Source organism: Peribacillus sp. YIM B13472 (assembly GCF_042788005.1).
GTDB classification, from domain to species: domain Bacteria; phylum Bacillota; class Bacilli; order Bacillales; family DSM-1321; genus Peribacillus; species Peribacillus simplex_E.
Window position 1 is genome coordinate 1 of sequence record NZ_JBHZPG010000016.1, and the last position, 107454, is coordinate 107454.

The following is a 107454-nucleotide window of genomic DNA, read 5'->3' on the forward strand; positions in this document are numbered from 1 at the left end:
TGAACACTCTGTACATTCTAAATACTAATAAATTAATTCAAACAAAGACATTGACTAATCGTAAGAAAGGCATGAGCACGGTAGATTACCGGGTTCATGCCCTTAAGGCTGCATAATTAAATAAAGTGCCTAACTTTTCGGGTTCACTTCAATGAAAGACCCTTTTTATTCACAAATTTAGTTTACTTATTTTTCTCCTAAAATAGCGAGTGGACTAAATACTTCATAATGAATATGGTCTTTCGATACACTCCATTTATTCAGGGCCTCATTGATTGCTTCCATAAAAGGAATAGGTCCGCAGAAATAAAAATTAGCTTCTTTTGATGGAACGATAGATTGCAGGAAGTCTAAACCTACGTATCCTTCTTTATCAAAATGTCCAGAGGTTCGATCGGCTTCTGTTGGTGTACCATAGACTACAAATGATTTTATATTTTGATGTTCATTCACTATTTGTTGCAGATGGTCTTTAAAAGCATGTGTTTGACTATTGCTTGTTGCATGGATAAACGTAACCTGACGTTGTGGTTGCTTTTCTATAATGGTGTTTAACATGCAAAGCAAAGGTGTAATTCCAATACCGCCACTAATTAGAACAACGGGTAAATCGGTGTTATCCAGTTCGAAGTCACCTGCAGGAGCAGAAAATTGCAGCGTATCTCCAACTTGCAGCTGTCTATGTAAATAGTTAGATACAATTCCAGATGGAGCATCTCCATGGACATCTTCACGTTTAACACTAATTCGGTAGTAATCCTTGCCAGGTGAATCCGAAAGACTGTAATGGCGTATGTGCGTATATTTCTCGCCAGGAATTTCAGCCTTAAGTGTTAGGTATTGCCCAGCATGATAGGAGGCAAAGGGTTTTCCGTCTGTAGGCTTTAGATAAAAGGAGGTTACCACATCACTTTCTTTTATCTTTTTATCGATATTGAAGCTTCGATATCCTTCCCATCCACCAGGCTGATGTTCTGTTTCCTCATAAAGGTTTTTTTCAATCTCAATAAAGGCATCTGCAATATAGCCATAGGCCTTTCCCCATGCCTCTATGATTTCATCTGTGGCTGCGTCACCCAACACATCTTTAACTGCTTGAAGCAACGTTTCACCTACAACCGGATACTGTTCAGGCTTGACCCCTATGGCACGATGTTTCTCAGTAACTCTTTTAATTACAGGTTTTATCGCTTCAAGGTTCGTAATATGTTTACCTGCAGCATAGACAGCATACCCCAAAGCCTCCTGTTGAATTCCTCTTTTTTGGTTCGTTTGGTTAAAAAGGTTATACAAATCAGGAGCTTTTGAAAATAGTAATTCATAGAATTTCTTTCCTATTGGTTTACTATGTTCCTTGAGAACAGGTGCTGTTGACTGAACGATTTCTATGGTCTTAGCATCAAGCATGTTAAAATTTCCTCCTCAAATTTCAGGGATATTTACTGTAAATAGCATTCCCGCTACATATAGGAGTAAACATGATATTTTGGCCCTGTTCACTGTTCACCTTATGACTAACCAACCCACACTTTTTACTAAAGGCGGGCTTCCGCCCATTTGGAGATTTTGAAATCCCTTAAGATAATTCAAAGACACCATACCTATTAGTACGGTGTCTTTTGTTATTTTGGTATCCTGTTAACTTAAACTGGCCCTTTAGATCAATAAGAACAAAGCTGCTGATCAATAGCAGAAAAAAGCGTTATAGGGTCCAATTGATAAGCAATCCTGCTTGTGCTAAACCACCACCGAAACCATATAATAAAATCTTCTCACCATTATTGAGCTTTCCTTCACTTACTCCTTGATCTAAAGATAATGGTATGGTTGCTGAAGAAGTATTTCCATACTCCACTAAGCTATATAAAGTACGCTCAATTGGAAAACCACTTCTATCACATATTGACTCAATCATTCTTAAATTTGCACTATGCGGAACAAACCAATTAACATCATTCAAATGAAAATCAGTATTTTTCATCACAGTTTGCATTCCTTTTGGAACAGTAGTAACAGCCCATTTATAAACCTCACGTCCATTTTGAACAAGGTTACCACTATTATTCAAGTCTTCACCATTTATACGTGTCGATAGGTTTGTACTATATAAATTTTTCCCGCCTTCTCCTTCCGAATATAAATGTGAAGAAATAAAACTTGGCTGTTTTTCATCATATTCTACAAGAACTGCTCCTCCACCATCTCCAAATAAAATACAAGTGGCTCGATCTTCATAGTCCATAATTTTAGATAAAGTATCAGCTCCAATAACAAGAACTTTCTTGTTTAAACCAGATGTTACTAATCCATTAGCTACATGCAACCCATAAGTAAATCCTGCACAAGCAGCGTTTAAATCAATAGCTCCAGTATTCTTAATACCTAGCTTTGCTTGGACTAAAGAAGCTACACTCGGAGTGTTGAAATCAGGTGTAAAGGTACAGACAATAATCATATCAACATCTTCGACAGATTTATCATACCGTTCCATTAAATCCTTTACAGCTTTATAACTTATATCACTAGTAAACTCTTCTTCATGTGAAATTCTTCGCTCTTTAATACCAGTACGTTTAACAATCCATTCATCATTGGTTTCAACCATTTTCTCTAAGTCCTTATTTGTTAACCTTTTTTCTGGAACATAAGAACCTATCGCAGTAATACGTGCTTTGGATTTGAACATAAAATAACCACCTCGTGTTATGAATCGCATCAATTTTATAACTGATATTAATACCTGGTACTAATTATAAAGAAAAAAAAATCTTATGCAACTACAGGTCACTTTAAACCCAAGGAAAAGCCATACTCCCAGTTGAAGTAAGGCAACACACACCATGCATCTATTACTTATTTATGATGACAGCAGATTTGTTCTTGTCTTTCGAGGTTTTGTTCGACTGCATATGTATTGCCCCATTCACACATTGTATTTAATACAGGTACAAAGGATTGACCTAACTCAGTTAAACTGTATTCTACTTTTGGCGGCACTTCTTTATATACTTCTCTTCGGACAAGCCCATCTCTTTCCAACTGCTTTAATTGGTCAGTTAAGACCTTCTGGGTAATGGCCGGTATTAGAATATAAAACTCTTTCGTTCTCATTGGTTTTTGACTCAGAAAAAAGAGGATTAAACATTTCCACTTTCCTCCTACAGTATTCATGAAAATATTTATTCCAGTATTCAGACTCTTCATTATTCATTCCTCCTGAATAGGCACATAAAGGTGGCTATGCCACTTTATTGTGCGTTATTTTCTACTACGTCATGGTCCATTATAATCGAATTATGAAGCAAATAGAACATTTTGGGAGTGAACACGATGAGTGTAAGAGAGATAATAGAAAAAAGACGTTCCGTAAGGCATTATGATCCCCATTATAAAATTAGTCCAGAAACTTTGGCGACATTTATTGAAGGAGCCAGTAAATCGCCTAACGGAAACAATATTCAAGCAACACGATATCTGGTTATAGATGAACCATATTTAAAAAATTTATTACTCCCCATCGCTTTTAATCAGCAACAGGTAATTGAAGCATCAGTACTAATTGTTGTACTAGGTGATTATCAAGCATTTGAGAAAGAAAATATCATAATGATACATGAGGATGGATTTCAAAAAGGTTATTTTGACGCATCATTAAGAGACCATCTAACAAACGCGGCAATCAATTATTATCTAAATAAATCTAAAGAAGATTTAAAGGTCGAATTAACAAGAGACGCAAGCCTGGCATCAATGTCGTTGCTTTTATTGGCGAACGAAGCAGGTCTTGAAACGATTACAATGTCCGGGTATGATTCTAAACAGTTAAAATCAGCCTTAAAAATTTCTGATAGGTATTTAGATGTCATGCTTATTGCCATGGGAAAAGGAATTAAGGAAGGTCACAAAACAGTAAGACACGATGTCAACAAAGTCATTTATAAAAACACAATATAGAGAGTGTATTTACTTTTTTAAACATTTGGATATTGAAATAAGTGTGGAAAGAGGGGTAAAAAGAACCCTCTTTTCTTTCTGCTTAATCTTTCGTAAAAATCACCGCGAGTTACCAGTCTCTTAAATCATCCACATACAGATTTATCACTTAGTCATATTAACGGGACGAATCCATTTTAGTGTTTTTGTTTGTAATAGGTTACCGCGAGTGCAAGGACAAGAACTGTTCCTTTGATGATATCCATCGCATCCATGATCATTCATTTTGAAGGAATCTGATCAGGACTGCACCGCTGAAGGTTCCAAAGGCATTAGGTTTTCCCGCTCCTAAGACGGAGGAACCAATGAAGGCTGCTGCGACGGCATCCATTAAATAGGGGGACCCTGAATTGATTTCCGATGTCATGACCCTTGAAGCTAGGACAATCCCCCCGATTGCAGCTAATAGAGCTGAAAGCAGATACGTATTAACTGATATTCCGGAAAGTCTGGCCCCCAATCTAAAAAGGAATCAATCACATCTCTTACAAATTCCCATTCCAGGCGCTTTTGTTTAAAGCCTTCTTCACCCACTGATGTAAGTCTGTAATATTTTCTTACACGAACAATTTGGGCTAATTCAAAGCCGTACATATCCCTCCTATGTATAAGTGACAGGATGAGCGTGTCTATCTGACCTTTTAAGATTCCCTTATTAATATCTTTCTTATATTGGAATTTGCAGATCGTTTTTTTAGTTAAACCTGATTTAACACTCTCCTTTAGGTAAGTACCTATACTAAAAGTGCATACTTACGCACTTGCAGAGTGCACTTTATACTTAATAAATAATAATTAAGGAGGAGAAATCTTTGAAAACTCTCGTTATCGTAGCACACCCCAGTCTAGAAACATCCGTCATAAATAAGCGATGGGTAGAAGCGCTAAGGAAATATCCGGAAAAGTATACAGTACACGAATTGTATAAGGTTTACCCTGACGGAAACATTAATGCGGAAAAAGAACAGCAATTAATCGAATCGCATAGTAATCTTGTTTTACAGTTCCCTTTTTATTGGTTTAATTGTCCGCCTCTCCTAAAAAGATGGCTTGACGATGTTTTTACTTATGGTTGGGCTTATGGTTCAAATGGAGGCGATAAATTAAAGAATCGCAAAGCTGCTTTAGCTGTATCTGCCGGAATTAACGAAGAGGATTATAGTGAAGAAGGAAGATATCGCTATACACTTGAACATTTATTATCTCCCTTTGAAACTACCTTCCTATACTGCAATGCAGATTATCGTTCATTCTTTGCGTTTTATGGTGCTGAAAATGAGCCATCCGTGAGCGAATTGGAAAAAAGCGCACAAGATTATTTGAATTTTGTCGATAACCTATAATAGGCAGTTCATAAAGAAGTATTTTCTTGTCAGGGAAATACTTCTTTTGATTTAATCAAAATAGCTACACCTACTGCTGTTTAGTCTCCTGAACTGGCAAACTGTTTTTCTCTCCCCACTCGCACATCATATTTAACAATGGGATGAGAGATAGACCACGTTCAGATAATGAATATTCTACTTTTGGAGGTATTTGGGGAAATTCCTTGCGTATGATAAGGCCGTCTGCCTCCAACTCTTTTAACATGATGCTTAGCGTTTTAAAGGAAATGGTACCGATACTTCGCTTCAGCTGATTATGACGCATGACCTTATTTTCAGACAGCCAATACATTATGATCATTTTATATTTGCCGCCTATCAAGGACAGCGTATATCCAAAGCCAGTTTCATTTGGTTTCACACCAGCCGGAACACAGGTTTCGCGCATAAGTTTACACTCTCCTTTAGATAAGTATATGATATGAATGTTCATACTTTACAATAGATCATTATCAATCTTATTAAAAGGTAAATAAGGTCCCTATAAAAATTACAATTGCGGTCAATCTTTATACTCCAACAATGAGGGTTCAAAAAGTGCTCCTGCCACCATTTTAGCGTAAGTAAAAGGATGACGATCTCCTTAACCCATCCCTTTTTAAAAAGGAAAAATCCTGTTGCATTACAACAGGATTTTTTCATATTTTTGGATATCTGTAGAGTAACGTAACGAATTCATTTTAATGTTTTTGCTTGTAATAGGTTACCGCGAGTGCAAGGGCCAGCACTGTTCCTTTGACGATATCCATCGCATAATACGGAACGGACATCATGATCAACCCATTTTGAAGGATTCCGATCAGGACTGCACCGACAAAGGTTCCAAAGGCATTCGGTTTTCCCGCTCCTAAAACGGAGGAACCAATGAAGGCTGCTGCGACGGCATCCATTAAATAGGGGGACCCTGAATTGATTTCCGATGTCATGACCCTTGAAGCTAGGACAATCCCCCCGATTGCAGCTAATAGAGCTGAAAGCAGATAGGCAAGGATTTTGTATTTATTGACCGATATCCCGGAAAGTCTAGCCGCTTCCTTATTTCCCCCAATAATGTACATATAACGACCGTGCTTCGTATAAGTCAAAAAGATATGGGTCGCAATCACAATGACTGCCATGATCAGGATTATCCATGGTACCTGACCAATTTTGGCGAAAAACGGGCTGATCAGTCCTGTTGCGAATGTTCCGTCGGGCATGACCATATTTTGCGAAACCGTGGCCCCTTTTGTATAGGTAAGGGCAATTCCCTGGATAATGAACATGGTAGCCAATGTCATCAGCATGTCGGGAATTCTCAATTTAACGATCATGAATGAATTCAAAGCCCCTACGACAAGCGAGGCGCCGATCGCAGCTAATATGGCGATTAATGTATCCTGCGAAAACCAGACAAACATTGATATGACGATGGCATTGGCCAATGATGCGACGGAGCCGACGGAAAGGTCGAAGCCATCCACGGTCAGGGATATAGTAATGCCGATCGCAATGATGGTCACGATTGAAATGGAACGCAGGATGTTGATCAGGTTATTCGTTTGAATGAAAGATGGATTGGACACGGCAAAAATCCCAATCAGAATGATAATCGTCAATATTGTACCGTATTTATAGAAAAAGTCGAATAGTTCCAGCTTTTTCTTCGCTTTCGCTGTCTGTGTAACAGGAATGGGTATGCTCATCCTATTTTCCTCCTGTTGAATAGAATAGTAGTTCTTCTTCATTCGTTTTGCTCGTTTCTAATTCGATGACAGTGCTCCCGTCATATAACACATATGTCCGGTTGGTGATGCCAATGATTTCGGAAAGCTCGGATGAGGCATAAATGATCGCTTTCCCATTCCTTGCAAGCTTTGCAATCAATTCGAATATATCCTTCTTGGCTCCAACATCGACCCCTTTCGTTGGTTCATCGAATATGTATACATCCGCATCGGCCATAAGCCATTTTCCGATGGCAACTTTTTGCTGGTTACCACCTGAAAGGTTTTCGACATTCACTTCCCCTGAAGGAGTTTTAATGCCGAGACTTGCGATCATTTCCTTCGCCTTTTCTTTTTCCGCCTTACGATCCACGAAACTGAACGTCTTGCAGAATTTGCCGAGACTGGCTGCAGTCAAGTTCGCCGAGACTGATTCCTGAACAAGGACCCCTTCTTTCCTGCGTTCCTCAGGTACAAGTGCCAGACCGCTTTTTACTGCTTCGTGCGGTGATTTCAAAGAAAGCTTTCGACCATTCAGGATGACTTCACCCGCTGTGATCGAAGTATGACCGAATAGGGTTTTACACAGCTCCGTTTTTCCCGCCCCGACTAAACCTGCCAAGCCGATTATCTCGCCTGCTTTAATATTCAGACTGACATTCTTGACTTTCTCGGCATCTGACAATCCGTTCACTTCCAGAATTACGTCCCCGATCGAAGCATTCACTTCTGGAAACTGGTCTTCCATGGTTTTACCGAGCATATTCTCTACCACTTCGTTACGGGTTATGTCCTCCTTCTTTCGACAAGTGACACGCTCCCCATTTCTCATGATCGTAATTTCTTCACAGATTTCAAAAATCTCAGGCAGACGATGTGAAATGAAAATGATTCCCACGCCTTTTTGCTTTAATTCATTTACAATTCGAAAAAGTTCTGTCGTCTCCGTATGGCTTAACGGAGCAGTTGGCTCATCGAGAATCAGGAATTTGCATTCTGTCGAAACGGCTCTTGCTATCAGGACCATCTGTTTTTCAGCCAAGGTAAGGTCTCTTACCAGCTTTTTCGAAGGGACACGAATTTTCATATCTTCAAGAATATGAGAGGCTTGTTTGTGCAGCTCTTTCCATTGGACCCTCTGTTTTTTTCCCATGTTTTGGACCATATCATTCAACATTACATTTTCCCCAACCGTTAAGTAAGGGATGAGGGCTGTATCCACTTCCTGATAAACAATTTGAATGCCTTGTTCCTGTGCCGCTTTTGGCGAGCGGATATCCCGCCTCACCCCATCAATAAAAATGTCACCTGAATAATGAACATGGGCTCCCGATAAAACTTTCATTAACGTCGATTTCCCTGCTCCGTTTGCACCGACCAATGCGTGGGCTGTCCCTGATTGTACGGAAAAATCAACTTCACTCAGCGCCTTCACCCCCGGAAATTCAATCGAAATCTTCTTCATTTCTAGTTGCGTGCCCATGTCCATTCCCCCTTATTGAACAGACACTCCCTTCTACTTGAAAGAGAGTGTCTCTTTTTACTTTTTATAATGATCTTTCAAAACTTTCATCCAATCTTCTTCAAATTCCGTCGATACACCCCAGCCATCGACAATACCAGACAGATTTGCCATGTTTACCGCTTCCTTTGAAGCTTGGACTTGCTTTTGTGAAATGAGTGAAGCCTCTAAGTCATAGGTTTGCGGCGTTTCTTCGCCCGCTAATTTTTTAGCCAATATCCTCATATTCACTGCACCGATCAACTTGGGATCGACTGCTGCGGTGTAGGACCATGAGCTATCAGCCGATTGGATTTCCTGGAGATCTGCGTTAGATACATCAATACCATATATCTTCACTTCATCGCGGCCCGCTTCTTTAATCGCCCGGGCTGCACCGATGGCAAAGGCATCCCATGTTGCGAAAATCGCATCCAATTTACCTTTAGGGTATTTATTCAGCATTGCGGCTACAGCATTTTGTGTCTGAACCGAAGTATCAGCTGATGCCACTCCGAATCTTTCGACTTCTTTAATTCCAGGATTTTCTTTTAATTTTTCCTGATAGACTGCATTTCTTCTTACCATTGGAGGAAAACCATCCACCCAAAGATATGCAATTGCCGCTTCACCATTCTGCTCTTTTATCAATTTATCAAAAGCCAGTGTTGCCAACGCTTCATCATCCTGTGAAGTTAATGTCACGCCCTCTATTTTAGATAAATCGCTTATTGAATCGAATGTGACAACGCTTTTACCTGCATCAACCAACTTCTGAACGTCATTTACAGTTGCAACATCATCACCATGTGAAATGATATAGCCGTCGTAATCTTCCTCCAAAGCCTGTGCTATCGCATCATGGAATTTAGCCGTATCACCATTGGCTGTGTACGTATCGACTTGAAACCCCAGTGCTTCTCCTTCTTCTTTCGCCCCCGCCAGGTATTGGGCAGTATGATCATCACCGCCAATTTTACGGATCACCTTGATTTTGGCTCCATCGCCATCAGCAAATCTCTCCGGGACATTTTCAAATGATACTTTTTCTTCTTTCTTCGATTCTGTGGAACTCTGCCCCGCAGAGCAACCCGTTAAAAGCAAAGCCGAAGCGATGGCAGAAATGAATATCCCTTTAATAGACCTTCTCATCTTGTTTCCCTCCATGTTTTCTCATTAGTCTTATCAGTTAAGTCGGTGTAAATCCCAAAATAAAAACCTCTCTAATATAGAGAGGTTTAATCGGCTGTTTTGCAGACTTGTCCCTCTCTTATCTGTCAAAACATTTCTGTTTTGCAGGATTTAGCACCAATTCCTAATGGAACGGTTGCTGGGCATCTTAGGGCCAGTCCCTCCGCCACTCTTGATAAGAGATATATTGTGTTACGTTTTCGTAATTATCACTTTATAGGGATATAGTCGTAAAGTCAATAGATTTTTGAATATTTGAAATGTTTCCCGTTATTTTTATTTTCTTTGAAGCTGGGCTAAACGCTTTTTCTCGATTTTTTCAAGCCTCTCCAACTGCCTTAATTTCACTTCGAACAACGTGATCGGATCACGGTAAACTTCCGGATTTTCTTTCATATGCTCCAATGCAGCCTGGTAGTCTTTTATTTCAGTCTGCGTCTGCTCTATCGTTTTTTGAAGTAAGGCAAATGAACTGCGATAGAAAAGTGAGATGTCCCGATCCAATGATTTTTCAAACAATCCAAATTGGGTTAGGAAACGTTCCGTGATCATTTCGGCAACATCCAGGTAATCTTCACTTTCCAGGTATTTCTTGTAACGATTGTACATATTGGCCTTATTTTGCGGTATCGCCCCAAATAGCTTCCCTGCTCCTTTAAGCAGCAATTGTGATGGAGTCCTGCGCAAAAGGATATTAACGTTTTCGATGCGGATACTGCTTGTCATCCGGTCGGCATCACGGCGCCAGTCATCCAATACCCTGAAGTCACCTGCCAGCGTAATCCGTTCTTCTTTGTATAATTCATTGAATCCGGCACTCATCTCATCCATGAACTGCTGGCTTTGTGAGAACTCCATTTGGGAACTGGCAATCCAGTCTTGAAGAGAACGGTAATATTGAGGCATGATCTTGTCAGAAATGAAGTTTTGAATCCGCTCATTCATTTCCTGGTTTAACTGTACATGGACCTGACTGAAATCACTGCTTTCCGTTAACGATTTAGAGCAATCCCTCAGTAATTCAGGAATTTTTGAATAAAGCTGACTTTTCACTTCGTCCTTAAGCGAACGATACGACCTTATGATATTTTCACTTTTTTCTTTTTCCAGATCAGCCAGTTGATTGACCGCTCCATTCAGTTTGACTTCCATCTGCTCATTCCAAGAGATGGAATGCTCGCATTTCCGCTCATTGGCTGTCCGTTTTTCTAATAGATAAGATAAGGTTTTACGAATGAATGCCAGGATTTTTTCAGATCTTCTTTCCTTCCAATTATCATCTTGATAATTCGATTGAAGGAAGGCTGAAAGGTCCTTCAATTGCTGCCTGCTGTCATAATGTTTGGAGAAAGCGAACACTTTCGCATTCGGGAAATATGCATTCACTTTATCCCATGTTTCGTCTTCCATCCGGACTGCAACCTGATCACTGTATATCGTATCCATTTTATTTAATAGGAAATGGATCGGCAGTTTCGGTGCCATCATTTGAATTTCCAATAACAGATCCCTTTCGCTGCCGGTGAAAGGAGCCCGGGCGTCAAGAACGAACATCAGGCCATCACTGCCATGTAAATAGCCTTGGAAATCGGATTCCACGCTTTGTTCCCCATTGAACCCCGGTGTATCCAATAATCGCAAATGATTATTTCTTAGGTAGTCACTGATGATTGTCACATCGACAATAGTCCCGCGCTGACGGCGTGTTTCATCCAAATCAGTTAGCTCCTCGACAACTTTGCTATCTGTATCGGTAATTTCAAGGATTTCCAAATCATCCCCGTCTTTGACACTGACTAGGGAAGAATGGTCCTCAGCGGCAATGCTCTCTCCAACGATTGACTGAATGAAGGATGTCTTGCCATTTCCTGTACTTCCTGCAAGAAGGAGATTGAAATTGCTGGTATCTTTAAGCCCCTCCACCATCCATTTAAGCTTATTTCCAACCCTTAAATCATTATCTTCAGCCCACTGGATAATGGAATTGAACAGTTTCTCCCCCGCTTCCAGTCCGCCTCCCAATTTAGGCGATTTCGAAAGCAGGCTCTCTGCATCCTGAATGACCAGCGCATTGATCGTATCCGGGAAGATTTCATTCCAGGACAACGTGGATGCCGCCGCAAACAGCGAAAGCTCCCCGTCTGCGATTTTGAGCCAGTTTTCCAGCAACCTTGGCACGACAGGACTTAATTCTTTGATTAGGTGCGTTCCTTCTAACAAACCTGCATATGCATCCCTGTAATAGACGGAAAGCTCATCCCATACATCCGCATGGTTCAATTCGATGGTATCTATCAAATTATTAATCACTCTTAACCATTCGAAATAAGCATCCGTATATTTATAATTTTTCCAAAGGGCAACCGTCATTTTCTCGAAACGTTCCTGGTCGAGTGTGTATAGCGAACCAAGGACAGTTGAGAAATAATCCGGCTCCATCGATTGGGCAACACCCTGCTGGATATACGTTTTCAGCACATCGAACCAGCCCATTGACTCTGTACGGATACTTTCATTCGCCGCTAATACCACCGCACTGTTCCAATCCTTTTGTTCTTCAAAAAAGGCGCGTGCGATTTCAGTGACATTCGGGTAGTCTGGTTGAAACTCGACTGCTTCTTTCACGACTTTGGAAGCCAAATCATTTCTCGATTCCACTATGTACAGGGAAAACAGCTGCAAAAGAACTTCTGTTTTCAAGACCGCTTCATTCGTATCGACGGATTTATAGATATCCTCTGCGGTTGAATACATTTCCAATTCAAAATAAGCATCAGCAATATTTTTCTTCGCCCATGAGCCAAGTTCCCCTTCTATGTTCTCCCATTTAAAAATGGCTGCTTCATAGTCATGGTGCTGAAAATATACCTCTCCTTGAGCAAATCTAATTGCGGTTAAATCAGATCTTTCCTTTTTTTGTTCCACGAGGAACATTTCACCCAAAGCTTGGATGGGGTGCTTCCTTGTATCCTCAAGCATCGTTTCATAATATTTTTTTCCGATCAGACGTTCGTCCATCTTTATTCCCCCGATATATTTCATATTTTCAATTAAAGGATAATCACTGATTCTATAAGCCTTATAGCAGACCTAATATTCAATTTATAGGTTCCTTTAGTTAAAAAATCATTTACAAAACCTTAAAATGTTATTTTAGCAAAACAATATGGTAACAACATGTCACCACTCTTACAATTTTAAAACAGAAACAACTGGAACTGTAATGTTTTTAATAAACCGATACAGAGATGTCATTTCCATTTTCGAGAAAATATGTTTTTCTAGTTTTACCACATATCAGCTAGAAGTGAGCGAACCATTCGCCATCCCTCTAAATGACCAGAAGCCCAGTCCTTCAACTTACCTATAAACGGGAAAAAAAATCACTCTGGCTCGTCCATTACTTAATCCCCATTTTTGCATTCATATAAAAAAGCAGTACCCTCATTCATAAAAGGTAACTGCTCACTGATAAGCTCCGAACAGTACTTGTCCTTTGACGAATTAGGATTATACCCCTGTACGCTTACGTTGGTTATTCGGCTTTTTGGTCAACTGGCTTTTAAGCTGTTTCGTTTTCTTCACAACGCCTGTTTCCAGTTTATCTTTACTTGATCCTGCTTGCTTTTGAGCCAGTTTTTGTTTGACTGCATCCGCCAGGCTTAATTTTTTATTTTCAGACATGCTGTTGTCTCCTTTAGTGTTCTGCCTTCTATTATAATATAGTTGCGATTAGAAAGATAATAGGGAGTAATATCCTATTCTTCTTCAAAAAACACTCTTGATAAAGGAGGTTTCGCCAAATGGGGACTAATTTCCTGCTCCTTTGAAAGGATTAATGATAAATTATGTTGACTTCATAATCAGAATTTGCTAAATTATCTTTATATTATAAAATCTATGAAGAGAAAGAGTAAGATGAGAACCCTGTTCCACAGAGAGTCGACATGTGGTGGAAGTCGACGTCCAAGGCCTATCCGAAAATCATCTCTGAGATGCAAAGCTGAAAATGCAGTAGGCTTTGACGGGTTTCCGCCGTTACAATGGATCACGTATGAATTCGTACGTTGACTGAGTGCCGCAGCTTCTTTGAAGTGCGGAATATGGGTGGTAACGCGAGCACAAACTCGTCCCTGATTTTTCAGGGGCGAGTTTTTTATTTGCACAAAACACTTTAATTAGCCTTTTTCAGGCCAGTCGGCGGGAGTTATCATTTTAAAAAAAGGAGAAATCACCATGAAAAAAACAGACACATTATTTATCGGCCTTATGCTTTTCTCAATGTTTTTCGGAGCCGGGAATCTTATATTCCCTCCATTTTTAGGAGCATCTTCGGGAACTTCCTTTTGGCCAGCCATTGCCGGTTTTGTTGTAACCGGAGTCGGCCTGCCAATTTTGGTGCTTCTTGCAGTCTCACTTGTTAAAGGCGGCGCACAAACTATCGGGGCCCGTGTACATCCTCTATTCAGCACGTTGTTCATGGTGGTCATCTATTTAAGCATCGGGCCTTTTCTGGCCATTCCAAGAAATGCGAATGTTGCCTATGAAATGGGCTTCAAGCCGTATTTTGGCGACTCAATGAATCAATCACTATTCCTATTCATTTTCACAACCATATTTTTCATCACAGCTTATGCCATTTCATTGAATCCAGAAAAAATGGAAACCTTCATGGGACGCTGGATTACACCCGTTCTACTTCTGTCCATGGTCATTCTCTGTGTCGTTGGGTTCGTAAAGCTTGATGCTCCATTCCAAGCTCCAACCGAAGCATATGCTGCAGGCGCATTTTCAAAAGGGTTCATTGAAGGTTACAACACGATGGATGCACTAGCTGCCTTGGCATTCGGAATCGTCATCCTGACTTCAATCCAGCAAAGGGGGATTTCCGAACGAAAACAATTGACGAGATATACAGTAAAAGCTGGTCTCATCGCTGGTGTTTTGCTTTCTTTAGTTTATATCTCCTTAGGTGTAATGGGAGCACGCATGGCAGCCGATGGGTCATTTGAAAACGGAACGGACATCCTCACTGTCGCATCCACCCTTTTACTTGGTACTGGCGGGAAGGTCCTTCTCGGCATCATTTTCACTTTAGCATGCTTCACCACCGTCGTCGGGTTGACGACTGCTTGCGGACAGTATTTCTCGAAACTTTTCCCCAAGCTGAACTATAAAACCGTCATTCTGATTGTTACAATCGTCGGTTTCACTCTTTCAAATATGGGTCTGAATCAAATTTTGAAAGTATCGGTACCATTTCTTGTGATGGCATATCCGTTAACGATCGTCCTGATTGTCCTGACATTCTTCAGCCGTCATTTCAAAAACCCGAAGAAGGTTTATCGCAGTGCAATGACTTTCACAGGAGTTTTCGCCTTGATAGATGGACTGAATGCTTTCGGCTTACAATTAGGACCCGTGCAAACGTTGAGTGATGTCCTTCCCCTTTCTGCCTACGGCATGGAGTGGATCATCCCTGCTCTTGTCGGTATAGCCTTTGGCCTTCTGCTCAGTCAAATCGGACAAACAGCTCCGGTTGAGGAGTTGGAAATCGAAACACTATAATAATGAAGTAAGCAGGTGATTTTACGGATCACCTGCTTATTTTGTACACGCATGCACTGCTTTATTTTGGAAATCGACATCCACTTTTTGTTATGATGGGGTCAAAGGAGATGATAAGTAATATGTCTAAGCAAACCCGTATTGGTAAAACAGATCTGTATGTAAATCCGATTGGCCTTGGCACGAATGCAATTGGCGGACATAACCTTTTCCCTAATCTAAGTGAGGATACAGGAAGGGATGTTTTGAGAACGGCATTGGAAGAGGGAATCAACTTTTGGGATACAGCTTACATTTACGGTCCTGAGCGTTCTGAAGAACTTATCGGTGAAATCCTTAAAGAGAGTCGCAAACGCGAGGATATAGTCCTTGCCACTAAAGGGGCACATAAATTTGCCGATGGCAACATTGTCTTTGATAACTCTCCGGCTTTTCTGAAAAATGCTGTGGAATCGAGTCTAAAAAGGCTCCAAACGGACTACATCGACTTATTCTATATCCATTTCCCTGATGAGGATACCCCTAAAGATGAAGCAGTAGGTGCCTTAAAGGAATTGAAGGATGCAGGCAAAATCAAGTCAATCGGCGTCTCGAACTTTTCGTTCGAACAATTGAAGGAAGCGAATAAAGACGGCTATGTCGATGTGTTGCAATCCGAGTACAATCTATTCAAACGGGAGGCAGAACAAGACCTACTGCCATATACAGCCGAAAATAATATTTCCTTCATTCCTTATTTCCCCCTTGCTTCCGGTCTGCTTGGCGGCAAATATAATCAGGAATCAACATTCGAGGACGGCAGGGCAAAAAGTCCGCTTTTCCAAGGACAAGCCTTTGTAAGCAACCTGCAAAAAGTGGAAGAAGTCCGGGCGATTGCCAACAGGAAGCATACCGATGTCGCCGATGTCGTACTAGCTTGGTATTTAACTCGGCACTCGATAGATGTACTGATTCCTGGAGCGAAAAAGCCTGAACAGGTCACACGCAACTTACAAGCATTGGATGTCGATTTAACCATGGATGAAATCGCCGAAATCAGTGCCATTTTCGCTTAACATAGATGTGAGAAAAGGCTGTTCAGCTCATGAACGGCCTTTTTCTATTTATCCTGCTCTTTTGGTTTCATCCTTGTACAAAAATTGACTACTAGGCTCGCTATATTGCTTAGGTACTCCTGTTTTGATATATTTAGTGAATATTCCACCAATTAAGGAAGAGGCAGTCTGATGAAAAAATCTATTGTTATTTTATTTCTTATCTTGGCAAATTTGTTTTGGGCCGGTAATTACATTTTCGGAAAATACGTTGTGACCGAACTTTCACCAATCCAACTAACATTTACGCGATGGCTAATGGCCATTTTCTTATTGTTTCCTTTATCCCAATGGATTGAAAAGCCAAATTGGAAGAGTGTATGGAAAGAATGGAGATTGCTGTTAGTCATGGGTGTGCTCGGAATCATCAGTTATAATTTTTTCCTTTATTGGGCTCTGACCTATACAACTTCCATGAATGCCGCTCTTGTCAATTCCATGAACCCTGCCTTAATTGTGCTTTTTTCCGCTTTGATGTTAAAGGAGAAAATTTCATCCCTCCATGCACTCGGACTTATCATATCTTTATTCGGCGTTTTATTGGTCTTGACAAAAGGACACCTTCTGGATATCTTCCAGCTCACTTACAATAAAGGCGACTTATTGATGATTCTGGCGATTCTCGTTTGGACCTTCTATTCAATGATCGGTAAAAAACTGAAAGACATTCCGATCATCTCAGCCACTGCCGTTTCCGTATTTCTCGGATTGATTCTCGTCGCTCCATTCGCCATTGGCTCGGGAATGAACCTTGATTTAAGCAGTGAAGCCATCAAGGGTCTATTATATATTGGAATCTTCCCGTCTGTCGGTTCCTTTATTTTCTGGAATATTTCCCTTCGTCATATCAATGCTAGCCAGGCTGGAATTTATCTAAATTTGATTGCCGTATTTACCGCCATTCTTAGCCTGATCTTAGGTCATACCATTACCATGGTCCAAATCCTGGGAGGTCTTTTTGTCTTCATTGGCGTCTACCTGACAAGCAAAAAGAAAAAGGAATATCAGGCAGCTGTCACGAAGAACATGTAAAGAACATCCAGTAATTCTCACCAACTATGCTTTCTTGTCTTTTCCCCTTGTCTATGCACCATGATTTACGTTATCCTTTAAAGAAGAAAATCTGAATGTAAAGGTGTGCTTTAGTTGAGGATCAATAAATATATCAGTGAATCCGGAGTTACCTCGCGACGAGGCGCAGACAAATGGATAGCCGAGGGCCGTGTGACGATTAATGGCACTGTAGCTGAGCTAGGCAGTCAAGCTGAACCCGGTGATGATGTTCGTGTAGATGGCAAGCCGATAAAAGTGGAACAGCAAAATGTCTATATTGCACTGAATAAGCCGATAGGGATTACAAGTACGACGGAAAAACACATAAAAGGGAATATCGTTGATTTTGTAAATCATCCGCTTCGCATTTTTCATATCGGACGCCTGGACAAAGACTCAAGCGGTCTGATCCTTCTTACAAATGATGGAGACATCGTAAATGAAATCCTTCGTGCAGAAAACAAACATGAAAAGGAATACATCGTAACCGTGGATAAACCACTTACCGCTTCCTTCATTAAAGATATGTCATCCGGAGTGGAGATTTTGGACACGAAAACACTTCCATGTAAGGTTGAACAGTTGACCAAATATACATTTAACATCACTTTGATGCAAGGACTGAACAGACAAATCCGCCGTATGTGCTCCGCACTAGGGTACGAAGTCCGTGAATTACATCGAATCCGGATCATGAACATCCATCTGGACGGACTGGCGAACGGACAATGGCGCGACCTGACCGAGGATGAATTGACGGAACTATTTAAGGAATTGGATTACACCCCAAGGCAAAGATGATAATGAAGATGCCCCCAGAATTCCGGGGGCATCGCTTTTTTAATTTCAGAAGAATTTTCGGAAAAATTTTCTATTTTATTCTTATTTGGGTACTTTTATTCGTGAGTTTAACGGATTTACTCGTGAGTTTTGCACTTTTACTCGTGAATTTTACGCTTTTACTCGTGAGTTTCGCATTTTTACTCGTGAATTTTGCACTTTTACTCGTGAATTTTACGCTTTTACTCGTGAGTTTCGCATTTTTACTCGTGAGTTTTGCACTTTTACTCGTGAGTTTCACGCTTTCACTCGTGAGTTTTGCGGTTTTACTCGGAGCATGCATGGCAAATCTCGCATTGGGATAAGTGATCGAGCCGCCACCAATCACAACAATTTTGAGGGTTTCCATGATTTCATCGATGGTTGCCCCGGCATTTAAGCAGCCTTCCATGTGATAGCAAATGCATTCATCGTATCGGCTGACTATTGATATGGACAATCCCGTAATGGTGAACTTATCCTAACTGGCGTTTAAATGCTTTACTGGCGAAGAAGTAAGCGATGACCATGATGCCGACGCACCAGGCAAGTGCGATCCAAATATCGCTGCCAACAGACCCTTCATACAAGAGGGCACGAATCGCATTCACGATTGAAGTCACGGGCTGGTTCTCAGCGAACGCACGGACAATTTTAGGCATGGTTTCGGTGGGGACAAAGGCCGAACTGATAAACGGCAGGAAAATCAGTGGGTACGAGTAGGCTGTCGCCCCTTCCATAGACCCCGCTGTCAATCCGGGAATGACCGCCAGCCATGTCAGCGCTAGCGTAAACAGCCCGAGTATCCCAGCTACCGCGAGCCAATCCAGGATATCAGCGTTGGAACGGAAGCCCATCAAGAGCGCGACAAGGATAACCACCGCGACAGTAAGCGCATTGGAAACAAGGGAGGTCAACACGTGAGCCCACAATACCGACGAGCGCTTGATGGGCATGGTAATAAAACGCGCCATCAGACCGCTCTTTACATCCGTAAACAGCCGCACGGAAGTGTAAGCGACGCCGGAAGCGATAGCCATCAGTAAAATTCCCGGCAATAAATAGTTTACGTAATTGTCCGTGCCTGTCTCTATGGCGCCGCCAAATACGTAGACAAACAGCAGCAGCATCATAATCGGCGTAATCGCCACCGTGATAATTGTATCCGGGCTGCGCATGATGTTGCGCATTAAACGCCCTAGTAATACCCCTGTTTTGCTATTCATTTACATCTCCTCCTTTTTGCCGATGATCGCGAGGAAAATTTCCTCCAATGTCGGCTGCTTCTCGATGTACTCCACTTTCGCTGGCGGGAACATCTCCTTGAGTTCGGTAAGGGTCCCGGTCGAGATGATCTTTCCGCCATGCAGGATGGCGATACGGTCCGCCAGTTGTTCGGCTTCCTCCAAGTACTGGGTCGTCAGCAAGATTGTCGTGCCGCCGCCAGCAAGCTCCTTGACGGTATCCCAGACTTCAATCCGCGCTTCGGGGTCAAGCCCTGTCGTCGGTTCGTCGAGAAAAATGACTGCTGGCGTCCCGATCAGGCTCATGGCGATGTCAAGCCGGCGCTTCATCCCGCCAGAATATTTATCCGCCCGGCGGTTGGCCGCATCGGTCAGGCTGAATCTCGCAAGCAGATTGTCGGCGACTTGAGCGGGATTGGAAACTCCCCGCAACTTAGCGATCATCATCAGGTTTTCCCGCCCGGTGAGCATGCCGTCTAAAGCTGCAAACTGCCCTGTCAGGCTGATGCTCTGGCGAACATGATCCGGTTGACGCTGGACATCAAAGCCGCAAATACCTACTTCGCCGCCATCGGCCTTCATCAGAGTCGAGAGGATATTGACCGTCGTTGTCTTGCCCGCTCCATTTGAGCCCAGCAGTGCGAAAATTTCGCCACGCCGTACCTCAAAATCCACCCCCTTTAAGACTTCATTGTTTTTAAAGGATTTTTTTAACCCTTTTACAGAAATCGCTGCATTGCTCATACTTTTTTCCTCCTTTTAATAGCGCGGCAAGGCCGTTTGTAAGATCCGTAATTATCCGGTCGAGCTCCTAGCGGAACTAGATTGCCTATTCTCCTCTATTTAGTATGACTGATAATCTGTATTACTTATTACCGAGTAAAAATATAACTGAATAGCGAAGGTGGCAATTCACATTTGTAACCAGCTATTCAGTCGGAATTATCTATTGAATTTATTTTTTCTCAATCGCTTCATGATACTTTCATTCAAATCTTCACGATACTTGGCGAAATAGGTTTTAGCATTTGCCACTAGTTCGTCGGCAAAGGACGCCACGTCGTCCCCAGTGATTTCCAGCACTTGTCTGCCTTCCGCCGCACCGGCTTCGAACAAATCGATTAATTCATACTGCATGTGCAGCATATCCATCCCGTTTCCCGCTGAGAAATTCCACATGTAGTTTTGAATTTTCTTAAATACAAACTGGTAGTCCTCTGGCAGGGCTTCGACCCGTGCCATCATCATTTTATACTCTTTTTTATCACCAATCATTTTTTTGAACAATTCCATCATGTTATTTTTCCTCCTTTTTTATAAAGCTGAACAAGACACTCCAAAAATATCGTACGGAATATCTTATGAAGCTAGATTGACTTTAAGACGTTGATTTTTGATGATACAAAATCCCATTTTTTCCAAAACAATTCAAGTTCCTGGCGGCCAGCCTCATTAAGTGAGTAAAACTTGCGGGGCGGCCCCATATCTGACGGTTTCTTCTCTATATTCACCAGTTTTTTCTTTTCTAATCGCACGAGGATGGTGTAGACCGTCCCTTCGACGACTTCAGTAAACCCAAGCTCGTTCAGGCGGCGGGTAATCTCGTAGCCATAGGTTTCATGGCGGCTGATGATTTCCAGCACGCAGCCTTCCAGCGAACCTTTCAGCATTTCAGTTAAATTTTCCATGTTCAGAGCCTCCTCTATTTTGTGACTTATAACTTAGTTCTGAGGGGAATTTTTACTGAATAGCTTTTGGGTAATGTAATCACGCTATTTAGTATTACTTATTACAACTAAACTGTAACACCGAGTAGCAGAAGTGTCAACTTTTTTTCTTAATAATATTTTTGCAACTTCACTATTCAGTGCTGTTGGTATCCAGTGTTACTTACTATAAGGTATGCTGTAACACGTAGTAGGTGACTATCAACTTGAAATTTTTTTAAAATCAGCTATCTCCATTGGATACAGCTGATTTCTTTTATGGAGCTTTTACTTTCTCCTATACTTCTTTCACAATGACTACACGTATGTTAAGAAAGGCGAAAGATTTCGGTATATTGACAGTGAAGAACAGTTTAAAACGTAAGGGGGAAAGGGTCATAATATGTTTGTCTTCAACACAATTAATGTAAAAAAAAGAATTTTGATTTATTATTAATTCCACTTTACTCGTGAATTATGCTGTTTTACTGGTGAATTCTGCCGATTTACTCGTGAATTCCACTTTTTCACGAGTAAGGAACAAAATAAAAAGCAACCTGCATTAGGCTGCTCGTTATGGGCTACAAATTATACCCACCATAAATCAGTTGGGCTTTCGTTGATGAGTACAGTTTTCAGATTCGTAACAGCCCGTTGGAATCCTTCTTCGACTGACATCAGCGGATCTTCATGTTCGATGCTGACGACGTAATCGTAACCGTATGTGCGAAGGGCGCTCATGATGTCGGACCACTCTTGCAGGCTGTGGCCGCATCCAACAGAGCGGAAGTTCCAGGCACGGCTCTGGATATTTCCATATGGCTGCATGTCGGTTAATCCATACATATTGATGTTATCCTGATCCAAGTATGTGTCTTTTGCGTGGAAGTGGTAGATTGCTCCCGCTTTCCCTAGAATTTTGATGGCCCCGACTGGTTCGATGCCCTGCCACCAAAGATGGCTTGGATCAAGGTTGGCGCCAATTGCATCAGATGTAGCTTCCCGCAGTTTTAACAAGGTGTAGGGTGTGTGGACGAGAAAGCCCCCATGCAGTTCAAGTCCGATTTTTATATTGTGCTCATCGGCAATGGCGGCTGCTTTTTTCCAATAGGGTATCAATTTTTCTTCCCATTGCCATTTCAGCACATCTGTATACTCATTCGGCCATGGGGCGACAGGCCAGTTTGGGTATTTAGCTCCTTCGTGATCACCGGCTGTACCAGAAAAGGTATTGACGACAGGGACGTTCAGTAAGGATGCAAGCTTGATTGTTTTAATCAGTGTTTCATCACTTTCTTTAGCGAATGCTTCATCTGGAGAGATTGGATTGCCGTGGCAGCTGAATGCACTGATCGTTAATCCTCTTGTATGAACGGCTTCGAGGTATTTTTGGCGTTTTTCTTCACTTTCCAGCAGTTCATCGAGCGGACAGTGGATATTGCCTGGATACCCGCCTGTACCGATTTCAACTGTTTTTAATCCGGAATCCGCGACATAATCAAGCATATCCTCAAATGGTTTTTGAGCAAATAGCACTGTAAAAATCCCTAATTTCACAAGCCCCACCTCACCTTTTCATTAATTTATGCTCATGACCTTCCCACTTGCCGAGCTTTGATAAATGGCTTCGATTATTTTCGAAACTTTCATGGCTTCCGATGGTTTTACCAATGGTTCTGCCAACCCCAGGCAGCTATTAATAAAGTTCTCTGCCTGCTGCAGGTCTGGTGTATCCTCCCCTGGCATCCATACTGCCTCACTATTTAAAAGCATGCCGTGCTTAGCCTGATTCAAGACCAGCGGGAACACATCAAGTCCGCCCTGCGTTCCGGATAAACTTAAAACAGTTGCTTCTTCACGTATATTCGCGGCCCAAGATGTTTCGAATAATAGAGATGCTCCGTTGGCAAATTTGATATATGCCGTGGCATGGTCATCCACTTCAAATACAGAGGCATCGAAATTCCCCCACAAATTGACTTGATCGACACCCTTACTGACATAATTATATGTCGAACCTACGATTTCAATCGGTTCTGGGTCATCCATCAGCCATAAAGCCAAATCAAGCAAATGACAGCCGTAATCGATAACGCTTCCCCCGCCTTGCAATTCCTTGCTTGTAAACACTCCCCAGCCAGGGACCTTTCGACGTCTGATTGCCTGTACACGCGCTACATATGGTTCACCGATTTCACCGGCCTGAATCATTTTCTTTGCAGCCTGGGCTTCCTTCATGAAGCGATAATGATAAGCGGTCGATAAAACTTTACCCGATATGTTTGCAGCCTCGGTTATTGCTAAACATTCCTCAGTTGTAATGGCCATTGGCTTTTCGCATAACACATGTACACCCGCTTGCAGAGCAGCAATGGAAATCTCCGCATGGAACTTGTTTGGCGTTGCAATCGTAACAGCATCCACTTCGGCAAACATTTCTTCATAATTGGTGAAAACCTTCTCGATATGAAATTCACGCGCCACTTCTCGTGCCTTCATTTCATCTATATCCTGAATGGCGTATAAAACCACTTTATCTTGAAATTTTTGAAAAGCTGGGATATGCCTTTTTTGGGCAATTCCGCCAGCACCGATAATACCCATTTTTAATTTGTACATAATGACTTTTAACCCCTTTATAAGCGGATGATTTTTCGGGATGCATTTGATTCCATCGCGCCAAGAATGACTTTTAATGATTTTAATCCTTCAACTCCTGAGACAAGTGGCTCCTCATTGTCCATCACACATTTTACAAAGTGGCTGATCACTTCGGAATCATGCTGTCCTTCTGAGTCATTAGTCTGGATGCTTCCTAATTGGACGGTTTCTGTCTTTCCATTATCATGATGGATGATCAGTGAGTATTTCGGATCGTCTTCAAGGCGCACTACCGCTTTTTCCGCATAAATGACCGTAGCATTGTCTTCTTTTGTATAAGACCAGCTGGCGGTAAGTGTTCCGATGATACCGCTCTCCGTCCGGAGGATACAGGCCGCACTGTCATCAACGTCTGTATTTTTCTTGGAAGTCGTTTCCACAAAAGCTCCCACTTCAACAAATTCTTCTCCAAGGATATACCGTAATAAATCAGCTTTATGAACGCCTAAATCGCCCATTGCACCAATGACTGCCTGATCCTTTTTAAAAAACCAGCTTTCCAGTCCGTCCACGCTCCAAGTTTCCGGCCCGGAATGTCCAAAAGCCGTCCGGAAGCTATAGACCTTCCCTACCTCCCCGCTCTCAATAAGCTGCTTCGCTTTTTGATGAGAGGGAACAAAACGCTGATTATGACCAATCATTAGTATTTTGCCGCTTTTCGCTGCTGCTGCATTCATTTTTTCAGCGTCTACTAAAGAAGTAGCCATTGGTTTCTCACAAAGGACATGCTTACCAGCTTCCAAGGCCGCAACTGTGATGCGTGCATGCAGGTAATTCGGGGTACATACACTGATCGCTTCAATCTCCTCATTCTTCAAAAGTTCTATATAATCAGTATATGCTTGTGCGCCATACCTTTGTGCTGCTGCATTCGCCCGGTCCGGTACAATATCACAAACGGCAATGATCTCCGTTTCCTGATGTGCATCATACTCCGGAAAATGCCTGTTTTTTGCAATACTCCCGCATCCAATGACTCCTACCTTCACTTTGCCCATTTTGTTCTCTCCTTCACTTCAGCTCTTTGCCTGAGATGGATTCCAACGGTTCGGCTTTCCCGTAGTTCGTTACGATTCCAAATTCCGGCTTGACCCAATTAACGGCATTCTTAATCACTCGTTGAATCTCGGGATTATGGTAGGTAGGATATGTTTCATGACCTGGACGGAAATAGAAAATCCTCCCTTTTCCCCGCTGATACGTGCAACCGCTTCTGAATATCTCCCCGCCTTCAAACCAACTGACGAATATCAATTGATCTGGTGCAGGAATATCAAAATGTTCCCCGTACATCTCTTCCTTCTCAAGCTCTATATATTCTCCGATTCCATCAACGATAGGATGACTGGGATCGACAACCCAGAGCCTTTCCCTTTCATCCGCCACCCGCCATTTCAAATCGCAAGTCGTGCCCATTAATCGTTTGAAGATCTTTGAAAAATGACCGGAATGGAGGATTATGAGACCCATTCCTTCGAGTACTCGCTTGTGAACCCTTGCAATGATTTCATCCTGAACTTCATCATGTGCAACATGCCCCCACCAAAGAAGTACATCGGTTTGTTTCAGTGCTTCTTCGGTTAATCCATGCTCTTCTTCATCGAGAGTGGCGGTTCCCACCTCGACCTGCCCACTTTGTAAAAAGCCGGCAATTGCACCATGGATACCATCCGGATATACTTTTGCTACTTCAGGCTTTGTTTTCTCGTGGCGAAACTCATTCCATACCAGGACTCTCATGAACAACCTCCTCCATTCAAGATTCATTTCACGGTAACTTGCTTGCATGTTTAACTATTACCTCTTTATTCATAACGCAAACGTTTGCGTTAGAGAAGATCAAATTATAAGAACATACTTTATCCCTTCAAAGTATGAATTTTCAAAAATAATAGTGATAATCTATATTGTAAATTTATGTTAGCAAAAATCAAGCTTTAATTGATAAAACATTTCTACATTTTTCTTTTAATTTCCTTTTTGGCAACAAAATGCGACTCCCGCTTTATGATTTTGGTAGGAATGCTGATACTCTTTTCCATCATTTCCGGATTTGCAATTAGATCGAATACGCATTTTGCCGCCTCATACCCTAACTGATACGTATGGATATCAACCGTTGTCAGCGGCGTACTTAAAAATTCTATGAATTCTGAGTGGTTAAAACAGACGACGCTTATTTGCTGTGGCACTTTCAAGTTCTTTTCAGCCAACACTCCAAGCAAGAGAACACCCAATAAAAGATCCATAACCAAAAAAGCGGTTGGTGCCTCTTTCAATTCCAGCAATTCGTCAATCGCCTTTATTCCATCCGTTCTATTTAAAGGAATCAATTTGATATATTCCTGTCGCACCTCCAACCCAGCCTGTTCCATCGCTTGTTGAAAGCCTGTCAAGCGGTCCTGGATCACCTCAAACTCGGGACTGCCCCCTAAAAAGGCAATTCGCTCATGTCCAAGACTGATTACAAACTCGGATACTTCCCTGGCCGCTTGAACATTATCGTTATCAATGAATGTGATACCGCTCATGTTCGTGCTTGGCTTCCCGATCAAAACGAACGGGAAGCCCTGCTTTAATAAATACGGCACCACTTTATCGTCCTTTTTAGAGTACAAAACAATCATGCCATCCACTCTTCTGCCCTGAACCATCTTCACGACATCCTCAAAGATGGTATCTTCCGTCTCGCCGGTTGTCAGAGAAAGACTGTACCCTTCTTTATTACAGAAATCCCCGATGCCCCTAATCACTTCTGGAAAAAAGGGATTATAAAGTGATTCCCTTGCTGAACTTTTCATGACGATCCCAATGGCCTTAGTTGACTTCGTGACTAAGTTCCGGGCATTTTCATTCATATGATAGCCCATTTCCTTTAATACCTTGCGTACTTTACGCTTTGTCTTTTCACTGATTGTCGGGCTGTTATGGATTACACGCGATACCGTTGATGGAGCGACATTCGCTTTTTTGGCAACGTCTTTTATAGTAACAGACAAATTCATCAACACTCCCCGTTCACCGCACATGGTTTAATATTCCCTATATTTAAATAGTTATTTAACGGCTCCATCTGCAATTCCTTTGATAATTTGCCTCTGAGCAAAAAAGTACGCAATGATGACTGGAATGATGGATAAAGTAAGTCCAGCCAAGGCAAGATGCCATTGCTTCGTATATTGACCGAAAAAGAAGAATAATTTAAGCGGAATGGTCTCCGATCCCGCTCCGCCAATAACAAGGGATGGCAGCAAATAGTCATTCCATATCCAAATGACATTTAAGATACCAACTGTAATCGACATCGGTTTTAATAATGGAAATATGATATACCAAAATACCTGAAACCGGTTAGCACCATCAATCTTTGCTGCCTCATCAAGTGAGATGGGAATCCCTTTTAGGGTACCATGATATAAGAATATGGAAAGACTGCAGCCAAAACCTAAATACATGAAAATCAGTCCGGCCTTGTTCAACATCCCAAGCTGCCCGAATTGGGCAACGAGCGGTATCATCACAGATTGAAACGGAATTAGCATGGCTGCTACAAACACGAAGAAAAGCAGGGAACTTATTTTACTTTTGTTTCGGGAAAGAGCGTATGCTGCCATCGCAGAAAAAATGATGATGATGACTACACTGACGCCAGATATCAATAAAGAATTGAATAAAGTCCGGAGGAAATCCAATTGTTCGAAAGCTTGAGTGAAGTTTTCGAATGTCCAGGTTTCAGGCAGTCCCAGTGTATCTGCAAATATATCCCGTTTCATTTTAAAGGCATTTACAAGCATTAAATAAAACGGAGTGAGCCATAATATGGCCAAAATGAATCCGATGAATCCAATTAGCCACAATTTCCATTTTCCCCTCATTACAGCTCAACCTCCCGTTTTTTATTGAAATAGACTTGTGTCAGCGAAACGACCGCCACGATCACGAAAAAGATAACGGCTTTTGCCTGTGCATATGCCATATCGTTTTCGGTGAAGGCCGATTTTACAATGTTCATCGCAACCATTTCAGTTGAATTATAGGGAGCTCCATTCGTCAAAGAAAGATTTTGATCATAGATCTTGAACGAGTGGGAAAGCGTCAAAAACAAACTGACGGTAAAAGCAGGTGCCACTAGTGGAAAAGTTATATGGCGAAAACGTTGGAAGCTGTTAGCTCCATCAATTTTTGCCGCTTCGATCAAGTCTTCAGGAACAGCCTGCAGATAGGCAATATAGATGATCATGATATATCCGGCCATTTGCCATGATGTTAAAATGATCAATCCCCAAAAACCTGTGTCAGTCGTTGATAACCATCCATTAAATGCTTCGATCCCAGTCAAATCACCAATCGCACCGAAGACCTTAATAAAAATGAACTGCCAAATAAAGCCGAGAATCAAGCCGCCAATTAAATTGGGCATAAAGAAAACTGTCCGCAGTATGTTGCTTGATTTAATTTTCGAAGTCACGATGAGTGCCAAACTTAATCCGATGATATTGATTACCACAATTGCCGCTACGGAAAATTTAATGGTGAACCAAAATGTATCAAGGAACCCTTTATCCGTAAACAAGTCCATATAATTCTTAAGACCGATGAAATCCGGCGTCCCTAAACCGTTCCAATTCGTAAAGGAATAATAAAAACCGTAGATGAGTGGCACGATCACAACCAAAATGAGTGCAGCAAGAACAGGTGTCAAAAACAGCCAATATGCGGCATCCCGATTTCTCAACGAAACCGACCTCCTTGAAATGATTTAATAGTTAATGGTTTTAGATCATGACTGGGTTATTTGTGAATCCCTTGTCGAGGCAATTTTCCTAAGCGAATTTTCTATAACAAGGAACAACCAATCGGCTCACTTTTCATGCCGATCGGTCACTTGCATTTCCCAATACTTATTTGCTATGAATCTTCTCCCAATTTTCAATGTTCTGTTGGACAAGTTCCTCCCAAGTCAATTTACCGGTTACGTATTTTTGGACACTTGCCCCAAGATCATCATTCCAACCAACCGGATATCCATTAAACACCCAGCCAATCGTGTTTCCTTCTTGGGAGTATTTATAAATTTCTTTTGAAATTGGATCGGCAATTTTTTCTACATCATATCCTTCATATGCAGGAATGAATTTAAAGTCTTCCAAAACGGCTTTTTTCCCTTCCTCGGATGTATACAACCAGTCGAGGAACTTCTTCGCTGCTTCTTGTACCTTTTCATCCGATTTCTTGTTCACTGCCCAATAGTTCGGTACGCCGACCGGCATGCCTGCAGAGTCTCCATTTGGAATCGGGATGATGCCAATTCCCTTTTCAGCTAACTCAGGGTCCATATCATACACTGTGTTATACACCCAGTTGCCTTGCTGAATGATCGCAACCTTTTCAAGTGAGAACAGCTCTTCCACTTGTTGAGAGTAATCGAGGCTTGCTGTCGGCTGGACGGAATATTCGTTTTGGATATCGACCAATTGTTTAAACTTGTCACCATCCGTAAATTTAACCGTTGGAGCCTTGCTTGCCTCTAAAACATTCCCATCAAACTCCGGTGCTAAGAAAACATTGGATAAATGGTTTCCTGTCACCCACTTCTCTTTGACCGGATAAGCGAAAACTGCATCGATTTTCAATTTGTCCTTTTGTGAATCCATTTTCTTAACTGCCGCCTCTAAGGCTTCATAACTTGTAATTTCATCAGGATTAATTCCGGCTTCTTTAAATATCCGTTTGTTATAAATCAGGCCGTATCCTTCCTGGTTAAATGGAAGTCCAAGGACTTGCCCGTCCTCTTCCACGCCATCCAAAGTGCCATCAAGTGCTGCAGCAGCAGCCTTCGTATCCTTTAAATCTGTTAATCTATCTTTATATTGTTCGACATCTACCGGCCCGCCAATGTTAAAGACCGCCGGCTCCTCACCTGAAGCGAACTTTGCCGTAATGGCTGATTTATAATCATTTCCGCCGCCAACTGTCGATACCTTGATCTTTACATCTGGATTCTCTTTTTCATATTGTTTTGCCAATGCCTCGAATTGCGACTTGAATTCTACCTTGAATTGAAATATATCCAGCGTCACGACATCCTTTGAGTCGCTGTTTCCACCAGTTGAAGAAGAGCATCCAGCCAAAATTACACTAAAAATTAATAAAACAGTAAGAATTCCCCCGTACCATTTTTTACGCTTCATGCTACCGACTCTCCCTTTTTCATAAGATTCATGCAATTTTAAGAAAACGTTTGCATAAAATAGTAAAATAAAAGCCTTTCATTCTATAAAAATCATAATCTATCGTACTTCTTTTACATCACCTCCTCACAAACCTCTTTGCAAACGTTTACATTTATGGGCTTTATATTACCACCAAATCCCATACTTTACAATAAAATTGTAGTATATTGTAAAAAAAGGATGTTAAGAACTCTCTTAACCTAATTATATGATTCAGAAACCTTTGATTATTCCTTTATCCAATTATTTATTGTACGGGCCATTTTCATTCGTGGCATTACCTACGAAAAAAGGGAAACCCGTCGGTCCCCCTCTTTTCACTTCAATATCATCTTTACATTGGATGAACCGTATTCATCCTTCAATTCATAATATTTATCGCTTGCTTGTCCAAATTCTTTAAACACACCGCTAATGATCAATTCATTCGTTTCCTTATCAACGACACTGTACTTGATATTGCTTTTCCCGAACTTTCTGTCATCCACTTTTAAAAGGATCATCTTGGACACCTCCACATTTAATGGCTGCACTCCTCAGGGTGTGTGGTTTCTTACTTACATAATATAACAAAATATTATGAATTTACAGATTTTTCTCAACGCAAAATAAAAAAGCCTACTAGGCCTTTTCATTCGCATATACCCTATCCGCCTCCACAAATCGCATCAGGACTTCGAGATATCCAGGAATCCTTCACCAAATACGTCCCTAACATCATGTATGGCTATAAAAGCATTGCTATCCGTCGACTGCACTATTCTCTTTAACTTTAGTACCTCTTGCTTACTTATAACGATATATAAAATATCCTTGGATGCTTTTGTATAGTATCCATGACCGCTAAAAACAGTGACCCCCCGGTCCATCAATTCGGTTACTTGTTTTGCAATCTGGTCCGCTTCATTTGAAATGATGGTAATCGCTTTTTTCGGGTTCAATCCCTCAATGATGAATTCCATCGTTTTTGTTCCAATATAAAGCATAAGGATAGTGAGCATCAGGCCTTCTGCACCAATGATGAAATAAGATGAGAACGCAACGATTAAATCGAAAAACAGAAGTCCATAGCTTAAGCTCCATCCCAAATACTTATTCGTAATTCGGGCCAGGATCGTCGTACCGGCAGTAGTGCCTCCAACACGAATGATCATGCCAATTCCTGCACCGGCAAAAACCCCGCCAAATATCGCATTGATGACCAATTCATCTGAAGATATCGTCCAACTTTCGGTTAAATGCAGGAAAAGTGAATTAAATGCAACGGCTATGATTGTATATACCGTTGTCATTTTCGACAAATATTTATAACCGACGATGAGCAGGAAAGCGTTAATGATCAAACTTAACAGCCCTGGTGACCATTCAAAAAGATAAAATAAAATGATGGTTATCCCCGTGACGCCTCCCTCACCAAGTTCATTGGGAATGACGAAAAGATTTATTGCCAAGGCAAAAATAAAAGCTCCTATTAATATAAAGAAAACATCTAAAGAAATCTTTTTCATATTTATTACCCTTCCTTTATGTAATGGTTAATGTGAATTCGATAATTTCACTGCTCTATAGTAACATGGAATTCCATTTAATCCTTCAAAGATTTGAAGGTTTAACAAAAAGACTATCTTGGAAGTTAGATTATCTTCAATGAACGGGCTTAATACATACAAAGGCACTAATTTTCACTAAGCTCTTTTATACATTAGCTTAACAAAGCCGCTGCCCAATCAAACATCATTAGCCTCCTTCTCCTTAAACTTATTTTAATGTTAGTTTCATGTTCCTCGACATGGTTCAAATAACCAATCAGCACGCTTTTGATAAGTGTCTTTTTTCGACCTTTGATTTCTCCCAGATTAATGGATTATAAATTTATTATCAGTCCCTTTTCAAAGCTTGACAGTTTCATTGAGTCATGATTAGAATACTTTATATGTTAACCTATATTTATTTTAGTTAACATATAAAAAGGAGAATGGGCATGCACAGTGAAAAACAATTACCTTGTTGGGAAGAAAAAATAAAGAAAGAACTGGCTTATTTAGAAGAGATATCGCAAAAACGCGAACTCGTATCGACGGCATTCGCCGACCAGACATGGCTTATGATCAATGGGTGCAGGATGCTAAATCTAGCTTCTAATAACTATTTAGGATATGCAGGGGATGAGCGGCTGAAAAAGGCTATGGTGGATGCAGTACATACATATGGTGCAGGAGCAACGGCTTCACGTTTAATTATTGGCAATCATCCCCTTTACGATCAAGCGGAACAAGCTCTTGTCGATTGGAAGAAAGCCGAAGCAGGACTCATTATCAACAGTGGATATAACGCGAACCTTGGAATAATATCCACCCTGCTGTCCCGAAACGATATTATTTATAGCGATAAATTGAATCATGCAAGCATTGTCGATGGAGCTCTTTTAAGCCGTGCAAAGCATATACGCTATCGTCATAATGATTTAGATCATTTAGAGGCATTTTTGAAAAAAGCACCAATTGAAGCACGTAAATTAATCGTGACGGATACAGTCTTCAGCATGGACGGTGACTTTGCTTATCTCGAAGACCTCGTTCGGTTAAAGGAACGTTATAACGCAATGTTAATGACAGATGAAGCACACGGAAGCGGCATCTACGGTAAAAACGGTGAAGGTTATGCCGGTCATCTCCAACTTCAAAATAAAATAGATATCCAAATGGGGACATTCAGTAAAGCGCTCGGTTCCTTCGGTGCCTATGTCGTCGGGAAAAAATGGCTAATCGACTATTTAAAAAATCGCATGCGCGGATTCATTTATTCAACTGCACTTCCCCCGGCCATTCTCGGTGCCATAAAAACAGCGATTGAACTTGTACAGCAAGAACCAGAACGCCGCTCATTGCTCCAAACACATTCAGAACACTTTAGAGAAGAACTCACATATTACGGGTTTAATATTTGCGGTAGTCGATCACAAATTGTTCCTATCGTCATCGGGGAAAACGAAAAAGCGATGGAATTTTCCGCACGTTTGCAGAAAGAAGGAATTGCAGCTATTGCTGTCAGGCCGCCGACCGTTCCTGAAAACGAGGCGAGAATCCGGTTTACTGTAACAGCTCTCCACGATAAAAAAGATATTGATTGGGCAGTTAAAAAGATTTCAATCATTGGAAAAGAAATGGGTGTTATTGAATGAAACAGCCGAATTTAATCATGCTTCCTGGATGGGGAATGGAAAAAGGTGCGTTTGAACCGTTAATCAAACCGCTGTCAGATGTATTTCACCTCTCATTTATAGAATGGAAAGATATGAAAACACTAAATGACTTTGAAGAACGAGTCATAGAAACAATCGCTTCCATCGATGGTCCTGTTTATTTACTGAGCTGGTCATTGGGATCACTAGTATCACTTAAACTTTCAAGTTCGTATCGAAAAAAAATAAAAGGTTTTATCCTGTTTGGCGCAACAAGTCGTTTTACCACAGGAGAAGATTATTCATTTGGCTGGGATCCGCGAATGGTCCAGCGCATGAAGAAACAACTGCAGCACAATAAAGAGAAGACTTTGATTTCTTTCTATGAAGCAATGTTTTCCGAAGCTGAAAAAGAAGAAGGTTTTTATCATCAATTCATCACGACAATTCAACGAGAGTTTCATGGTGATGATGCGTTTTCGCTTGTTATTGGTTTGGATTATCTAATTCAGAAAGATGCTAGAGCAGGGCTCGACCGGATTGAAGCCCCCTTTATATTGATTCATGGGAGGGAAGACAAAATTTGTCCACTCGAAGCATCATCTTTCATTAAAGAAAACCTGGGTGGGAAAGCCGAGCTTCATATTATCGAAGGCGCTGGCCATATTCCATTTTTCACAAAACCAGAGGAATGTATTGGGCATATAAAAACATTTATTCAAAAGGAGTACATTCATGATAGATAAACGATTGTTAAGTAGGCGGTTCAGTGAACACGCGAAAACATATGATGCGTATGCCAATGTTCAAAAAAACATGGCAAAACAATTAGTGGATTTGCTTCCTGAAAAAAGCATCAATCATAGAATCAATATTCTTGAAATTGGCTGCGGCACGGGTTACTTAACGAGGTTACTCCTCAAAACATTCCCTAATGCGGCTATTACGGCTGTTGATTTGGCACCTGGAATGGTCGAAGTGGCGAAAGGAATGACAGATGAAGAACGTGTTACATTTTTATGTACGGATATCGAAGAAATGGAGCTTAATGAAAATTACGACTTGATTATTTCCAATGCAACGTTTCAATGGCTGAATGATCTTCCTGCAACACTTGAAAAACTGTTTACACGATTAACGGCTGAAGGGAGCCTCATATTTTCAACGTTCGGAATCGATACCTTTCAAGAGCTTCATATGTCATATGAACAGGCGAAGGACAAGCTTCAGCTTGTCATTGATAGTTCACCAGGTCAAATGTTTTATTCTCTAGAAGAATTATCCCAAGTTTGTGAAGAAACAATCCCTTTTTCATCAGCAGTTCCAATCGAGATAACAAAAATGGAAAAGTTTGAACTGGAGTACTTTCAGACAGTACGTGAATTCTTCACTTCAATTAAAAAGATTGGTGCGGCTAACAGCAACAAAGAAAACTACTGCCAGCGCCCTTCCTTTTTTCGAGAGTTAATCAACATATACGACAAAGAATATCGAAATGAATCAGGTGTGAAAGCAACCTATCACTGTTTGTTCTTTAAGATAAAAAAATATGATCAATCCGAAGATAACTCTGGGATACAAGCAAAATATTATACATAATTGCAGGCCCGATTGACCAGGCTCCAATTCTAGCAATTTCTGCCGCCTCTCCTAATTCCTTTGGAAAGGCGGCGACCATTTAATGATCAACTCATGATAGTGTGTTTTATAACTTCATCCAAAAACCTTGCCATCCGTAATATTGACCACTCGATCACATAAATCTAACATTCTTTCATCGTGCGTTACCATGATGGCCGCTTTATTTCTTGATTTCACTTCATGTGCAAGCATTTCAACAACATCCCTGCCTCTTTTGGAATCAAGACTTGCGGTTGGTTCATCCGCTAAAATGATTTCTGGATCATTCATCAGCGAACGGGCGATGGCTACACGCTGTCGCTCTCCGCCCGACAGTGCTTCTGGCAGGTGATCTGCCCGATGTCCAAGTCCAAGTTGGCTAAGCAATTCGTCCGCTTTTTTCACAGTTTTTTTATCTCGCTTGCCAATCAGTTCAGAAAGTAGCAGAAGCTGATCTCGTACGGTGAGATATGGCACAAGATTCGACGATTGGAATACAAATCCGATCTTTTCAAGGCGAACCCTAGTCAATTCCTTTGGTGATAGTGTTGTTATATCTTCATCATTCAGCAGCAAGCGACCTTCGCTCGGAGATAGTAACGCTCCCGCTATTGAAAGAAAAGTACTTTTTCCTGAGCCTGAAGGACCCACGATGGCGACGAATTCCCCTGCTCTTACATTCAGGGTAATATTATCAAGGGCTATCACCATATTATCGCCTTCCCCATAAATCTTACTGACGTTTTCAAATAATAGTTTATCCCTCATCATGATACCCTCCCTATTGCTTCGATCGCATCTATCTTCGCTACTCGGTATAGTGATAGCAGCGAACCCAATACGGATACAACCAAAAGTAACACGGAATATTTAATGACCAAATCGGTACTCAATACGAATGGCATTCCCTCTGGCATGATTAAAGTGACGACATATGTCAGTGCAACACTGATGGCTATGCATGTCACGGCAAGCAGCATTACTTGACCAACAATACTTTTTGCCAGGTAACCCGTATTGGCCCCGAGTGCTTTAAGGACTCCAAATTGATTCGTCTTCTGCAAGGTAATAACATAAAAGAATACAGCCAAAACGAATGCTGCAATGACAAACAAAAAGGCAATCATCATCGTCAATGTACCCTGTTCCTCTTTGAACCCTGGTATACTCTGAAGTGATTCTTCTTTCGAAATAAGTGTTACGCCTTCAGGCAATGATTCACGTACATTCTCTTCTAACTTCGAATCCATTTGCACGGCTATTGCGCTGATTGAGTCCTTTCCTTTATTTTTCAATCCAGGATTAATCTCCTGCCACCCCTTAACATTCATGAAAACTACCGGTGAGTGGCTATAAGACTGCTTTTCAGTAAATCCAACAATGGTGAAAACCTTACCTGATAGGTCATCTTTAAGTGAATCACCCAATTTATAACCCACTTCTTTTAAAGAACGATCTGCAACGACTTCACCTTGTTTCTTATTGTCATAGCTCGTTCCTTCAATGACCTTCGGTGCTAGTATCCCACTGGCATCGGTCGCAAAAATGGTGACATCCGTTTTCTCCGATGACCCGGTTTTATTCAATGTTATCATCATTTGCCCCAGACCTTCGGCTGCTTTCACATCCGATGAAGCCCGGATTTCATCTAGCTTTTCCATGGATATGATGGATCGATTCAATTTATTTTTAGAGTCATGCTCCATAACGAAATAGTCGGCTTTCATGTTTTGTATGGATGAAGCATTATCTGAAGAAAGTCCATTAGCTAATCCTGAAATGATAAAAACAAGCAAAGCGACCAATATCATGATCAGTCCAATCATCAGATAACGTAACTTTGAATGCTTAAGTTCACGTATTGCCAAAAACATCATTTCATCTCCCTTTTCTTTTGTTTACCAATCGAGTCCTGCTTCAATCGGTATGACTCGATTGTAAACAATCAATATGAATGGAAGATGAACAACTGATTACATAAGGGGCAGCCGTATATAAAAAGTGGTCCCTTTACCGAGTTCGCTTTGAACTTTGATGGTTCCCCCATGAAGTTCAACCGTCTTCTTCGTAATCGAAAGTCCTAATCCGCTGCCTGTTTCACTCCTGTTCCTCACTTTGTCGACTTTATAAAACCGATCAAAGATATAAGCGAGGTCTTCTTTTGGAATTCCCATGCCCGTATCCGCGATCATCACTTCAACAGCACTGCCTATTTTTTTAATCCGAATATTGATCGAACTGCCGCTTTCTGAGTATTTAATGCTATTGGCTATCAAATTCGTCCATACTTGATTCAAAAGTTTCTCATCAGCAGAAATGACGGTTGATGGCAAATCCATTTCGATCACCATATCTTTTTCCCGCCAATTCCATTCCAGCATGAACAACACTTGCCGTATTTGCTGCGCTAAATCAAAATTTGACCGTTGCAGCGGATCTTCTTCTTTATCCAACGAAGCAATCATGAGCAGCTGTTTGCTTAACGACGACATGCGCCTGCTTTCTTTTTCAATGATGGACAAGTACTGATTTCTTTGTTCTTTTGTTAATTCCTCCGATTGGAGGGTTTGAGAAAAACCTTGGATGGATGCAAGCGGAGATTGAATTTCATGGGATACATTTGATACGAACTCCTGCCTCATATCATCTAACTTCTGTATGCTTTGAGTCATTTTCGAGAAATGCTGGGCCAAGTCCCCTATTTCATCGCTTCGGGTGACATTCAATTCACTACTATAATCCCCATCGGCGATTCTTTTTGTAGCTTCCGTTAATTTCGTAATCGGCTTCACGATGAAACGCGTGTTAATGATCACAAATAAAAAACTGAGAAGGAGCGTCAGTACGAGCAAAACCGCAAGGAAAAAGCGAAATTCACCAAACTGCAGCTCTATATTGGGCCTTACAAACAATGCATATTTTTCACCATTCACCTTTAACGGGACCCCAATGCTATTAATTAATACATCTTCAAAAAAACCGGTAATAAATAACCCATTATTATAATTGGCGATCCCTTGATAGGTATTCCCATTCAAAACTCCGGAAATCGTGTCGCGGTCCAAACTCGTATCCCGAAACGGCTCGCCATATAAAGTTCCTTCACCCTGTTCATTAAATAGATACATTTGATAGTGCAATCCTGCAATATGATTTAAATACGCATCAATATCCTGATCAGGATTCTCCTCATATAAGGAGACGATCTCACTTGCGACTTTGCTTATCTTCTCACCATTGTTGGGTTTTTGAACCTGATGATAATAAACATTGGAAATTAAAAAAGCGATGACACTGGCAAGCACCATGATCAAAATGGTTTGAATAACTATCCTGAAATAAAGTGTTTTCACTTCTTGTTGACCTCCAGTTTATAACCTAAGCCACGGACAGTCGTTATGACAAAATCATCGGTCCGCCCGGCAAAACGTTCCCTCAACCGTTTAATATGGACATCAACCGTCCGATCATCCCCTGCAAAATCAGCACCCCATACCAATTCTATAAGCTGCTCACGTGTAAAGACCCGATCAGGAAAGCTCCCCAGCTGAGCCAGCAGCTCGAACTCCTTAAGCGGCAGGAGCAGCGTATTCCCCATTATTCGAACCTCATAACTTTTACGGTCAATGACCGTTTGATTCAATGAGATGGATTCTGAATTCACCATACGGTACCTTCGCAATAGTGCTTTTATCCGGAATAGAAGTTCCCGTGGCTCAAATGGCTTCACGAGGTAATCATCCGTACCCGCAAAATACCCCTTTTCCTTATCTATAAGTTGATCTTTAGCTGTCAATAAAATGACCGGCAGATCGTATTGATCCCGGATTTCCTTACAAAGATCCAGTCCGTTTTTAAACGGCATCATAATATCGACAACCGCCAGATGGATTCGTTCCTTCGCCAGTATCAAGGAAGCTTCATTCCCGTCCTTCGCTTCCGATACCATGTACCCTTCCTTTTCCAAGTGAAATTTAAGCAACTCCCGAATATGCCGATCATCATCCGCAATTAATATATGTATCAAAGAAACCACATCTCCACTTCTTTTATAGCCCTGGCTAAACATACAATAGCAATAATTAAACCTGTAAAACAACAAATACTAATTCAATTTCCGGTTCCTTATAAACTAGTTTGCCACTAATATACAGAGCACCCTCTTATTTTTTATTAAAAGATAAAGTAAAAAAGCGAACAGAATCTCTAAAAACCCCCCTGTCCGCTTTTTTCCTATAGTACATCGTCATACTCACACTAGTTCAGCCGGATTGAAATTTTTATTGCTTAAAAGGGTTTTAAATATTCTGAATATAAATTATAATTGTTTTATTTTAAAACATCTAGGAGGTCACTATGGGAGTAGTAGAGAAAATCAGCGGATTTGCTGGTAAAACGTTTACCTTATGGGTCATTTTATTTGCAGTTATTGCGTATATCTTACCTAATCATTTTATATGGATTGGAGCCTATATTGTTCCATTATTAGGAATTGTCATGTTTGGCATGGGACTTACATTATCAGCAGCGGATTTTAAAGAAGTATTCCGACGGCCGAAAGAAGTGGCACTAGGAGTAGCAGGACATTTTATCATAATGCCCTTATTGGCATTTGTATTAGCAATAGGGTTCGATTTGCCCAAAGAAGTCGCTGTTGGTGTTATTTTGGTAGGATGTTGCCCTAGTGGAACGGCTTCAAATGTCATGGTGTTTCTTGCGAGAGGAAATGTTGCGCTTGCAGTTGCCATTGCTTCTGTTTCCACTATTCTAGCGCCTATCGTAACGCCCCTGCTTATTCTGCTCTTGGCAAGTAAATGGGTCAACATCAGTATTGGGTCATTATTCATTTCGATCATTCAAGTGGTGATTATCCCACTGATACTAGGATTTCTTGTTAAAAAGTTTTTCGGCAAACAGGCAGAGGCCGGTGCAAAGGCTTTACCTCTAGTATCTGTCATTTCCATCGTTCTGATCGTATCTGCCGTAGTAGCTGGCAGCCAAGCTCAGCTGGCTAAAACAGGTTTGCTGATTTTTGCAGTAGTCGTTCTTCATAATGTTCTTGGCTTTTTGCTCGGCTTTTTCTTTGCTCGTTTATGCGGAATGGATTTAGCTAAACAGAAAGCAGTTGCAATGGAGGTTGGTATGCAGAACTCTGGTTTAGGTGTAGCCATAGCAACAGCCCACTTCTCGCCTTTGGCCGCTGTTCCTAGTGCCATCTTCAGCGTTTGGCATAATATATCAGGCTCCGTTCTGGCCTTTATTTTCAGTCGCATGAAAGATAAAAAAAATATAGGCACCGATAAAAATAATTCGATAAAAACAGACGCATCATAATAAGTTGGAGATGAACCAATAAAAAAAAGCCGATTGAATAGATCGGTTTTTTTTTGTGAATTAACCATCAGAATATTGAACATTCAAGGGAAAATGACAATATCCAAAGCCCAAAAATAATGAACTTACTGCCTTGTTGTGGTTATTTTTTTGTACTACCTGCTATACTACTAGATGAAAGTAAGTTATAAAATTTGCTAATGATTCGGGTTATAGTAATTGACTATCATTTTAAGGATGAGGGAATATAATGTCACCAAAAATAAAATCTTCAAGAAAAATAGCTAGATATTCACTAATTATCATGGGGGCGGGTTATATTGCAACCACTCCATTTCAAGGTTCATTGCCGCTAGATTTATTACATGGAGGGTTTGAGGCTGGTTTAGTCGGCGGATTGGCAGATTGGTTTGCAGTCACTGCATTATTCCGCCATCCGCTTGGAATACCAATCCCCCATACAGCCCTTTTGCCCAACAATCGTAAAAGAATGACAAATGCACTTGTTTCGATGCTAAAAAACGACTGGCTTTCTAAGGAAAGCATTCAGGACAAAGTAAAACATATTCCTTTTACTGAAAAATTGATCCCTATTTTAGGAAAAGAGATTCAAAGTGATACTTTTAGAAAAGTCCTGATTAAACTTATCAAGCAAATGATTGGTTATATAGATATAGAAAAGATTACACCTTTCGTTGCAAAAAAAATTAAAACATCACTTTCTAACATAGACATGAGCAAGATTCTACATTTAGTAAGTTCACAGTTACTTAACGAAGAGTTTGATAAGAAGGCTTTGGATCATGTTTTGAAAAAAGCTGAAGATTGGTTAGGAAAAAAAGAAACCAGTCACCGACTTGGCACTGTTTCCATGGATGTACTCAGTAAGATTGAACTGGAAGGTATGCTTCAGTTTGCCGTTAAATCGATTCAAAGTCTACTTAACGAAGAGAAACTTGGGAATATCATACAAAATCTTTTATTAAGTGTCGTAAATAATTTACAAAACGAGAAAGAACCGAATAGAGAGGCTTTAATCTTATATATCAGGAAAGAGATACAAGGCATTAACCATAACCGGGAACTGTTAGAAGGAGTTGAAAAATGGAAAAAACAACTTCTGACAAAATGGGAGCCTGAGGCGACAATAAAGGGAAGTCTACAACAAATTCAACAAGAAGCATTGGATTTCGTCGAAGATGAACATTTCAGGGATACTTATCTGACTCCAATGATTCATCACGTACTGGACAACATAAAAGAAAATAGCACGCACATCGATAATTGGATACAGAAACAAATTACTGTTCTCATTGAAAATAATCATACGCAGATCGGCAATCTTGTACAAGAAAATTTAGATAAGCTAGACAACGAAACGCTGATTGATATGATGGAAAATGGTGTAGGAAAAGATTTACAATGGATTCGTGTGAACGGAGCGGTTTGTGGTTTTATAATCGGGCTTATCCTAACAGGTGCACAGGCTCTGCTTAGGCTATTATAATTCAGGCACCTTCGGGCGATTTGGTAACGGCAGTATACTGTCGTTACCAAATCAACTAGGGCTGATTCGTTGCCTTTAGATTGACACCCCTCATAAAAAAGGCCCTTAACCTTAAGGGCTTTTTAACGAGGAAATTAATCTAATGTATAGGGTTTCCTCTCCTCGATTATCTCCACTTCATCCCATTCCACTGATTTTGAGTACATATATTTATCTGTTCGTTCAAACCCCATCTTTTTAGCAAGTTCAGTGTTTGTTGTATCCAACAATACTTTTCCAGTCCTTCTTTCTTCAGATGCTGGAAACACCTCTCCCTTATATACTGCCTTTGAATTTATCTTAAATAAATCTACCTCTTCTACAGAAACATTTTTTATATAGATATTTTCATCTAAATGTTTGAAACCTTGAGATAGATCAGCATGTTTATTACTTATTAACCTTATAGACTTATCTTCCAGACTAAAACTATACTCGCTACCATTATGTATTGCATACTTTCCTTTTCTTATCATAGGTTCCTCCATTTTCAAACTTTATCAAGTATTCAATAATTTTTCTTCATGTAATTTTTCAGCTTTATGTAATTCTTCTAATAATGGATTTTGATAGTCACTATAACTATCCATATATGCCCTTATGCCACCAATTATATTTAATTCTCTTATATCTTTATTATTCTCCAATGCTTTCAATGCATTCTTATATCTTATATATATAAGTTGTAAAACGCCGCTAGTAATTTCTTTATAATAATCATTTTCAAGATTATTTATTACAACTTTTATTTGATCGATTAACTGCTTTTTCTTACAATCCATTTTAACCTCCAATATAGTGCAATAAAATAAATCGCATTTCAAACGAGAAAATTTAATCTATTGAATAGGGCTTCCTCTTCTCGATTATCTCCACTTCATCCCATTCCACAGATTTGGAGTACATATATTTATCTGTACGTTCAAAACCCATCTGTTTAGCAAGTTCAGTGTTTGTTGTAACCAACAATACTTTACCAGTTGTTCTTTCTTCTGATGCTGGAAACAGTTCTCCCTTATATACAGCATAGGGATTAATAGAATATAATTCTTTAACTTCATTTACGCGTACTATTTTCGTGTAAATATTATTTTTATAATAAGTAAAGCCATTGCCCATATCTTTTTTATCATTGGTTATTAATTCAATAGCTCCCACTGTATCCGATTCTATGAATCTATACTCTTTCCCATTATAGATCGTATACTCACCTTTTCTAATCATTTTTCCACTCACTCCATTATTTAATTCTCCATCACCTAAATTCAAACTGCTTCGCTTCCCGTTTAACATAGCATAAACTGGACTCTGGACATAAAAAACCCCTATAAAGGACTTTTATAGGGGTTTTTTTATGTTCATATGAGGGATTTACATCAATCCCCATACTCTTCTTTAATTGCTTTATCTGCACAAAAACTATGGAATTGCTTGATTAATTCATCGATATCTTCTTTTCTTGTGATTTTCTCAAGCCATTCTTTAGGAATGTCGTCCATTTTATAGTACATACCTGCCATTGTTCCTGTAATGGCACCTACTGTATCCGTATCATCCCCTAGATTCACTGCTTTTAAAACGGCTTCGCTAAATGAATCTGAATTTCCTAAGCACCAAATGGCTGCTTCTAACGTATGAACCACATAACCATCTGACTGAATTTCTTCTTGTGGTAATGAAAAGAAATCTTCCTCAAAAATTCTTGAATAGGATTGCAGCTCTTTTTGGTATATATGATCTATATCAAAATTCTCATCAAAAAGTTCTTTTATTTCCCTTTTTGAAACTTCAGGAGAATTATTATAATAAAGTCTAAGTAAAAACTCGACATAAATAATGGAACCTACCACAGAACGCGGATGTGCATGGGTAACTTCCGTATATTTTTTAATGGTTTGGGTTTTTTCAATGAAATTAAAGCTATTAAAAAGGATAAATGCCACTGGAGCGACCCTCATCAACGCCCCATTCCCATTATCAAACATTGCATCTCCGCCACATTCTTTTGCTGGCGTTCCACTTTTAAACTTGGTTATGGCTTCACTGGTCGTTCTGCCAATATCGAACATTTCATGATGCGGGGTCCAATAACCAGATTCCATATACTGAACGAATTTTTGCATTAGCTCCGATGAATCGCCTTTTTCAATTAAGTTTTCAATTAAACATAAAGTTAGTGAAGTATCATCCGACCAAGTGCCTGGCGGCTGATTATAGGTTCCATATCCCGTTATATCATTAATAGTGAAAGTCCCTCTTTTTTTAAATTCAACCGGGACACCAAGCATGTCTCCAATAATACCGCCATACAGACTTGGTAACATTCTTTGTTTTAGATTAAATCTCAAAAAATTTTCACTATCGTCTTCCCATCTGTCTACCATTCTTCTGCCTGTCATTCTTTACACCTACTTTTTATTTAAGTACTATTTCGTCAGCCTTCAGTAATCCTTGCTCATTGATTAAAGTATCACTTTTGTTTTTATTAAAACTAACACCTATACTACAAAATTACTTTAAGTTTTTTTATAAAAAAACCTCGAGTGGCTTTAGCCACTCAAGGTTTCATTTTATTATAGCTAGATTTGGTTTTCTGTGTCATTTTTTATAACTGATCCAGATCTCTACTTGTCCACTTTTCTTATCTTCAAATGAAGTGACTTCTCCCCAAGTTCTATTATAAATTAATGAGTCTCCTTTTTTAATATCTGGTTTTCCTAATATCTCTTCTACCCATTTATCATGTATCTCTTTCTTTTTTTTAGCTTTATAATTAGACCAATTATTGTAAGTATTTTTCAAATTTTCATCAGCATTGTCGAGTTCAATACGAGAAACTTTACCATTCTGAAAGTTAACTACAATCCAAAAATAAATTCCATCTAACATAATTGCGTCCTTAAAAACAAACATATTATTCGATATATCGCTTGATAGTAGTTCATTTTGAAATTTTATACAAAAATCCTGTTTATTTGTATTGCCATTAAGTATGTTTCCTTTCACTAAAATATCACCTGTTAATCCATTCAAATTAAAAACCTCATTTTCATTTAAAAGAATTCATTATTTTACTATATTCTTCAAAGGAGATTTCAGAATTTTATGGTTTTCTATCATTGCACACAATACTCCATGATGGTTCAACCACCATGAGCTTTTTACTTTTATATAACCAGCTAATGTAATCTGTACATGTTTTGCTACAAGTTCGGTCATTCCTGTATGCAAATATAAATTGAATAATAAGTGGTGTTTTTACACTTTCCCATTTAATGCAAATTTTAATTATTAATTCTGTTATGTCTACTTAATATTAACTCATAAAGAAAATCAAATGCTTCATTTTCACTAGCAATTTCTTTAATTATATAGTGACCTCCTCTCTCTCTTGTTTTATAAACTTTCCACACTCCTTGATCATGTGCACATCCTATTACTAGCGACTCATCCGTTATAGTATCTAGTACCATAATATATTCACCAATATTTAGTTTTTCAGCTTCATATCTATTTAAGAACTCTTGTTTTGTCACGTCTAGCCCTCCTAGTATTTAGGTATAATTCCTATAATCTCTAGCATCTCACCATTTAATGGCGTTACAATTTGTTCTGCTCCACCATTCATTAACTTCTCACCTGTAGAGCTACTAGTCCAGGAAGCAGCAGTACCTTTCACTCCGTAAGTAGTATCTGTATTTCCAATAAATATTTGTACTCTATCTTGGAAATCGTCATAATAAGCCTTAAAATCAGCAAATTCTGAATCAGAAATTGCTGTTCTTCCATTGGCCACTACAATTCGATTTAACTCTTCAAGATTTCCACTTTTGACTGCATCAATAGATTCAAAATAAGATTCATTATTAAAATGCCCAACGTGCCTTGCAGCAGGGTTTTCTATATACGGTATTGCCCGTTGATCATATGTGTATGGAATACCATTATGAGGTAAAGTGGTGAAATTCTCTCCACCTTTTCCACCTACTCTATCCCATCTTTCTGGTAACGGACTATTTCTATCAATTGGCTGGATTGATTCTTCTACAAACCCCATTTTATCTGGCCAATCCACAATCATTCTACCATTTCGACCAAACCCTTCTGGACGAAGGAATTTTGTGCCTTTTACAACAGTAACATCACCTTTTACTTCTAATGCGGCATATGCTTCGTGAATCTTTACAAGCTTCTGTTAAATCATCTCGTTTTCCAATATTATTGATACTATTAAAATACTCCCAACATTCTTAAACTTAAGATTATCCGTACCCTTAAAAATACTCTCCCCTGAAACACCCTCTACTTTGCTATCCTTCACCGTAAATTTCTGATAGGCTTCCTTAATTGTCTGCTTTTCCATCACAACTTGGCGAAGGGTTGGTCCTCCTGCGAGGGATATTTGTTCCATACTTATCCGTTTAGGGATTTCCATTTCGTATTCCCAAACTACCTGCTTACTATCATAGTTTTCATACAAAAATTATACTGTCAATTTCATCAAAAAACCTCGAATGGCTTTAGCCAATCAAGGTTTCATTTTAATCTAGTGAAATACGGATTTCTTTTTCGATAATCTTAACTATATTACCAAGGCATGCAATGGTTTTGGTGCTTTTGGATGAGTAGTCTGGTATTCAAATAAATATGATTACCACCTATAATTCTACTTTCCTATTTCCCCATCGTTATCATATATAAAAATTTGAAAATTCGATCCTCATTACCCTTTTCTATAATTGAAAAATCTTGTCTTTCATCCACATCATACAATATCCAATTTCCATCTTCAAAGTAACAACCTGTTGATAACGATACATTAGTTTTTCTTCCAATAACGATATTACGTTCTTGTAAATCTATTCCTAACTCTTTTATCTTATTTTCATATTCACTTCGTGTCATTTTACCTTTGGAAATATAGTATGCTGATTCCTGCATCACTGGACCGTGGATCATACCATTGGGTTATCTTACCCCATTCAAATACATTTTCAGACAATATTCCCTCAGGATAACCAATTTGCTCTGTAAGCCATTCTCCATGCTGAGATAATTTTTCTTCATAGTCCCATTGGTTAATGGATGAATCACTAACCTTTAAACGTATTCCCTTTATTATATTATTCTCAAAAGAAATTCTAACAGAAAATCTTTTACTTCCCAACTGTATGGGCCTTAAGGAACCAACTGTTGCTTTATCAGGCTGCCTCTTCCTAACCTCAAAATTAGGATTTGTTGCTAATGACTTCTCAAAAAAATCTAATTTTGTATCTTGGTTAACTTCAATTCCTTCTATTGTCAATGTTCCATTATTCAAATTATTCATTAACGAATCCCCATTTCAAATAAATCAGCATTTTCTATCGCTTCATTAATTTCATCCATTTCAGCTTTAGTTAATTTAAAGTTTTTCAATTTGATAACATTTGGATCCTCTGCTATCTCTACAAAAGTCTTACTGATAGTTTCGTATATGTACTTACCACTTTCATCTTTTTGTTGTAACAATGTTGGATTAAATTCTATTCCACTTCCTCTTAATTTTTGTTTAGTTACATCGTCCAGTACAGGATTTACTTTTCCTTCCCTAAGTAAATCTTCAAAATCCGGTGTGAATATTTGCTCTAAACCGCCTGATCCTAATTGAGGATTCGCATCTGTCATACCTCTAGCTGATGGTAAATCATCCATTAATTCGAATTTAATGACCTGAAATTTATAATCTCCCGTTCCATCATCAAATTCTCTAGGATTAACTTGAACACCTTGAAATAATTTTTTTGAATCTCCGTCTACACTGTCTAAAACCTCTTTTGTAAAACAATAACCAGTTGGTCTTGGATATCCAGCGAATAAGATTGTGCCTTTTTTCAAAATAATATCCTCATATGTATCTATACCAAAGTAAGGATGAGAACCTTGCCATAACCTTGCTCTCTGTGAAGGTTGAAGAATGGTCTTATTTTTAAAAGTAGCTTCCTCTATTACACTCCATTTTAAATTTTCCAGTTCTCTTATCGTGATATTCGGCTTAACTTCCTTTAAAACTTTTTCAACAACTTCTCCATCGAGCATTACCTTAGTTCCTATAGAATTTTGTTTCTTAATTACATACTTTAATACGTCTTCAACAGGTTTAGGATTTGGATGTTTCGCTATTTCCTTAGCATATTTTCTTACTACTTTATTTTCCTTTAATAAGTCAGTAGTTTGATAGAGTGCATTCTTAACCTGTAAATGATCCACATACTTCGCCGCACCTGCCACACCGCCGATTCCGAGTGCCATCAACAGGCCGTTCTGGCGCTGTTCCTCGGTTAGCTGGTTGCCGAACATGTCTTTGCCTGCGGCTGCTTCGCCGAGGCCGTTGGCTGCGAGGAGCCCGTATATCCCGTATTCGGTTTTCTGGAGGAGGCTAAAGCCTTTTGTCGTTTTATAGGCATCGAGCGCATGATTCGCTGCGTTGAGCCCTTTGGCCGTTTTGTATAGGGCGCTGCCGCCTTTGATGGCCCGTCCGGCCCATCCGACGACGGGGATGAATCCAGCGGCGGCCATGGCGCCGGCGGCGATTCGTTCGGCATCGGACAGCTTGCGGCCCGTTACTGGATCGACTCCGGTCGAGGCCCTGATAGAATCATAATATCCCGTGAATTCCCCTGTAAAGGTTTTTGTCGTATCCCAGGCCTTTTCGTACCATGGGCGGTTTTCGAGTTCTTCCATTTCCTGTTCGATTTTCCGGGCTTCTGCTTGTTCCTTTTTGAAGGTTTGATAGTCTTTCATCTGACCGGCGACTTCATCCTTCACTTGATAGACGTCACTGCTCTTGAATGCCGATTGGTTGAATGTCATCGGCGAAATGTTGCCGTCCTGTTTGGTGGCATCAAGCAAGGCACGGAAGAGGCCAACGGCCACGTTTTCCTGCCCGATGGACACATCATATTCCTCGACCAATTGCCGGTCGACATTCTCGACCTTTGTCACGGTGTCATCCAGCCTGTGCCCGGCCAGCGTGATTTTTTCATTAAAGTCCTTTTGGTCGAACATATCAAGAGGCAGGATATCGTCAATGCTGTTCAGGATCCTTTGAAGATCGTTCGCTTGCTCATCGACAAGCGACTTTGATTGGTTGATGCCGTTTGAGACTTCGCCATCTAAAAAGGGGACCTCGACCACCGTATTTCCGGAGAGATCCGCCTCTTCCAGACTGGCCGGTATGCCTTCCAAAAAACTGATCTGGGTCGTGAATAGTTCCATCCAGGCGTCCACCACCTCGATTTGCGCTTCATAGAAGCTTTTGATGGCTGTAGCACCGGCTCCCTGGAACTCGTTATCCAGGCCGACGATGCCCTGAAATTCCTTTTTCAGGGCTGTGACTTCCTTCTTTAGTTCTTCATATTGCTTGGCGCGCGACTTGGTTGCGGCCGTCAATGTCTCGGCTTCATATATCTTCATCGCTGATACCCATGTGAAGACGTATGGGCGATGGCTTCATCCTGTTCTTTTAATAAGTCGATGTTGGCACGGGTATCTTCCACATTTTTCTGGACGATTTTGATATATTGCTCAAAGACCTTCTCCAGGTTCGTTTCGCGATCGATCCATTTCGATGTGAATTCCAATTTATTGTTGCCAAGCTCGCCTGCCGGCAAATTTCCAAGCGTGACTGTACCAAGTGCCGTCTTCACTTGATCGACTTGCTTCGTTACGGCAGGATGATTCAGTTTGATTGTCGTCATTAAAACAACCACCCTTTTAAATATGATATTTTGCTTTCCAATTGATCTATGACGGCTTCTCCTTTGCCTAAAAGAACATCCGCTTCATGTGCTATCGTACCTGCTGCACTCAGAGCCTTTTTCTCTATATTAAGCATCATGATTTTACCGTCGATTTTCTCTTGATAGTCATCATAATCATCATGAATGATCGTTGACATTGCCTTGTATGCATCACTGCGGGCATCTTGAAAGTCTTCTGCACGGTTTCCCGTCCAGCTTTTTGCCAAGTCCGGATTTTTAATTTTAGCTATTTCCCCAAGACAAGCATTCTGTTCTTCTTTGATTTGTCTTTTTGCCTGCTCCAAACGATTGATTTTTTCATTGACATCAGAAGTTTTACTAGAGAGGGCAGAGTGAATTTCACTCAATGAATTTGCATACACCTAAAAAATCACCTCAAACATACTATTCTCATTATGTAGACTGTCATATTTTTCATAATTTTTATTATAAGGATTATAGTCTTAGAGTTAAATAGGGATAAATAAGCTATTTATGCTACAGAATTAGGAAATTCAGCCCGCACGCTCCAATTCCCGATTAGACTTTTTACCCCTGTATTTCCATTTTTAAACATAAAGAAAGGGTGCAGGCTGCACCCTCTGAATATTTACTGCATTATTTGAATTCCTTTTCGCCAAATAAATGAGGAACTTTCACCTTTTTCCCTTTTTTATGATTGAAATCAGGTTTTTTAGCTTCGATTTTTGCTTGGTCATAGACAGCTGTGCCGACAATTTCAGCAACATCTTGAAGCTTTTCTTTTGAGATTTTATCAATGGTATCATCAGGAGTATGATACCAAGGTTCTGATGGACTGTGGATGAATAAAGCAGCGGGTATCCCAGCCTCAGCAAAGGATACATGGTCACTTCTCCCGCCTTGTCCATATGGAGTCGGCTCACCATTCAGTCTTGTACTTGATGCCTGGGCCAGCTCGGTTACAAGGTTCGTTTCTCCATCATTAGTCAAAATGACCAAATCTCCGGCATCCCTGCTTCCCACCATGTCGAGATTGAAGTTTGCAATGGTCCGCTTGATATCATCATCAGGGAGATTGCTCACATAATGCTGCGAACCCAACAATCCATTTTCCTCTGCCCCAAAGGTGACGAAGCGAATTTCCGTATCTGTAGGAAGATTCTTCAGAACACGGGCAAGTTCAAGGGTGACGGATGTTCCAGATGCATCATCATTCGCTCCGGGTGCCCCTGCGACGGAATCATGATGTCCAGTAATATAAATGATATCGCTCTTTTTTGCTTTATTGTTCTTTGTTGCTTTTTTCGTTGCCACTACATTATAAGAGGTTTTTTCTCCTGAATGGGCTCCTTCAATTTTTAATGATGCTGTCAATTTGACTCCATCATTCAATTTTTCCAAAAGGGCTTCTCCATCCTTTTTGGTGATCGTGACGGATGGAATAAACCTGTCATTATCCTCTCCGAGTGTCCCGTTTATTTCCCCATCTGCATTATTGAATAGGATGACTCCCGTTGCCCCTTTTTCCGCTGCATTCAATACTTTCTCTGCAAAAGTGAGGTTCCCTCTTTGTATAAGGGCAATCTTCCCTGCAACATCGGTTTCCTCAAGCTCTTCTTTCGTTCCTAAACCGGCATATACAACGTCACCGGATAGGTCCCCATTAACTGAATAGGTTAAATGGTTCGCTTGGATTTCCCCATCGAATCCAGCAACGGACAGCTCGACCAGATTTGGGTCTGTATAAGATAAAAAATTGAACTCTTCGATATCGGCTTTATAGCCATAAGATTGGAATTGCCTTTTGATGAATTGGACGGCTTTATACTCAGAATCCGTACCGGCCACCCGAGGTGTTTGTGAGAGGTATTCAATATTCTTGTAGATTTTATCGGCATCGATTCTTTTAATGACTTGCTTGTCCGTGGATGGCTCAGATAGCACCGGCGATGAATGCGGCGCTGCTAAAGGGGTGGTTGTCCCGGCTGTCCCGAGTGTCAATGCTGTGATTAATGTTAACGACAGAAATTGTTTTTTCATAGATTGCCTCCCAGTTTAATAGTTTCTACCATTATTTTACAATATATAGAAATTACTAACTAGGTAGGTTTATCCCTATTCATGTATGTCTAAAGTACCGAATTTACAAATACAAGAAATCATCAGGTGATTTGACCTGTATCAAAAGTCCTTCTCCATTCGGTATTTTGTCATATTATATAAAAATACCTGTAATCCAAACAGGATTTTCGCACTTTTTCGGGAAAATAATACAGAAGATATTGAATTTTTACAGGGAGAAGGCGCAAAGATGTCGATAACTAAATTTGTGATGCCGGAAGTGATTTTCGGTAAAGGTTCGATTGAACAAGCTGGCGAGGCCTGCTTGCGGCTGGGTGCCAAAAAGGCGCTTATCGTAAGCGACTCCGGGGTGGCCAATGCTGGCTGGTTGGATAAAGTCATTGAATGCTGCCAAGATGCAGGCCTTGCTTTTGCTACCTTCATTGAAATGACGACCAATCCGAAGGACAGGGAGATCGAAGCCGGCTGTTTGACATTTAAAGAACAAGAATGTGATGCCATCATCGGTTTGGGCGGAGGCAGTGCTTTGGATGTTGCCAAAGGGGTAGCCCTTTTAGTAACGAATGGCGGCATCATCAGTGATTATGAAGGTGTTGATAAAGTCCACTCTCCCCTCCCTCCCATGGTGATGATCATGACCACTGCAGGATCGGGTTCGGAAGTATCCCAGTTTTCGGTGATCGTCGATTCATTCCGCGAGAAAAAAATGACGATCATTTCAAAATCACTCGTCCCCGATATTGCAATAGTCGATCCTGCCACCTTAACCACCTTGGGACCGGATTTGACCGCAGCTACCGGAATGGATGTGTTAACCCACGCCATTGAATCCTATGTTTCAATCGCTGCGACACCTTTGACCGATGTACAAGCTAAAAACGCGCTTTCCATCGTTTCCCGCCACTTACGCCCCTCTGTTGCATCCAGGCATAATGAGGAAGCAAAAAAGGCGATGGCGATGGCGAGCCTGCAGGCTGGACTGGCTTTTTCCAATGCCATTTTGGGAGCTGCCCATGCCATTTCACATGCCATAGGCGGCAAGTACCTCCTTCCGCATGGTGAAATCAATGCGATACTCCTTCCCCATGTCATGGATTTCAATCGAATTGCCTCACCAAGACGATTCAGCGAGATTGCAGACATCATGGGCATCGATACACGGGCATTGACGGAGCAGCAAGCAGGAATGGCTGCCATTCACTTCGTAAGGGAATTATCCCGGGATATAGGGGCTCCCAAGAGTTTAAGTGATGTCGGCATTACGAAAGAAATGATAGATCCCATAGGGATGACCGCTCTTGAGGATGCCTGCATGATCACAAACCCCCGTGATATGTCATTAGAACAGATTAATCAGCTGCTTCTTACAGCCCTATAAGAGGTGAAAAGCATGAACAAACATGAATTGATAGATTTAATGACAGGCGTTAAATCTTCAAAAAAAACGTATTACACGGAACTTAAGAAAACCGTGGATCAGCTGAAGAAGAAGAATATGCAGCTTGAAATCATGAATGACATCACAAAAAATATGAATATGGACATCGACATCCAAGAGATTCTCCGAAATGTTATTGAAAAACTTAAGCAGCTCATTACCTTCGATGACAGTCATTTTGTCATATTGTATGAGGAAGAACCTGCCTTGCTTCACATCTGCCCTAATGGTCACTGCGATCTTGAAATGGATCCCAAAAACCTGTTACACCCTTTTCAGGAATTCTCATCGGCCTTGAAAGAAAAGCAGCCGATTCAGGTGGAAGTTAAACGGTTACCGGACTTCCGGGAAAAGGAACGTCTATTATCCCTTGAGATCGAATCACTTCTATTATTCAGAGATGCTTCCTTCACCGAGTTCTTCCCTTTCGATATACCCGATGATTTCCCCCTGATCTTGCACTGCCAATATATCAAAATTCTTTTTTTCCAATGCTTTCTGAATATCCACCGCCAGATCGTTTTTATGGCAAAACTCAAGCTCCTGGGCAATGCTCTTAACCGTTATATTCTCTTCATAAAGAGTTTTAAGACTAAGATAGCTGTTATTGCTTTTTCTTTTGCTTTCATTTAACATCTTTCAACCTCCGCTCAGGAACACTTTCTGCCCGATTTTCCGCTTAAATCATAGAAAATGTATGCGGCCGCCACTAAAATAAAGTCCACCATAGCGGACTCAATTCCATTCATGTGAATTTTTGAAACCATCAAAGGCCATCAACTGCATTGCCTACCGCCGTTTCCTCATTCCCCTTCTCTTCCCAACCTTTGCAAACATCCACCCAATTCTTCGCGCCTGAATATTCAAACAACTCAGCGAGTTTAAGTTCTATTGCAGAGTTCGCACTGCCGCATGCCGGGAACAATGACTCAAAGCGTTTCATCGATACATCAAGAAAAACAGCTAGAGCATTTGCCAGACCAAACGGGCAAACTCCTCCGATGGCATGGCCAGTCTGTGCAAGCACTTCTTCAGGTGAAAGCATTCGTGCCTTGAAACCGAACGTCTGACGAAATTTCTTATTATCCACTTTCGCGTCCCCTGCAGCAACAACCAAAATGGCTTTTTCACCTTCCCCCTTAAAGGAAAGAGTCTTAGCAATCCGCGCTGGGATAACACCGATGGTTTCCGCTGCTTCAATCACCGTAGCACTCGATGTTTCGAACTCCATTACATCGCCTTCCCGATCCCATTGTTTAAAATGGCTTTTGACACTCTCGATCGACATACTATATTCACTCCTTTGAAGTATATATTGAAATAATATCATCCTTCATTGCAATAAATCAAAATCCAATTGAGCTACTTCCCCTGCTTGAAAACTCATAAATTAAAACCATTCTTTACAAATTGACGAAACAAGCTTACATGGGATACTATTAAACATCGGGCAAACGCCTAAACGTGGTTCGTAACCATCCCACGATAAAAAACTAGGGAGAGAGTAAAATGAATGTTCGTACACTCGTGATAAGCGGGTTATTGGCTGCCTTGTATGTGGCGGTCTCATTGGTGTTCCAACCAATATCATTTCAGATGTTCCAATTTCGTGTACCGGAAATATTGAATCATCTGATTGTATTCAATAAAAAGTATATCTACGGTATCGTCGGCGGAGTCTTCATATCGAATCTGCTCTTTTCGCCGATGGTGCCATATGACTTGATTTTCGGGGTGGGGCAATCTCTGCTCGCCTTATTGCTTGTCATTTTTGTTTCTCGGTTCATAAAAGGCATTAAAGGACGGATGATCGCAACGATTATCTTTTTCACGTTCACAATGTTTTTAATTGCAATCGAACTGAACCTTGCCCTGGGCTTCCCATTCTGGTTAAGCTGGATGACCACTGCTGTCGGTGAATTCGTTGTCCTCTTGATTGGAGCGCCAATCATTTATGGAATGAACAAAAGAATTCAGTTTGAAAAGTGGCTTTAATGGAAACTTCGCGTCGCGAACCCACTATAATGGAAAAGAGCTGTCTGCATGATGCGGCAGCTCTTTTTTTTCACCAATGAACTCGAAAATGATAAACTACTAGTAAGAATGGTGGTGGCCCTTTGAAAAAAGTCCTGACCATAATCGGTCTATTGGTAATTGCAATATTTATTTTTTCTAATGCAGAGTTATTCACTTTGGTTTGGAAAAGTGATTTGGATTCTGTTATTGGCATCTTGAAGGAAAACCTTTTGCTTACATTTATTGTGACATTCGTTTTGATGTTTGTACAAAACTCTTTTACAATCATTCCCTTAATTTTGCTCCTGACTATCAATGTCACGATATTCGGATTCATATATGGATATCTATGGAGTTGGTTTACAAGTGTTGTTGCCTCAGGTTTCATTTTTTATGCAGCAAGAAACTGGTTTCAGGAGCTTCTCTTAAAGAGGATTGGCGAAAAGTGGCAAGAATCTGTTGTGGAGCATGGCTTCATGTACGTTTTTACAGGCAGGATTTTCCCTCTGATCCCAACAAGCTTAATTAACTTGGTAGCTGGAGTCAGCACCGTCACTTTCAAGGATTTTTTATTAGCGACGGCACTTGGCAACCTTATATACTTTTTCTTCCTTTCGCTCATTCCATATGGACTGCTATCTGTTGAAATGAACCAATATACGCTAGCAGCACTCGCACTCCTCTTCTTACTATTTTTCATTATCTATAAGCGTGCAAAAAAGAAAAAGAAACTAACCTTCGTCAGAAAAAACAGGTGAACACATTGGCCCCTGTTTTTTTATTTAGAATTCTGCATATATTTTTTTCCGATAGTTTGTTAAAATGTGTATGTAATTTTACCTTAGAAATGTCTTAAAATCAGGGAGAATCTCCATGTCCAAACGCTCCATCTTAGCAATATATATCCTATCCGGGATTCTTACACTAGTCGTGTTCGACTATTTTTTAACTACAAATATCCAAAACAAAGAGGTCTTCATTCAACTTCAAAGAGCGGAAGGATTTGTTTTCCTTTTATCAATAGGTTTGGTTTTATATCTTTATTTAGCTAAAAGGGAAGAATTCAAGCAATTAAAAGAAGCGGAACAACGTCGGCGTACACTCATCAATTCAATGGTGGATTTCGTTAACTTCAAAGATGGTGATGGCCGATGGCTTGAATCCAATACCTTCGGCCTGCAATTATTTCAATTGGAGCATGTAGACTATAAGGGAAAAAGAGACAGCGAACTCGCAGAATACTCCGAATTTTATAAAGAGTCGTTGATCTACTGTGAAGTTTCCGATGAAGAAACGTGGGTAAAAGGGGAAATCACAAGGTGTGAGGAAATCGTCCCTCTTCCCGATGGCAATCACAAGACCTTTGATACCATCAAAGTTCCCCTGTTCAATGAGGATGGTTCTCGAAAAGGCTTAGTCGTCATCGGCAGGGATATTTCTGAAAGAGTAGTCGCGGAGAATCAATTATTCGATAGTGAACAACGCTATAAATCATTGTTTGAACACAACCCTTATCCGATGCTGATGCTTGATTTAAACGGAATGATCACGACCGTAAATCCAAGGTTTGAAACGGTAACAGGCTTTCAACAGGAAGAAATACATGGAGCCTCATTCATAAATTTGAACTTCTCAGCAGAAGACGCGGAATTGATCCGTACATCTTGCCAATATGTCATGGAAAACCAAAAGGGGATAAAAAAAGGGAAAGATATAGAATTCCTGACGAAGTACGGAAAGTCCATCTTACTTTCTTGTTCGTTTGTCCCGATGATGGTTGGAGAGGATTTAGTCGGAATCATTACTTATGCTAAAGAAGTCACTCAAATTCGGGAAACCGAAGCACGCTTAAGAAGAACTGAAAAATTATCGATAGTCGGCGAACTTGCCGCTAGTGTGGCCCATGAGGTACGAAACCCTCTGACTTCTTTAAAAGGTTTCGTCCAGCTTCTTAAAAAGAGCGACCATCCCTATGAACATTACTACACGATCATGTTAAGTGAATTGGACCGGATCAATCTTATTGTAAGCGAGTTACTCGTCCTGGCAAAACCACAGGAACTTCCATTCAGCAAACATCAAATCATCGACCTGATGAATGATGTCAAAACCTTGTTGAAACCAGAGGCGGACTCGTACCCCACCCAAATATCAATATCTGTTAAAAACGAAATACCGCTTCTATTATGTGAGGGAAACCAATTAAAACAAGTATTCATAAACATGCTCAAGAATTCAATGGAGGCAGCCGCCGATCACATTTGGATTGATTTCGAACGCATCGACAATAACCTTTCCATTACCATCAAAGATAATGGAAGCGGAATTGAAAAAAAACGGATAAAGCATCTTGGTGAGCCTTTCTATTCTTCTAAAGAAAAAGGAACTGGATTAGGACTGACAGTCAGTTGCCGAATCATTGAGGCGCATCGGGGAAAGGTCCGCTTTAACAGCGAACTAAACCATGGAACCGAGGTCCAAATCATTTTGCCCATAAAAATATAAATCCGGGGACAAGCCTAAACCTTGTCCTTTTTTTGCAGGATTTCTTCACCTCCCTATTTAATCAGGGAGGTGAAGAAATCCTTTATATTCCCAAAGAATGACACAGTCTCAACAGGTTGTTTGCGATTAACCTGGCCTCCATTATTATTGGATGCATCGCTCTCCGAATTGCCGGCTGTACTCATATGCGCTGCCTCAACTCCTACCTCTTTTGCTTTGACACCATCCACGGTTTCTTCCTCATCCATTTCCACATCCATATCCTTTTCGAAAACTAGGACGTAAGTACGGCGCTCCCCATCCTTTGAAACGGTAACGGAAATGGCCGTTTTCGCTTTATCCTTGATCTTCACTTTTTTACTGCTCTCACCGTCATATTCAATCGTTGCTCCGCTGGCATTTGTCGTTGCATTCATTTCGACTGAAGAAATATCATTATCGACCTCGATATGATAGGTATGCTCATTAGATTCAAAAGATTTGTTCCATTCTCCTGATGATACAGTCAGAATGTTCAATACTGGTGCAGTGCAGTTTTCGATTCTTCTTTTTCCTTGACTGCTGCCCGTGTAATCGTAAGCGTATAGGTTTTTTTATCTCCATTTTCTGCTGTAACGATAATCTTCACCGTTGTCTTACCGATTGGAAGGGTAACCTTTACACCTGCACTGGTTGCATCCTTTCCATTCACCTTTACAATTGCGGTACTGTCACTCAATGTCGGAGTTACCGTAATGGACTGGACTTCATTTTCAACAGAAGCATTATAAGCTGTCACTTTAGAATCGAATGTTAATGAGCCTTTTGATAATCCAATCGATGTTAAAAGATTATCATCACTTTCAAGTTTTTCAACTTTGAGAGAATAGGTAACCGTTTCATTTTGCCCATCGCTGACGGTGATTTCAAATGTATTCATGCCAGTTTGAAGCGGTAAGTCCTTCACCTTCCCCTCTGTCATTTTGACACCATTCACGTATATGGCTGCATTCTCGTTAGGACTTGCTGCAAGTAAGTTGATCTTTTCCACATCATTCCCCACTGCCGAACTATAGTCGTGTAAATCTTCTGAAAATTCCCGATCCAGTGCAATACCCTCTATTTCCAGACTTGAAAGATTATTTACCGTTTGTTCCTCTTCCTGAATGACGGAAGTACCTTCCGCAGCCCCTGCCGCTGGCATATAAGTGGATGTTCCCATCCCCCAAAGGGAACCAACCAAGATCACCTTCACACTTTTTTCTTTAAATCCCTTCTTTAGCAAAGCCTATCCCTCCTATAATTCCTGCAAACATGATAGGTTCAGGTTATCAAAGGAACCTTAATTATTTCTTATTGGAGTTTATAACAACAGGATGCCTATTAATGTTTTGCAAAGCGGAATTCCTAACCAATATTTATGGCTATAATGGAGGTAGGAAGGCAAATCTAAACTTATTGTTATCACTTTTCTAGCGAACCTTTCAAACTGCCTTTAGATAACTAATTTATTTTCACTGTTTTTTCACATTTTCCTTTTATAATGAGCTTACATGATCTGATGAAAGGATGATGGCACACCAAGATGAAAAAATATTTATGGCTGGTAGTCAGCCTATTCAGTTTGCTTTTATACCCGGCAATGGCTTTTGGTCATGCTACGGTAATAAGCTCTAATCCTAGCCCGAATGAAGCGATGGATACCCTTCCTGAAAAGATCAGCATTCAATTCAGCGAGAATATTCAACCATCCTTCCATTCGCTTGAGGTATTCAGCCAAGGCGGAGACAAAATTCAAATTCAAGACAGTACAATCTCGGAACAAAGTGAAAAAATACTGGAAGCTAAGTGGAAGGGCACTATCGACGAAGGGATTTATTACATTAAATGGAGAGTGGTTTCAAGTGATGGGCATCCCATTGAAGGAACAATTCCCTTTCAATTCGGAGATTCAGCGGGCCTTTCAGACCACGAAAAACCCGAAGTGAATGCAAGTTTTCCGAATTCCATCAATGTGATCCTTCAAAGTCTTCAATACATATGCTTCGCTGCACTTACTGGAATCCTTTTTTTCAGATTATCGTTAATGAAGGATTCTGGACTTTTTGAAGCAAGCAGAAGAACACGTCTATACCTTTGGCTTTCATATGCAGGTTTAGCATTTTCCATCTTCTTCAATCTGCCTTTAAAAGTTACGATTGACGCTGGCGTAGGTTGGACAGATGCATTTAAATTGAGTTATATAAAAGAAGTATTGAATGCTACAAACTTTGGAACGGTCTGGATCATTGAAGTTCTAATATTGCTGCTTCTATTTTTAGTGATTTATTTCATGCTTGAGAACTCCCTGAATAAATCGTTGCCTTTCCTTTCTTTCATCATAATAGCAAGCTTGATGATTTGTAAGGCTTTAACTGGACATACAGCAGCTGTTCCTAATCAGGGTCTTGCCGTTTTGATGGATTTCCTTCATTTGTTGTCCATGGCTTTATGGCTCGGCGGCCTTATGGCCTTATTGGTGATTTTACCTGGGCTTGCTGATCGGCAGGCAGTCCAAGAAGATAAGAAAACATTTTACTGGTCGATCATTCAAAGGTTTTCCAGATGGGCATTTCTGTTTGTAATCATACTGATTGTTAGCGGGATATACAGCAGTTTACAGCATGTTCCGACTGTCCATTCATTGTTCAACACAACATATGGACAATTGTTACTGGCGAAAATCGGTCTCATGTTAGTCATGATCGTTTTAGGAGGCTTTCATTTTCTCAGAGGGAAAAAGCAAACGAAAAAACTTGGTTATAGTGTGGGAATGGAGTTTGGTTTAGGAATCGTCATACTTCTCATTGCAGCTCTATTGACAAATGTCCAAACTGCCATGTCTTCTCCCGGGCCCATTGAAAAGACGTTACGGACTGAAGAAAATAATGAGGTTACATTAATGGTGACTCCCAATGAAGTCGGGGATAACGTGATTCAAGTAAATCTCTCCAATGAAGGCAAACCCCTTGCTGATATAGAGCAGCTTACAATCACTATGCAGCCATTAGATACGCCACGCGGTGAAATAAAACTGCAAATGAAGGAGAAAAACACAGGTACATTTACATCAAAGTCTTTATTAACCATGCCAGGAAAGTGGAATATCCATGTTCACGGATTAACTGAAAGCCTGGATTCAATTAATGCTGATTTTTTAATTTTCATAGGGAATTCATAACAGGAGGGATTTATACTAATGAAAAATATTTCAAAGCTACTTATTTTCACATTTGCCGCATTATTCATTTTTTCCGGTTCAGCATATGCTCACGTTACAGTCAAGCCTAGTTCATCTGCACCTGAAGCGTGGGAAACTTATACACTCAAAGTACCAGTAGAAAAAGAAACTGCCACTACAAAGGTGACTTTAAAAGTACCTGAAGGGGTTACTTTTGAAAGCTATCAGCCTGTACCGGGGTGGAAAGTAACAACAGAAGGTGACAAAGGTGGGCATGTAAAAACGGTAACTTGGGCAGCAACTGATGAAGGAATAGCTGCTGGACAGTTCCAGCAATTCTCTTTCGTAGCACAAAATCCTAAAGAAGAAACGAAAGTTGCCTGGGATGCATTTCAATATTACGAAGATGGTGAAATTGTTGAATGGAGCGGTGATGAAGGCTCAGACCTACCGCATTCTGTAACGGAGATTACGGTTGCGCCCAAGGCTGATGCAGAACCTGCTGACCATGGTCACAAAGATGAGGCTGATACTAATGATTCCACGGCAACTGACAATTCAAAGGAGTCAGCAGCAACAGACGGTGACGGCAATCAAGCGCTGATCATCACTCTGGCGGTCATTTCACTAATTCTGTCCATTGTAGCGCTTTTTGCAGCTCTAAGGAAAACTAAAAAATAATCATTATGGAAGGTGCCCCAAAAATTCTTGAGGCACCTTTTTTCTCTTCTAATATTCCATGACCACCGATTTACTCGGTAACTTAAGGTTTTCTGATTCTATAGTAATCTTAATCGATTTTTCAGCTCTTTGGTCCGCTATCGTTAAGTTAAGCAATCCATTTCCCTGTGCTTTTTTGCTTATTCCCAGATCTTCCGTACTTTTCACCAGCTGTGCATATAATTCCGCTTCAGTTAAATTGCGGTCAAATTCCTTTTCAGCACTCACTTTCAAGAGGGCTGCTGCACCGCTTACATGAGGCGTAGCCATGGACGTTCCGCTCAACCTGGCATATTTATTTCCTGGATACGTAGAAAGAATATCGACACCTGGCGCCACCAAGTCAATTTCATCATTTGTATTCGAAAAATCCGCTAAATTTCTGCTTAAATCCACAGCTCCGACTTCCACTACCTCGGGATATGCTCCTGGATAATCCAATTCATCCGTTTCATGACGCCCATCACCGCTATTTCCAGCTGCGCAAACAACAAGGATATCGTTCTGAAGGGCTTTTTGAATGAGTTTGTGTTCAGCCTCATCCGGAGGACCGCCAAGTGAAAGTGAAATAACCGAAACCTTTTCTTCATTAGGTCCCCGCCAATTGATTGCATACTCTAGAGCTCCATTAATCCAATCTATATCACCTTGCCCTTGACCATTTAGCGCCTTTAACGCTAATATGCTCGCTTTCGGAGCCACTCCCACTACACCAGCATTATTGACCGCAGCCACAATCGTACCGCTAACATGTGTCCCATGTCCATTATCATCTTGATAATCGCCGGTATTGGTAAAATCCTTCCCACCAATGATTCTTTCTTTGAGGTCTGGATGTCCCTTGTCAATGCCTGTATCGATGACGGCAATTACCACTCCCTCACCATAATTGCTTTTCTCCCAAATTGCCGGGGCTTTCACAAGCTCGACACCCTCAGGAATCTTCTCTTTCACCGTTTCCATTACTTCAAGAACTTTGTAAGGTATTAATCTTTTTTCTCTTGTCATTTGATTACCCCTTCCTTCGTTCAATAAGTTAAACTGCCATCAGTGTGGGGATATTCATCCCGTCTGGTTGCGGTCTACCGTTGAAAGAGATGAGATCAAAAAACTCTTCTCTCTTATATATACCAGATTTATGAAAATAAAAAAGAAGTTTTCGGAAAATTCCGTCTAAATGACTACTTTTTATTTCTTTTTATGTTATTATCTGGTACTCTTATTATAGAACAAATGTTCGAAAAATACCATACTTTTTTATTCATTACTCAATTTTTCCCCAAATAAAAAAGAAGCGACCCAGAATCGAGTCAGCTTCCATGAGATGTTAAGCTGCGCCGCAGCATTTTTTGTATTTTTTCCCGCTTCCGCATGGGCATGGTTCGTTTCTGCCAATGACCGGTTCTGTATGAACATGCGGCATTTTAGCTGCCTTTGCACTTTCCATGATGATTTGCGTGCCTTTTTCCTTCATTTGCTGATACCGCTGTTTAAATAACTCCATTACATCTTTACTGTATTTTAACGTATCTTCCGCAATATCCATCGCCTTTTGCTTGGAAATATTATAATCCTCCAGGACAAATTGATTATCCCCGAAAGAAACCCTCACTCCAAAATGCTGTCCTGCCTGTTTATTGCCTTTAAGCTCCTCAACGAATTCAAGGTATACTTCCTGGCAATCACAAGTCTGGTGCATGCAATAATAATCATATATCCAATACGTTTTATCTTCATACTTACTCTTTAAAGCAATTCCATCCTCCACGCCAAAAACATCCAAATATTTTATCGCTTTTCCATCAAGTATCTCAAATGGATCAATCGTTCTCATCTATAGACACATCCTAATTCATCAAAATTTATTCTTCCTATGTATTGTACAACCTAATTCATCAATCGTCACTTGAAACGAAGCCTGACGAATCCAAATCCCTTTCATTAAAATCAGATTTTAGGAAGCCTTATTGAAGGCAAAAAAAAAAGCTGCATCAGTGTGTATACACCGATGCAGCTGCCCCTCAACCCTTCATCCGATCCATGTGGTCAATTCATCAATCGGTGTTTTCTTAGCAGGTTTCGGCTCCATATCAGGATAACCCAAGTATATGAAAGCCAATACTTCTCCTTTTGAAGATAAATTGAAAAATTCACGGACCTTTTCATGATAAGTTATTTTTCCCGTTCTCCATACTGCTCCCAGGCCTAGGGAATGTGCTGCAAGAAGCATATTTTGAATGGCACTGTTCACTGCCGCATATTCTTCTGCCACGAGGACATTATTCTTATCACTAGGCTCTATGCCAACTGCGATGATGACTGGAGCCCTTAATGGATTCTTTTTTTGCCTTTCAAGCTTGCTGATTAAACTTTCAGGGGTATCATCAGCATTTTCAATTTTTGTGATTTCTTCGAATACCTCTCCAAGTTTATTTCTTCCTTCTCCTGTCAATACAAAAAAGCGCCAAGGCTCCGTTCGATGGTGATTAGGTGCATAAGTTCCAGCTTCAATGATTTGCTCGATCATTTCCTTAGGTACCGGATCTTGCTTGACGATTCCAATGCTTCTTCTCGTTTTTATAGCCTCGATAGTTTCCATGTTATCTCCCCTTATCCCTTTATCTCTAATAGTTTCTGTTTCAGTTCATTTTCCATTGAAGCCAATTCCTGTTCGGCTTGTCGGCGTTTATGCCTTCCTTCTTCTTGAATCCGCATGGTTTCCTCAAGCGTGGAAATCAAGTTAGCTTGAGTATTCTTTAATGTTTCGATATCGACAAGTCCGCGCTCATTTTCTTTTGCCGTTTCAATGGTATTCGTTTTCAGCATCTCAGAGTTCTTCAGTAACAAGTCATTTGTAGTCTTGGAAACTTGCTTTTGTGCTTCTACAGCATGCCTTTGCCTGATTAAGGTCAATGCAATCGCAACCTGATTTTTCCAAAGGGGAATGGCTGTCATGATCGAAGATTGTATTTTCTCGACTAGTGCCTGATTCGTGTTTTGGATCAGCCTGATTTGCGGTGCGCTTTGAATCGTGATTTCGCGACTCAATTTCAAATCATGAAGCCTTTTATCCAACCGTTCAGCAAATTGCAGCATATCATTGACTTCCTGAAACTTCATTTGATCATTGCTTGATTCAGCGGACTTCCTTAGCTCCGGAATCGTTTTTCCATGGATTTCTTCGAGTTTAATTTCCCCTGCTGCAATATAGACATTCAATGCCTGGAAGTAATCCTTATTCGTTTCATATAGCTTTTCAAGGATTACGATATCCGATAGCAGGATATTCTTACTCCGATCGAGTTTCACACTGATTCGATCAATTTGGGCACCAGTTTTTTGATATTTGGATAGCACTTCCTGTACAGATCCCGAGAGCTTCCCGAACATACGCGCAAAGAAAGAGGGCTTATCCGGTTTTAGCTCATCCGGGCTCAGCTCGTTTAACTTTTTCATTAAATCACTGATAATGTTGCCCACTTCACCCACATCTTTTTTCTGGACATGCTCAAGCATGGAATTAGAAAAGGTCAGGAGCTTTGTTTGGGCGGGTGTACCATAGGATATCATCGCCTGATGATTCGTTGGGTCGATTTGTTCGGCAAGCTGATATGCCTTTGCCCTGTTCTCTTCAGGAATGACATCAATCAGTTTAACCGGTTTCGCTTCCTTTGAAGATACTTTCTCCAGCTCCTGCACCCCATCAAATGGATTGGCTAAAAGATCATCGATCAAACTGGCATTATTCGTTTTATTCAACAGGTTTGGATCATTGTTATTCATTTTAACCTCCTGCTTTCATCAATTACTTGTGACTCTTTTCTAGTTTTAATGGATTGCTTAGCAACATCCAATTCGAAGTTAAGGTTATCGATATCATCAGCAATCACTTTATATAAATCCTTTTCTATCGTATTAGTGAGTTCCTTTAAAGTTTTGCGAGTCTCTGTTAAGGAGAGTTCGAGTTCCCTATTCTTTTTTGGCTGCTGTGCTAAAAAAACATATTTCTCGGCAAGCTCCATGGCGGAATCCAGATGCGAGTAATAAAATTGTTCCGCCTGGTAAAACCGCTTAGGTTCTTTTTTTGTCAGACTATATATTTTCCTGATCATTTTAATCATATCTTTCCTCTGTTTAAAAGAAGAGATATGCCTGACCGAGATTAGTGCTTTTTGAACCCGCCATATCTTCGATTTTGCTTCAATTAAATTTTTCTTTATATATTGATATTCTTTTCTCGTCAATTCATGTTTTTTGAGGTATCTTGATGAAAAATATACGGAACTTAAACAGTATGCAAGCACCCCTCCTGCTAAAGATATGACAACGGATAGGGCAAACGGTTGATTCAAGGCAAAATAGCTAATCATCCAAACCGGCAAAACCATTGGAAATGCAATCAATATCGGAACAAAATCAGCAAGAAATCGATTCATAATCATTACACTCCTGACTTACACTCTTTTCTATATATACGGATTATCCCACGGATTGGTTTCAAGATGGATTAAAAGAATTTCTCCTATCCTAAACGATATAGGAACCGGATGGTTTCTGCAAATTTATTGAAATTTTTTCCGTAAATTAACTCTTCTCCCCACTCGCATGGGCTAACGCCTAGTCACTTCACCGGAACTTACATAAGTTATAACGTATCCATCCTGATTAAAAAAAGGAGAGTTGACCATGAATTCATACGGATTTTACCCTTTTCCACAACAAAATGGAAATCACCAGTACTTTCAGTCTAATTATAACCCATATTTCCAACAGCCTGAACGATTTGATTACATGCCGCAGCAAGATTGGAACCTTCAGCAGGTACAAGAAAATCCATATGGCCAGGTGCCCGACCAATTCGATGTTGAAAGGCAGCCTCAACAACTTGAAAGAAGAGTCCGGGAACTTGAGCGTCAAAACGAGCGTCAATCGAGGGAACTCACTCGGCTGAACCAAGAAATTACAAGGATAAATCGAGAAGTGAACCGTGTAAACCAGGAAATAACCAGACTGAGTCAAAATGATCAACGTCATACGAATAGGCTGAATCGACTAAATCAAAGACTTCGTGCCGTTGAACGAAACCTTAACATCCCCTTCACCGCAACAGATGATGGTTTTTAAAGAAAAAGCAGGAGCTCCATATGGGCTCCTGCTTTTTAATTTCCCCATGCTTTTTATTGAAGACTAATCAAACGATTGATTAAATCTTTAAAGCTCCACTAAACCCTTGTCCGCGTTACTTAAAATGATTAATCAATTAAGTAGTTACAATTACTGATGCGCTGAATAAAAAGAAAATAGGAGTCAGTCACATTCCCGCGGAATCCCAAAAATATTTCACAGAAGATTCCATAATGAAAAAAAACAAAAAAGACCGGGAGTCATACTTGCACTCCCGTTTTATCATTTACAACATTATTCGTTTCAACTTTCCGTTCCTAGATTCCTGTTCCTCCTGGGTAGACAAGTCATACTTCTTCAATAGATGAAAAAGTTCATTCAATGTTTCCTGCGAATTCCCTTTTTCAAGATATCGATCTAATGTTTGACTCAATTCGGTTGGTAAAAATCCCTTTTGACTCTCAAATTTCAGCCTGACATCTTGTTGCGAATGATTAAGATTGCATGCACCCATTTAAAATTCACCTCTTATTTGATTCTACCATTGTATTATAGACATTACCTTGTCAATTCTTCATCCTGCTTATAGTAGTCCTCTACCTTGATGAACTCCGGCGAGGTATGTGTGGCCATGATGCCATGATAACTGATATCCAACCCAAGTTCTTCTTCTTCTTCAGTGGACCTTATAGGCAGCCAAACATTTATAACTTTAAAAACGAGCCATGTCACTGAAAAGCCCCAGATGCATAACACCAATAATCCTAACGTCTGAACTCCGAGCAAATGCCATCCCCCACCTGCAAACAATCCGTTTTCAGTTGAAAAAAGCCCTACCGCTATCGTACCCCACATTCCTGATGCTGCATGAACAGGAAAGGCACCAACCGGATCATCGATTTTTCGGGCTTCCAACCAATTTGTCGCAGCTAACATCAACATTCCAGAAACTCCGCCAATCAGTAACGCTGCCAGATCACTAACGAATGCACATCCAGCTGTAATCCCGACAAGTCCTGCAAGTGAGCCATTGATGACGGAAGGTGCATCCGAGCGTCCATATCTAAATAGTGTATAAAGCAAGGTCACCGCTCCCCCTGATGCAGCTGAGAGCATCGTGACAATGGCAATATGGCCAATGCGTACATCTGTAGCCTGCAAGGTACTTCCTGCATTAAACCCAAACCAGCCAAACCATAAAAGGAATGCCCCGACAGATGCCAGTGGGAGATTACTCGGCAGCGAAATGGAGCTAGTCCCCCGTGAAGTGAATTTACCTGCTCTCGGACCGATTACAATGGCAGCCGCAAGTGCAGAAAAACCGCCTAGTGCATGAATGACCGCAGACCCTGCGAAGTCCTGCATGCCCAACCCGCTTAACCAGCCACCACCCCATACCCAGTGACCGGCAATCGGATAGATGAATGCCGTCATCATTACGACAAAAATAAGATACGCCCGAAAATTAATCCTTTCTGCAACCGCTCCAGAAACTATCGAAATAACGGCGATGACGAATGCGCCTTGAAATAACCAAAATGCATCCATGGAAATCGTAAGGTCGATGTGCGACAAATCGCCTTTCAGCAGAAAACCACTTGCCCCAATTGTTCCAAATGCATCCGTTCCATACATTAAGCCAAAACCAACTACGAAATAGCAAAGCGTTCCGATCGTAATATCAGCAAAAACCTTCATGATGATATTCACATTATTCTTCGTACGGACGAACCCTGCCTCCAATAAAGCAAACCCGCCCTCCATTAATAGAATCATGGCTGCTGTCAGAACCACCCAAACCGTATCCAATCCAGCGTTTAACGTTTCTAGAGTCATCTTGGTGTTCCCTCCGCTTTCTGCCAGTCCATTATTTCTTTAATGATGTCTGATGGTAAATTCATTTCCCGTTTTTCCGTTTCAGATTCGAGTAAACCGATCACCTGATTTAAAAAAGCAACCTTCTGTTTTATCATCTCAATTTTTTTATATCTATCTTTAACATTCACCAAATGCTCAACGGCCTGGTGATGACTTGGGACACGCCCTGTAAAAAAACGTTTAAATGGTGATAGGGATTGATACCAAGCTTCCTCAGCTCTTCGTTTTTGCTCATATTTATGTATTTTACCTTTGATCGATTCAATTTCCGACTCCTGCTTGCTTTTATAAAATAGCAGGCCTTTTAACACCTCTTCAGATGAAATTTCAAAAACAACTCTACCATACAAATCGTCTCGAATATAAATGTCATATCACCTCACGTAATCACGTTATGTTTTCTGTAATTATATTAAGAATTCTGAATTCAGTCAATAATTAAACAGTAAAAACAATTTACGTAACAAATAGGCGGAGAATGATATTAACTACACTTCCGCCTGTTCCTTTCCATTAATCAAACGTTTGATTAATTCAATTCCTAGATAAATTTGGAAGGTATAGATAATCATTTTTTTCTTACTCTAATAAGGCAGTTACAAACTAGGGAGGTTCATACATGACAGTAATAAACGATGTTAAAACAACTATAGCAGGGCTAAAAAGCGCTCAAGCGAGCTTCGAAACTTTCGCCCTTTCCACAGATAATGAGCAAGCCAAACAACTATACCAACAAGCTGCCCAACAAACACAAACGATTGTGGACAGCATCACGCCTCGGATTGAAGAGATTCAAAACGAGGAACCTCAATATAAACAATAATCATTCATATAAAAAAGGTTGGTTAAAGCAACCAGCCTTTTTTATATCTTTATTCCATAAGGAGAATGAAACTTTCATTCTTTTTTCTATAAGACAGATTTTTTAATAAAAGGACGGGGCTTGAATATATACCATAGGGTTACATACAAGCAATTTAATAACTGCAGGAAAATCAAGCCCAAAGCTAATGAAACAGGACGAAGTCGCTGAAGCTATTAATTCATACGCTTAAAAATTTTCGTAAACCGGTCGTTTAGAATTTGATTGGCATGAATAAAAGGATTTTAAAAGGAATTGGCTGAAGGATCTATGTTATTCCAAGGTTTTATCTTAACACTGACAATACTCTACAATGAGGTGGTTTATAATGCTTACGGGGCATCGCACATGGGTGTTTGATCAAAAGCCTGTCATCGTCTCCACAGGAACCGTTGGCGGTCCATTTGAAGCAGAAGGCTTGCTTGCGGATGATTTCGATCTTCTCCATTCCGATTTATGGATAAATCAAGATACCTATGAAAAGGCACATAAAGTCTTATTGGAAGAAGCGAGTACAAAAGCAATCGAAAAGGCGGGTCTTCAAAAGGAACAGATTCAATTTTTCCTTGGAGGCGACCTTATCAATCAAATAACCCCTACGAGTTTTGCCTGTCGTACACTGGGAACACCTTATCTCGGCTTATTTGGTGCTTGCTCCACCTCCATGGAGGGACTGGCTCTCGGTGCATACCTTGTCAATACCAAAGGGGCAGAGTACTTATTGACAGGAGCATCAAGTCATAACGCCGCAGTAGAAAAGCAATTTCGCTACCCAACTGAATACGGAGGGCAAAAACCCCCAACAGCCCAATGGACCGTTACGGGGGCAGGAGTGGCTTTATTAAGCAGTGCCGGGGAAGGCCCAAGGGTCACTTCAGCTACGATAGGCCGGGTCATCGACATGGGATTGACTGATCCTTTCAATATGGGCGGTGCCATGGCCCCAGCTGCTGTAGATACGATTGAAGCCCATTTAAGAGAACGGAACCTCGACCCATCCTATTATGATTTAATAGTGACCGGGGATTTAGGAAAGATTGGACATGAAATTTCTCTGGCATTATTTGAAAAACATGGTACGCCGATTAAAGAAGAGCAATATAAAGATTGCGGTTTAATGATATACAGGGATGGTCAACCAGTCTTGTCCGGGGCAAGCGGCCCAGGATGTTCCGCAACCGTTGTTTATGGTCATTTATTAAATCGCATGAAAAAGGGAGAAATAAAACGATTGCTCGTCGTGGCTACCGGTGCCTTATTATCTCCCCTATCCTTTCAACAAAGTGAGACGATCCCATGCATTGCCCATGCCGTTTCGATTGAATATGAATGAATGACAACCATGATTCACTTGTGTAATCGGTGCATATAAGGGTTGAAGTGCCTGCTCATTCGGATGAACATTCGCATGCTGCGGACATTGTTTTCGGGAGCGTTAGCGGATGCGAAAAAGCATGGATCGATCGGTTGTTGTCACTGGCACGATTGAAGTAACCAGTGCCGGGAAAAACAGCTTCGGAGTGTTACAAGCCATTATATTTAGATCCAAAGGATAAGGAGGATGCTGTATGACGATAGCTTCTAATGTAAAACAATGTGTCTCTAGCCTCAAAGGAGTTGAAGCAGGTTTATCCAGCTTAGCACTCCGGACTCAAGATGATGAATCTAAACGCATCTTGCATGAAACGATGCTGGTGGTGAATGAAGTTATGAAGGATGTACAGAAGCGCGTGGGAGAGTTAGAACGGGAAGAACCACAATATAAAGGTTTTTAATTACACTGATCAAGCAGGAGGTGTTTGGCATGACGGGTTCGATAGAAATTATTTTGCGTTCATTTTTCTTTTTAATTGTTCTTTTTTTGATCACAAAAGTGTTAGGAAAAAAACAATTATCCCAGCTCTCCTTTTTTGAATATGTAACGGGCATAACCATCGGTAATGTTGGGGCAGAATTAGCTACGAAAGTGGAGGGCAGTATAATACATGGTGTACTGTCCATTCTTGTTTTTGCCATAGCACCCTTCATTGCAGGATTAATATCCCTAAAAAGTAAAACTTTCCGTGATCTTGTGGAAGGAAAAGCATCGGTTTTCATCAAAGATGGGAAAGTCATGGAAGATAATTTAAAAAAAGAGAAATATACCATCGATGAATTGTTAGGATTGCTCCGAAAAAAGGATGTCTTCGATATTTCTGAAGTTGAGTTTGCCTTATTGGAAGCCGACGGGGATTTTTCCGTAATGTTAAAGAAGCAAAATCAACCTATAACACCTAAGGACCTTAATCTTGCAGTGGCTGCAGTAAAGGAGCCACAAACTATCATTATGGACGGCAGCATACTTGATGAACCGCTTTCCACGATTGGACTGAACCGAAATTGGCTTCTTACTGAACTGGATAAGTTGGGTGTAATCCTTGATAATGTGTTTCTTGCTCAAGCTAATTCCAACGGGGAATTAACTGTGGACCTTTTTGATGATAAACTTAAAGTTCCTTCTCCTCAAGAAAAACCTCTTATGCTCGCGACCTTGAAAAAATGCCAAGCGGACTTAGAGTTGTTTGCACTAGGAACTGAATCAAAGGAAGCTAAAGAGATGTTTAGCAAAAATAGCGAAAAGCTGCAAAGGGCAATAGATGAAGTGGCCCATATCTTAAGGAACTGATTAGATATTCAATTCCTCACTTTCATAAGCGAAGTGATCAGTCCAATGATGATGATCGTCACACATGAAAAAAGAAAAATTTCGATACCTAAGGTGAATGCTGCAGCTGAAATGATCAGTGTATCTATGACGATAATCGCCAATGCAATATCCATGGAAGTAGACTTCGAGATAATTTTGGCTAACATATCCGTCCCCCCGCTGCTTGTCTCATATCGAAGCATGAGACCTATGCCCATCCCTATGATGGCACCGCCAATCAAAGAGCTTGTTAGTATCGACAAGGAAAAGACCTTTTTCAATGGATTAAGCCAATCCATAAAAAGGGATGTCAGAAGCAATCCGTGAACACTGCTATAGAAAAAAGGCCGTTCATAGTACCAGGCATATAAAAATATAGGAATACTGAGGATCAACATGGATAGCCCTGTTTGAAAACCAAAGAAATAATGAAGGATGAGTGCAATCCCAATAACGCCGCCATCTATTAAATGGTGCGGAACTAAAAAGCCATTGATTCCAATACCCACCAAAAAGCTACCAACAATTACAGCAACCGCTTTTTGAAAATTAATAAAATCACCTGCCTCACATTTCATATATTCCTTACTATATGTCCAAGTCAGAGCGTCAAGAATATCCATTCAAAAAAAAATCCCCATCCTTTCACTTCAATTTAATCACGTGAAAAAGGTCCCGGTCATTGACCGGGACCCACAGTTTGTAGGGGGTTCGGAACACATATCTTTCATCACATGATGTTCCCGGACCACCTGACCAACTCCTCAGGTACGATTTCTATCTCTAAACGTTATAACAAAGTTGATCGGAGTGGGTGTGCGAAACTCCTGCTTAGAAAAGCGCGTCTGGGGGAGCCCCCTCGGAAAGCGAGTGCCTGGAGCGGAAATCAACGTCCGAATTGTACAAGCCATAAAAAACTGTAGGGCCCGGTCATTTAGACCGGGCCCCATTCCATCATTGCAACTCTAATAACACTACATTTTCAACATGTGTCGTCATTGGGAACATATCGACAGGCTGGATATCAACTGCTTTATATCCGCCTTCTTCCAAGATATGAAGATCACGCGCCAAAGTGCCTGGGTTGCATGATACGTATACGACTTTGTTTGGCTTCATCTCGATGATCGTATTCAGAAGGGACTCTTCACAACCTTTGCGAGGAGGATCCACAACGATGACATCCGCAGTGTTGCCCTTTTGATACCATTCAGCAATAACGTTACCTGCATCGCCAACCATGAATTCTGCATTTGAGATATCATTCAATTCAGCGTTGCGGCGTGCGTCTTCTATCGCTTCTTCGACCACTTCGACACCGATTACTTTTTTCGCTTTTTTAGCTAAAAATAAAGAGATGGTTCCAATGCCGCAATAGGCATCAATCACCGTTTCTTCACCAGTCAGCCCTGCATAGTCAAGAGCTTTATCATAAAGGACTTTCGTTTGGTCCGGATTGATTTGGTAGAAGGACTTTGCTGAAATCGCAAATTTCACATCACCGATCATATCATGGATCACTTCGTCGCCCCATAGTACAGTCATTTTATCGCCTAAGATAACATTCGTTTTCTTGGAATTAACGTTTTGAACGATGGATTTCACTTGCGGAAGACGTTCAACGATTTCCTTCACGATTGTTTCGATGAAAGGGATACTTTTCGTTCTTGTAACGAGAACAATCATTAATTCGCCTGTTTGCTTGCCATAACGGGCCATGATGTGCCGCAATACACCTTTATGTGCCTCTTCATTGTAAGCAGGGATACCAAGTTTACTGAAAATCTCTTTAACAACTTGAACGGCTTCATTGATCACTTCATTTTGGATAATGCTTTCTTTCGTTTCAACAATTTCATGTGTCCGCGGTTTGAAGAACCCTGCTATTAGCTTGCCAGCCTTTTCACCAACAGGCACTTGCGCTTTATTACGATAATGGGTCGGATTCTCCATCCCGATGATCGGGTGAACCTTCACATCCTCAAGTTTCCCAATGCGTGTCATCACTTCACGCACTTGCCTTTCCTTGAATTTCAACTGTCCTTCATAGCTCATATGCTGCAGCTGACAACCACCGTATTTATGGTAATCTTCAGTCGTGACCTCAACCCGGTATGGACTGTTTTCGATAATCTCCATCAAGCGTCCGAAGCCATAACCTTTATTAGCCTTCATCACTTTAATTTTTGCTTTTTCACCTGGAAGGGCGCTCTGAACAAAGATCGGGTAGCCATCGACTTTAGCGACGCCAGCTCCTTCATGTGTTAAATCTTCAAATAAAACCTCTATAATATCATTTTTAGCAACTGGTGCTGTTTTTTTCATATCATCTTCTCTTTTCTTTTTTATGCTAGCCTGTATTTTACCACAATAGAGGCTTCGCCACAAAACCACTCACCAAATTACCCGGGTTTTCATAAAAATATAGTGGAAGGAATTTACGGATTTTTCAAGTTCCATGAATAAAAGTTCAATAAAAAATGAAAAATAAGGAAAAACAGATGAGGTGAGGAAATGGGTTTATTTAACTCTATATCGGCCTGGAATACTACAAGGTTAGAAAAACACCGAGCAAGTATGGAAGAAAAAGGCCTCTGTCCGGATTGTTACGGACGTGGATACAGCTCCTTCGTACCTACGGAATATCATTTTTCCGATATACACGACTGTCCCGGCTGTAATGGCACCGGAGCTTACTCTGATTGGGCAGACATGAACGGGCAGCAAATGTAATCGCATACAATGCCAAATTTCAAGTGACTAAAAAGGACCCCCTGTTAAACAGGAGGTTCTTCTATTTCCTTCACCATATAGCGAAATTCATGGCCACTAATCGAAATGGTTTTCATTTCCATATATCCTAATCTGCTATAGAGACGATTCGCAGCTTCATTTTCATTTTCAACGACTAAAGAAATTCTTGGATATCCTTTATGTTTAGCGTATCCCTCTACATATTGAATCAGTGCACTACCAATTCCTTTTCCTTGAAAATTCGGGTCAACGGACACAGTATCCAAATAAAAGTCTCTCATTTCCGCTTCCTTATCGAGCGTAACGCTTGGGTCTTTCATTTTCATCCTTAATTGTTTCACTATCGGTTCATCCAAGCTTTCGGCATCCTTGCCATGGTAAGCAATGATCAATCCAGATACTTGTCCATCATGTTCACTGACAAGCGTATTTTCATAGCTGATCCGATTCCCACTTTTCCTGAACAAATCAGCAAGAACGGAAAGTATTCTTTCTTCTTCCGTTTCACCTGTCAAAACCTCTGCAATTTCCTTAATCGCTAACCGGGTCAATACGGCTGCCTTGTCCGCATCTTCCGGTGTCGCTTTCCTGATATACATGTTTGCAATTCTCCTTGCTTCATTAAACTGAAAAGGCCACCAGATTCAGTGGCCTTTTCACCCTATTTATTTGCCGGATCGTCCGGCAGTATTCCTTGCGGGATGAATACATCAAAATGGCGGTACTGATTTACGAATTCAGCTGGGGCCATCCCGCCAAATTCCCCATCCAAATTAAGCATCATGTCCTTTTTGGCATGTACTTTAATTCGATTGGCCTTTTCATAAATGACATTTTTATCATGGATATGCTCACCGCGCATTGCCAATGTCGCGACACGGACAATATCAGCGAGGTTTGCCTTTTTCAAAATAAGCAACGTGAACATACCATCATTCAAAGAGGCGTCAGGAGCCAGTTTCTCGAAGCCGCCGACTGAATTCGTGTTAGCCACCAAGAAAAGCATGATCTCTCCTTCAAAAAGCTTTCCATCATATTCAATAGATACTTCCGTCGGCTTAATTGAAGGAAGCATTTCAATTCCTTTAATATAGTACGCTAGCTGACCAAGCATGGTTTTCAGCTTGATCGGCACGTCGTAGGTCAATTCGGTCAATCTGCCTCCGCCAGCAATATTGATGAAATACTTATCATTCATTTTCCCAATATCGACTGGCATCGTATGCCCACCGGCAATAATTTCGGCTGCCCCTTCGATCGTCTTCGGTAAATGCAGCGCCCGCGCGAAATCATTAGTCGTTCCCGTCGGAATGATTCCTAGTTTCGGACGTTTCTCTGCAGTGGCCAGTCCATTAACAACCTCATAAATCGTACCGTCGCCCCCTGCTGCAATTACTATATCATAGCCGCGTTCAATCGCTATCTTAGCCGCTTTCGTCGCATCCCCAGCACCGGTCGTTGCATGTGCAGAAGCTTCATAACCAGCTTCTTCAAGTTTTGCTAGCACACCTGGCAGGCTCTTCTTAATGGCTTCCCGGCCCGAAGTCGGGTTGTAAATCAACCTTGCTCTTTTCATTTCCCATCATCCTTATACATATTGATTCCATAATTTACATCTTAATCCTTCGTTACATGAAAAGCAATATTCGAAAAAAAGAGGACCTTATTTCGGCCCATATCTTTTGCATTTTACTAGAAATCGTATCAGGGAAATTATAATGCTTTTTACAATTTTATTCTAGTAAATGATTTCAATCATGGATATTGAACATTCACGTTAAATGTATCAGTAACCGTTAAAGTATGTTTCCCTTTACCAATATTGAATATCCCATTCCTTTTTACAATGCCTTCTTCACTTGTTTCTTCATTCACTTCAGTCATCTTCCAACTATTCTGAGGTCCTTCAAGTTCCTCGACCCCTCTAGCATCTATCTTGATATCACTATTATCCTGAAGGAATACACTTAGATTACCGCTATCCTTCACACTCCAGTCATTCAACAGTTTTCTAGGCTTCAAGACAAGATCGGTACTTTGTCCGTCTATCTCCACTGCCAACTCAGCAGGGATTATAAGAGTTGCCTTAAGATTCTTTGTACCACTGTCCAAAAGTCCATTTTGAATCGGCAAATCCTTGAAGCTAATATAAAGCGTATCACCATTTCTCTCAACGAGTAAATAATCTTCCGCCTTCTTCAACAACGAATCTTCATCTTTCATTACCCGCACACCATATGTTCCAAAAACGGAAACATCTCCGTCATGACCACTTTCAATAGTCAATGGGTATGTACCAGAGTCCAGGACAACTCTCTGTATGCCTTTCCCTGCCTTTTGATTGAAACCAGGTAAATTCACCGTTTTCTCTTCACTATTCACGGCAGCCCTCACTTGATCCATCAATCCGCTTGATGTTAGCAGAATTAAAACTATTCCCGTCGTTCCAAGCAATCCCACGAAAAGAATGCTAAGAATATCATACTTTACAAAAGAACTTTCTTTTCTGGAAAAATAAGTATATAAGAGAATCTCTGCACCCAAGATAATGAACAGTAACGGCCACCATGATAGCAGAATCGTCGTCAAATTCATATCCGCAATTTGAGAAACCAGTAAAACCAAACCCAAACCAACCAGGGAGATCCCCATTGAAATCGTTCCGACTCTCCATGTTCTCATTTTGTCTCCTCCTTGGCTCTCCCTTTTTTACTTTCCGACAGCAATTTGATTCCCCCGCCTATAAGAAGGATGCATACAAGACCTTTTTGAAAGTAATCTCTAAACCAGTATTCCAAGTTGCTTCCAATCCATTCATCTAAATGAGGAGCAATGGCCGGGACGATTATATTACTAGCCAAGAAATAGATTCCAAGTCCCACCAATCCCAATCCTACCCATTTTTGATGATTGACCATTCCCGAAATGATGGGCGTATCTTCTACTGGACCCTCTTCCATTTTCGAGGCTTTTTGCAATCCATCAAAAAAACTATAAAACCAGATAATCGGAATAAGGAAAAAGAAGAAACCTAACCGGAGTAAATCAAGTATATAAATGGCGAATAAAAAGCCGGCCATCAATTGTATCCCACGTTTTTGCAGCCCCAAATATAAGTGACCTGCACCAGGGAAAATAGCGAGTAAAGTCGCGACCGATTTACTCTTCTTCCCAGATTCCCGTCTCTCCTCGAAATCTTCCAAAACGGTCCGATCGATAAGCTCCTCACCTCTTTGCTTTTTATTTAGCTGTTGAACAGAATCAAAAAAGCTGTAAATCCAGATAACAGGCAATAGTGCCATGAATATTAACAGACCTTCCATTTGTGTCATCACACTGATGAATATCACCATGATGCCAAGGCCTAAAAAGCCGATGAGAAAAATAAGCCCACGGTTCATGAGGCCCAGCTGAAAATGCCCTAATCCAGGAACGAATGAAAGGATGATTACATAAAATCTTTCCGCTTCCGGCTGATCTGCCATTCCCCCTACATCCTCTTCACTTTTAGGATTCCTCAGTGAGGTGACCACCAAATCAAATATACTGATGAAATAAAACACCATTCCAATAATGGAAAAAGCCAGAAACGCATCCGATTGACTGATCAACGAAAGAAAAAGACCACCAAGTCCCAATCCAGCCGTGGCAAGAAAATAAAATAACCCTTTATATTTCCTTCCTAGGTAAAAATGTCCGAAACCTGGCAAAAAAGATAATAAAAAAGCTAATACCGGACTTTTATTCATTTCTAAACCCCTCCTTATTTTTCTTTTCGATAGTTTCCATCCAATTAAATGTTTTATCAATAAGTCCATCGGTTAAGGACTGCATTTCCCTTTCACTGCTTGATTCCACAGAATCCACGTATTCTGTCAATGATTGAAATACTCCGCCTGCCATTAATAAGATCGTAAACCCGGCCGCAATCAGGTAATGTCTTGTTATCGTCCGAAGTGATTTCTCTTTTCGGTGTTGCTTTTCCTCTTCAACAGAGCCGCCTTTCATTCGGCTAATCGAGTCCATGACAGGACCTGCAATATCAAATCCTTCGATGTCCTGACTGATTTCTTCTTTTTCCATCGCTTCCATATAGGCGGACAAACACTTGTCACAGGAGTATAGATGATTTTCATATTCAATTTTTAGAGCCTCTGGTATTTTATCTGCCAAATATGCAACCCATTCTGCTTCAGGAACATGATTCATGAAAAATCCTCCTCTTTCCAGTGTTTTCTCATCCAATTTCTTGCCCGATATAGCTTTACCTCCACAGATTTCACTTGAATCTGCTGTTCCTCTGCAATTTGCTTGAATGTCTTTTCCTTTATGTAATAGCCATATACAACATCCCGATACCCCTCTGGAAGGTCATTCAGCTTCCGTAATACTTGCTTTCGCCTTTCATTCCGAAAAAATACTGCCTCGACATCATCAGTTAAGCCCAAATTAGCTTCCGATGAATGTTCGTCCTGCAATTCTTCCTTTTGGCGTTCCCTCTTTCTCTTTAAATCGATTGCATGATTGACCGCAATTCGGGTAATCCAAGTTTTGAAACCTTGGTTTTTATATTGAGGAAGAGAAGTGTAGATTTTGATAAAGACTTCCTGGGTAACATCTTCTGCATCCTTTTGATTCCGCAAGACGGAAAAGACGGTTCTATAAACCGTCTGTTTATAAGTTTCAATCAACATTCGGAATGCATGATCATTCCCAGCCCTAACCTTCTCAACTAACTCATCCGTCACTTCTCTTCCTCCTTTCCTGTTAAAACATTCATGTAATAGACGACACAAAAAGGAGTTACCCCTACAGATAACCCCCAAAAAATCAAAAATTATTTTCAAACTTTTCACAGTAAATCCTTTTCTTAATCAAGAGAAAACCGTACCACTTTAAAAGTGATACGGTCAAACTTAACGTTTATTCATTTCTTCCACCAAAATTTTATTAACAAGCTGTGGATTGGCTTGTCCTTTTGTCGCTTTCATGATCTGCCCGACAAGGAAGCCGATTGCTTTTTGTTTACCGGCCTTAAAATCTTCAATTGATTGCGGGTTATTATTCAATGCTTCTTCAACGGCTGTACGCAATGCGCCTTCATCGGAAATTTGGACTAGTCCCTTCTCCTTGACGATCGTTTCAGCATCTCCGCCGTTTTCAATCAATTCTTTGAAAACCTTTTTAGCGATTTTAGAAGAAATCGTGCCATCTTCAATCAGCTTGATCATTCCAGCCAACGATTCAGCAGTCAATTTGACATCATGCAGCTCTTTACCTTCTGCATTCAAGAAAGCGGAAACCTCACCCATGATCCAGTTAGATGCTAGTTTCGCATCCGCGCCTGAAGCGACTGTCGCTTCAAAGAAATCAGCACTTTCTTTCGTTACCGTTAAAACGGCTGCATCATATCCAGGTAAGCCGAATTCTTCGACATAACGTTTTTTCCGGGCATCCGGAAGTTCCGGAATCTCGGCAGCGATACGCGCTTTCCACTCTTCATCGATATGGATTGTCAATAAGTCCGGTTCCGGGAAGTAACGGTAATCATCGGAGCCTTCCTTAATTCGCATTAGTACCGTTCTGCCTGTAGCTTCGTCGAACCGGCGAGTTTCCTGTTCGATTATGCCGCCTTCATTCAAGATTTCCGCTTGCCGGATTTCTTCATGCTCCAATCCTTTGCGAACGAAGTTGAATGAGTTCAAGTTTTTCAATTCGGTTTTCGTACCGAATTCCTTTTGCCCGACAGGTTTCAAGGAAATGTTAGCATCACAGCGAAGTGAGCCTTCTTCCATTTTACAATCCGAAACGCCTGTGTATTGAATGATTGATTTCAACTTTTCCAGATAAGCATAAGCTTCTTCCGGGGAAGTGATATCCGGTTCAGATACGATTTCAACAAGTGGCGTACCTTGGCGGTTATAATCACAAAGTGAATAGTTCCCTTTGTGTGTCAGCTTTCCAGCATCCTCTTCCATATGAATGCGGGTAATGCCAATTTTCTTTTTCTTGCCGCCCACTTCGATCTCAATCCAACCATGCTCACCGATCGGCTGATCGAACTGTGAAATTTGGTATGCTTTAGGATTGTCCGGGTAAAAATAGTTTTTCCGGTCGAATTTCGTAATTTCCGCCACTTCGCAATTCAGGGCAATTGCAGCCTTCATTGCAAAATCAACAGCCTTTTTATTGACGACAGGCAATACTCCTGGGTAGCCTAGGTCGATTACAGTCGTGTTACTATTTGGAGCGGCACCAAAATGGTTTGGGCTCGCCGAGAAAATTTTAGAATCCGTTTTTAATTCTACGTGTACTTCTAGACCAATCACCGTTTCAAAGTCCATTTTTTTCACCCCTTACAGCTTAGGAAATTGTTTATGAAAATCTGTTGCTTGCTCAAATGCGTGAGCCGCGCGGTAAATCGTGCTTTCATCAAAATGCTTTCCAATCATTTGCAGTCCAAGCGGAAGCCCATTCGCTGCGAATCCACATGGCACGGATATACCCGGTACACCAGCAAGATTGACCGGAATCGTCAAGATATCATTTGCATACATCGTTAATGGATCGTCGACTTTCTCACCAATTTTAAATGCAGGCGTAGGTGTAGTCGGCCCAACGATGACATCGTATTTTTCAAAGACATCTTCAAAGTCTTTTTTGATTAACGTACGTACTTTTTGAGCCTTTTTATAATAAGCATCATAATAACCGGAACTTAAGGAGAACGTTCCAAGCATGATGCGGCGCTTCACTTCGTCACCGAATCCTTCTGCACGGGTTTGCTTATACATTTCTATAAGAGTTTCTGCATTATCTGTACGATGCCCGTAACGCACTCCGTCAAAACGTGAAAGGTTAGCCGAAGCTTCAGATGAAGAAAGCAGATAATAGGCAGCTAAGGCATATTTGGAATGCGGCAAGGATACCTCTTCCCACTCAGCTCCAAGCCCCTCAAGTACTTTTAACGCTTCCAGTACGGAATTACGTGCTTCTTCGCCAACGCCTTCACCAAGATATTCTTTAGGCACGGCTATTTTCAATCCTCTAACATCGCCTGTTAATGAATTCACAAAACTCGGCACGTCAACATTAGCAGAGGTCGAATCCATTGGATCTACACCTGAAATCGCTTCAAGCAAATAAGCGTTATCTTCAACCGTTCTTGTGACTGGCCCAATTTGGTCCAATGAAGACGCAAAAGCTACAAGTCCGAACCGGGAAACCCGTCCATATGTAGGTTTTAAGCCGACAACTCCACAATATGCCGCTGGTTGGCGGATCGAACCACCCGTATCGGAACCTAAAGAGAATAGGACTTCACCGGAAGCGACAGATGCAGCTGAACCACCCGAGGAACCGCCTGGCACATATTCCGTGTTCCATGGGTTGCGTGTTGCTTGAAATGCGGAGTTCTCATTAGAGGAACCCATCGCAAACTCATCCATATTCAATTTTCCGATCGTAACCGTTTCTGCTTTTTGTAGTTTTTGAACAACGGTTGCATCATAGATTGGATCAAAGTTCTCCAAAATTTTGCTCGCACAAGTCGTACGCAAATTTTTAGTGACAATATTATCCTTCACTCCGATTGGCATACCAAATAAAGCGCCTTCGTTCTCGCCTTTTACCAATTGATCATCCAATCGTTTTGCTTGACTGCGGGCGTTTTCTTCATCAAGTGTCAAAAATGCCTTCACCTTGTCCTCTACCTGTCCGATTCGCTTATACGATTCGTTAACAAGATCAGTGACACTTATCTCTTTCTTATGTAAGCGTTCATGAAGCTCAGAAACCTTTTGTTCGAACAACGACATCATTGTCCCTCCTTATTCAATTATAGATGGTACACGGATATATCCTTCTTTGCTATCCGGTGCATTTTTAACTACCTCTTCTACTGGCAATCCCGGTTTTGCGACATCTTCGCGCATAACATTCTTCATATCCAAAACGTGAGAAGTCGGGTTTACTTGATCCGTATCAAGCTCATTCAACTGCTCCGCGAATGAAATCATTTGGTCAAGCTGATGCTGAAACTGTTGTGCTTCTTCTTCCGTAATGGCCAAACGAGCCAAATGAGCAACGTGTTTAACTTGTTCCATAGAAATACGTGACATTCTCTTCACCTCCGAAAAAATATCCAAATCGACTGAATTTCGTCGCTTTTCTCCATATAATCATCGTTTAAATCATATCAAACTATTGCACAGTAAAGCAACAAGAGATACAATGTCGAAAATCAATTATTTCATAAAGAAAAAGAGATATTTTCCGGGAAATATGGGAAAGTTGCCGGAATTTCCGGGGAAATGACAATTAGGCCTGTAAAATTCGACAAATGTTCCCTCTATAATGCATTTGCTCCCTAAGATGGAAGGGTTTACTTCCTATTATATATTTTTGTTCCAGGTTAAAGGTTATTTTGAAAATTCACAAAAATAGATCCGGATTTTAAATTGGGTCGCAAAAAAAGATGAAGCCGTTAAGCTTCATCTTTTTATCATTCGTATATATGCACGGTTGGTTCGTCTTGATTTGCTTCTCGGACTATGAGCGCTTCAGGTCCATTTACAGAGGTAATGGATACCTGTACGGCAATGTAGTTAGGGAAACGTTCCATTACAAGCCCGGCAACATATTGGGTAAAGCCGATCGCTTCCGAGTTCCCATAAAATTGAATCGGGATATCGATGTTCAGACTTTGCAATTGATCATCCATATAAAACGCCCTGCCGATGACTCCGTTAAAGTTAGGGAAGTATTCTTCGACATCTTCTTTAAAGTTCGTGAAAGTATTGACGTCATCACGGTATTTTTTTTCAGCACCAGCAGAAGGAAATAGGAAATACTCTTCATTCAAGTTCGTCCATTTTCCAATATTGTCAGAGTTTTTATCGATATTTGTATAGGAAATGAAATTCCCAGGGACTACTGAGGATTTTTCATTTTGCTCGAATAAGGCAATCGTAATCGGAACATTTTTCAGCTTGTCCATTTTTCGCAGCCTCTTTAAGACTTCTGCAGCAATTTTCTCCCCTTCTTGCTTTAGCTTTTTACTATCGATTTTATTTTCATAGGTGGCACCGAATGCCTCTTTTTGATAGTAATGCACTGAATTCAAAGCAAGACCTATAACAACCCCGCCAAGGCTCACCGAATTATCCTTTGTTTTGACCAAGTAATTATGTTCTAAAATATGAGCAAGATAAATTGGATTTTCTTCATTCCGCTTATCAATGTCCCCTTTACCTGGGTCAACCGGATTCAAGCCAAGGTTCTCTGAGGCCTTCATCTTCTTTTCTTTCAACTGACTATCGGTATATTTTCTGTTCAGCCAGGAAGATATCGTGGAACTATTCAGCATTTGCCCCTCTTGAAACAGGTAATCTTCCGGGTCGAATTGGGTTTGGGCCAACCGCATCAATCCATTTTCGAATTCTTCAATGTCATATCGGGTATTTAGATTGGATACGACCAAACCGCGTGCTTTTGATGGTTCAAACGGTAGGATTGTTTGATAGTATTCTTCCGAAATTTTATACTTCGGAATAATTGCCGTTTCTTTTTTGTCTTTGGAGTCTTGAACTACCTCTTGCTTATCCTCAAAACTAGGCGCACATCCAGCAAGAAGCAGTATAAGAACCATCCCCAAAATAGAGTGTTTCCTCATAGCTACACCTCTTATTTATTTAGTTCCTCAATCAGTCTCTCTTCATCCCATACCATGACGCCTAGGCTTTCCGCTTTTTCCAGTTTGGAACCGGCATCTTCGCCAGCTATGACCAAATCGGTTTTCTTGCTGACACTTCCAGCAACGTTAGCTCCTAGCGCCTCTAATTTCTCTTTTGCATCGTTACGTGTTAACTGATGCAATTTACCCGTTAAAACGACTGTTTTACCGGCAAAAGCGGAATCGATTTCTTCAATAGCAACAGCTCTTGGGCCTTTAAAAGTAAGGTTCACACCGGCTGCTTCCAATTCATTCAGTAACGCATGGACTTCTTCCAATTCAAAATAGGCTACGATGGAATCGGCCATCTTATCACCTATTTCATTAATGGCCGTTAGGTCTTCACGGCTCGCCTTGCTTAAGGCTTCCATTGTCCCGAACTCCCGTGCCAGTGTCTTGGCCGCTTTTGAACCAACATGGCGAATGCCCAGCCCGAATAGTAATTTTTCCAACGAATTGGTTTTCGAAGCTTCGATTGCTTGAAGAAGTTTATTGACGGATTTATCCCCCATCCTTTCCAAAGCAATCAGTTGATCGTATGTAAGCTTATAAATATCAGCCACATCTTGTATGAGTTGTTCTTTAAACAACAAGCTAATCACTTTTTCACCAAGACTGTCTATATTCATTGCTGTACGGGAAACAAAGTGAATCAAGCCTTCCCTTATTTGTGCAGGACACTTCGGGTTGATGCAGCGTAAAGCAACCTCCCCCTCCAGCCGGACAAGTTCACTGTTGCATTCCGGGCACTCAGTCGGCATCTTAAACTCGACTTCTTCCCCTGTACGGCGCTCTGCCAGTACATTGACCACCTCTGGAATGATATCACCCGCTTTTTTCACGACCACTTGATCTCCGATTCTGATGTCCTTTTCACGGATTAAGTCTTCGTTATGAAGTGAAGCTCGCTGCACAGTCGTACCTGCTACCCGAACGGGATCCAAAACGGCGGTCGGAGTCAATACACCTGTACGGCCAACATTCAGCTCGATATCCCTTAGGGTTGTAATGACTTCTTCAGCTGGGAATTTATAAGCAATGGCCCATCGCGGACTTTTTGCAGTAAAACCTAATTCATCCTGCTGTTCAAGGGAATCCACCTTAACGACAAGTCCATCAATATCATAGGCTAAGTTTGGACGTTGTTCCGTCCATTCTACTATATAAGCTATTACTTCCTCTATATTGGAGCATGTTTTTCTTTCCCGATTCGTCTTAAACCCGAGGCGATCCAATAAATCCAGACCCTCACTGTGGGAACGGACCCCTGTTTCCCCAAAATTGGCAATCGCATAAAGGAAAATATCCAAGTTCCGTTTTGCAGCAAGTTTTGGGTCAAGCTGCCTTAACGAACCGGCAGCTGCATTTCGTGGGTTTGCAAATGGTTCCTCACCGCGTTCTTCTTTAGCCTTGTTCAATGATTCGAATGATTTTTTTGGCATGAAGGCCTCACCGCGCACTTCTATGGAAACCGGCTCCCGCAACTTCAATGGAATCGACTTGATCGTTTTCAAATTAGCGGTAATATCTTCACCGATCGTTCCATCTCCACGAGTAGCCCCTCTTACGAAATAACCATTCTCATATTGAAGAGTGACGGCAAGTCCATCAATTTTCAATTCACATACATAGGAAAAATCGTCACCTACAGATTGTCTGACCTTTCTGTCAAAATCCCGTAAGTCACTTTCATTGAAGGCATTGCCTAAACTAAGCATCGGTGTGGTATGCTCCACTTTTTCAAACATATCCAAAATGGCGCCACCGACCCGTTGTGTCGGTGAGTCCGCCGTTTGCAGTTCTGGAAATTTCTCCTCATACTCAATAAGTTCACGGAGTAGCCGATCATATTCAGCATCAGGTACTGATGGCTGGTCCATTACATAATATTCATAGCTGTATTGGTTCAATAACGTTTGCAGTTCTAAAACTTTCTTCTCTGCAGCTTGTAAGTCCATACGTTCAATCCTTTCTAAAGAAGACTCCACCGCACTTCTTTTAGAAGAGCGGTGTCTAAAGTCAGATATCCCTATTCTTTACCAGTAGAAGCATATTAATAGCTTATGCTTTTTCAACCGGTGCAAATTTCGCCAATAGGCGTTTGATGCCAATTGGACTTGGGAAAGCAATATCCAGTTCTTTCCCTTCGCCTTCCCCTTTTACGCTCACCACGGTTCCTATACCCCATTTTTTATGGGATGCACGGTCGCCGACAGCCCAGCCGATTTCTTCACCGCCCGTTGCGGATGGTGCAGAAACAGCTCTTCCAAAGGCAGGCACTTTTCTTGTTGAGGCTGTTGAAGGAGATCCGGTTCTTGAAGAACTGAAAGGTGTTTGCCTTGCTCTAGGAGCCGGTTTCGGTTTTAAATCTTCAAGTAGTTCCTCTGGTATTTCATTAATGAAACGTGAAACAGGATTCATGCTCGTCCGTCCATACAATGTCCGCATTTGGGCATTGCTTATGAATAGCTCATTTTCAGCCCTTGTAATTCCCACATAAGCCAGACGGCGTTCTTCTTCCATCTCCTCTTCATCCATAAGCGAGCGGCTGTGAGGGAAAACCCCTTCTTCAAGGCCCAATAGAAAGACCACCGGATATTCAAGTCCCTTCGCTGAATGCAGTGTCATCAACGTTACCGTATTTGTAGCTTCTTCGGAATTCTCATCAAGTTGGTCTATATCGGCAACCAACGCCAGGTCAGTCAAAAAGCCCACCAATGATTTGTCCTCGCTGTTATCTTCGAATGCTTTCGTAACAGATAAAAACTCATCTATATTTTCAAGCCGGCTTTGAGATTCAATCGTTTTTTCCGCCTGCAGCATCTCACGGTAACCGGTTTTCTTAATGACTTCCTCCACTAGTTCCGTCACGGATAAGTATTCCTGCTGATTTGTATAATTAGTGATCAGCATATGGAATTCCCTTGCCGCTTTGGTAGCCTTCCCGCTTATCCCTACCATTTCAACGGATTCGAGTGCTTTATAGATGGAAACATCATATTGATCTGCATAATCTGCCACTTTGTCCATTGAAGTTGCACCAATTCCGCGTTTTGGTACATTGATTACACGGCGAAGACTGATGTCATCATCAGGATTCGCAATAAGGCGAAGATAGGCAAGTAAATCCTTAATCTCTTTACGGTCATAGAACTTGGTGCCCCCGACTATTGCATAATTTATATTGGATTTAAGCAGAACTTCCTCCATGACACGTGATTGTGCATTTGTCCTGTAAAGTATTGCTATATCTGAATATTTCCTGCTGCCGGCCTGAACTAACTCATTTATCTTACCGGCTACAAATTGCGCTTCCCCTTGTTCATTGTCCGCACGGTAATAGAATATCTTATTGCCATCTGCATTCTCGGTCCAAAGATTTTTCGGCTTCCGGTTTTGATTGTTATCAATGACCTTATTCGCCGCTTCAAGAATCTTTTTCGTCGAGCGGTAATTCTGTTCAAGGAAAATCATGTTGGCATTCGGGTAATCTTTTTCAAATGAAAGGATATTCGCAATATCCGCACCGCGCCAACGATAGATCGATTGATCGGAATCCCCGACAACACAGAGATTACGGAAGCGTGAAGCCAATAGTTTAACAAGCATGTATTGAGCCCTGTTCGTATCTTGGTACTCATCAACATGAATGTATTGAAATTTACGCTGATAATATTCAAGCACCTCAGGTACGAGCTGGAACAATTGAATCGTCATCATGATCAAATCATCGAAATCGAGCGCTGAATTTTTACGCAGCCGTTTTTGATATTCCGTATATACATCGGCAGTTACTTTAGTGAAGTAATCAGACGCCGTCTTCAGGTACTCCTCCGGCCCGACCAATTCATTTTTCGCTGAACTGATGCTACCCAAAATGGCACGGTAATCATATTTCTTTGTATCCATATTACGATCTTTCATGATTTGTTTTATGACCGATTGCTGATCCGTCGTATCCAATATCGAGAAGTTCCTATTAAATCCGATACGGTCGATATCTCTTCGTAAAATGCGGACACACATCGAGTGGAAAGTCGAAATCCAGATATCTTCGGACGCACCGCCTAGTATGGCACGGATCCTCTCCTTCATCTCACGTGCCGCCTTGTTGGTGAACGTGATTGCAAGGATGTTCCAAGGCGCTATTTCCTTCTCGACCATCAAGTAAGCTATTCGGTGAGTCAGCACACGCGTCTTTCCACTTCCTGCCCCTGCCATGATTAAAAGTGGGCCATCAGTTGATTTCACTGCTTTTTGTTGCTGTTCATTCAAACCTATTAGTAATTTTTCCGCTAAATATTGCATTATCACACCACCTATACGAACATTCGTTTCTGTTTTAGTATACTATATTTATTACATGTTTTCATTTAACTGCCGAAACTGTTGCAAGTGCCACTTTCAAATCTTCATAAATCACATTACCGACAACGATGACATCCGCAATCTTAGACATCTCTGTGGCTTGTTCAACCGATTTTATCCCACCGCCATAGAATAGTACGGTATCCTCCAAACTCTCTTTGGCCGCTTCCACCATCTGGACATCGCCGTAATCACCGCTGTATTCCAAATAAAAAATCGGCAGGTTGAACATTTTTTCCGCCATCATCGCGTATGCACCCACATCATCCATATCCAAATCGGTATTGGCTTTCGTCAATTGGGCCGCCTTGCACTCAGGATTCAGGATACAGTACCCTTCAACGAAAATTTCATCCCAATTCAAAAGGTATCCGTATTCCTTGACTGCTTGCTGATGCAGTTTCATCATCCAATCAGGGTTGGTGCTATTCAGGACACTCGGAATGAAATATAAATCAAAACCTGGCGTCACCGTTTCAACAGAAGAAATTTCCATCACACATGGGACGGTATATCGTCTGACACGTGCCATTAAATGAAGCACATTCTCAAGCGTGATTCCATCCGTTCCCCCGACCATTATTGCATCGGTACCGGATTCACAAACTTTTTCAAGGGCTTCATCACTTATTTCTTTATTTGGATCGAGTTTGAAAACATGTTTCCACTCGCGAAAATCGTACATTATAATCCTCCATTCACACTTCCCATTACACCATTATAGCATTAAGATTTTTCATTAAAAAAGAGAAGTATCGATAAAATGTTATTACCAAATGGAACCTCCGAATCTAAAATCCAATATAACATGGATACGGCTGAAAGACAGCCGGCAAAGAGAGTGCTGGACTCAAAGTAAAAAGCCGGGAAATGAATTCCCCGGCTTTTTATTATAATCGAAAGAAGAATTAAGATTCAGTTGTTTCCTCGACGTTATCCTTAATACGGTTAAGAGCCATGGAATAAGCGTCATTTCCGTAATTCAAGCAGCGTTTGACCCTGGAAATCGTAGCCGTGCTTGCGCCCGTTTCCGTTTCGATTTTATGATAGGTTTTCCCTTCTTCAAGCATGCGGGCTACTTCAAGGCGCTGTGCCAGTGATGAAATTTCATTAACTGTGCATAAATCATCAAAAAATCGATAGCATTCGTCCAAATCACGCAAGGAAAGGATCGACTTAAACAGCTGATCCGTTTCTTTTCCTCTCAACTTATCAATTTGCATGTTACTCCCCCTCAATTTCATGGGTATCAAAATGAGACGTCTCCTACTAAACCAGGTTCATCCGGAATAATATTGACCCAAGTTTTCCCTGGAATCAACCCTACTTCTTTATCGTTTTTCACTGGTATAATCCGACCATCCTTATTAACCCATTCTACTTCATTCGCTTTTCCTTTTTGAAGTAAATAACCTTTTCCGCCACTTTTCAAGTCGATTTTACGACGCCCTTTATCGTCGATCACTTGATGAGCAGCCTCAATGATCAATATATTATCCAGTAAAATAGGTTTATTCGATTTATGTTCGACTGTTTGCTCTCCATTCGAATAACGTTTATATTTCTCTTCCGTGGCTTCGTATTCATACTGAACATCATACTCGTCTGATCCGTAGGAAACCTCGGTTTTCAATGCCGGTTCCCCTTGAAGACCAGCCGCCTCTTCCTTTGTAAGGAAGGCATATGGCTCCGGTGCACCATTCAACTCATATCCCTTTTCCTTCGCACCTTTTTGGATATCCTCAAAGGAGGTGTAGGAATTATGCGGTGCTTTTCGATCTGCCGAACGTTGAAACAAAGTACCATCATAATATAATCCGTTCAAGTTATCAATATACCCTTTGTCCAGCATGGTTTTTGCCTCGGGGCTATTCCCATGACAGACATAGATGCAATCAAGGCCTTTAGCCAATTCGATATAATAGTCCCTTGCACTCCGAATCGGACCGATTTGGCTTGGCATTTCACTTTGGAAGATAGCTAAAAATCTGGTTATGTCACCTTCTGCAAGCATTTCGTAGACCATATCGGCTTCTGAGAGGCCCGATTGTGGGCGTGCTTCTGGATGATTATTAATCATCACTGCTACAGTCCTTCGCTCACTGCCTGCATCGGTGGCTATACCTGTAAGTGGAAACTCATTGGAAGGTTCATTTTTCACATCTGTATTTTTGATGACAGCTTGGTCTTTCGGCTTACTGTCATCCGATGCAGGATCTTCTTTCGTAGAACAGCCTGCCAGCAGTAAAATAGCAATAACCATGAAAAGAACTCTCTTAAAATTCATCTTTCCACTCCTCTGATTTATTAGCCATTTCTTCTCTTATATTTTAACGCATTATAGTGGGAAAGAGTATAGTTTTATTCATTACATCATATACTCCTCGCTGGGTTAGCCTTATATATGGCAGATGGGTTGTCGAAAAGAATGAAAGGGTGTATACAGGATCGGCGAAGCGATAACCTCTCTCTCAGCAAATGTTTCAATTCATTTTCTTCTTCAATCAGCTCAGGAACCTCCTTGGTGGACATGACTCCCTTTAATTTCAGAGGAAGTTCATGGATCACCTTGCCTTGTTCCGTTAAAATGATTCCACCGCCGATTTCCTTCAGCCGGTTAAATGCCAAATGCATATCCTTTTTCCTTTTACCGATTAGTATGATATCACCTGTATTTGTATAAGAGCCAGCAAAGCCACACAATTTGTCCGCAAACCCTTTTAATATCGTATTGATGCGCCATTTCCCTTCCCGATCGATAAGCATGAAAAAGCATTCATCATCCTCAAAGTTCAGTTCTTCATACCCAACATCATTGGAAAGAGAGTACGGTTTCGTAATTACATTATTGACCAATTCAATCCCAAACGGCATGGAAAATTCAAAATCTTCCTTTAAACTAAGATCCCAATCAAGATCAAGTGGTTTAAAATCGAAATCACTCCATTCGATTTGCTGTTTATCCGGAATGATTTCACCATCCCTTTTAACCCATTTCCCTTTTGCCATTACCGAAACCGGTGCTGGTTCCTTTACATCGGTCAGGAAGTTGATGTTAGCTACCCTTCCAGTGGCAATATTGCCATGAAGGTATTCAATGTTATAATATCGTGCAATGTTGATAGTTGCCATATTGTATGCATCGATGACCGGAACGCCATGCTCTATCGCTATTTTGATGAGGCAGTCTATGAAACCACCTTCATAAAAGGATGGCGGCGATCCATCTGTCGTATAAAAGAATTTGTCATAATGATCGATGCCCAGTTCATGGATTTCCTGTATCATCTTTGGTAAATCCGGCCGGATCGAAGAATGTCTTAACGATACATAATAGCCCTGCAGCAAGCGCGACATGACTTCATCACCTGTCATTGCCTCATGATCACAATCGGCGCCGAACAGGGTCATTTTTGCTAAAGTCTTCTCTGAAGCACCTGGAAAGTGCCCTTCCATTTTCTTCCTCATCCGCTTGGCTTCCTGAATCCAGTGCAACATCATGTCATCCCCATCGAGAAGCTTCGGCCATCCAGTTAGTTCCCCGCCCTGTAATACGGCATCATGCTCCAGCCATGATTTAACGGCCCCGTGGGAAAAGACCATATCTTCATCAATCAATTCCGTTTGTCCGTCAAAACGGCTCCACCAATACATTGTTACAGGAATGTTACGTAATTCTTTCAAAAGAGAAAACGCTTTCTTTTTATCTAATTGCAATAGAAACGGCAAGTTATCATTGATCAATGTCGTTGTGCCAAAATGAGATGCATAACGTGAAAAAGAAAGGGGATTATATAATTGAGAAGGGTGTGAATGCGGCTCAATATAACCCGGGACTAAGTACTGGTTTGTACAGTCTACCATTTCACAGCGGTCTATATTATCAGGAAGCTTATCGCCGACATATACGATGCGATCATCATATATCCATATATTCGCTTTTACCCATTTTCGTAATGCCTGATTTAAATAAGTCGTATTTTTAAGCAGAATGTGTGGTGCCCTATTGCCATCCAGCACATCTATATGTTCTCTTAGATGTTTATTTTTCCATCTATAGCGCTGTTCAAGCATAAACATTCCCCCATAATTTTATAGAAACAGATGTATGAAAAAAACCATTTTCAATCCAATTTTATTTCATAGTAACATACTTGCCTCATTAGAACAGTATTGTTAACCAGAATATTGTTAAATTTTTGTGAAGGGATGGACTTTAAGTGAAGTTTAAACAAAATATCAGTATAATAAATGCATTAATGCGAATTACCTGTGGTTTTACATTGCTAACATGGGCTATGGCTAAAATGGTTAAAAAACCATGGAAAAACCAATCTTATATATTTGTGGTCATGCTTTCTGCCATGAAAATAGGCGAAGGCATCCTCCGCTATTGTCCTGTTGTCGATGCAATGGAAAACGGACAAAACTTAATGAAAAATGAACCAAAACAGGAGAATCACACTAATCAATCTGATTCATATTAAGTTTTTTCTAAAGAAGAAGCTGACTCCGCTTAGAGTCAGCTTCTTTATATTATGATGAAAAATTGTATTTTATTGCACGGTAGCCAATATCCGTTCGCCAGAATAAGCCGTCTTTCTCAATATGGGCTAACTCTTTATATACTTCAGCTTGGGCAGAGGACAAATCTTTCCCTTTTGCAGCAACCAGAAGTACACGTCCGCCATTCGAGATGAAATTCCCCTCACTATCGAGAGCCGTTCCAGCATGGTAAACATGGGCATTTGGATCAATCTTTTCCAAGCCTTTAATGATAGAACCCTTTTTATATTCGCCTGGATATCCATCAGCTGCTACGACCACTCCAAGAACGGCCTCTTCATGCCATTCAAGTTGTAAATCCTCTCCAGAAAGAACCGCTTCAAGCGTATCTACGAAATCTGTTTTTAGGCGCGGTAAAACAACTTGCGTTTCCGGATCGCCAAAACGGGCATTGAACTCAATGACTTTTGTGCCTTTTTCAGTAGCGATCAACCCGGCATATAATATTCCTGTAAAACTCCGATTCTCCGAAATCATCGCATTTACTGTGGGCCTAAGAATTGTTTCGACTGCAGTCTGAATCATTTCATCGGAAATTTGCGGCACCGGTGAGTATGCACCCATTCCACCTGTGTTCGGACCCTGATCTCCATCAAAAACCCGCTTATGATCTTGAGCAATGACCATCGGATACACTTTTTCCCCATTTACGAATGCCATCAATGAAAATTCCTCGCCATCAAGGAATTCCTCTATAACGACTTTGGCAGATGCTTCCCCGAACTTTGCCCCGACTAGCATATCATGGATGGCGTCTAACGCCTCTTCCATCGTCATGGCAACTACGACACCTTTTCCTGCAGCCAAACCATCCGCTTTAATGACGATGGGTGCACCCATTTTTTCGATATATGCCTTTGCTGAATCATAATCAGAAAATGTTTCATATTCTGCTGTCGGAATGCTGTAGTTCTTCATTAAATCTTTAGCAAAGGATTTACTCCCCTCGATGACTGCAGCACGGCCATTTGGGCCAAATACCTGTAATCCTGCCTCCGTAAAATCATCGGCAAGTCCATTCAACAATGGGGTTTCGGGCCCGATCACCGTTAATGAAACTGCATTCTTCTTGGCAAAGGCAACCAAATCCCCGTGATTGTTTTCATCAATTGGAACAAGAGTCGCTACATCGGCCATCCCTGGATTTCCCGGTGCTGCAAAAACAGTCCCCACCCGTTTACTTTCAAATAGTTTGCGGGCTATGGCATGCTCCCTGCCGCCCCGGCCAATTACTAATACATTCATTATCGCACCTCATTTTTGATTAATGTTTAAAGTGACGAATTCCTGTAAACACCATCGTAATCCCATATTCATCAGCTTTCTTGATTGAATCCTCATCTTTAACAGATCCACCAGGCTGAATGATTGCCGTGACGCCCGCTTTCGCTGCAGCTTCTACAGTATCATCCATCGGGAAGAAAGCATCTGATGCCAATGCACTTCCTGTCGCTCTTTCCCCAGCTTGTTCCAGAGCAATTTTTGCAGCTCCCACACGGTTCATTTGACCTGCGCCAACACCTAATGTCATTTGATCGTTACTAACCACTATTGCATTCGACTTGACATGTTTCACGATTTTCCAGCCAAGCTCCATGGCTTTCCACTCTTCAGGGGTAGGCTCACGTTTCGTTGCCACTTTTATCTCAGCATCCTTTAAGCTATGTGCATCCCGATCTTGAATAAGTAATCCGCCTTCAATGGATGTCAATTTGCGTTCAGGCTTTTTAACCGCGTCGAAATCGATTGTTAATAAACGAAGGTTTTTCTTGCTTGTCAATACTTCCACTGCCTCTTGTGTAAATCCAGGAGCAATGATGATTTCAAGGAAAATTTCATGAAGCTTCTCCGCAGTCGCCTTATCAACTTCACGGTTCAAAGCGATGATCCCGCCGAAAATGGAAGTGGCATCTGCCTCATAAGCTTTTTCATATGCTTCCAAAATGGTCGCACCGACACCGACGCCGCAAGGATTCATATGTTTGACTGCAACGGCAGCCGGCTCATTGAATTCCTTAACGATTTGAAGTGCTGCATCAGCATCATTAATGTTGTTGTATGAAAGTTCTTTTCCATGTAATTGATTCGCTTCTGCAATTGAGAAAACGGAACCAAGCGGTTTTTTATAGAATGCGGCTTTTTGATGTGGATTTTCCCCATAACGAAGCGACTGTTTCAATTCATAGGTAACAGTCAATGATTCAGGATTTTCTTCATCGGCAAGCTCTGTCATATACTCTGAAATAACGGCATCATATGCTGCTGTATGGCGGAAAACTTTTGCAGCCAGGCGGCGATTCGTGGTTTTTGATACCCCGCCGTTTTGTTTCAGCTCAGCCAATACGGTAGGATAATCATTGGAATCAACGATAACAGTCACATATTCGTGGTTTTTAGCAGAAGAACGAAGCATTGTCGGTCCACCGATATCGATGTTTTCAATAGCATCTTCCACAGTTACTTCCGGTTTGGAAATAGTCGCTTGGAATGGATATAGGTTCACACAGACAAGTTGAATGGGTTCAATATTATGTTCTGCAAGCTGTGCTGCGTGACTTTTGTCATCATGTTTTGCCAACACTGCTCCATGGACATTCGGGTGAAGTGTTTTAACACGTCCATCCAATATTTCCGGGAAACCGGTGACATCACTGATTCCAATTACCTCAATACCATTATCCTGCAGCGTTTTTTTGGTACCGCCTGTAGAAATGATTTCAAAACCTGCTTCAATTAAACCTTGAGCAAATTCTACGATACCTGTTTTATCCGATACACTAATTAATGCACGTTTCTTCATGTTATGTTGGTCCCTCCATTAAGTAAGTTTCTTGTGGCATAGCTCCTGCAAAACTGACGGATACAAGTCATGCTCCATTTCCTGAATCCTTTTTTGAAGGATGTCTTTCGTATCCCCCTCAAGAATTGGCACTGCCTTTTGGGCAATGACCGGTCCTGTGTCCATTCCATCATCGACATAATGAACCGTTACCCCCGTTTCCTTCACTCCGGCGTCAAAAGCCTGGCCAATTGCATCCTTGCCTGGAAAACTAGGCAGAAGTGAAGGGTGGATGTTCACAATCCTCTGTGAATACTTTTGTAATAATGTCGGACCGATCAAACGCATATAACCAGCCAGAATGATAAATTCTATCTCATACTGGCGAAGTTTTTCGAGGATTTCCGATTCGTACACAGTCTTGTTCGAGTAATTCTTCGCTGAAAAGGAGAAAGAATCAATATTCTCAAGCTTAGCTCTCTCAAGCACATATGCGTCTTCACGATCGCAAACGACAAGACAGATTTCCGCCTCTAACTTTCCAATTTTTATTGCTTCAGCAATTGATTGAAAATTACTACCGTTACCTGATGCAAAGACAGCAAGGCGTTTCATTATTTGAACGACACTCCATTTCCATCCACAACCGTTCCAATAACTGAGGCTTCTTCACCGCAAGAACGTAGGTGGGCTAGCACATCGGATGCCACTTCTTTTTTCACGACGGCCGTCATTCCGATTCCCATATTGAAGATATTGAACATTTCCTCTTTTACAAGATTCCCTTTTTCTTCAAGGAATGAGAATATAGTTGGAATTTCCCAGCTTCCGTGCTCGATTTCAACACCGCATCCTTCAGGAAGAATACGAGGAATATTCTCGATGAATCCTCCACCAGTGATATGGGCAAGACCATTAACTTCAAATTTTTCCAACGTCGATAAAACGGACTTCACATAGATTTTTGTCGGTTTTAATAATTCTTCTCCCAACTTGCAATCCAGTTCCGGAACGAAGTCATGAAGCCCCATACCTGAGTCTTCAAGAAGTATTTTACGAACAAGGGAATACCCATTACTGTGGATTCCGCTTGAAGCGAGCCCAATAACGACGTCACCCGCTGAAATTGCTTCACCAGTAATTAGACGTGATTTTTCAACGGCACCTACAGTAAAACCTGCAACATCGTATTCTTCCGTCTCGTACATGCCAGGCATTTCAGCCGTTTCTCCGCCGATTAAAGCACAGCCTGCCTGCTCACAGCCATCTGCAATTCCTTTGACGATCATTTCAATTCGTTCAGGATCTGCTTTACCGCAGGCAATATAATCTAAAAAGTATAAAGGTGCAGCACCTTGAACGACAACATCATTGACGCACATAGCTACACAATCCACTCCAATTGTATCGTGTTTATCCATCATGAACGCCAACAAAAGTTTTGTACCCACTCCATCCGTACCTGAAATGAGCACAGGTTCTTTAAGGTTCAAGGAAGATAAATCAAACATGCCTCCGAAACCGCCAAGACCATTCATTACTTCTGGACGAAATGTGCGCTTTACATGTTTTTTCATTCGATTTACCGCTTCATAACCAGCCTCAATATCCACACCAGCCTGTTTATATGCATTAGCCATTTGAAATCCTCCTCCGAAAATCAATCATCATTGCCGACTTGATTAACATTTTGTTTTTTCTCGTTCGTATTCAAAAATTTCAGTCGGATAATTTCCGGTGAAACAAGCTAGGCATGAACCGCGCGTTTCTCCAGGAAACGGTCGTCCAATTGCTTCGACCATACCTTCTACACTTAAAAAAGTTAATGAATCAGCACCGATGATTTCCCTTATTTCCTCCACCGATTTAGAGCTCGCAATCAGTTCTTCCTTTTTAGACGTGTCTATGCCATAAAAACATGGATTCTTGATCGGTGGTGAGCTGATTACTACATGCACTTCTTTCGCTCCAGCATCTTTTAACATGCGGACAATCCTTCTGCTCGTTGTCCCACGGACGATTGAATCATCAACCATTATGACCCGCTTACCTTCCACTACCCCTCTTACAGGTGATAGTTTCATCTTCACGCCTTGTTCACGCAGACTTTGTGATGGCTGAATGAACGTCCGTCCAACATACCGATTTTTTATTAAACCCATTTCATAGGGAATGCCTGCAGCTTCAGCATAGCCAATCGCTGCCGAAATGCTGGAATCAGGTACACCTGTAACTACATCGGCTTCAATTTTGGTTTCCAGTGCCATTTGCTTGCCAAGGTTTTTTCGTGCCGTATGGACATTGATACCATCAATGTTGCTATCCGGACGGGAGAAATACACGTACTCCATCGTGCACATTGCCTGCTGGCTGGAAAGTGAAAAGTACTCGGATGTGATTCCCTCATCATTAATGACAACGAGTTCACCCGGCTCAATATCGCGGATGAATTCTGCACCTACAATATCAAGTGCACATGTTTCTGATGCAGCGAAATAAGCATCGCCTATTTTCCCCAAGGAAAGTGGACGGAAGCCATGCGGATCTCTTGCCATGATCATTTGGTTTTCGGTCATGATGACAAAGGCATAGGCTCCCTTCAGCATGCTTAAACTGTTCTTCACGGAATCTCTTACATCAGAGTAGCCGGAGCGTTTAATCAGATGTGCCAGAACTTCCGTATCAGAAGTCGTTTGAAAAATGCTTCCCTGTCCTTCAAGCTGTGCTTTTAACTGATGGGCATTGACGATATTCCCATTATGGGCAAGTGCCAGCCCTCCTGTATGCGAATTGAACAAGAAAGGCTGAACATTTTGGTACCCGCCGCCGCCTGCCGTTGTATAACGGACATGGCCGATTGCCGCTTTTCCGGTACCGGAAAGTGCCTGCATTTTTTCGGCAGTGAATATCTCTGTGACAAGTCCTTCGCCCTTAGAGATGGACATCTGCTCACCATCCGTCACGACGATGCCTGCTCCCTCTTGACCACGATGTTGCAAGCTATGCAAACCGTAGTAAGCAAGCTGTGCAGCATCGGGATGTCCCCAGACTCCAACAACACCACACTCTTCGTTTAGGCTTCTTATTTCAGCAAGCATGGTATGGCTCCCTTCCAAGCTGTTTGTAAATCTTCAACGTCCGCTTTCAATACTTTGCTATCACCGCTTGTCTCCACGACTAATTTATTATCAGCCGTTACTGAACCTATGCATATTGCATCTTCAACAAGTGCTTCAAATGCCGCTTGGTTTTCAGGATTGATGGACAGTAAGAATCGCGATTGCGTTTCACTGAATAATTCGGATACTGGTTCGCCGGTTATATTCACTTTTGCCCCAAGTTTGCTAGCCCCGAATAAAGATTCAGCTAAAGCCACTGCCAAACCGCCTTCCGAAAGGTCATGGGCTGATGCAACAAGTCCTTTTTGGATTGCAGTTAGAATTTGCTGCTGACGTTTTTGTTCAATGGCCAAATCAAGTTCTGGAGCGCGTCCAAAGATTTTACCCTCGAGCATCTTCTGTAATTCACTGCCTCCAAATTCAACTTTCGCTTCGCCTACCACATAAATCAAATCGGATTCATTTTTAAATGTTTGTGTAGTGATGTGCTGAAGGTCACTGACTAGACCAACCATCCCAACTACAGGTGTCGGATAAATCGCTTCACCATTCGTTTCATTGTAAAGGGAAACGTTTCCGCCTATTACAGGAGTACTTAAGCTTCTGCAAGCTTCACTCATACCGTCTGCCGCTTTTTCCAGTTGCCAAAATATTTCAGGTTTTTCTGGATTCCCAAAATTCAAGCAATCCGTAATCGCCAAAGGCTCTGCACCCGAGCAAATGATGTTACGGGCTGCTTCAGCCACTGCGATTTTGCCACCTGTTTCAGGATCTAGATAAATAAAGCGGGAGTTGCAATCCGTCGTCATGGCAAGGGCCTTATTCGTACCACGTACACGCACTACCGCCGCATCCGATCCAGGTGAGACGACTGTATTCGTGCGGACCATGTAATCATATTGGTCGTAAACCCATTCCTTACTCGAAATTGTCGGTTGCTTCAATAGTGATACCAATGTTTCTTTATAATCTTCAATGACTGGCACTTCTGCCGTCATGCTTTGGAAATCACGGAAATATTGCGGTTCTGCAGATGGCTTATGATAAATCGGAGCTTCTTCAGCCAATGCATCAACCGGAACCTCAGCAACGATTTCACCTTGATGGGAAAGTGTTAGATTTTTATCATCCGTTACTTCACCAACAGCAACCGCTTCTAGGTCATATTTCGTAAACAAGTCGACGATTTCCTGTTCGCGTCCTTTTGTGACAACGATCAGCATCCGTTCTTGTGATTCAGAAAGCATCATTTCATATGCTGTCATTCCCGTTTCACGCTGCGGTATCAAATCAAGATTCATTTTTATTCCGGATCCAGCTTTACTCGCCATCTCGGCAGATGAGCTTGTAAGACCCGCTGCTCCCATATCCTGAATACCAACAAGCGCATCATTTTGAATCAATTCAAGGCATGCTTCCAAAAGCAGTTTCTCCATGAATGGATCGCCTACTTGTACGGCAGGCCGTTTTTCTTCTGAAGACTCTGATAGCTCTTCAGATGCAAATGTTGCTCCATGGATTCCATCACGTCCAGTTTTGGCACCCACATACATCACTGTGTTGCCCACTCCATGCGCTTGGCCTTTTTTAATGTCCTTATGATCAATCAAACCTACACACATGGCATTGACTAGAGGATTCCCTTCATACGATGGATCAAATTGAATTTCTCCGCCGACAGTTGGAATTCCGATACAATTCCCGTATCCTGCAATCCCGGCAACCACTTCTTTAAATAAATATTTCACGCGATCATTGTCTAACTCACCAAAACGAAGCGAGTTCAACATCGCAATCGGACGGGCACCCATGGAGAAGACATCACGGATAATACCGCCGACACCAGTAGCAGCACCTTGATAAGGTTCTATTGCCGAAGGGTGGTTATGACTTTCAATTTTAAAAACGACTGCCTGATCGTCACCGATATCAACGATACCTGCTCCTTCACCAGGACCTTGTAGCACTTTCTCCCCTGTAATCGGGAACTTCCTTAAGATGGGTTTCGAATTTTTGTAGGAACAATGCTCTGACCACATAACCGAAAACAATCCAGTTTCCGTATAATTCGGCAGTCTGCCTAAGATTTTCTCCACCATTGCAAATTCATCATCGGATAGTCCCATAGTTGCGTACAAACGATCCGATTTAATTTTTTCCGGACTTGGTTCAAGCTGTAATAACATGTGATTCCCTCCAGTTTTTTACGATGGATTGAAAAATCTTTAAGCCGTCTTTACTGCCAAGCAGCGAATCAACAGCACGTTCGGGATGAGGCATCATACCGAGGACATTTCCTTGTTCATTTGTAATTCCCGCTATCTGTTCCAAGCTTCCGTTTGGATTTTCACCATCATACGTGAACAAGATGCGGTTATTTTGTTTTAATTCAGCCAATGTCTCATTATCGCAGTAGTAATTCCCTTCACCATGGGCAACCGGGATCGTAATCGTTTCATTTAATTCATATCCTGTCGTGAACATCGATTGATTATTTTCAACCCTCAATCCTACATTGCGGCAAATGAATTTCAAGCCTTCATTACGGCGCATCGCTCCAGGTAAAAGTCCTGCTTCAAGTAAAATCTGAAAACCATTGCAGACACCCAAGACAGGTTTTCCTGCTTGTGCCGCTTTTACGACTTCGGCCATTACATTCGAAAATCGTGCAATTGCTCCAGAGCGTAAATAGTCTCCATAAGAGAAACCTCCTGGAAGGAGAATCCCGTCATACTGATCTAGATTGTCTGTAGAGTGCCAAACATACTCCACTTCTTCCCCAAGTGCATCCTTTATCGCATGGTACATATCGACATCACAATTGGAACCAGGGAAAACTATGACAGCAAATTTCATTGGGTGATAACCTCCTCAACATCATAACGGTAAGCTTCAATTACCGTATTGGCCAATAGTTTTTCACACATTTCCTTCACAAGTTGATCTAAATCACGATCCGTATCTTTAATTGTAAGTTCAATGTATTTCCCCACTCGAACATCACTAACTTCGTTATATGTCAAGCTATGAAGTGATTGTTGCACTGCTGCTCCCTGTGGATCTAGTACACTTTCGCGTAGTGTGATATATACCTTAACCTTATACATGTTGAGTGCCCTCCAACTTTGCTAGTATTTTTTCGTAAGCATCTGTTAAACTGCCTAAATTACGGCGGAATACATCCTTGTCTAACTTTTCGTTCGTGTTTATATCCCATAATCGGCAAGTATCAGGTGAAATTTCATCTGCCAGCAGAATGTCTCCATTCGGGGTTTTGCCGAACTCTAATTTAAAATCAATCAATTTAATGTCCAATTCTTTAAAGAAGGAAGTTAAGACGATACTGATTTCTTGTGCCTTTTCTTTTAAAATGGCTACATCTTCCTTGCTTGCAAGTTCCAATTCTTCAATATGGTCTTCCGTTAACAGAGGATCTCCGAGCTCGTCATCTTTATAGTAAAACTCTATCAGCGTTTTCTTGAGCGGCTGGCCTTCTTCAATGCCAGTCCTTTTAGAAAAACTGCCGGCAGCCGTATTTCTGACAACTACTTCAAGCGGAATGATGGATACCCTCTTGACTAGCTGCTCCCGTTCGGAAAGCTTTTCAATAAAATGGGACGGGATATTTTCTTGGGCAAGCTTTGAAAAGAGTAAGCTAGTAATTTGATTATTCAACTTACCTTTTCCGGCAATCTCTGACTTCTTCTCGCCATTGAACGCTGTTGCCGAATCCTTGTATTCCACCCATACTATTTCACTGTTGTCCGTTGCAAAAATCTGTTTCGCTTTTCCTTCATACAACAATTCTCGTTTTTCCATCTGTCCAGACCCCCACATTGTGAATATTATGAATCTTCCTACCATTGATCAGGCTTGGCAAACATATCACCGTTTAGAGGTGCCATGTTTGCCGCCTTCACTTTTATAAACCTAAACGATCAAAGATTACATCAACATTTTTCAGGTGATGTGTAGGATCGAAACAATCATCAAGTTCTTCTTTCGTAAGCAAGCTTGTGATTTTATCATCCTTTTCGATCAGGCTTCGGAATGGAACCTGAAGCTCCCATGCTTCCATCGCTTTCGGCTGAACCGTATCATAAGCTTCTTCACGGACAAGTCCTTTATCGATAAGGGAAAGCAGCACACGTTGTGAGAAAATCAATCCCAGCGTACGGTCCATATTGCGTTTCATATTTTCTGGATAAACGGTCAAGTTCTTCACTATGTTGCTGAAACGGTTCAGCATGTAGTTTAAGGCGATCGTTGCATCCGGCAAGATGATGCGCTCAGCAGAAGAATGTGAAATGTCACGTTCATGCCATAATGGCACATTCTCATATGCTGTCATCATGTAACCGCGGATTACACGAGCCATACCCGTCATATTTTCAGAACCGATTGGATTCCGTTTATGAGGCATTGCCGAAGATCCTTTTTGTCCTTTTGCAAAGAATTCTTCCACTTCGCGTGTTTCACTTTTTTGCAAGCCGCGAATTTCCACTGCGAACTTTTCAATTGATGTCGCTATTAAAGCCAATGTGCTCATATAATGTGCGTGGCGATCGCGCTGCAATGTTTGTGTTGAAATTGGCGCTGCTTCAAGGCCAAGCTTTTCACAAACGAATTTTTCAACGAACGGGTCGATGTTTGCGTAAGTTCCGACAGCTCCAGAGATTTTCCCAACCTCTATGTTCTTTCTTGCTTCTTCAAAACGTTCGACATTGCGTTTCATTTCTTGATACCAAAGAGCCAGTTTCAACCCAAAAGTGGTCGGCTCAGCATGAACTCCATGTGTACGCCCCATTTGAACCGTGTATTTATGTTCTCTCGCTTTATTTTTCAGAATCTCAACGAAGTTATTTAAATCCTTGGCAAGGATCTCATTCGCTTGCTTTATCACATATGAAAGAGCTGTATCCACCACATCAGTGGAAGTCAGTCCGTAATGGACCCATTTCCGTTCTTCACCCAACGTTTCAGAAACCGCACGTGTAAAAGCAACAACATCGTGGCGTGTATCTTTTTCGATTTCATTGATACGGTCCACATCGAATGTGGCATTTTCACGAAGAAGCTTCACATCTTCTTTTGGAATGACACCTAATTCAGACCATGCTTCACAAGCTAAGATTTCAACTTCCAACCACGCATTAAAGCGGTTCTTTTCTGTCCAAATGTTTCCCATCTCTGGGCGGGTATAACGTTCAATCATTTTACTTCCTCCGTTTCAACCTGTTGATTCCATATTTTGCTTCGATCACTTTCCAAAAGAGCTTCCTCAATAGTTGGACGTAAAATATTCACATGACCCATTTTCCGCTTAAGCTTGGCTTCTTTCTTACCGTAAAGGTGAACCTTCCAATCTGAAAGCGTCGGAATTTCATCCATTAGGGGCTCGATATGCTCACCAAGGATGTTTATCATTACCACAGGCTTCAATAACTCCGTATTTCCGAGCGGCCAATTGCAGACAGCCCTTATATGCTGTTCGAACTGTGAAGTCTCACATGCTTCCATTGTATAATGGCCTGAGTTATGAGGTCTTGGCGCTAATTCATTAATAATGATCTCATCCTTAGCGGTTAAAAACATCTCGACTGCCAATGTCCCCACCAAATCAAGTTTCTCTGCAAGCTGCAAAGCTTCATTAATAGCTTTCCGTTCAGCTTGTTGACTAATACGGGCGGGAACAATACTTTTATGAAGAATGTTTTCAATATGAATGTTTTCCGCAATCGGAAAATGACTTGCCTCGCCATTTGCCTTGCGCGTCACGATAATGGAGATTTCTTTTACGAAAGGAATCCAGGCTTCCAGCACACATTTACCTGTTTTGAGCAGGGATTCAGCCTTTTTGATATCGGCTTTTTCCTTAATGACCAACTGCCCTTTTCCATCATAACCGCCCCGGGTCGTTTTTAACACACTAGGGTACCCTAATTTCTCTATATGAAGGTAAATTTCTGAAATATCCTGTATTTCCTGATATGGAGCAACAGAAGCTCCTGCATCAGAAATGGCTTTTTTTTCCGTCAATCTATCCTGTGTCAGCTTTAATAATTCTGAGCCCTGTGGAAGAAATGCATGTTGCTTTAACCAATCCAGGGCTGCTGAACTGATATTTTCAAACTCGTATGTTATGACGTCACTGACCTCAGCTAATCTTTTCAATGCTTCGATATCATCATAAGCACCAGTGATTTCAATATCCGCCACTTGAGCACATGGACCTTCTGCAGTCGGCTCAAGGACCGCTATCTTAAAGCCCGATGCCTTAGCCGATAAGGCCATCATCCTGCCCAATTGCCCACCGCCGATTATTCCAATGGTCTGTCCCGGTAAAATGACTGTATTATTTAAGTTGTTCACTGCTCTGTAACACCTTTTCTCTGGTTTCGTTTCGTAAAGCCTCTAACCTATCAGCAATGTCAGAATCAAAAGCTGCTAATATTTGAGCCGCAAACAAACCGGCATTGACTGCGCCCGCTTTCCCGATCGCAACCGTTGCAACCGGTACGCCACCAGGCATTTGAACAATCGATAATAACGAATCCATCCCATTTAATGCCTTCGACTGTATTGGCACGCCAATCACAGGGACAATCGTTTTAGCGGCGGTCATACCTGGAAGATGTGCAGCCCCGCCTGCACCGGCAATAATCACTTTAATATCTCTCTCTTTTGCACTCTCTGCATATTCAAATAGTAAATCCGGCGTCCGGTGGGCGGAAACGACTCTTTTTTCATAGGGAATCTCAAGCTGTTCCAATGATTCACAAGCGTATTTCATCGTTTCCCAATCCGAGACACTTCCCATAATAACCCCAACTTGCGGTTTCATATCATCTTTCCCTCCAACACTCATATTATGGCGTCCCGAGTACGCAGACGGACGCTTATCATTATCTATAACATGTAATAAAAAAACCGGACAGGTTGCTTCCTCATCGAGAAAGCAACCTGTCCGGAAAAGAAAGCCTTTTTGAAAAAGTACAAAAAGACTTGGCTAGTTTCCGAAATAGTCAGATGCTTTTCTCATAGTCCGATGATTTACGGTCATCAGGTAGAAACTTTTGGGCCATATCCCCATGATTATATGAGATGTATTAATGTAACTTCATCTTACCTTCCGGCCATTTTAATGTCAAGTTAAAATCGAATATTTTTACATGATATTAATTAATCGTTCGTGTTTTACTCAATTAATTTTGCTTCGAATACAATTTTTCGATCAACTGGCACATATTGGACTTTGCCATTCTCGATTCTCTCGGCAAAGATAGGCTCCTCCATCCGCCTTACAGGAAAGTATCCTGCCGCTTTAATTCGATCTAAACACTCACCGATCGTCTCGCCCTCGATGACTTCAAACTTTTCCTTACTCTTTTTACTCACAATACCGATCCCTTCCATAATTCTATTTTGTCTGTCTTCTTCCTTAGCATCCAACTTGCATTATGATCAATAATAAGTTCTTCATCAACAATAAATTCTTCCTAGTATAATGAAAAGAACAAGTAAAGACAAGAATACCTTTCAATAAAACCGTTTTCATCATTGAAAATTCCATAATGCCTCAAATTATGATATCCCTGTCTTCAGTTAAAGCCCTACGCTCATAAATTATGCATTCCCTTCATTATCCTGCCCTTCTCCCCCTTTGATTTACTATAGCCTGATTCATGAAATTAACCATTGCTCCATGATCGGTACATATTCGTATCTTGCTCTCATGAATTTTTTCAATTCAAATGTTAACGATAGGTTGAATTAAATAAGCTGCAGGTCGATTCATTTCATTTCAGGTCGAAAAAATTAATCTACAGGTCGACTTTTCCAATTTTGGTCGGAATTAATAGTCTGCGGGTTTAACTATTTCGTTTCAGGTCGACTAGATTAGTCCACAGGCCGAACTAGTCGACCTGAAAGCTGAAAATATATCAATACAAAAAAAGACCAGCCGGATGGCTGATCTTTTTAAATGGCTTGGCGGCGTCCTACTCTCACAGGGGGAAACCCCCAAC

Annotated in this window: 106 protein-coding genes, 4 pseudogenes, 3 riboswitches and 1 other annotated feature; of the genes and pseudogenes, 25 read left to right on the forward strand and 85 right to left on the reverse strand. The window is 41.1% G+C overall.

All coding sequences use genetic code 11. The features are described from left to right. Nucleotides 1–186: 186 nt before the first annotated feature. From hmpA to ACFX4I_RS13780, 3 genes are all read right to left on the reverse strand, one after another. Nucleotides 187–1407 carry an NO-inducible flavohemoprotein gene (gene hmpA / locus ACFX4I_RS13770; RefSeq protein WP_377421279.1) on the reverse strand — a complete coding sequence of 407 codons (1221 nt, stop codon included), beginning with the start codon at nucleotides 1405–1407 and terminating at the stop codon, nucleotides 187–189. Between the two features lie 295 nt (nucleotides 1408–1702). Then, entirely contained in the window at nucleotides 1703–2686 is a 984-nt protein-coding gene (locus tag ACFX4I_RS13775; RefSeq protein ID WP_309519392.1) for a ketoacyl-ACP synthase III, read from the reverse strand. Nucleotides 2687–2853: 167 nt separating this feature from the next. Beyond that, nucleotides 2854–3204 (reverse strand): winged helix-turn-helix transcriptional regulator, encoded by a 351-nt coding sequence (locus tag ACFX4I_RS13780; RefSeq protein WP_230304019.1) that lies wholly within the window; start codon nucleotides 3202–3204, stop codon nucleotides 2854–2856. A 126-nt stretch (nucleotides 3205–3330) separates the two neighbouring features. Between ACFX4I_RS13780 and ACFX4I_RS13785 the strand changes: the two genes are divergently transcribed. After that, nucleotides 3331–3954, forward strand: a complete 624-nt coding sequence (locus ACFX4I_RS13785) for a nitroreductase family protein (protein ID WP_309519391.1) — start codon at nucleotides 3331–3333, stop codon at nucleotides 3952–3954. 176 nt (nucleotides 3955–4130) lie between these two features. On the opposite strand, the pseudogene ACFX4I_RS13790 reads toward ACFX4I_RS13785, so the two are convergent. Next, nucleotides 4131–4447 (reverse strand): annotated as a pseudogene (locus tag ACFX4I_RS13790) (ABC transporter permease subunit); the annotation flags it as partial. 358 nt (nucleotides 4448–4805) lie between these two features. Here ACFX4I_RS13790 and ACFX4I_RS13795 point away from each other — a divergent pair. Continuing rightward, the gene (locus ACFX4I_RS13795; RefSeq protein ID WP_275728715.1) at nucleotides 4806–5336 is read left to right on the forward strand and encodes an NAD(P)H-dependent oxidoreductase; all 531 of its coding nucleotides are present in this window, start codon (nucleotides 4806–4808) and stop codon (nucleotides 5334–5336) included. Nucleotides 5337–5406: 70 nt separating this feature from the next. Here ACFX4I_RS13795 and ACFX4I_RS13800 read toward each other — a convergent pair whose 3' ends face one another. The 6 genes from ACFX4I_RS13800 to ACFX4I_RS13825 form a co-directional block, all read right to left on the reverse strand. Continuing rightward, entirely contained in the window at nucleotides 5407–5766 is a 360-nt protein-coding gene (locus tag ACFX4I_RS13800; protein WP_034305910.1) for a winged helix-turn-helix transcriptional regulator, read from the reverse strand. Nucleotides 5767–6058: 292 nt separating this feature from the next. Beyond that, on the reverse strand, nucleotides 6059–7063 hold the full coding sequence (locus ACFX4I_RS13805) for an ABC transporter permease (RefSeq protein ID WP_230304016.1): 1005 nt from the start codon (nucleotides 7061–7063) through the stop codon (nucleotides 6059–6061). 1 nt (nucleotide 7064) lies between these two features. After that, complete coding sequence (locus ACFX4I_RS13810) at nucleotides 7065–8567, reverse strand: sugar ABC transporter ATP-binding protein (RefSeq protein WP_230304015.1); 1503 nt, start codon at nucleotides 8565–8567, stop codon at nucleotides 7065–7067. A 57-nt stretch (nucleotides 8568–8624) separates the two neighbouring features. After that, nucleotides 8625–9737: a sugar ABC transporter substrate-binding protein gene (locus tag ACFX4I_RS13815; protein ID WP_377421283.1), complete on the reverse strand. Its 1113-nt coding sequence runs from the start codon at nucleotides 9735–9737 to the stop codon at nucleotides 8625–8627. A 115-nt stretch (nucleotides 9738–9852) separates the two neighbouring features. Further along, nucleotides 9853–9958: riboswitch (SAM riboswitch) on the reverse strand. A gap of 94 nt (nucleotides 9959–10052) precedes the next feature. Then, nucleotides 10053–12794: a GTPase domain-containing protein gene (locus tag ACFX4I_RS13820; protein WP_283932518.1), complete on the reverse strand. Its 2742-nt coding sequence runs from the start codon at nucleotides 12792–12794 to the stop codon at nucleotides 10053–10055. 492 nt (nucleotides 12795–13286) lie between these two features. Further along, nucleotides 13287–13460, reverse strand: coding sequence for a hypothetical protein (locus ACFX4I_RS13825; protein ID WP_164468807.1), 174 nt, complete (start codon nucleotides 13458–13460; stop codon nucleotides 13287–13289). A gap of 207 nt (nucleotides 13461–13667) precedes the next feature. Further along, nucleotides 13668–13914: a binding site (T-box leader), on the forward strand. Between the two features lie 98 nt (nucleotides 13915–14012). Here ACFX4I_RS13825 and brnQ point away from each other — a divergent pair. From brnQ to ACFX4I_RS13850, 5 genes are all read left to right on the forward strand, one after another. Then, the gene (gene brnQ, locus ACFX4I_RS13830; RefSeq protein ID WP_283932517.1) at nucleotides 14013–15344 is read left to right on the forward strand and encodes a branched-chain amino acid transport system II carrier protein; all 1332 of its coding nucleotides are present in this window, start codon (nucleotides 14013–14015) and stop codon (nucleotides 15342–15344) included. Nucleotides 15345–15466: 122 nt separating this feature from the next. Next, nucleotides 15467–16399, forward strand: coding sequence for an aldo/keto reductase (locus ACFX4I_RS13835; RefSeq protein WP_144527863.1), 933 nt, complete (start codon nucleotides 15467–15469; stop codon nucleotides 16397–16399). A gap of 171 nt (nucleotides 16400–16570) precedes the next feature. Further along, nucleotides 16571–17470 (forward strand): DMT family transporter, encoded by a 900-nt coding sequence (locus ACFX4I_RS13840; RefSeq protein ID WP_377421286.1) that lies wholly within the window; start codon nucleotides 16571–16573, stop codon nucleotides 17468–17470. A 114-nt stretch (nucleotides 17471–17584) separates the two neighbouring features. Further along, the gene (rluF, locus tag ACFX4I_RS13845) at nucleotides 17585–18292 is read left to right on the forward strand and encodes a 23S rRNA pseudouridine(2604) synthase RluF (protein ID WP_230303811.1); all 708 of its coding nucleotides are present in this window, start codon (nucleotides 17585–17587) and stop codon (nucleotides 18290–18292) included. A gap of 101 nt (nucleotides 18293–18393) precedes the next feature. Then, complete coding sequence (locus ACFX4I_RS13850) at nucleotides 18394–18636, forward strand: hypothetical protein (protein ID WP_377421378.1); 243 nt, start codon at nucleotides 18394–18396, stop codon at nucleotides 18634–18636. Nucleotides 18637–18674: 38 nt separating this feature from the next. On the opposite strand, the pseudogene ACFX4I_RS13855 reads toward ACFX4I_RS13850, so the two are convergent. The 15 genes and pseudogenes from ACFX4I_RS13855 to ACFX4I_RS13925 all read right to left on the reverse strand — a co-directional run. Continuing rightward, nucleotides 18675–18722: pseudogene (locus ACFX4I_RS13855) on the reverse strand (carboxymuconolactone decarboxylase family protein); the annotation flags it as partial. A 64-nt stretch (nucleotides 18723–18786) separates the two neighbouring features. Next, nucleotides 18787–19536 carry an ABC transporter permease gene (locus ACFX4I_RS13860; RefSeq protein ID WP_230303813.1) on the reverse strand — a complete coding sequence of 250 codons (750 nt, stop codon included), beginning with the start codon at nucleotides 19534–19536 and terminating at the stop codon, nucleotides 18787–18789. Then, on the reverse strand, nucleotides 19537–20298 hold the full coding sequence (locus ACFX4I_RS13865) for an ABC transporter ATP-binding protein (RefSeq protein ID WP_377421289.1): 762 nt from the start codon (nucleotides 20296–20298) through the stop codon (nucleotides 19537–19539). Nucleotides 20299–20496: 198 nt separating this feature from the next. After that, a complete protein-coding gene (locus ACFX4I_RS13870) occupies nucleotides 20497–20850 on the reverse strand; it encodes a DUF1048 domain-containing protein (protein ID WP_377421291.1) in 354 nt (117 codons plus the stop codon). Between the two features lie 71 nt (nucleotides 20851–20921). Further along, complete coding sequence (locus ACFX4I_RS13875; protein ID WP_016131412.1) at nucleotides 20922–21242, reverse strand: PadR family transcriptional regulator; 321 nt, start codon at nucleotides 21240–21242, stop codon at nucleotides 20922–20924. Between the two features lie 606 nt (nucleotides 21243–21848). Then, nucleotides 21849–22817: a sugar phosphate isomerase/epimerase family protein gene (locus ACFX4I_RS13880; protein ID WP_230303816.1), complete on the reverse strand. Its 969-nt coding sequence runs from the start codon at nucleotides 22815–22817 to the stop codon at nucleotides 21849–21851. Nucleotides 22818–22838: 21 nt separating this feature from the next. Further along, the gene (locus ACFX4I_RS13885; RefSeq protein WP_034305944.1) at nucleotides 22839–23879 is read right to left on the reverse strand and encodes a Gfo/Idh/MocA family protein; all 1041 of its coding nucleotides are present in this window, start codon (nucleotides 23877–23879) and stop codon (nucleotides 22839–22841) included. A gap of 17 nt (nucleotides 23880–23896) precedes the next feature. Then, the gene (locus ACFX4I_RS13890) at nucleotides 23897–24919 is read right to left on the reverse strand and encodes a Gfo/Idh/MocA family protein (RefSeq protein ID WP_377421293.1); all 1023 of its coding nucleotides are present in this window, start codon (nucleotides 24917–24919) and stop codon (nucleotides 23897–23899) included. 13 nt (nucleotides 24920–24932) lie between these two features. Beyond that, a complete protein-coding gene (locus ACFX4I_RS13895; RefSeq protein WP_377421295.1) occupies nucleotides 24933–25661 on the reverse strand; it encodes a ThuA domain-containing protein in 729 nt (242 codons plus the stop codon). Between the two features lie 215 nt (nucleotides 25662–25876). Continuing rightward, on the reverse strand, nucleotides 25877–26920 hold the full coding sequence (locus ACFX4I_RS13900; RefSeq protein ID WP_230301320.1) for a LacI family DNA-binding transcriptional regulator: 1044 nt from the start codon (nucleotides 26918–26920) through the stop codon (nucleotides 25877–25879). 57 nt (nucleotides 26921–26977) lie between these two features. Continuing rightward, the gene (locus ACFX4I_RS13905) at nucleotides 26978–27796 is read right to left on the reverse strand and encodes a carbohydrate ABC transporter permease (protein ID WP_076370711.1); all 819 of its coding nucleotides are present in this window, start codon (nucleotides 27794–27796) and stop codon (nucleotides 26978–26980) included. Then, on the reverse strand, nucleotides 27796–28656 hold the full coding sequence (locus ACFX4I_RS13910) for a carbohydrate ABC transporter permease (RefSeq protein WP_076370709.1): 861 nt from the start codon (nucleotides 28654–28656) through the stop codon (nucleotides 27796–27798). The genes ACFX4I_RS13905 and ACFX4I_RS13910 overlap by 1 nt, the downstream gene beginning before the upstream one ends. 166 nt (nucleotides 28657–28822) lie before the next feature. Next, the gene (locus ACFX4I_RS13915) at nucleotides 28823–30112 is read right to left on the reverse strand and encodes an ABC transporter substrate-binding protein (protein WP_230301264.1); all 1290 of its coding nucleotides are present in this window, start codon (nucleotides 30110–30112) and stop codon (nucleotides 28823–28825) included. A gap of 359 nt (nucleotides 30113–30471) precedes the next feature. After that, the gene (locus ACFX4I_RS13920) at nucleotides 30472–30657 is read right to left on the reverse strand and encodes a hypothetical protein (RefSeq protein ID WP_063235290.1); all 186 of its coding nucleotides are present in this window, start codon (nucleotides 30655–30657) and stop codon (nucleotides 30472–30474) included. Nucleotides 30658–30822: 165 nt separating this feature from the next. Beyond that, on the reverse strand, nucleotides 30823–31662 hold the full coding sequence (locus ACFX4I_RS13925) for a YitT family protein (RefSeq protein ID WP_192207686.1): 840 nt from the start codon (nucleotides 31660–31662) through the stop codon (nucleotides 30823–30825). Between the two features lie 473 nt (nucleotides 31663–32135). Here ACFX4I_RS13925 and bioF point away from each other — a divergent pair, with 473 nt between their 5' ends. The 3 genes from bioF to bioC are packed head-to-tail and all read left to right on the forward strand — an operon-like array spanning nucleotide 32136 to nucleotide 34934. After that, on the forward strand, nucleotides 32136–33335 hold the full coding sequence (gene bioF, locus ACFX4I_RS13930; RefSeq protein WP_377421298.1) for an 8-amino-7-oxononanoate synthase: 1200 nt from the start codon (nucleotides 32136–32138) through the stop codon (nucleotides 33333–33335). Beyond that, on the forward strand, nucleotides 33332–34081 hold the full coding sequence (locus ACFX4I_RS13935; RefSeq protein WP_377421300.1) for an alpha/beta hydrolase: 750 nt from the start codon (nucleotides 33332–33334) through the stop codon (nucleotides 34079–34081). Before bioF ends, ACFX4I_RS13935 begins: the two co-directional genes overlap by 4 nt. After that, nucleotides 34071–34934: a malonyl-ACP O-methyltransferase BioC gene (gene bioC, locus ACFX4I_RS13940; protein ID WP_377421302.1), complete on the forward strand. Its 864-nt coding sequence runs from the start codon at nucleotides 34071–34073 to the stop codon at nucleotides 34932–34934. Before ACFX4I_RS13935 ends, bioC begins: the two co-directional genes overlap by 11 nt. A 114-nt stretch (nucleotides 34935–35048) precedes the next feature. On the opposite strand, the gene ACFX4I_RS13945 is transcribed toward bioC, so the two are convergent. From ACFX4I_RS13945 to ACFX4I_RS13960, 4 genes are all read right to left on the reverse strand, one after another. After that, the gene (locus tag ACFX4I_RS13945; RefSeq protein ID WP_377421304.1) at nucleotides 35049–35726 is read right to left on the reverse strand and encodes an ABC transporter ATP-binding protein; all 678 of its coding nucleotides are present in this window, start codon (nucleotides 35724–35726) and stop codon (nucleotides 35049–35051) included. After that, complete coding sequence (locus ACFX4I_RS13950) at nucleotides 35723–36829, reverse strand: ABC transporter permease (protein ID WP_377421306.1); 1107 nt, start codon at nucleotides 36827–36829, stop codon at nucleotides 35723–35725. The genes ACFX4I_RS13945 and ACFX4I_RS13950 overlap by 4 nt, the downstream gene beginning before the upstream one ends. A 99-nt stretch (nucleotides 36830–36928) precedes the next feature. Next, the gene (locus tag ACFX4I_RS13955; RefSeq protein ID WP_377421308.1) at nucleotides 36929–38308 is read right to left on the reverse strand and encodes a sensor histidine kinase; all 1380 of its coding nucleotides are present in this window, start codon (nucleotides 38306–38308) and stop codon (nucleotides 36929–36931) included. Further along, nucleotides 38305–38982, reverse strand: a complete 678-nt coding sequence (locus ACFX4I_RS13960) for a response regulator transcription factor (RefSeq protein ID WP_377421310.1) — start codon at nucleotides 38980–38982, stop codon at nucleotides 38305–38307. The genes ACFX4I_RS13955 and ACFX4I_RS13960 overlap by 4 nt, the downstream gene beginning before the upstream one ends. A 329-nt stretch (nucleotides 38983–39311) precedes the next feature. Between ACFX4I_RS13960 and ACFX4I_RS13965 the strand changes: the two genes are divergently transcribed. Both ACFX4I_RS13965 and ACFX4I_RS13970 read left to right on the forward strand, forming a co-directional pair. Further along, nucleotides 39312–40289: a bile acid:sodium symporter family protein gene (locus ACFX4I_RS13965; protein ID WP_377421312.1), complete on the forward strand. Its 978-nt coding sequence runs from the start codon at nucleotides 39312–39314 to the stop codon at nucleotides 40287–40289. A gap of 250 nt (nucleotides 40290–40539) precedes the next feature. After that, nucleotides 40540–41796, forward strand: coding sequence for a DUF445 domain-containing protein (locus tag ACFX4I_RS13970; RefSeq protein ID WP_377421314.1), 1257 nt, complete (start codon nucleotides 40540–40542; stop codon nucleotides 41794–41796). 134 nt (nucleotides 41797–41930) lie between these two features. Here the strand turns inward: ACFX4I_RS13970 and ACFX4I_RS13975 are convergent, their stop codons facing one another. From ACFX4I_RS13975 to ACFX4I_RS14040, 14 genes are all read right to left on the reverse strand, one after another. Continuing rightward, nucleotides 41931–42311, reverse strand: a complete 381-nt coding sequence (locus ACFX4I_RS13975) for a hypothetical protein (RefSeq protein WP_377421316.1) — start codon at nucleotides 42309–42311, stop codon at nucleotides 41931–41933. A gap of 24 nt (nucleotides 42312–42335) precedes the next feature. Further along, complete coding sequence (locus ACFX4I_RS13980; protein ID WP_377421318.1) at nucleotides 42336–42617, reverse strand: hypothetical protein; 282 nt, start codon at nucleotides 42615–42617, stop codon at nucleotides 42336–42338. Nucleotides 42618–42669: 52 nt separating this feature from the next. Further along, nucleotides 42670–43104, reverse strand: a complete 435-nt coding sequence (locus ACFX4I_RS13985; protein WP_230301277.1) for a hypothetical protein — start codon at nucleotides 43102–43104, stop codon at nucleotides 42670–42672. A gap of 107 nt (nucleotides 43105–43211) precedes the next feature. Next, complete coding sequence (locus ACFX4I_RS13990) at nucleotides 43212–44234, reverse strand: ADP-ribosylglycohydrolase family protein (RefSeq protein WP_377421320.1); 1023 nt, start codon at nucleotides 44232–44234, stop codon at nucleotides 43212–43214. Nucleotides 44235–44433: 199 nt separating this feature from the next. Next, a complete protein-coding gene (locus tag ACFX4I_RS13995; RefSeq protein ID WP_054398073.1) occupies nucleotides 44434–44868 on the reverse strand; it encodes a hypothetical protein in 435 nt (144 codons plus the stop codon). 251 nt (nucleotides 44869–45119) lie between these two features. Next, the gene (locus tag ACFX4I_RS14000) at nucleotides 45120–45371 is read right to left on the reverse strand and encodes a hypothetical protein (RefSeq protein WP_053533616.1); all 252 of its coding nucleotides are present in this window, start codon (nucleotides 45369–45371) and stop codon (nucleotides 45120–45122) included. 11 nt (nucleotides 45372–45382) lie between these two features. Beyond that, nucleotides 45383–45910 (reverse strand): hypothetical protein, encoded by a 528-nt coding sequence (locus ACFX4I_RS14005; RefSeq protein ID WP_377421322.1) that lies wholly within the window; start codon nucleotides 45908–45910, stop codon nucleotides 45383–45385. Nucleotides 45911–46030: 120 nt separating this feature from the next. After that, nucleotides 46031–46270 (reverse strand): hypothetical protein, encoded by a 240-nt coding sequence (locus ACFX4I_RS14010; RefSeq protein WP_377421323.1) that lies wholly within the window; start codon nucleotides 46268–46270, stop codon nucleotides 46031–46033. A gap of 239 nt (nucleotides 46271–46509) precedes the next feature. After that, nucleotides 46510–46779, reverse strand: a complete 270-nt coding sequence (locus ACFX4I_RS14015) for a hypothetical protein (protein ID WP_377421380.1) — start codon at nucleotides 46777–46779, stop codon at nucleotides 46510–46512. After that, nucleotides 46742–47164, reverse strand: a complete 423-nt coding sequence (locus tag ACFX4I_RS14020) for a hypothetical protein (protein WP_230161394.1) — start codon at nucleotides 47162–47164, stop codon at nucleotides 46742–46744. Before ACFX4I_RS14020 ends, ACFX4I_RS14015 begins: the two co-directional genes overlap by 38 nt. Further along, nucleotides 47164–49290 carry a ribonuclease YeeF family protein gene (locus tag ACFX4I_RS14025; RefSeq protein WP_377421325.1) on the reverse strand — a complete coding sequence of 709 codons (2127 nt, stop codon included), beginning with the start codon at nucleotides 49288–49290 and terminating at the stop codon, nucleotides 47164–47166. The genes ACFX4I_RS14020 and ACFX4I_RS14025 overlap by 1 nt, the downstream gene beginning before the upstream one ends. Next, nucleotides 49287–49574, reverse strand: a complete 288-nt coding sequence (locus ACFX4I_RS14030) for a YwqI/YxiC family protein (RefSeq protein WP_034306007.1) — start codon at nucleotides 49572–49574, stop codon at nucleotides 49287–49289. The genes ACFX4I_RS14025 and ACFX4I_RS14030 overlap by 4 nt, the downstream gene beginning before the upstream one ends. Continuing rightward, entirely contained in the window at nucleotides 49574–49999 is a 426-nt protein-coding gene (locus ACFX4I_RS14035) for a YwqH-like family protein (protein ID WP_063577498.1), read from the reverse strand. Before ACFX4I_RS14035 ends, ACFX4I_RS14030 begins: the two co-directional genes overlap by 1 nt. 235 nt (nucleotides 50000–50234) lie before the next feature. Continuing rightward, the gene (locus tag ACFX4I_RS14040; protein WP_377421327.1) at nucleotides 50235–51638 is read right to left on the reverse strand and encodes a M28 family peptidase; all 1404 of its coding nucleotides are present in this window, start codon (nucleotides 51636–51638) and stop codon (nucleotides 50235–50237) included. Between the two features lie 271 nt (nucleotides 51639–51909). Between ACFX4I_RS14040 and ACFX4I_RS14045 the strand changes: the two genes are divergently transcribed. Further along, nucleotides 51910–53058 (forward strand): iron-containing alcohol dehydrogenase, encoded by a 1149-nt coding sequence (locus ACFX4I_RS14045; RefSeq protein ID WP_309519383.1) that lies wholly within the window; start codon nucleotides 51910–51912, stop codon nucleotides 53056–53058. 12 nt (nucleotides 53059–53070) lie between these two features. Then, on the forward strand, nucleotides 53071–53751 hold the full coding sequence (locus tag ACFX4I_RS14050) for a hypothetical protein (protein WP_377421329.1): 681 nt from the start codon (nucleotides 53071–53073) through the stop codon (nucleotides 53749–53751). 133 nt (nucleotides 53752–53884) lie between these two features. On the opposite strand, the gene ACFX4I_RS14055 is transcribed toward ACFX4I_RS14050, so the two are convergent. Then, a complete protein-coding gene (locus ACFX4I_RS14055) occupies nucleotides 53885–54406 on the reverse strand; it encodes a YbaK/EbsC family protein (protein WP_377421331.1) in 522 nt (173 codons plus the stop codon). A gap of 170 nt (nucleotides 54407–54576) precedes the next feature. After that, nucleotides 54577–54621: riboswitch (PreQ1 riboswitch) on the forward strand. 6 nt (nucleotides 54622–54627) lie between these two features. On the opposite strand from ACFX4I_RS14055, the gene ACFX4I_RS14060 reads away from it, so the two are divergent. The 3 genes from ACFX4I_RS14060 to ACFX4I_RS14070 all read left to right on the forward strand — a co-directional run bounded on the left by ACFX4I_RS14060 (nucleotide 54628) and on the right by ACFX4I_RS14070 (nucleotide 57639). Then, complete coding sequence (locus ACFX4I_RS14060; protein ID WP_076372803.1) at nucleotides 54628–55113, forward strand: QueT transporter family protein; 486 nt, start codon at nucleotides 54628–54630, stop codon at nucleotides 55111–55113. A 122-nt stretch (nucleotides 55114–55235) separates the two neighbouring features. After that, a complete protein-coding gene (locus ACFX4I_RS14065) occupies nucleotides 55236–55892 on the forward strand; it encodes a TVP38/TMEM64 family protein (RefSeq protein WP_377421333.1) in 657 nt (218 codons plus the stop codon). 115 nt (nucleotides 55893–56007) lie between these two features. Next, nucleotides 56008–57639, forward strand: a complete 1632-nt coding sequence (locus ACFX4I_RS14070; RefSeq protein ID WP_377421335.1) for a PAS domain S-box protein — start codon at nucleotides 56008–56010, stop codon at nucleotides 57637–57639. Between the two features lie 53 nt (nucleotides 57640–57692). Here ACFX4I_RS14070 and ACFX4I_RS14075 read toward each other — a convergent pair whose 3' ends face one another. After that, nucleotides 57693–58157: a cadherin-like beta sandwich domain-containing protein gene (locus ACFX4I_RS14075; protein WP_377421337.1), complete on the reverse strand. Its 465-nt coding sequence runs from the start codon at nucleotides 58155–58157 to the stop codon at nucleotides 57693–57695. Then, the gene (locus ACFX4I_RS14080; protein ID WP_377421339.1) at nucleotides 58154–58903 is read right to left on the reverse strand and encodes a cadherin-like beta sandwich domain-containing protein; all 750 of its coding nucleotides are present in this window, start codon (nucleotides 58901–58903) and stop codon (nucleotides 58154–58156) included. The genes ACFX4I_RS14075 and ACFX4I_RS14080 overlap by 4 nt, the downstream gene beginning before the upstream one ends. Nucleotides 58904–59203: 300 nt before the next feature. Between ACFX4I_RS14080 and ACFX4I_RS14085 the strand changes: the two genes are divergently transcribed. Both ACFX4I_RS14085 and ACFX4I_RS14090 read left to right on the forward strand, forming a co-directional pair. After that, the gene (locus tag ACFX4I_RS14085) at nucleotides 59204–60838 is read left to right on the forward strand and encodes a copper resistance CopC/CopD family protein (protein ID WP_377421341.1); all 1635 of its coding nucleotides are present in this window, start codon (nucleotides 59204–59206) and stop codon (nucleotides 60836–60838) included. Nucleotides 60839–60856: 18 nt separating this feature from the next. After that, a complete protein-coding gene (locus tag ACFX4I_RS14090; RefSeq protein ID WP_377421343.1) occupies nucleotides 60857–61519 on the forward strand; it encodes a YcnI family copper-binding membrane protein in 663 nt (220 codons plus the stop codon). Nucleotides 61520–61567: 48 nt separating this feature from the next. Here ACFX4I_RS14090 and ACFX4I_RS14095 read toward each other — a convergent pair whose 3' ends face one another. From ACFX4I_RS14095 to ACFX4I_RS14115, 5 genes and pseudogenes are all read right to left on the reverse strand, one after another. Next, nucleotides 61568–62566 carry a S8 family peptidase gene (locus ACFX4I_RS14095; RefSeq protein ID WP_230301293.1) on the reverse strand — a complete coding sequence of 333 codons (999 nt, stop codon included), beginning with the start codon at nucleotides 62564–62566 and terminating at the stop codon, nucleotides 61568–61570. A 319-nt stretch (nucleotides 62567–62885) separates the two neighbouring features. Beyond that, nucleotides 62886–62963: pseudogene (locus ACFX4I_RS26405) on the reverse strand (SEC-C metal-binding domain-containing protein); the annotation flags it as partial. A gap of 624 nt (nucleotides 62964–63587) precedes the next feature. Further along, complete coding sequence (locus ACFX4I_RS14105; protein ID WP_230301295.1) at nucleotides 63588–64157, reverse strand: nitroreductase family protein; 570 nt, start codon at nucleotides 64155–64157, stop codon at nucleotides 63588–63590. Nucleotides 64158–64168: 11 nt separating this feature from the next. After that, a complete protein-coding gene (locus ACFX4I_RS14110; protein ID WP_377421346.1) occupies nucleotides 64169–65341 on the reverse strand; it encodes a toxic anion resistance protein in 1173 nt (390 codons plus the stop codon). After that, entirely contained in the window at nucleotides 65338–65994 is a 657-nt protein-coding gene (locus ACFX4I_RS14115; protein WP_214788135.1) for a 5-bromo-4-chloroindolyl phosphate hydrolysis family protein, read from the reverse strand. Before ACFX4I_RS14115 ends, ACFX4I_RS14110 begins: the two co-directional genes overlap by 4 nt. 355 nt (nucleotides 65995–66349) lie before the next feature. On the opposite strand from ACFX4I_RS14115, the gene ACFX4I_RS14120 reads away from it, so the two are divergent. After that, nucleotides 66350–66682 carry a coiled-coil domain-containing protein gene (locus tag ACFX4I_RS14120; RefSeq protein WP_214788295.1) on the forward strand — a complete coding sequence of 111 codons (333 nt, stop codon included), beginning with the start codon at nucleotides 66350–66352 and terminating at the stop codon, nucleotides 66680–66682. Between the two features lie 286 nt (nucleotides 66683–66968). Here ACFX4I_RS14120 and ACFX4I_RS14125 read toward each other — a convergent pair whose 3' ends face one another. Genes ACFX4I_RS14125 through ACFX4I_RS14135 form a run of 3 tightly spaced genes read right to left on the reverse strand, consistent with a single transcriptional unit; the run spans nucleotide 66969 to nucleotide 68910 of the window. Next, complete coding sequence (locus ACFX4I_RS14125) at nucleotides 66969–67196, reverse strand: group-specific protein (RefSeq protein WP_230301297.1); 228 nt, start codon at nucleotides 67194–67196, stop codon at nucleotides 66969–66971. Between the two features lie 44 nt (nucleotides 67197–67240). Then, nucleotides 67241–68518, reverse strand: coding sequence for an ammonium transporter (locus tag ACFX4I_RS14130; protein ID WP_230301298.1), 1278 nt, complete (start codon nucleotides 68516–68518; stop codon nucleotides 67241–67243). After that, nucleotides 68515–68910 carry a hypothetical protein gene (locus tag ACFX4I_RS14135; protein WP_377421349.1) on the reverse strand — a complete coding sequence of 132 codons (396 nt, stop codon included), beginning with the start codon at nucleotides 68908–68910 and terminating at the stop codon, nucleotides 68515–68517. The genes ACFX4I_RS14130 and ACFX4I_RS14135 overlap by 4 nt, the downstream gene beginning before the upstream one ends. Nucleotides 68911–69179: 269 nt before the next feature. Here ACFX4I_RS14135 and ACFX4I_RS14140 point away from each other — a divergent pair, with 269 nt between their 5' ends. The 4 genes from ACFX4I_RS14140 (at nucleotide 69180) to ACFX4I_RS14155 (ending at nucleotide 72087) form a co-directional block, all read left to right on the forward strand. Then, nucleotides 69180–69383: a DUF1657 domain-containing protein gene (locus tag ACFX4I_RS14140; RefSeq protein ID WP_057278507.1), complete on the forward strand. Its 204-nt coding sequence runs from the start codon at nucleotides 69180–69182 to the stop codon at nucleotides 69381–69383. Nucleotides 69384–69750: 367 nt separating this feature from the next. Next, complete coding sequence (gene spoVAD, locus ACFX4I_RS14145; RefSeq protein WP_377421351.1) at nucleotides 69751–70755, forward strand: stage V sporulation protein AD; 1005 nt, start codon at nucleotides 69751–69753, stop codon at nucleotides 70753–70755. Between the two features lie 235 nt (nucleotides 70756–70990). Continuing rightward, nucleotides 70991–71197, forward strand: a complete 207-nt coding sequence (locus ACFX4I_RS14150; protein WP_076372773.1) for a DUF1657 domain-containing protein — start codon at nucleotides 70991–70993, stop codon at nucleotides 71195–71197. Nucleotides 71198–71226: 29 nt separating this feature from the next. Further along, on the forward strand, nucleotides 71227–72087 hold the full coding sequence (locus tag ACFX4I_RS14155) for a DUF421 domain-containing protein (RefSeq protein WP_230301300.1): 861 nt from the start codon (nucleotides 71227–71229) through the stop codon (nucleotides 72085–72087). Nucleotides 72088–72095: 8 nt separating this feature from the next. Here ACFX4I_RS14155 and ACFX4I_RS14160 read toward each other — a convergent pair whose 3' ends face one another. The 18 genes and pseudogenes from ACFX4I_RS14160 to ACFX4I_RS14245 all read right to left on the reverse strand — a co-directional run bounded on the left by ACFX4I_RS14160 (nucleotide 72096) and on the right by ACFX4I_RS14245 (nucleotide 93037). Beyond that, entirely contained in the window at nucleotides 72096–72731 is a 636-nt protein-coding gene (locus ACFX4I_RS14160) for a YitT family protein (RefSeq protein WP_309519378.1), read from the reverse strand. Nucleotides 72732–73062: 331 nt separating this feature from the next. Then, the gene (rlmD, locus tag ACFX4I_RS14165) at nucleotides 73063–74433 is read right to left on the reverse strand and encodes a 23S rRNA (uracil(1939)-C(5))-methyltransferase RlmD (RefSeq protein WP_309519377.1); all 1371 of its coding nucleotides are present in this window, start codon (nucleotides 74431–74433) and stop codon (nucleotides 73063–73065) included. 452 nt (nucleotides 74434–74885) lie between these two features. Beyond that, nucleotides 74886–75461, reverse strand: a complete 576-nt coding sequence (locus ACFX4I_RS14170) for a GNAT family N-acetyltransferase (RefSeq protein WP_230301302.1) — start codon at nucleotides 75459–75461, stop codon at nucleotides 74886–74888. Between the two features lie 62 nt (nucleotides 75462–75523). Continuing rightward, a complete protein-coding gene (locus ACFX4I_RS14175) occupies nucleotides 75524–76438 on the reverse strand; it encodes a diacylglycerol kinase (protein WP_230301303.1) in 915 nt (304 codons plus the stop codon). 179 nt (nucleotides 76439–76617) lie between these two features. Beyond that, on the reverse strand, nucleotides 76618–77544 hold the full coding sequence (locus ACFX4I_RS14180) for a LiaF transmembrane domain-containing protein (protein WP_377421354.1): 927 nt from the start codon (nucleotides 77542–77544) through the stop codon (nucleotides 76618–76620). Beyond that, a complete protein-coding gene (locus tag ACFX4I_RS14185) occupies nucleotides 77541–78611 on the reverse strand; it encodes a hypothetical protein (protein ID WP_230301305.1) in 1071 nt (356 codons plus the stop codon). The genes ACFX4I_RS14180 and ACFX4I_RS14185 overlap by 4 nt, the downstream gene beginning before the upstream one ends. Further along, on the reverse strand, nucleotides 78604–79071 hold the full coding sequence (locus ACFX4I_RS14190; protein WP_230301306.1) for a hypothetical protein: 468 nt from the start codon (nucleotides 79069–79071) through the stop codon (nucleotides 78604–78606). Before ACFX4I_RS14190 ends, ACFX4I_RS14185 begins: the two co-directional genes overlap by 8 nt. After that, the gene (locus tag ACFX4I_RS14195) at nucleotides 79068–79610 is read right to left on the reverse strand and encodes a sigma-70 family RNA polymerase sigma factor (protein ID WP_260397999.1); all 543 of its coding nucleotides are present in this window, start codon (nucleotides 79608–79610) and stop codon (nucleotides 79068–79070) included. Before ACFX4I_RS14195 ends, ACFX4I_RS14190 begins: the two co-directional genes overlap by 4 nt. Before the next feature lie 168 nt (nucleotides 79611–79778). After that, nucleotides 79779–81206: an Asp-tRNA(Asn)/Glu-tRNA(Gln) amidotransferase subunit GatB gene (gene gatB / locus ACFX4I_RS14200; protein WP_377421357.1), complete on the reverse strand. Its 1428-nt coding sequence runs from the start codon at nucleotides 81204–81206 to the stop codon at nucleotides 79779–79781. Between the two features lie 12 nt (nucleotides 81207–81218). Next, complete coding sequence (gene gatA, locus ACFX4I_RS14205; protein ID WP_230301323.1) at nucleotides 81219–82679, reverse strand: Asp-tRNA(Asn)/Glu-tRNA(Gln) amidotransferase subunit GatA; 1461 nt, start codon at nucleotides 82677–82679, stop codon at nucleotides 81219–81221. A gap of 12 nt (nucleotides 82680–82691) precedes the next feature. Continuing rightward, nucleotides 82692–82982 (reverse strand): Asp-tRNA(Asn)/Glu-tRNA(Gln) amidotransferase subunit GatC, encoded by a 291-nt coding sequence (gatC, locus tag ACFX4I_RS14210; protein WP_076372748.1) that lies wholly within the window; start codon nucleotides 82980–82982, stop codon nucleotides 82692–82694. Nucleotides 82983–83365: 383 nt separating this feature from the next. Further along, nucleotides 83366–84535: a CamS family sex pheromone protein gene (locus ACFX4I_RS14215; protein ID WP_230301308.1), complete on the reverse strand. Its 1170-nt coding sequence runs from the start codon at nucleotides 84533–84535 to the stop codon at nucleotides 83366–83368. Nucleotides 84536–84546: 11 nt separating this feature from the next. Beyond that, nucleotides 84547–86553, reverse strand: coding sequence for an NAD-dependent DNA ligase LigA (gene ligA, locus ACFX4I_RS14220; protein WP_230301309.1), 2007 nt, complete (start codon nucleotides 86551–86553; stop codon nucleotides 84547–84549). A 103-nt stretch (nucleotides 86554–86656) separates the two neighbouring features. Continuing rightward, nucleotides 86657–88903: a DNA helicase PcrA gene (pcrA, locus tag ACFX4I_RS14225; RefSeq protein WP_377421360.1), complete on the reverse strand. Its 2247-nt coding sequence runs from the start codon at nucleotides 88901–88903 to the stop codon at nucleotides 86657–86659. A 61-nt stretch (nucleotides 88904–88964) separates the two neighbouring features. Further along, nucleotides 88965–89648 carry a heptaprenylglyceryl phosphate synthase gene (pcrB, locus tag ACFX4I_RS14230; RefSeq protein WP_230301311.1) on the reverse strand — a complete coding sequence of 228 codons (684 nt, stop codon included), beginning with the start codon at nucleotides 89646–89648 and terminating at the stop codon, nucleotides 88965–88967. A 223-nt stretch (nucleotides 89649–89871) separates the two neighbouring features. Then, a complete protein-coding gene (locus ACFX4I_RS14235) occupies nucleotides 89872–90186 on the reverse strand; it encodes a YerC/YecD family TrpR-related protein (protein WP_034306094.1) in 315 nt (104 codons plus the stop codon). 26 nt (nucleotides 90187–90212) lie between these two features. Continuing rightward, the gene (locus tag ACFX4I_RS14240; RefSeq protein ID WP_377421362.1) at nucleotides 90213–91250 is read right to left on the reverse strand and encodes a DUF3048 domain-containing protein; all 1038 of its coding nucleotides are present in this window, start codon (nucleotides 91248–91250) and stop codon (nucleotides 90213–90215) included. A 43-nt stretch (nucleotides 91251–91293) separates the two neighbouring features. After that, nucleotides 91294–93037, reverse strand: a pseudogene (locus ACFX4I_RS14245) (adenine deaminase C-terminal domain-containing protein). Between the two features lie 146 nt (nucleotides 93038–93183). Here ACFX4I_RS14245 and ACFX4I_RS14250 point away from each other — a divergent pair. After that, complete coding sequence (locus tag ACFX4I_RS14250; protein ID WP_141992754.1) at nucleotides 93184–93450, forward strand: YgaP-like transmembrane domain; 267 nt, start codon at nucleotides 93184–93186, stop codon at nucleotides 93448–93450. Between the two features lie 49 nt (nucleotides 93451–93499). On the opposite strand, the gene purD is transcribed toward ACFX4I_RS14250, so the two are convergent. From purD to ACFX4I_RS14315, 13 genes are all read right to left on the reverse strand, one after another. After that, entirely contained in the window at nucleotides 93500–94774 is a 1275-nt protein-coding gene (gene purD / locus ACFX4I_RS14255; RefSeq protein ID WP_377421364.1) for a phosphoribosylamine--glycine ligase, read from the reverse strand. Nucleotides 94775–94793: 19 nt separating this feature from the next. Beyond that, nucleotides 94794–96329, reverse strand: coding sequence for a bifunctional phosphoribosylaminoimidazolecarboxamide formyltransferase/IMP cyclohydrolase (purH, locus tag ACFX4I_RS14260; RefSeq protein ID WP_141992756.1), 1536 nt, complete (start codon nucleotides 96327–96329; stop codon nucleotides 94794–94796). An 18-nt stretch (nucleotides 96330–96347) separates the two neighbouring features. Further along, nucleotides 96348–96923, reverse strand: coding sequence for a phosphoribosylglycinamide formyltransferase (purN, locus tag ACFX4I_RS14265; protein WP_309519372.1), 576 nt, complete (start codon nucleotides 96921–96923; stop codon nucleotides 96348–96350). Continuing rightward, the gene (gene purM / locus ACFX4I_RS14270) at nucleotides 96923–97948 is read right to left on the reverse strand and encodes a phosphoribosylformylglycinamidine cyclo-ligase (protein WP_377421366.1); all 1026 of its coding nucleotides are present in this window, start codon (nucleotides 97946–97948) and stop codon (nucleotides 96923–96925) included. Before purM ends, purN begins: the two co-directional genes overlap by 1 nt. Nucleotides 97949–97990: 42 nt before the next feature. Next, nucleotides 97991–99406 carry an amidophosphoribosyltransferase gene (gene purF / locus ACFX4I_RS14275; RefSeq protein WP_192207627.1) on the reverse strand — a complete coding sequence of 472 codons (1416 nt, stop codon included), beginning with the start codon at nucleotides 99404–99406 and terminating at the stop codon, nucleotides 97991–97993. Continuing rightward, a complete protein-coding gene (purL, locus tag ACFX4I_RS14280; RefSeq protein ID WP_377421368.1) occupies nucleotides 99391–101613 on the reverse strand; it encodes a phosphoribosylformylglycinamidine synthase subunit PurL in 2223 nt (740 codons plus the stop codon). The genes purF and purL overlap by 16 nt, the downstream gene beginning before the upstream one ends. Next, a complete protein-coding gene (gene purQ, locus ACFX4I_RS14285; RefSeq protein ID WP_230135716.1) occupies nucleotides 101597–102283 on the reverse strand; it encodes a phosphoribosylformylglycinamidine synthase subunit PurQ in 687 nt (228 codons plus the stop codon). Before purQ ends, purL begins: the two co-directional genes overlap by 17 nt. Further along, on the reverse strand, nucleotides 102280–102534 hold the full coding sequence (gene purS / locus ACFX4I_RS14290) for a phosphoribosylformylglycinamidine synthase subunit PurS (RefSeq protein WP_034306118.1): 255 nt from the start codon (nucleotides 102532–102534) through the stop codon (nucleotides 102280–102282). Before purS ends, purQ begins: the two co-directional genes overlap by 4 nt. Then, nucleotides 102527–103246 (reverse strand): phosphoribosylaminoimidazolesuccinocarboxamide synthase, encoded by a 720-nt coding sequence (gene purC / locus ACFX4I_RS14295; RefSeq protein ID WP_377421370.1) that lies wholly within the window; start codon nucleotides 103244–103246, stop codon nucleotides 102527–102529. Before purC ends, purS begins: the two co-directional genes overlap by 8 nt. A 103-nt stretch (nucleotides 103247–103349) precedes the next feature. Next, a complete protein-coding gene (purB, locus tag ACFX4I_RS14300; RefSeq protein ID WP_377421372.1) occupies nucleotides 103350–104642 on the reverse strand; it encodes an adenylosuccinate lyase in 1293 nt (430 codons plus the stop codon). After that, nucleotides 104639–105799, reverse strand: coding sequence for a 5-(carboxyamino)imidazole ribonucleotide synthase (purK, locus tag ACFX4I_RS14305; RefSeq protein ID WP_377421374.1), 1161 nt, complete (start codon nucleotides 105797–105799; stop codon nucleotides 104639–104641). Before purK ends, purB begins: the two co-directional genes overlap by 4 nt. Continuing rightward, entirely contained in the window at nucleotides 105783–106271 is a 489-nt protein-coding gene (purE, locus tag ACFX4I_RS14310; protein WP_098370632.1) for a 5-(carboxyamino)imidazole ribonucleotide mutase, read from the reverse strand. Before purE ends, purK begins: the two co-directional genes overlap by 17 nt. 177 nt (nucleotides 106272–106448) lie before the next feature. Continuing rightward, nucleotides 106449–106550, reverse strand: a riboswitch (purine riboswitch). Between the two features lie 74 nt (nucleotides 106551–106624). Next, a complete protein-coding gene (locus tag ACFX4I_RS14315; RefSeq protein WP_377421376.1) occupies nucleotides 106625–106825 on the reverse strand; it encodes an NETI motif-containing protein in 201 nt (66 codons plus the stop codon). Between the last annotated feature and the right edge of the window lie 629 nt (nucleotides 106826–107454).

Coding starts and splice junctions, on each gene's coding strand:
- hmpA (WP_377421279.1), bottom strand. CDS start 1,407: ATGCTTGATGCTAAGACCATAGAAATCGTTCAGTCAACAGCACCTGTT.
- ACFX4I_RS13775 (WP_309519392.1), bottom strand. CDS start 2,686: ATGTTCAAATCCAAAGCACGTATTACTGCGATAGGTTCTTATGTTCCA.
- ACFX4I_RS13780 (WP_230304019.1), bottom strand. CDS start 3,204: ATGAAGAGTCTGAATACTGGAATAAATATTTTCATGAATACTGTAGGA.
- ACFX4I_RS13785 (WP_309519391.1), top strand. CDS start 3,331: ATGAGTGTAAGAGAGATAATAGAAAAAAGACGTTCCGTAAGGCATTAT.
- ACFX4I_RS13800 (WP_034305910.1), bottom strand. CDS start 5,766: ATGCGCGAAACCTGTGTTCCGGCTGGTGTGAAACCAAATGAAACTGGC.
- ACFX4I_RS13805 (WP_230304016.1), bottom strand. CDS start 7,063: ATGAGCATACCCATTCCTGTTACACAGACAGCGAAAGCGAAGAAAAAG.
- ACFX4I_RS13810 (WP_230304015.1), bottom strand. CDS start 8,567: ATGGGCACGCAACTAGAAATGAAGAAGATTTCGATTGAATTTCCGGGG.
- ACFX4I_RS13815 (WP_377421283.1), bottom strand. CDS start 9,737: ATGAGAAGGTCTATTAAAGGGATATTCATTTCTGCCATCGCTTCGGCT.
- ACFX4I_RS13820 (WP_283932518.1), bottom strand. CDS start 12,794: ATGGACGAACGTCTGATCGGAAAAAAATATTATGAAACGATGCTTGAG.
- ACFX4I_RS13825 (WP_164468807.1), bottom strand. CDS start 13,460: ATGTCTGAAAATAAAAAATTAAGCCTGGCGGATGCAGTCAAACAAAAA.
- brnQ (WP_283932517.1), top strand. CDS start 14,013: ATGAAAAAAACAGACACATTATTTATCGGCCTTATGCTTTTCTCAATG.
- ACFX4I_RS13835 (WP_144527863.1), top strand. CDS start 15,467: ATGTCTAAGCAAACCCGTATTGGTAAAACAGATCTGTATGTAAATCCG.
- ACFX4I_RS13840 (WP_377421286.1), top strand. CDS start 16,571: ATGAAAAAATCTATTGTTATTTTATTTCTTATCTTGGCAAATTTGTTT.
- ACFX4I_RS13860 (WP_230303813.1), bottom strand. CDS start 19,536: ATGAATAGCAAAACAGGGGTATTACTAGGGCGTTTAATGCGCAACATC.
- ACFX4I_RS13865 (WP_377421289.1), bottom strand. CDS start 20,298: ATGAGCAATGCAGCGATTTCTGTAAAAGGGTTAAAAAAATCCTTTAAA.
- ACFX4I_RS13870 (WP_377421291.1), bottom strand. CDS start 20,850: ATGATGGAATTGTTCAAAAAAATGATTGGTGATAAAAAAGAGTATAAA.
- ACFX4I_RS13875 (WP_016131412.1), bottom strand. CDS start 21,242: ATGGAAAATTTAACTGAAATGCTGAAAGGTTCGCTGGAAGGCTGCGTG.
- ACFX4I_RS13885 (WP_034305944.1), bottom strand. CDS start 23,879: ATGTACAAATTAAAAATGGGTATTATCGGTGCTGGCGGAATTGCCCAA.
- ACFX4I_RS13890 (WP_377421293.1), bottom strand. CDS start 24,919: ATGGGCAAAGTGAAGGTAGGAGTCATTGGATGCGGGAGTATTGCAAAA.
- ACFX4I_RS13895 (WP_377421295.1), bottom strand. CDS start 25,661: ATGAGAGTCCTGGTATGGAATGAGTTTCGCCACGAGAAAACAAAGCCT.
- ACFX4I_RS13905 (WP_076370711.1), bottom strand. CDS start 27,796: ATGAGGGGAAAATGGAAATTGTGGCTAATTGGATTCATCGGATTCATT.
- ACFX4I_RS13915 (WP_230301264.1), bottom strand. CDS start 30,112: ATGAAGCGTAAAAAATGGTACGGGGGAATTCTTACTGTTTTATTAATT.
- ACFX4I_RS13920 (WP_063235290.1), bottom strand. CDS start 30,657: ATGATCCTTTTAAAAGTGGATGACAGAAAGTTCGGGAAAAGCAATATC.
- ACFX4I_RS13925 (WP_192207686.1), bottom strand. CDS start 31,662: ATGAAAAAGATTTCTTTAGATGTTTTCTTTATATTAATAGGAGCTTTT.
- bioF (WP_377421298.1), top strand. CDS start 32,136: ATGCACAGTGAAAAACAATTACCTTGTTGGGAAGAAAAAATAAAGAAA.
- ACFX4I_RS13935 (WP_377421300.1), top strand. CDS start 33,332: ATGAAACAGCCGAATTTAATCATGCTTCCTGGATGGGGAATGGAAAAA.
- bioC (WP_377421302.1), top strand. CDS start 34,071: ATGATAGATAAACGATTGTTAAGTAGGCGGTTCAGTGAACACGCGAAA.
- ACFX4I_RS13945 (WP_377421304.1), bottom strand. CDS start 35,726: ATGATGAGGGATAAACTATTATTTGAAAACGTCAGTAAGATTTATGGG.
- ACFX4I_RS13950 (WP_377421306.1), bottom strand. CDS start 36,829: ATGTTTTTGGCAATACGTGAACTTAAGCATTCAAAGTTACGTTATCTG.
- ACFX4I_RS13965 (WP_377421312.1), top strand. CDS start 39,312: ATGGGAGTAGTAGAGAAAATCAGCGGATTTGCTGGTAAAACGTTTACC.
- ACFX4I_RS13970 (WP_377421314.1), top strand. CDS start 40,540: ATGTCACCAAAAATAAAATCTTCAAGAAAAATAGCTAGATATTCACTA.
- ACFX4I_RS13975 (WP_377421316.1), bottom strand. CDS start 42,311: ATGATAAGAAAAGGAAAGTATGCAATACATAATGGTAGCGAGTATAGT.
- ACFX4I_RS13980 (WP_377421318.1), bottom strand. CDS start 42,617: ATGGATTGTAAGAAAAAGCAGTTAATCGATCAAATAAAAGTTGTAATA.
- ACFX4I_RS13990 (WP_377421320.1), bottom strand. CDS start 44,234: ATGACAGGCAGAAGAATGGTAGACAGATGGGAAGACGATAGTGAAAAT.
- ACFX4I_RS14010 (WP_377421323.1), bottom strand. CDS start 46,270: ATGGAAATCCCTAAACGGATAAGTATGGAACAAATATCCCTCGCAGGA.
- ACFX4I_RS14020 (WP_230161394.1), bottom strand. CDS start 47,164: ATGAATAATTTGAATAATGGAACATTGACAATAGAAGGAATTGAAGTT.
- ACFX4I_RS14025 (WP_377421325.1), bottom strand. CDS start 49,290: ATGAAGATATATGAAGCCGAGACATTGACGGCCGCAACCAAGTCGCGC.
- ACFX4I_RS14030 (WP_034306007.1), bottom strand. CDS start 49,574: ATGACGACAATCAAACTGAATCATCCTGCCGTAACGAAGCAAGTCGAT.
- ACFX4I_RS14040 (WP_377421327.1), bottom strand. CDS start 51,638: ATGAAAAAACAATTTCTGTCGTTAACATTAATCACAGCATTGACACTC.
- ACFX4I_RS14045 (WP_309519383.1), top strand. CDS start 51,910: ATGTCGATAACTAAATTTGTGATGCCGGAAGTGATTTTCGGTAAAGGT.
- ACFX4I_RS14050 (WP_377421329.1), top strand. CDS start 53,071: ATGAACAAACATGAATTGATAGATTTAATGACAGGCGTTAAATCTTCA.
- ACFX4I_RS14055 (WP_377421331.1), bottom strand. CDS start 54,406: ATGTCGATCGAGAGTGTCAAAAGCCATTTTAAACAATGGGATCGGGAA.
- ACFX4I_RS14060 (WP_076372803.1), top strand. CDS start 54,628: ATGAATGTTCGTACACTCGTGATAAGCGGGTTATTGGCTGCCTTGTAT.
- ACFX4I_RS14070 (WP_377421335.1), top strand. CDS start 56,008: ATGTCCAAACGCTCCATCTTAGCAATATATATCCTATCCGGGATTCTT.
- ACFX4I_RS14085 (WP_377421341.1), top strand. CDS start 59,204: ATGAAAAAATATTTATGGCTGGTAGTCAGCCTATTCAGTTTGCTTTTA.
- ACFX4I_RS14090 (WP_377421343.1), top strand. CDS start 60,857: ATGAAAAATATTTCAAAGCTACTTATTTTCACATTTGCCGCATTATTC.
- ACFX4I_RS14095 (WP_230301293.1), bottom strand. CDS start 62,566: ATGACAAGAGAAAAAAGATTAATACCTTACAAAGTTCTTGAAGTAATG.
- ACFX4I_RS14105 (WP_230301295.1), bottom strand. CDS start 64,157: ATGGAAACTATCGAGGCTATAAAAACGAGAAGAAGCATTGGAATCGTC.
- ACFX4I_RS14110 (WP_377421346.1), bottom strand. CDS start 65,341: ATGAATAACAATGATCCAAACCTGTTGAATAAAACGAATAATGCCAGT.
- ACFX4I_RS14115 (WP_214788135.1), bottom strand. CDS start 65,994: ATGAATCGATTTCTTGCTGATTTTGTTCCGATATTGATTGCATTTCCA.
- ACFX4I_RS14120 (WP_214788295.1), top strand. CDS start 66,350: ATGCCGCAGCAAGATTGGAACCTTCAGCAGGTACAAGAAAATCCATAT.
- ACFX4I_RS14125 (WP_230301297.1), bottom strand. CDS start 67,196: ATGGGTGCATGCAATCTTAATCATTCGCAACAAGATGTCAGGCTGAAA.
- ACFX4I_RS14130 (WP_230301298.1), bottom strand. CDS start 68,518: ATGACTCTAGAAACGTTAAACGCTGGATTGGATACGGTTTGGGTGGTT.
- ACFX4I_RS14140 (WP_057278507.1), top strand. CDS start 69,180: ATGACAGTAATAAACGATGTTAAAACAACTATAGCAGGGCTAAAAAGC.
- spoVAD (WP_377421351.1), top strand. CDS start 69,751: ATGCTTACGGGGCATCGCACATGGGTGTTTGATCAAAAGCCTGTCATC.
- ACFX4I_RS14150 (WP_076372773.1), top strand. CDS start 70,991: ATGACGATAGCTTCTAATGTAAAACAATGTGTCTCTAGCCTCAAAGGA.
- ACFX4I_RS14155 (WP_230301300.1), top strand. CDS start 71,227: ATGACGGGTTCGATAGAAATTATTTTGCGTTCATTTTTCTTTTTAATT.
- ACFX4I_RS14160 (WP_309519378.1), bottom strand. CDS start 72,731: ATGGATATTCTTGACGCTCTGACTTGGACATATAGTAAGGAATATATG.
- rlmD (WP_309519377.1), bottom strand. CDS start 74,433: ATGAAAAAAACAGCACCAGTTGCTAAAAATGATATTATAGAGGTTTTA.
- ACFX4I_RS14170 (WP_230301302.1), bottom strand. CDS start 75,461: ATGTATATCAGGAAAGCGACACCGGAAGATGCGGACAAGGCAGCCGTA.
- ACFX4I_RS14175 (WP_230301303.1), bottom strand. CDS start 76,438: ATGAAAAGAGCAAGGTTGATTTACAACCCGACTTCGGGCCGGGAAGCC.
- ACFX4I_RS14180 (WP_377421354.1), bottom strand. CDS start 77,544: ATGAGAACATGGAGAGTCGGAACGATTTCAATGGGGATCTCCCTGGTT.
- ACFX4I_RS14185 (WP_230301305.1), bottom strand. CDS start 78,611: ATGAATAAAAGTCCGGTATTAGCTTTTTTATTATCTTTTTTGCCAGGT.
- ACFX4I_RS14190 (WP_230301306.1), bottom strand. CDS start 79,071: ATGAATCATGTTCCTGAAGCAGAATGGGTTGCATATTTGGCAGATAAA.
- gatB (WP_377421357.1), bottom strand. CDS start 81,206: ATGGACTTTGAAACGGTGATTGGTCTAGAAGTACACGTAGAATTAAAA.
- gatA (WP_230301323.1), bottom strand. CDS start 82,679: ATGTCGTTGTTCGAACAAAAGGTTTCTGAGCTTCATGAACGCTTACAT.
- gatC (WP_076372748.1), bottom strand. CDS start 82,982: ATGTCACGTATTTCTATGGAACAAGTTAAACACGTTGCTCATTTGGCT.
- ACFX4I_RS14215 (WP_230301308.1), bottom strand. CDS start 84,535: ATGAGGAAACACTCTATTTTGGGGATGGTTCTTATACTGCTTCTTGCT.
- ligA (WP_230301309.1), bottom strand. CDS start 86,553: ATGGACTTACAAGCTGCAGAGAAGAAAGTTTTAGAACTGCAAACGTTA.
- pcrA (WP_377421360.1), bottom strand. CDS start 88,903: ATGCAATATTTAGCGGAAAAATTACTAATAGGTTTGAATGAACAGCAA.
- pcrB (WP_230301311.1), bottom strand. CDS start 89,648: ATGTACGATTTTCGCGAGTGGAAACATGTTTTCAAACTCGATCCAAAT.
- ACFX4I_RS14235 (WP_034306094.1), bottom strand. CDS start 90,186: ATGCAAATTGATAAGTTGAGAGGAAAAGAAACGGATCAGCTGTTTAAG.
- ACFX4I_RS14240 (WP_377421362.1), bottom strand. CDS start 91,250: ATGAATTTTAAGAGAGTTCTTTTCATGGTTATTGCTATTTTACTGCTG.
- purD (WP_377421364.1), bottom strand. CDS start 94,774: ATGAATGTATTAGTAATTGGCCGGGGCGGCAGGGAGCATGCCATAGCC.
- purH (WP_141992756.1), bottom strand. CDS start 96,329: ATGAAGAAACGTGCATTAATTAGTGTATCGGATAAAACAGGTATCGTA.
- purN (WP_309519372.1), bottom strand. CDS start 96,923: ATGAAACGCCTTGCTGTCTTTGCATCAGGTAACGGTAGTAATTTTCAA.
- purM (WP_377421366.1), bottom strand. CDS start 97,948: ATGGCTAATGCATATAAACAGGCTGGTGTGGATATTGAGGCTGGTTAT.
- purF (WP_192207627.1), bottom strand. CDS start 99,406: ATGCTTGCTGAAATAAGAAGCCTAAACGAAGAGTGTGGTGTTGTTGGA.
- purL (WP_377421368.1), bottom strand. CDS start 101,613: ATGTTATTACAGCTTGAACCAAGTCCGGAAAAAATTAAATCGGATCGT.
- purQ (WP_230135716.1), bottom strand. CDS start 102,283: ATGAAATTTGCTGTCATAGTTTTCCCTGGTTCCAATTGTGATGTCGAT.
- purS (WP_034306118.1), bottom strand. CDS start 102,534: ATGTATAAGGTTAAGGTATATATCACACTACGCGAAAGTGTACTAGAT.
- purC (WP_377421370.1), bottom strand. CDS start 103,246: ATGGAAAAACGAGAATTGTTGTATGAAGGAAAAGCGAAACAGATTTTT.
- purB (WP_377421372.1), bottom strand. CDS start 104,642: ATGATTGAACGTTATACCCGCCCAGAGATGGGAAACATTTGGACAGAA.
- purE (WP_098370632.1), bottom strand. CDS start 106,271: ATGAAACCGCAAGTTGGGGTTATTATGGGAAGTGTCTCGGATTGGGAA.